At 70.1% G+C, this 111,419-nt stretch carries 112 protein-coding genes and 2 tRNA genes (2 of these 114 cut by a window edge); 54 read left to right on the forward strand and 60 right to left on the reverse strand.

Annotation, left to right across the window (positions count from 1 at the left end; translation table 11 throughout):
* Positions 1-634, forward strand: partial view of an MFS transporter gene (locus AUC44_RS05635; protein ID WP_062157764.1) — the 3' portion only. The gene continues 587 nt to the left of window position 1, outside the view; the window shows 634 of its 1,221 coding nt (coding positions 588-1,221); the start codon falls outside the window, past its left edge; it ends in the stop codon at positions 632-634.
* A 60-nt stretch (positions 635-694) separates the two neighbouring features.
* On the opposite strand, the gene clpB is transcribed toward AUC44_RS05635, so the two are convergent.
* Positions 695-3,253: an ATP-dependent chaperone ClpB gene (clpB, locus tag AUC44_RS05640; RefSeq protein ID WP_062157765.1), complete on the reverse strand. Its 2,559-nt coding sequence runs from the start codon at positions 3,251-3,253 to the stop codon at positions 695-697.
* A 187-nt stretch (positions 3,254-3,440) separates the two neighbouring features.
* Here clpB and AUC44_RS05645 point away from each other — a divergent pair, with 187 nt between their 5' ends.
* Positions 3,441-4,112 carry a hypothetical protein gene (locus AUC44_RS05645; RefSeq protein WP_062157766.1) on the forward strand — a complete coding sequence of 224 codons (672 nt, stop codon included), beginning with the start codon at positions 3,441-3,443 and terminating at the stop codon, positions 4,110-4,112.
* A 41-nt stretch (positions 4,113-4,153) separates the two neighbouring features.
* On the opposite strand, the gene AUC44_RS05650 is transcribed toward AUC44_RS05645, so the two are convergent.
* From AUC44_RS05650 to AUC44_RS05675, 6 genes are all read right to left on the reverse strand, one after another.
* On the reverse strand, positions 4,154-5,128 hold the full coding sequence (locus AUC44_RS05650; RefSeq protein WP_062157767.1) for a lipocalin family protein: 975 nt from the start codon (positions 5,126-5,128) through the stop codon (positions 4,154-4,156).
* A gap of 158 nt (positions 5,129-5,286) precedes the next feature.
* A complete protein-coding gene (locus AUC44_RS05655) occupies positions 5,287-6,009 on the reverse strand; it encodes an ABC transporter ATP-binding protein (protein WP_157445188.1) in 723 nt (240 codons plus the stop codon).
* The gene (locus AUC44_RS05660) at positions 6,002-6,811 is read right to left on the reverse strand and encodes an ABC transporter ATP-binding protein (RefSeq protein WP_110829228.1); all 810 of its coding nucleotides are present in this window, start codon (positions 6,809-6,811) and stop codon (positions 6,002-6,004) included. The genes AUC44_RS05655 and AUC44_RS05660 overlap by 8 nt, the downstream gene beginning before the upstream one ends.
* Positions 6,808-8,433: a branched-chain amino acid ABC transporter permease gene (locus AUC44_RS05665; protein ID WP_062157769.1), complete on the reverse strand. Its 1,626-nt coding sequence runs from the start codon at positions 8,431-8,433 to the stop codon at positions 6,808-6,810. Before AUC44_RS05665 ends, AUC44_RS05660 begins: the two co-directional genes overlap by 4 nt.
* Complete coding sequence (locus AUC44_RS05670; RefSeq protein ID WP_062157770.1) at positions 8,430-9,443, reverse strand: branched-chain amino acid ABC transporter permease; 1,014 nt, start codon at positions 9,441-9,443, stop codon at positions 8,430-8,432. The genes AUC44_RS05665 and AUC44_RS05670 overlap by 4 nt, the downstream gene beginning before the upstream one ends.
* A 327-nt stretch (positions 9,444-9,770) precedes the next feature.
* A complete protein-coding gene (locus AUC44_RS05675) occupies positions 9,771-10,928 on the reverse strand; it encodes a branched-chain amino acid ABC transporter substrate-binding protein (RefSeq protein ID WP_062157771.1) in 1,158 nt (385 codons plus the stop codon).
* A 923-nt stretch (positions 10,929-11,851) separates the two neighbouring features.
* Here AUC44_RS05675 and AUC44_RS05680 point away from each other — a divergent pair.
* Positions 11,852-12,622, forward strand: a complete 771-nt coding sequence (locus AUC44_RS05680; RefSeq protein ID WP_062157772.1) for a BON domain-containing protein — start codon at positions 11,852-11,854, stop codon at positions 12,620-12,622.
* Positions 12,623-12,684: 62 nt separating this feature from the next.
* Here the strand turns inward: AUC44_RS05680 and AUC44_RS05685 are convergent, their stop codons facing one another.
* The gene (locus AUC44_RS05685; protein ID WP_062157773.1) at positions 12,685-13,800 is read right to left on the reverse strand and encodes an FtsW/RodA/SpoVE family cell cycle protein; all 1,116 of its coding nucleotides are present in this window, start codon (positions 13,798-13,800) and stop codon (positions 12,685-12,687) included.
* Positions 13,797-15,095, reverse strand: coding sequence for a UDP-N-acetylmuramoyl-L-alanine--D-glutamate ligase (murD, locus tag AUC44_RS05690; protein ID WP_062157774.1), 1,299 nt, complete (start codon positions 15,093-15,095; stop codon positions 13,797-13,799). Before murD ends, AUC44_RS05685 begins: the two co-directional genes overlap by 4 nt.
* Positions 15,096-15,501: 406 nt before the next feature.
* Between murD and AUC44_RS05695 the strand changes: the two genes are divergently transcribed.
* Positions 15,502-16,422: a hypothetical protein gene (locus AUC44_RS05695; protein WP_062157775.1), complete on the forward strand. Its 921-nt coding sequence runs from the start codon at positions 15,502-15,504 to the stop codon at positions 16,420-16,422.
* A 49-nt stretch (positions 16,423-16,471) separates the two neighbouring features.
* On the opposite strand, the gene trmFO is transcribed toward AUC44_RS05695, so the two are convergent.
* Positions 16,472-17,842, reverse strand: coding sequence for a methylenetetrahydrofolate--tRNA-(uracil(54)-C(5))-methyltransferase (FADH(2)-oxidizing) TrmFO (gene trmFO / locus AUC44_RS05700; protein ID WP_062159706.1), 1,371 nt, complete (start codon positions 17,840-17,842; stop codon positions 16,472-16,474).
* 67 nt (positions 17,843-17,909) lie between these two features.
* Entirely contained in the window at positions 17,910-18,704 is a 795-nt protein-coding gene (locus AUC44_RS05705) for a YdcF family protein (RefSeq protein WP_197408584.1), read from the reverse strand.
* A gap of 67 nt (positions 18,705-18,771) precedes the next feature.
* Here AUC44_RS05705 and AUC44_RS05710 point away from each other — a divergent pair, with 67 nt between their 5' ends.
* The gene (locus AUC44_RS05710; RefSeq protein WP_229784696.1) at positions 18,772-19,386 is read left to right on the forward strand and encodes a DUF305 domain-containing protein; all 615 of its coding nucleotides are present in this window, start codon (positions 18,772-18,774) and stop codon (positions 19,384-19,386) included.
* Positions 19,387-19,443: 57 nt separating this feature from the next.
* On the opposite strand, the gene AUC44_RS05715 is transcribed toward AUC44_RS05710, so the two are convergent.
* Positions 19,444-20,958, reverse strand: coding sequence for a glycine--tRNA ligase (locus AUC44_RS05715; protein ID WP_062157777.1), 1,515 nt, complete (start codon positions 20,956-20,958; stop codon positions 19,444-19,446).
* A gap of 406 nt (positions 20,959-21,364) precedes the next feature.
* Between AUC44_RS05715 and AUC44_RS05720 the strand changes: the two genes are divergently transcribed.
* From AUC44_RS05720 to AUC44_RS05730, 3 genes are all read left to right on the forward strand, one after another.
* Entirely contained in the window at positions 21,365-21,979 is a 615-nt protein-coding gene (locus tag AUC44_RS05720; protein ID WP_062157778.1) for a hypothetical protein, read from the forward strand.
* Between the two features lie 67 nt (positions 21,980-22,046).
* Positions 22,047-24,209, forward strand: a complete 2,163-nt coding sequence (locus tag AUC44_RS05725) for a HelD family protein (RefSeq protein WP_062157779.1) — start codon at positions 22,047-22,049, stop codon at positions 24,207-24,209.
* Positions 24,210-24,413: 204 nt separating this feature from the next.
* Positions 24,414-24,641, forward strand: a complete 228-nt coding sequence (locus tag AUC44_RS05730) for a hypothetical protein (protein WP_062157780.1) — start codon at positions 24,414-24,416, stop codon at positions 24,639-24,641.
* 195 nt (positions 24,642-24,836) lie between these two features.
* On the opposite strand, the gene glnA is transcribed toward AUC44_RS05730, so the two are convergent.
* Positions 24,837-26,195, reverse strand: coding sequence for a type I glutamate--ammonia ligase (gene glnA, locus AUC44_RS05735; protein ID WP_062157781.1), 1,359 nt, complete (start codon positions 26,193-26,195; stop codon positions 24,837-24,839).
* A gap of 321 nt (positions 26,196-26,516) precedes the next feature.
* On the opposite strand from glnA, the gene AUC44_RS05740 reads away from it, so the two are divergent.
* On the forward strand, positions 26,517-28,673 hold the full coding sequence (locus AUC44_RS05740; RefSeq protein ID WP_062157782.1) for a glutamine synthetase III family protein: 2,157 nt from the start codon (positions 26,517-26,519) through the stop codon (positions 28,671-28,673).
* Between the two features lie 139 nt (positions 28,674-28,812).
* Complete coding sequence (locus AUC44_RS05745) at positions 28,813-29,625, forward strand: AAC(3) family N-acetyltransferase (RefSeq protein WP_062157783.1); 813 nt, start codon at positions 28,813-28,815, stop codon at positions 29,623-29,625.
* 54 nt (positions 29,626-29,679) lie between these two features.
* Here AUC44_RS05745 and AUC44_RS05750 read toward each other — a convergent pair whose 3' ends face one another.
* The 3 genes from AUC44_RS05750 to gyrA form a co-directional block, all read right to left on the reverse strand.
* A complete protein-coding gene (locus tag AUC44_RS05750; RefSeq protein ID WP_062157784.1) occupies positions 29,680-31,041 on the reverse strand; it encodes an FAD-dependent oxidoreductase in 1,362 nt (453 codons plus the stop codon).
* Positions 31,042-31,190: 149 nt separating this feature from the next.
* A complete protein-coding gene (locus tag AUC44_RS05755; protein ID WP_062157785.1) occupies positions 31,191-31,808 on the reverse strand; it encodes a helix-turn-helix domain-containing protein in 618 nt (205 codons plus the stop codon).
* Between the two features lie 301 nt (positions 31,809-32,109).
* Positions 32,110-34,545, reverse strand: a complete 2,436-nt coding sequence (gene gyrA, locus AUC44_RS05760; RefSeq protein WP_062157786.1) for a DNA gyrase subunit A — start codon at positions 34,543-34,545, stop codon at positions 32,110-32,112.
* A 226-nt stretch (positions 34,546-34,771) separates the two neighbouring features.
* On the opposite strand from gyrA, the gene AUC44_RS05765 reads away from it, so the two are divergent.
* From AUC44_RS05765 to AUC44_RS05805, 9 genes are all read left to right on the forward strand, one after another.
* Complete coding sequence (locus AUC44_RS05765) at positions 34,772-35,542, forward strand: tyrosine-protein phosphatase (RefSeq protein WP_082688963.1); 771 nt, start codon at positions 34,772-34,774, stop codon at positions 35,540-35,542.
* A 10-nt stretch (positions 35,543-35,552) separates the two neighbouring features.
* Positions 35,553-35,903 carry a roadblock/LC7 domain-containing protein gene (locus tag AUC44_RS05770; RefSeq protein WP_062157787.1) on the forward strand — a complete coding sequence of 117 codons (351 nt, stop codon included), beginning with the start codon at positions 35,553-35,555 and terminating at the stop codon, positions 35,901-35,903.
* Positions 35,900-36,235 (forward strand): roadblock/LC7 domain-containing protein, encoded by a 336-nt coding sequence (locus tag AUC44_RS05775; RefSeq protein WP_062157788.1) that lies wholly within the window; start codon positions 35,900-35,902, stop codon positions 36,233-36,235. The genes AUC44_RS05770 and AUC44_RS05775 overlap by 4 nt, the downstream gene beginning before the upstream one ends.
* Positions 36,232-36,552 carry a roadblock/LC7 domain-containing protein gene (locus tag AUC44_RS05780; RefSeq protein ID WP_062157789.1) on the forward strand — a complete coding sequence of 107 codons (321 nt, stop codon included), beginning with the start codon at positions 36,232-36,234 and terminating at the stop codon, positions 36,550-36,552. The genes AUC44_RS05775 and AUC44_RS05780 overlap by 4 nt, the downstream gene beginning before the upstream one ends.
* Before the next feature lie 96 nt (positions 36,553-36,648).
* On the forward strand, positions 36,649-37,650 hold the full coding sequence (hemB, locus tag AUC44_RS05785) for a porphobilinogen synthase (protein ID WP_062157790.1): 1,002 nt from the start codon (positions 36,649-36,651) through the stop codon (positions 37,648-37,650).
* Positions 37,651-37,708: 58 nt separating this feature from the next.
* Complete coding sequence (locus AUC44_RS05790; RefSeq protein ID WP_062157791.1) at positions 37,709-38,248, forward strand: cyclin-dependent kinase inhibitor 3 family protein; 540 nt, start codon at positions 37,709-37,711, stop codon at positions 38,246-38,248.
* Between the two features lie 27 nt (positions 38,249-38,275).
* Positions 38,276-38,578, forward strand: coding sequence for an antibiotic biosynthesis monooxygenase family protein (locus tag AUC44_RS05795; RefSeq protein WP_062157792.1), 303 nt, complete (start codon positions 38,276-38,278; stop codon positions 38,576-38,578).
* 28 nt (positions 38,579-38,606) lie between these two features.
* Complete coding sequence (locus AUC44_RS05800; protein WP_062157793.1) at positions 38,607-39,101, forward strand: hypothetical protein; 495 nt, start codon at positions 38,607-38,609, stop codon at positions 39,099-39,101.
* A gap of 2 nt (positions 39,102-39,103) precedes the next feature.
* Positions 39,104-39,448, forward strand: coding sequence for a hypothetical protein (locus AUC44_RS05805; RefSeq protein WP_197408585.1), 345 nt, complete (start codon positions 39,104-39,106; stop codon positions 39,446-39,448).
* A gap of 4 nt (positions 39,449-39,452) precedes the next feature.
* Here the strand turns inward: AUC44_RS05805 and AUC44_RS05810 are convergent, their stop codons facing one another.
* The 5 genes from AUC44_RS05810 to sdhC all read right to left on the reverse strand — a co-directional run bounded on the left by AUC44_RS05810 (position 39,453) and on the right by sdhC (position 44,244).
* The gene (locus AUC44_RS05810; protein WP_062157794.1) at positions 39,453-40,835 is read right to left on the reverse strand and encodes a cytochrome P450; all 1,383 of its coding nucleotides are present in this window, start codon (positions 40,833-40,835) and stop codon (positions 39,453-39,455) included.
* Between the two features lie 81 nt (positions 40,836-40,916).
* Complete coding sequence (locus tag AUC44_RS05815) at positions 40,917-41,681, reverse strand: succinate dehydrogenase iron-sulfur subunit (protein ID WP_046844580.1); 765 nt, start codon at positions 41,679-41,681, stop codon at positions 40,917-40,919.
* 19 nt (positions 41,682-41,700) lie between these two features.
* Positions 41,701-43,458 carry a succinate dehydrogenase flavoprotein subunit gene (gene sdhA, locus AUC44_RS05820; protein WP_062157795.1) on the reverse strand — a complete coding sequence of 586 codons (1,758 nt, stop codon included), beginning with the start codon at positions 43,456-43,458 and terminating at the stop codon, positions 41,701-41,703.
* Between the two features lie 52 nt (positions 43,459-43,510).
* Positions 43,511-43,888 carry a succinate dehydrogenase hydrophobic membrane anchor subunit gene (locus AUC44_RS05825; protein ID WP_062157796.1) on the reverse strand — a complete coding sequence of 126 codons (378 nt, stop codon included), beginning with the start codon at positions 43,886-43,888 and terminating at the stop codon, positions 43,511-43,513.
* Entirely contained in the window at positions 43,888-44,244 is a 357-nt protein-coding gene (sdhC, locus tag AUC44_RS05830) for a succinate dehydrogenase, cytochrome b556 subunit (protein ID WP_062157797.1), read from the reverse strand. Before sdhC ends, AUC44_RS05825 begins: the two co-directional genes overlap by 1 nt.
* Before the next feature lie 200 nt (positions 44,245-44,444).
* On the opposite strand from sdhC, the gene AUC44_RS05835 reads away from it, so the two are divergent.
* On the forward strand, positions 44,445-44,795 hold the full coding sequence (locus AUC44_RS05835; RefSeq protein WP_062157798.1) for a hypothetical protein: 351 nt from the start codon (positions 44,445-44,447) through the stop codon (positions 44,793-44,795).
* A 45-nt stretch (positions 44,796-44,840) separates the two neighbouring features.
* Here AUC44_RS05835 and AUC44_RS05840 read toward each other — a convergent pair whose 3' ends face one another.
* The 3 genes from AUC44_RS05840 to AUC44_RS05850 all read right to left on the reverse strand — a co-directional run bounded on the left by AUC44_RS05840 (position 44,841) and on the right by AUC44_RS05850 (position 48,250).
* Positions 44,841-45,395, reverse strand: a complete 555-nt coding sequence (locus tag AUC44_RS05840) for a YcjF family protein (RefSeq protein WP_062157799.1) — start codon at positions 45,393-45,395, stop codon at positions 44,841-44,843.
* A gap of 301 nt (positions 45,396-45,696) precedes the next feature.
* Entirely contained in the window at positions 45,697-47,175 is a 1,479-nt protein-coding gene (cysS, locus tag AUC44_RS05845) for a cysteine--tRNA ligase (RefSeq protein WP_062157800.1), read from the reverse strand.
* 118 nt (positions 47,176-47,293) lie between these two features.
* Positions 47,294-48,250 (reverse strand): LysR family transcriptional regulator, encoded by a 957-nt coding sequence (locus tag AUC44_RS05850; protein ID WP_062157801.1) that lies wholly within the window; start codon positions 48,248-48,250, stop codon positions 47,294-47,296.
* A gap of 156 nt (positions 48,251-48,406) precedes the next feature.
* On the opposite strand from AUC44_RS05850, the gene AUC44_RS05855 reads away from it, so the two are divergent.
* The gene (locus AUC44_RS05855) at positions 48,407-48,709 is read left to right on the forward strand and encodes a hypothetical protein (protein ID WP_062157802.1); all 303 of its coding nucleotides are present in this window, start codon (positions 48,407-48,409) and stop codon (positions 48,707-48,709) included.
* Positions 48,710-48,886: 177 nt separating this feature from the next.
* The gene (locus AUC44_RS05860) at positions 48,887-49,474 is read left to right on the forward strand and encodes a phosphate signaling complex PhoU family protein (protein WP_062159709.1); all 588 of its coding nucleotides are present in this window, start codon (positions 48,887-48,889) and stop codon (positions 49,472-49,474) included.
* A gap of 61 nt (positions 49,475-49,535) precedes the next feature.
* Here AUC44_RS05860 and AUC44_RS05865 read toward each other — a convergent pair whose 3' ends face one another.
* The 4 genes from AUC44_RS05865 to AUC44_RS05880 form a co-directional block, all read right to left on the reverse strand.
* A complete protein-coding gene (locus tag AUC44_RS05865) occupies positions 49,536-50,663 on the reverse strand; it encodes an LLM class flavin-dependent oxidoreductase (protein WP_062157803.1) in 1,128 nt (375 codons plus the stop codon).
* 59 nt (positions 50,664-50,722) lie between these two features.
* Positions 50,723-51,574, reverse strand: a complete 852-nt coding sequence (locus AUC44_RS05870; RefSeq protein ID WP_062157804.1) for a carbohydrate ABC transporter permease — start codon at positions 51,572-51,574, stop codon at positions 50,723-50,725.
* Positions 51,575-51,699: 125 nt separating this feature from the next.
* Positions 51,700-52,491 (reverse strand): carbohydrate ABC transporter permease, encoded by a 792-nt coding sequence (locus AUC44_RS05875; RefSeq protein ID WP_231724546.1) that lies wholly within the window; start codon positions 52,489-52,491, stop codon positions 51,700-51,702.
* Positions 52,488-53,723 (reverse strand): ABC transporter substrate-binding protein, encoded by a 1,236-nt coding sequence (locus AUC44_RS05880; protein ID WP_062157805.1) that lies wholly within the window; start codon positions 53,721-53,723, stop codon positions 52,488-52,490. Before AUC44_RS05880 ends, AUC44_RS05875 begins: the two co-directional genes overlap by 4 nt.
* Before the next feature lie 173 nt (positions 53,724-53,896).
* On the opposite strand from AUC44_RS05880, the gene AUC44_RS17270 reads away from it, so the two are divergent.
* Both AUC44_RS17270 and AUC44_RS05885 read left to right on the forward strand, forming a co-directional pair.
* Positions 53,897-54,475: a hypothetical protein gene (locus AUC44_RS17270; RefSeq protein WP_335338684.1), complete on the forward strand. Its 579-nt coding sequence runs from the start codon at positions 53,897-53,899 to the stop codon at positions 54,473-54,475.
* A complete protein-coding gene (locus AUC44_RS05885; protein WP_335338685.1) occupies positions 54,427-55,680 on the forward strand; it encodes a M3 family metallopeptidase in 1,254 nt (417 codons plus the stop codon). The genes AUC44_RS17270 and AUC44_RS05885 overlap by 49 nt, the downstream gene beginning before the upstream one ends.
* A gap of 66 nt (positions 55,681-55,746) precedes the next feature.
* Here the strand turns inward: AUC44_RS05885 and AUC44_RS05890 are convergent, their stop codons facing one another.
* A complete protein-coding gene (locus tag AUC44_RS05890) occupies positions 55,747-57,357 on the reverse strand; it encodes a S49 family peptidase (protein ID WP_062157806.1) in 1,611 nt (536 codons plus the stop codon).
* A 52-nt stretch (positions 57,358-57,409) separates the two neighbouring features.
* Positions 57,410-57,766, reverse strand: a complete 357-nt coding sequence (locus AUC44_RS05895) for a hypothetical protein (protein ID WP_062157807.1) — start codon at positions 57,764-57,766, stop codon at positions 57,410-57,412.
* A 187-nt stretch (positions 57,767-57,953) separates the two neighbouring features.
* Here AUC44_RS05895 and rbfA point away from each other — a divergent pair, with 187 nt between their 5' ends.
* The 3 genes from rbfA (at position 57,954) to AUC44_RS05910 (ending at position 59,151) form a co-directional block, all read left to right on the forward strand.
* Positions 57,954-58,244, forward strand: a complete 291-nt coding sequence (gene rbfA / locus AUC44_RS05900) for a 30S ribosome-binding factor RbfA (RefSeq protein ID WP_062157808.1) — start codon at positions 57,954-57,956, stop codon at positions 58,242-58,244.
* 65 nt (positions 58,245-58,309) lie between these two features.
* Complete coding sequence (locus AUC44_RS05905) at positions 58,310-58,678, forward strand: acyl-CoA thioesterase (RefSeq protein ID WP_231724574.1); 369 nt, start codon at positions 58,310-58,312, stop codon at positions 58,676-58,678.
* Complete coding sequence (locus tag AUC44_RS05910; protein ID WP_062157810.1) at positions 58,675-59,151, forward strand: NUDIX domain-containing protein; 477 nt, start codon at positions 58,675-58,677, stop codon at positions 59,149-59,151. The genes AUC44_RS05905 and AUC44_RS05910 overlap by 4 nt, the downstream gene beginning before the upstream one ends.
* 187 nt (positions 59,152-59,338) lie before the next feature.
* Here AUC44_RS05910 and AUC44_RS05915 read toward each other — a convergent pair whose 3' ends face one another.
* Positions 59,339-59,983 (reverse strand): c-type cytochrome, encoded by a 645-nt coding sequence (locus AUC44_RS05915; protein WP_062157811.1) that lies wholly within the window; start codon positions 59,981-59,983, stop codon positions 59,339-59,341.
* Positions 59,984-60,083: 100 nt separating this feature from the next.
* Here AUC44_RS05915 and AUC44_RS05920 point away from each other — a divergent pair, with 100 nt between their 5' ends.
* The gene (locus tag AUC44_RS05920; protein WP_062159710.1) at positions 60,084-60,818 is read left to right on the forward strand and encodes a helical backbone metal receptor; all 735 of its coding nucleotides are present in this window, start codon (positions 60,084-60,086) and stop codon (positions 60,816-60,818) included.
* 55 nt (positions 60,819-60,873) lie between these two features.
* On the opposite strand, the gene AUC44_RS05925 is transcribed toward AUC44_RS05920, so the two are convergent.
* On the reverse strand, positions 60,874-61,617 hold the full coding sequence (locus tag AUC44_RS05925) for a chlorite dismutase family protein (protein WP_058977057.1): 744 nt from the start codon (positions 61,615-61,617) through the stop codon (positions 60,874-60,876).
* Positions 61,618-61,876: 259 nt separating this feature from the next.
* Positions 61,877-62,452 carry a hypothetical protein gene (locus AUC44_RS05930; RefSeq protein WP_231724547.1) on the reverse strand — a complete coding sequence of 192 codons (576 nt, stop codon included), beginning with the start codon at positions 62,450-62,452 and terminating at the stop codon, positions 61,877-61,879.
* A gap of 25 nt (positions 62,453-62,477) precedes the next feature.
* Here AUC44_RS05930 and AUC44_RS05935 point away from each other — a divergent pair, with 25 nt between their 5' ends.
* Both AUC44_RS05935 and AUC44_RS05940 read left to right on the forward strand, forming a co-directional pair.
* Positions 62,478-62,834, forward strand: a complete 357-nt coding sequence (locus AUC44_RS05935) for a VOC family protein (RefSeq protein ID WP_062157812.1) — start codon at positions 62,478-62,480, stop codon at positions 62,832-62,834.
* Positions 62,835-62,894: 60 nt separating this feature from the next.
* On the forward strand, positions 62,895-63,461 hold the full coding sequence (locus AUC44_RS05940; RefSeq protein ID WP_062157813.1) for an RBBP9/YdeN family alpha/beta hydrolase: 567 nt from the start codon (positions 62,895-62,897) through the stop codon (positions 63,459-63,461).
* A gap of 170 nt (positions 63,462-63,631) precedes the next feature.
* Here the strand turns inward: AUC44_RS05940 and trxA are convergent, their stop codons facing one another.
* Positions 63,632-63,967 carry a thioredoxin gene (gene trxA, locus AUC44_RS05945; RefSeq protein ID WP_062157814.1) on the reverse strand — a complete coding sequence of 112 codons (336 nt, stop codon included), beginning with the start codon at positions 63,965-63,967 and terminating at the stop codon, positions 63,632-63,634.
* A gap of 132 nt (positions 63,968-64,099) precedes the next feature.
* Here trxA and AUC44_RS05950 point away from each other — a divergent pair, with 132 nt between their 5' ends.
* From AUC44_RS05950 to AUC44_RS05965, 4 genes are all read left to right on the forward strand, one after another.
* Entirely contained in the window at positions 64,100-64,462 is a 363-nt protein-coding gene (locus AUC44_RS05950) for a DUF309 domain-containing protein (RefSeq protein WP_062157815.1), read from the forward strand.
* A gap of 114 nt (positions 64,463-64,576) precedes the next feature.
* The gene (locus AUC44_RS05955; RefSeq protein ID WP_062157816.1) at positions 64,577-65,155 is read left to right on the forward strand and encodes a LabA-like NYN domain-containing protein; all 579 of its coding nucleotides are present in this window, start codon (positions 64,577-64,579) and stop codon (positions 65,153-65,155) included.
* Entirely contained in the window at positions 65,155-66,165 is a 1,011-nt protein-coding gene (plsX, locus tag AUC44_RS05960; protein WP_062157817.1) for a phosphate acyltransferase PlsX, read from the forward strand. Before AUC44_RS05955 ends, plsX begins: the two co-directional genes overlap by 1 nt.
* Before the next feature lie 109 nt (positions 66,166-66,274).
* Positions 66,275-67,459, forward strand: a complete 1,185-nt coding sequence (locus tag AUC44_RS05965; protein WP_062157818.1) for a mechanosensitive ion channel family protein — start codon at positions 66,275-66,277, stop codon at positions 67,457-67,459.
* A 91-nt stretch (positions 67,460-67,550) separates the two neighbouring features.
* On the opposite strand, the gene AUC44_RS05970 is transcribed toward AUC44_RS05965, so the two are convergent.
* The 6 genes from AUC44_RS05970 to AUC44_RS16795 form a co-directional block, all read right to left on the reverse strand.
* Positions 67,551-68,684, reverse strand: a complete 1,134-nt coding sequence (locus tag AUC44_RS05970; protein WP_062157819.1) for a cysteine desulfurase family protein — start codon at positions 68,682-68,684, stop codon at positions 67,551-67,553.
* Positions 68,685-68,691: 7 nt separating this feature from the next.
* Entirely contained in the window at positions 68,692-70,341 is a 1,650-nt protein-coding gene (locus AUC44_RS05975; protein WP_062157820.1) for a PASTA domain-containing protein, read from the reverse strand.
* A gap of 74 nt (positions 70,342-70,415) precedes the next feature.
* Positions 70,416-70,712: an AzlD domain-containing protein gene (locus AUC44_RS05980; protein ID WP_062157821.1), complete on the reverse strand. Its 297-nt coding sequence runs from the start codon at positions 70,710-70,712 to the stop codon at positions 70,416-70,418.
* On the reverse strand, positions 70,709-71,437 hold the full coding sequence (locus AUC44_RS05985) for an AzlC family ABC transporter permease (RefSeq protein ID WP_062157822.1): 729 nt from the start codon (positions 71,435-71,437) through the stop codon (positions 70,709-70,711). Before AUC44_RS05985 ends, AUC44_RS05980 begins: the two co-directional genes overlap by 4 nt.
* Before the next feature lie 70 nt (positions 71,438-71,507).
* On the reverse strand, positions 71,508-72,014 hold the full coding sequence (locus AUC44_RS16790; RefSeq protein ID WP_062157823.1) for a zinc-binding dehydrogenase: 507 nt from the start codon (positions 72,012-72,014) through the stop codon (positions 71,508-71,510).
* Positions 71,984-72,403, reverse strand: coding sequence for an MDR/zinc-dependent alcohol dehydrogenase-like family protein (locus AUC44_RS16795; RefSeq protein ID WP_062157824.1), 420 nt, complete (start codon positions 72,401-72,403; stop codon positions 71,984-71,986). Before AUC44_RS16795 ends, AUC44_RS16790 begins: the two co-directional genes overlap by 31 nt.
* Positions 72,404-72,424: 21 nt before the next feature.
* On the opposite strand from AUC44_RS16795, the gene AUC44_RS06000 reads away from it, so the two are divergent.
* Positions 72,425-73,255, forward strand: a complete 831-nt coding sequence (locus tag AUC44_RS06000; RefSeq protein ID WP_231724548.1) for a MerR family transcriptional regulator — start codon at positions 72,425-72,427, stop codon at positions 73,253-73,255.
* A gap of 32 nt (positions 73,256-73,287) precedes the next feature.
* Here AUC44_RS06000 and AUC44_RS06005 read toward each other — a convergent pair whose 3' ends face one another.
* From AUC44_RS06005 to AUC44_RS06015, 3 genes are all read right to left on the reverse strand, one after another.
* On the reverse strand, positions 73,288-74,289 hold the full coding sequence (locus AUC44_RS06005; protein ID WP_062157826.1) for a helix-turn-helix transcriptional regulator: 1,002 nt from the start codon (positions 74,287-74,289) through the stop codon (positions 73,288-73,290).
* A 68-nt stretch (positions 74,290-74,357) separates the two neighbouring features.
* Positions 74,358-75,953 (reverse strand): AfsR/SARP family transcriptional regulator, encoded by a 1,596-nt coding sequence (locus AUC44_RS06010; protein WP_062157827.1) that lies wholly within the window; start codon positions 75,951-75,953, stop codon positions 74,358-74,360.
* A gap of 555 nt (positions 75,954-76,508) precedes the next feature.
* A complete protein-coding gene (locus tag AUC44_RS06015) occupies positions 76,509-77,204 on the reverse strand; it encodes an amino acid ABC transporter permease (RefSeq protein ID WP_062157828.1) in 696 nt (231 codons plus the stop codon).
* 208 nt (positions 77,205-77,412) lie between these two features.
* On the opposite strand from AUC44_RS06015, the gene AUC44_RS06020 reads away from it, so the two are divergent.
* Together AUC44_RS06020 and AUC44_RS06025 are read left to right on the forward strand one after the other, a co-directional pair.
* Entirely contained in the window at positions 77,413-77,817 is a 405-nt protein-coding gene (locus tag AUC44_RS06020; RefSeq protein WP_062157829.1) for a DMT family transporter, read from the forward strand.
* On the forward strand, positions 77,814-78,137 hold the full coding sequence (locus tag AUC44_RS06025; protein WP_062157830.1) for a DMT family transporter: 324 nt from the start codon (positions 77,814-77,816) through the stop codon (positions 78,135-78,137). Before AUC44_RS06020 ends, AUC44_RS06025 begins: the two co-directional genes overlap by 4 nt.
* Before the next feature lie 65 nt (positions 78,138-78,202).
* On the opposite strand, the gene AUC44_RS06030 is transcribed toward AUC44_RS06025, so the two are convergent.
* Positions 78,203-78,970 carry an ABC transporter substrate-binding protein gene (locus tag AUC44_RS06030; protein WP_062157831.1) on the reverse strand — a complete coding sequence of 256 codons (768 nt, stop codon included), beginning with the start codon at positions 78,968-78,970 and terminating at the stop codon, positions 78,203-78,205.
* 44 nt (positions 78,971-79,014) lie between these two features.
* Between AUC44_RS06030 and AUC44_RS06035 the strand changes: the two genes are divergently transcribed.
* Positions 79,015-79,476, forward strand: a complete 462-nt coding sequence (locus tag AUC44_RS06035; RefSeq protein WP_062157832.1) for a TlpA family protein disulfide reductase — start codon at positions 79,015-79,017, stop codon at positions 79,474-79,476.
* Here the strand turns inward: AUC44_RS06035 and AUC44_RS06040 are convergent.
* From AUC44_RS06040 to AUC44_RS06060, 5 genes are all read right to left on the reverse strand, one after another.
* On the reverse strand, positions 79,473-80,585 hold the full coding sequence (locus tag AUC44_RS06040; protein ID WP_062157833.1) for a permease prefix domain 1-containing protein: 1,113 nt from the start codon (positions 80,583-80,585) through the stop codon (positions 79,473-79,475). The genes AUC44_RS06035 and AUC44_RS06040 overlap by 4 nt on opposite strands.
* Positions 80,582-80,911 carry a PadR family transcriptional regulator gene (locus AUC44_RS06045; RefSeq protein ID WP_062157834.1) on the reverse strand — a complete coding sequence of 110 codons (330 nt, stop codon included), beginning with the start codon at positions 80,909-80,911 and terminating at the stop codon, positions 80,582-80,584. Before AUC44_RS06045 ends, AUC44_RS06040 begins: the two co-directional genes overlap by 4 nt.
* A 405-nt stretch (positions 80,912-81,316) precedes the next feature.
* Positions 81,317-82,456, reverse strand: coding sequence for an NAD(P)/FAD-dependent oxidoreductase (locus AUC44_RS06050; RefSeq protein WP_062157835.1), 1,140 nt, complete (start codon positions 82,454-82,456; stop codon positions 81,317-81,319).
* A 184-nt stretch (positions 82,457-82,640) separates the two neighbouring features.
* Positions 82,641-83,873: an MFS transporter gene (locus AUC44_RS06055; protein ID WP_062157836.1), complete on the reverse strand. Its 1,233-nt coding sequence runs from the start codon at positions 83,871-83,873 to the stop codon at positions 82,641-82,643.
* Positions 83,874-83,925: 52 nt separating this feature from the next.
* On the reverse strand, positions 83,926-85,158 hold the full coding sequence (locus AUC44_RS06060; RefSeq protein ID WP_062157837.1) for a helix-turn-helix domain-containing protein: 1,233 nt from the start codon (positions 85,156-85,158) through the stop codon (positions 83,926-83,928).
* A gap of 310 nt (positions 85,159-85,468) precedes the next feature.
* Here AUC44_RS06060 and AUC44_RS06065 point away from each other — a divergent pair, with 310 nt between their 5' ends.
* The 3 genes from AUC44_RS06065 (at position 85,469) to AUC44_RS06075 (ending at position 89,351) form a co-directional block, all read left to right on the forward strand.
* The gene (locus AUC44_RS06065; protein ID WP_062157838.1) at positions 85,469-85,954 is read left to right on the forward strand and encodes a (2Fe-2S)-binding protein; all 486 of its coding nucleotides are present in this window, start codon (positions 85,469-85,471) and stop codon (positions 85,952-85,954) included.
* Positions 85,955-86,077: 123 nt separating this feature from the next.
* Positions 86,078-88,468 carry a xanthine dehydrogenase family protein molybdopterin-binding subunit gene (locus AUC44_RS06070; RefSeq protein WP_062157839.1) on the forward strand — a complete coding sequence of 797 codons (2,391 nt, stop codon included), beginning with the start codon at positions 86,078-86,080 and terminating at the stop codon, positions 88,466-88,468.
* Between the two features lie 88 nt (positions 88,469-88,556).
* Positions 88,557-89,351 carry an FAD binding domain-containing protein gene (locus tag AUC44_RS06075; protein WP_062157840.1) on the forward strand — a complete coding sequence of 265 codons (795 nt, stop codon included), beginning with the start codon at positions 88,557-88,559 and terminating at the stop codon, positions 89,349-89,351.
* Between the two features lie 55 nt (positions 89,352-89,406).
* Here AUC44_RS06075 and AUC44_RS06080 read toward each other — a convergent pair whose 3' ends face one another.
* Positions 89,407-90,063 (reverse strand): DUF1345 domain-containing protein, encoded by a 657-nt coding sequence (locus AUC44_RS06080; RefSeq protein WP_062157841.1) that lies wholly within the window; start codon positions 90,061-90,063, stop codon positions 89,407-89,409.
* A gap of 74 nt (positions 90,064-90,137) precedes the next feature.
* On the opposite strand from AUC44_RS06080, the gene AUC44_RS06085 reads away from it, so the two are divergent.
* Entirely contained in the window at positions 90,138-90,509 is a 372-nt protein-coding gene (locus tag AUC44_RS06085; protein WP_062157842.1) for an MliC family protein, read from the forward strand.
* A 53-nt stretch (positions 90,510-90,562) separates the two neighbouring features.
* Here the strand turns inward: AUC44_RS06085 and AUC44_RS06090 are convergent, their stop codons facing one another.
* Positions 90,563-91,456: a C39 family peptidase gene (locus AUC44_RS06090; protein ID WP_157445192.1), complete on the reverse strand. Its 894-nt coding sequence runs from the start codon at positions 91,454-91,456 to the stop codon at positions 90,563-90,565.
* 198 nt (positions 91,457-91,654) lie between these two features.
* Between AUC44_RS06090 and AUC44_RS06095 the strand changes: the two genes are divergently transcribed.
* Positions 91,655-94,783, forward strand: coding sequence for a DEAD/DEAH box helicase (locus AUC44_RS06095; RefSeq protein ID WP_062157843.1), 3,129 nt, complete (start codon positions 91,655-91,657; stop codon positions 94,781-94,783).
* Positions 94,784-95,444: 661 nt separating this feature from the next.
* Here AUC44_RS06095 and ftsH read toward each other — a convergent pair.
* A complete protein-coding gene (gene ftsH / locus AUC44_RS06100; RefSeq protein ID WP_062157844.1) occupies positions 95,445-97,280 on the reverse strand; it encodes an ATP-dependent zinc metalloprotease FtsH in 1,836 nt (611 codons plus the stop codon).
* A 158-nt stretch (positions 97,281-97,438) separates the two neighbouring features.
* On the opposite strand from ftsH, the gene AUC44_RS06105 reads away from it, so the two are divergent.
* Complete coding sequence (locus tag AUC44_RS06105; RefSeq protein WP_062157845.1) at positions 97,439-97,927, forward strand: DUF4384 domain-containing protein; 489 nt, start codon at positions 97,439-97,441, stop codon at positions 97,925-97,927.
* A 128-nt stretch (positions 97,928-98,055) separates the two neighbouring features.
* On the opposite strand, the gene AUC44_RS06110 is transcribed toward AUC44_RS06105, so the two are convergent.
* Positions 98,056-98,955 (reverse strand): hypothetical protein, encoded by a 900-nt coding sequence (locus AUC44_RS06110; RefSeq protein ID WP_197408586.1) that lies wholly within the window; start codon positions 98,953-98,955, stop codon positions 98,056-98,058.
* 80 nt (positions 98,956-99,035) lie between these two features.
* Here AUC44_RS06110 and AUC44_RS06115 point away from each other — a divergent pair, with 80 nt between their 5' ends.
* The 3 genes from AUC44_RS06115 to AUC44_RS06125 are packed head-to-tail and all read left to right on the forward strand — an operon-like array spanning position 99,036 to position 100,433.
* On the forward strand, positions 99,036-99,401 hold the full coding sequence (locus AUC44_RS06115; protein WP_062157847.1) for a nucleotide pyrophosphohydrolase: 366 nt from the start codon (positions 99,036-99,038) through the stop codon (positions 99,399-99,401).
* Between the two features lie 29 nt (positions 99,402-99,430).
* The gene (locus AUC44_RS06120; protein WP_062157848.1) at positions 99,431-99,934 is read left to right on the forward strand and encodes a YfiT family bacillithiol transferase; all 504 of its coding nucleotides are present in this window, start codon (positions 99,431-99,433) and stop codon (positions 99,932-99,934) included.
* Between the two features lie 13 nt (positions 99,935-99,947).
* On the forward strand, positions 99,948-100,433 hold the full coding sequence (locus AUC44_RS06125; RefSeq protein WP_062157849.1) for a Nudix hydrolase: 486 nt from the start codon (positions 99,948-99,950) through the stop codon (positions 100,431-100,433).
* Between the two features lie 4 nt (positions 100,434-100,437).
* Here the strand turns inward: AUC44_RS06125 and AUC44_RS06130 are convergent, their stop codons facing one another.
* Positions 100,438-102,150: a phosphodiester glycosidase family protein gene (locus tag AUC44_RS06130; protein ID WP_231724575.1), complete on the reverse strand. Its 1,713-nt coding sequence runs from the start codon at positions 102,148-102,150 to the stop codon at positions 100,438-100,440.
* A 284-nt stretch (positions 102,151-102,434) separates the two neighbouring features.
* On the opposite strand from AUC44_RS06130, the gene mglB reads away from it, so the two are divergent.
* The 7 genes from mglB to tmk all read left to right on the forward strand — a co-directional run bounded on the left by mglB (position 102,435) and on the right by tmk (position 106,229).
* On the forward strand, positions 102,435-102,920 hold the full coding sequence (gene mglB, locus AUC44_RS06135; protein ID WP_062157850.1) for a GTPase-activating protein MglB: 486 nt from the start codon (positions 102,435-102,437) through the stop codon (positions 102,918-102,920).
* Between the two features lie 75 nt (positions 102,921-102,995).
* The gene (gene mglA, locus AUC44_RS06140) at positions 102,996-103,586 is read left to right on the forward strand and encodes a GTPase MglA (protein WP_046844630.1); all 591 of its coding nucleotides are present in this window, start codon (positions 102,996-102,998) and stop codon (positions 103,584-103,586) included.
* Positions 103,587-103,760: 174 nt separating this feature from the next.
* On the forward strand, positions 103,761-104,432 hold the full coding sequence (locus tag AUC44_RS06145) for a TrmB family transcriptional regulator (protein ID WP_062157851.1): 672 nt from the start codon (positions 103,761-103,763) through the stop codon (positions 104,430-104,432).
* An 85-nt stretch (positions 104,433-104,517) separates the two neighbouring features.
* A tRNA-Ala gene (locus AUC44_RS06150) sits at positions 104,518-104,593 on the forward strand.
* 34 nt (positions 104,594-104,627) lie between these two features.
* Positions 104,628-104,704: transfer RNA gene (locus AUC44_RS06155), tRNA-Met, on the forward strand.
* 107 nt (positions 104,705-104,811) lie between these two features.
* Complete coding sequence (locus AUC44_RS06160) at positions 104,812-105,603, forward strand: Nif3-like dinuclear metal center hexameric protein (protein ID WP_062157852.1); 792 nt, start codon at positions 104,812-104,814, stop codon at positions 105,601-105,603.
* Between the two features lie 5 nt (positions 105,604-105,608).
* Positions 105,609-106,229, forward strand: a complete 621-nt coding sequence (gene tmk / locus AUC44_RS06165; protein WP_062159714.1) for a dTMP kinase — start codon at positions 105,609-105,611, stop codon at positions 106,227-106,229.
* Between the two features lie 58 nt (positions 106,230-106,287).
* Here the strand turns inward: tmk and AUC44_RS06170 are convergent, their stop codons facing one another.
* The 6 genes from AUC44_RS06170 to gnd all read right to left on the reverse strand — a co-directional run.
* Positions 106,288-106,932 carry a glutaminyl-peptide cyclotransferase gene (locus AUC44_RS06170; RefSeq protein ID WP_335338686.1) on the reverse strand — a complete coding sequence of 215 codons (645 nt, stop codon included), beginning with the start codon at positions 106,930-106,932 and terminating at the stop codon, positions 106,288-106,290.
* Positions 106,914-107,135, reverse strand: coding sequence for a glutaminyl-peptide cyclotransferase (locus tag AUC44_RS17275; RefSeq protein WP_335338687.1), 222 nt, complete (start codon positions 107,133-107,135; stop codon positions 106,914-106,916). The genes AUC44_RS06170 and AUC44_RS17275 overlap by 19 nt, the downstream gene beginning before the upstream one ends.
* A gap of 78 nt (positions 107,136-107,213) precedes the next feature.
* On the reverse strand, positions 107,214-108,335 hold the full coding sequence (gene queG / locus AUC44_RS06175) for a tRNA epoxyqueuosine(34) reductase QueG (protein WP_062157853.1): 1,122 nt from the start codon (positions 108,333-108,335) through the stop codon (positions 107,214-107,216).
* An 83-nt stretch (positions 108,336-108,418) separates the two neighbouring features.
* Positions 108,419-109,363 (reverse strand): glucose-6-phosphate dehydrogenase assembly protein OpcA, encoded by a 945-nt coding sequence (locus tag AUC44_RS06180; RefSeq protein WP_062157854.1) that lies wholly within the window; start codon positions 109,361-109,363, stop codon positions 108,419-108,421.
* Positions 109,364-109,379: 16 nt separating this feature from the next.
* The gene (gene zwf, locus AUC44_RS06185) at positions 109,380-111,155 is read right to left on the reverse strand and encodes a glucose-6-phosphate dehydrogenase (protein ID WP_082688967.1); all 1,776 of its coding nucleotides are present in this window, start codon (positions 111,153-111,155) and stop codon (positions 109,380-109,382) included.
* Positions 111,152-111,419, reverse strand: partial view of a phosphogluconate dehydrogenase (NAD(+)-dependent, decarboxylating) gene (gnd, locus tag AUC44_RS06190; protein WP_062157855.1) — the end only. 803 nt of this gene lie beyond the right edge of the window; only the last 268 of its 1,071 coding nucleotides appear in the window; its start codon lies beyond the right edge, outside the window — the gene reads right to left on this strand; the stop codon is at positions 111,152-111,154. The genes zwf and gnd overlap by 4 nt, the downstream gene beginning before the upstream one ends.

The raw sequence follows: 111,419 nt of genomic DNA on the forward strand, positions 1-111,419 counted from the left end.
CGGATTCGCCCTGCTGCTTCCCGCCTCGCGGGGCTTCCAGCCGCGCCCCGCCGCGCCCGCCCGCGAGCACCTGCGCCGCTGGGCCGCGCACCTGCGCACCCCGGGCCTGGGCGCGCTGTTCACGCTGGGATTCCTGAACCTGGGCGTCATGGTCGCCGCGTTCAACTACCTCGGCTTCCGCCTGCACGCCCCGCCCTACGCCCTGAGTGCCGCCGCGATCAGCCTGATCTTCCTGACGTACCTGCTCGGCTCCGCCGCGTCGAGCTGGGGTGGCCGCATGGCCGACCGTCAGGGCCGCCTCCCCCTGCTGCGGGCCGGCCTGCTGCTCAGCGGCGCGGGCCTCGCCCTGACCCTCCTGAGTCCCCTGCCCGTGATCATCCTGGGTGTCACGCTGATCACCGTGGGCTTCTTCGTCACGCACTCGGTCGCCAGCAGCAGCGTCGGTCACCTCGCCCGGCGCGACAAGGGCCACGCCAGCGCCCTGTACCTGCTCGCCTACTACGCCGGAAGCAGCGTCGTGGGTGTCCTCGGCGGACTCGCCTGGGCCGCCGGAGGCTGGCCGCTCCTCGTCGCCCTGTGCGCGGCCCTGCTCGGCCTGGGGCTGACCATCACCCGGCAGATCCCTCGGCGCTGACCGTCACGACAGGGAAGAGGGGCCGGGTCACGCAGACCCGGCCCCTCCAGAGTGGTGTGTTCAGTTCAGCGCGCCGGTCTGGAACGTGAAGTTCGTGCCGTCGTAATCCACGGTCAGGCTGCTGCTGTCGGGCACGTTCCCCTGGAGGATCTCGCGGGCCAGTGGCGTCTCGATCTCGCGGCTGATGGCGCGCTTGAGGGGGCGCGCCCCGAAGGCCGGGTCGTACCCGATCTGCGCCAGACGGTCCTTCGCGGCGCTGCTCAGATGCAGGCTCACGCGGCGCTCGGCGAGGCGGCGGATCAGGCCGCGCATCTGGATGTCCACGATGCGGTGCAGGTCGGCGGCGGTCAGCGCGTCGAACACGATGATGTCGTCCACGCGGTTCAGGAACTCGGGGCGGAAGTGGCCCTGCAACTCGCCCATCACGGCGTCGCGGATCTCTACAGCGTCCTCACCGCGGTGCTGCATCTCCAGGATCAGCGGGGAGCCGATGTTGCTCGTCAGGATGATCAGGGTGTTGCGGAAGTCCACGGTGCGGCCCTGCCCGTCGGTCAGGCGGCCGTCGTCGAGCACCTGCAGCAGCACGTTGAACACGTCCGGGTGGGCTTTCTCGATCTCGTCGAACAGCAGCACGGCGTAGGGACGGCGGCGCACGGCCTCGGTCAGCTGGCCGCCCTCCTCGAAGCCCACGTAGCCGGGAGGCGCGCCGATCAGGCGGGCGACGGTGTGCTTCTCCATGTACTCGCTCATGTCGATGCGGACCATGGCGTCCTGGCTGTCGAACAGGAATTCCGCCAGCGCCTTGGCCAGCTCGGTCTTCCCGACGCCGGTCGGCCCGAGGAACATGAAGCTGCCCAGCGGGCGGTTCGGGTCGCTCAGCCCGGCGCGGCTGCGGCGGATGGCGTCCGCGACGCTCACGATGGCGCGGTCCTGCCCGATCACGCGGCCGTGCAGCTGCTCTTCCAGCTTCAGGAGCTTCTCGCGTTCGCCCTCCATGAGCTTGTTCACGGGAATCCCGGTCCAGCGGCTCACGACGGACGCGATGTCCTCCTCGGTCACCTGGGTGTGCGCGAACTCGGCGCCCTTGAGTTTCTGCTCCAGCTCGGTGACTTCCTTTTCCAGCTGCGGCAGGCGGCCGTACTCCAGTTCGGCGGCGCGTTGCAGGTCGTAGTCGCGCTTGGCCTTCTCGATGTCGGTGCGCACCTGATCGAGCGACTCGCGCTTCTCGCGCAGCGCCGCGACCTCGTGCCGCTCACCCTCCCAGCGGGCGCGGACGTCGGCCAGCTCGTCGGTGATGCCCTTCAGGGCGCCCTCGATGTCCAGCAGGCGGTTCTGGCTGTCCTGATCCTTCTCGCGCTTCAGGGCTTCCCGCTCGATTTCCAGCTGGAGCTTGCGGCGTTCGAGCTGGTCGATGCGCTCGGGGCTCGACTCCAGCGCCATGCGCAGCCGGGCGGCGGACTCGTCGATCAGGTCGATGGCCTTGTCCGGCAGCTGCCGGTCCGTGATGTAGCGGTGAGAGAGCTGCGCGGCCGCCACGAGCGCCGGGTCGGTGATCTCCACGTTGTGGTGCACCTGATAGCGCTCCTTGATGCCGCGCAGGATCGAGATGGTGTCCTCCACGCTGGGTTCGTCCACGAACACCGGCTGGAAACGGCGTTCCAGGGCGGGGTCCTTCTCGATCTCGCGGTACTCGCTGAGGGTCGTGGCGCCGATCAGGTGCAGTTCGCCGCGTGCCAGGGCGGGCTTGAGCATGTTGCCCGCGTCGGGGCTGCCCTCGGTCTTACCCGCGCCGACGATGGTGTGGATCTCGTCCACGAACAGGATGACCTCGCCCGCAGAGCCGATCACCTCGTCGATGACGCCCTTGAGGCGTTCCTCGAACTCCCCGCGGAACTTCGCGCCGGCCAGCAGGCTGCCCATCTCCAGGCTGACGATGCGCTTGTTCTTCAGGCCGTCGGGCACGTCGCCCTTCACGATGCGGATGGCGAGCCCCTCGGCGATGGCGGTCTTGCCCACGCCGGGTTCGCCGATCAGCACGGGGTTGTTCTTCGTGCGGCGCAGGAGGATCTGCATGGCGCGGCGGATCTCCTCGTCGCGGCCGATGACGGGGTCGAACTTGCCGTCGCGGGCGCGCTGGGTGAGGTCGGTGCCGTACTTGGCGAGGGCGTCGAACTGCTGCTCACTGGTCTTGGTCGTCACAGTCTTTCCTTTGCGCTGCTCGGTCACGGCGCGGTTCAGGTCGGGTTCGGTGGGCAGGCCCCTGCCCCGGTACTCGCCGCGCAGGGCGAGCAGGAGGGCGTCGGCAGCCACGAACGAGTCGCCGAGCTGCCCGGCCAGGGTGTCGGCCTTCTGAAAGGCGCGGGCCAGCGCGGGGTCGAGGTACAGCTGCCCCTCGCCGCCCTGCACGCGCGGGAGCTTGGCGAGTTCGGCGTCCAGCGCGGCGCGAATCTGTGTCAGGTCGCCGCCGGCCAGGGTCAGGGCGCGCGCGGCGGTGTCGTTGTCGGTGAGCGCACGCAGCAGGTGCGCGGGGGTGAGGTTCTGGTGCCCGCTCTGCTGCGCGAGCCCCTGCGCGGCCTGGAGGGCCTGCAGGCTGGCCTCGGTGAAGCGTTCAGGGTTCAAGTGGGGCCTCCGTGGGGTGGGGGAATGGGGTGCTCAACGTTGCCCCCATTCTGAAACTTGAGTGCAGTCATGTCAAGTTTATTGCGGCTTAAGAATGGTGCCGCAATTCCCGTCCCGCACGCAACGCCCCTGCAACGCCCCCCGGCGCACACTCTCCCTACGACACCACCCCACAGGAGGCCCACCCATGACCCGCACCCTCAGCACGCTGCTCCTCGCCACCCTCAGCCTCACCGCGGCCAGCATGGCCGCCGCGCAGAAGACCACCCTCACCATCGGCGGACAGCCCACCACCCTCGACACCGTCAAGGTCGGCGGGCGCACCTACGTCGCCCTCAATCAGCTGCAGCAGGCCCTGACCGCTGCGGGCGGCAGCAACCAGCTCGGCGCGGCGGAAGGCTGCCTGAACGAATGGCTGTTCAACGGCACCTGGAGACTGCGCGTCACCAGCGTGAAGTACGTCCCGGACGCCGGAAACGGCAACTACTACGGCTGGGTCGTCACCACCGAGTTCCGCAACGGCGGCAAGCAACTCCTGAACCTGTCCAGTACCGGCATCGAAAAGGGCGTCAGCCTCGCCCTGAAGGACGGCAGCACCAAGGACCTCGGTCTCGGCGGCATCGCCTCCGCGTTCAGGACCGGCACGGACCTGCCGCCCGGCGCGGGTCTGGTCATGGACCTGCCGTTCTCCTGGCAGGGCGGCGCGCCCACCAACGCCCAGTTGCAGGCCAACCCACCGGTCAAGCTGATCGTCCCGGTGGACGTCAGCGCCCTGCGCCGGGGCGGCAGCACCCTGTACAAGACGGTCAACTACAGCAAGGACCCCAGCTTCCGCGTGAACCTCACCTGCCGGAAGTGAACCCGGCCCACCGGGTCGGAACCCGAACGCCCCGATGAGTCTCACGGCGCCCAGTACCCGCTGACGAGTTCCATCATCCCGGACCCCACGGCAGGGGCGGCGGCCCAGGTACCCGTCACCTCGATCGGTCCCTCCCGGTACGCGATGCGGGCGGCGCGGCTCAGGAGCTCCTGCTCGCGCCGCACCGCCCGCACGCCCAGGTCGAACTCGTCGGACACCAGCCGCCAGCCCAGCGTGTAGGGCCGCCCGGTGGGGCTGGTCCACCCCTCACCCGGCTCGGCCCGCAGGCCCGGCATGGCCCGCACCCGCCCGTCCGGTTCCACCACGCTGCCGATGAGCTGCGCCACGCTCCCGTCCGGGCGGCGTACCCGGTACACCATCAGGTCCCGCCCATCATCCAGCTGCACGCTGAACCAGTCCCGCAGCGCCGACCGGCCCGGAAGCTGGTTCCCCCACTGGTGATCCAGCCACGCCTGCCCCCGTACCGCGCGTCCGTTTACGGTCCCTGTCAGGTCCAGCCGCGTGATCCCCTGGTAGAACAGCACCCCGGTGTCCGCGTTGCCGCTGCACCCCGGCGGGTGCAGCACCGGCCCCTTCACCGGGGTCAGCGCCAGATCCAGCGGCCCGGCCTTCAGGCTCAGCGGCGCGGTCGGCGCCGGCCCCGCCTGCGTCAGCGTCCACGCGCCCTGCCGGAGCCGCAGCGGGGGAGAGGTCGCCTCGCCCGTGCCGGCCGGCTGTTCCAGGAAGGTCAGCTCGCCGGTCCGCAGGTCCGTGACAGCTACGTGCGAGATCATCAGCGGCAGCGGCACGCGGGGGTCCCGCACCCGGAACTGCGCCCAGTGCAGCGCCAGCCCATCTGCGGGCAGGTACGCGCTCACGTACGACCGCTCCATCGGGTTCGCGTGCTCCCCGAAATCGGTGGGGGAGGGCCGCTGCGTGGGGTTCACGACCGACTGCACCGGCGCGCACCCGCTCAGGAGGAGGGCCGCCAGCACCGGAATGAGTTTCAGCCGCATCGACTTCCAGCCTAACCGACCCGCTGTTCACCTGCTGCCGCAGATGGCAGATGGCGGATGGGCTCGAACACCACTGCCTCCTTCGCACTCCCCACTGCCTCTCGAACAACGAACCGACCCCCCAGTCTCCCGGAGGGTCGGCCCGGTGGGGCGCGGCTTTACTCGTCGCCGAGGTACGCCTTACGGACGCTCTCGTCCTGCGCGATATCGGCGGCGTTGCCGGAGAGTTTGATCTCGCCGGTCTGCAGCACGTACGCGCGGTGCGCGATCTGCAGGGCCATGTTCGCGTTCTGCTCCACGAGCAGCACGGTCGTGCCGCGCTCCTTGTTCAGCTTCACGATGATGTCGAAGATCGCCTCCACGAACAGCGGGGACAGGCCCATGCTGGGCTCGTCGAGCAGCAGGAGTCTCGGCGCGACCATCAGCGCGCGGGCGATGGCGAGCATCTGCTGCTCCCCGCCGGACATGGTGCCGCCCAGCTGGTGCTCGCGTTCCTTCAGGCGCGGGAAGAACCCGAAGCCCTCCTGGATGCGGTTCTCGATCAGCGCGCGGTCGGTGACGGTGTACGCCCCCACGTCGAGGTTTTCACGGACGGTCATGTCCTTGAAGATCCGCCGGCCCTCGGGCACGTGGCTGATGCCCTTCTGCATGATGTGGTGCGCGGGAATCCCAGCGATGGTCTGCCCCTCGAAGGTCATGCTGCCCGTGCGGGGTTTCATCATGCCGCTGATGGTGCGCAGCGTGGTGGTCTTGCCCGCGCCGTTGCCGCCGATCAGGGCGACGATCTCGCCCTCGTTCACGGTCAGGCTGACGCCCTTGAGGGCGTGAATGTGGTCGTAGTACGTGTGAATGTCACTCAGTTCGAGCATGGGCTTAGGCATGGGGGCGTTCTTCCTTCCCGTAGTCGCCGGCGGCGGCGCCGCGGCCCAGGTACGCTTCCATCACGCGCGGGTCGTTCCGCACCTGGTGCGGCTTGCCCTCGGCGATCAGGCTGCCGTAGTCCAGCACAGTGATGTGCTCGGACAGGGTCATGACGAGGCGCATGTCGTGCTCGATCAGGCAGACCGTCACGCCCAGCTCGTCGCGGATGCGGCGGATCAGGGCCTTCAGGTCTTCCGTTTCGCGGGGGTTCATCCCGGCGGCCGGCTCGTCAAGCAGGATCAGTTTCGGCGTGGTCGCCAGCGCGCGCGCGATCTCCAGCTTGCGCTGGTCCCCGTAGGGGAGGTTAGTCGCCAGTTCGTTACGCCACTTGCCCAGGCCCACGAAGTCCAGCATGATCCGCGCGGCGTCTCTCGCTTCCTGCTCGCCGTCATGGAACTTCTTCGTGCGCAGCACGGCGTCGAGGAACCCGCTCTTCAGGCGGCTGTGGCGGCCCACCATGATGTTCTCCTCGCTGGTCATGGTGGAGAACAGACGGATGTTCTGGAAGGTGCGCGCGATCCCGGCCTCCGTCACCTGATCGGGGCGCAGGCCCACGAGCTCCCGGCCGTCCAGGCGGATGGTGCCCCTGGTTGGCTCGTAGATGCCGGTGATCATGTTGAAGAAGGTGGTTTTCCCGGCACCGTTCGGCCCGATCACGCTGACGATGCTGCGGTCGGGGATGTTCATGGTCACGTCGTTCACGGCAGTCAGACCACCGAAGACCTTCGTGACGCCCGCCACTTCGAGGATGTTGCCGCTCACCTGCTGCCCCCTGCCTTATCGTCTTCCTTCACCGGGGCGAGCCCGGCGCTGTACACGTCGCCGCTGGCGTTCGTGAGGGCGCCGGCGTTGCCCTGCGCGCTCTCGTCTTCCTGGTTGTCCTCGTGGTGCAGTTCGAGCTGCCGCCTGCGGTTGGGGAGCAGCCCCTCGGGCCGCAGCAGCATCATGGTCACCAGGATCGCGCCGAAGATCAGGCGCTGCAGCTGCCCGGGGTTCACCTGCTGCGGGATCCCCAGGTTCGCGGTGGCCTCGCCCAGTCCGGGCAGGATGCGCAGGTTGAGCAGGGTCACGACGGTCGCGCCCAGGATCACGCCGGGGAACGACCCCATGCCGCCCAGGATGACCATGGACAGGATGGCGATGCTCTGGTTGAGCACGAAGCTCTCGGGGCTGATGAACTGCTGCTTGGCCGCGAAGATCATGCCCATGACCCCGGCGAAGCTGGCGCCGGTGGCGAAGGCGATCAGCTTGGTCTGCATCAGCGGCACGCCCATGGCCTGCGCGGCCACCTCGTCGTCGCGGATGGCGATCCACGCGCGCCCGATGCGGCTCTTGTCGAGCCGGATGTTCACGGTCAGGATCAGGCCGATCATGATGAGCACGAGCACGTACAGGAACAGCAGGTAGTACTGGTCCTCGCTGAAGCCCAGCGCGCCCGCCAGCGAATCGAACCACGGCACGGAGGCGCTCTTGATGGGCGTGATGCCCTGCGAGCCGCCGGAGTACAGGTCCAGGTTGTTCGCCAGCACGCGGATCACTTCGCCCAGGCCCAGCGTGATGATCGCTAGGTAGTCGCCCTTGAGTTTCAGCACCGGCAGGCCGATCAGCACGCCCACGGCGGCGGCCGCGAAGATGCTCAGCGCCAGGAACAGCCAGAAGAAACCGGCATTCAGGCCGCCCGCCACGCCGTCCGCCTGCGGCGCGAGCAGCACCAGCAGCGCGCGGACGGTCAGGATCACGCCCGCCACCAGGCCCACGCTGGCCAGCCGGAAGCTCCAGGCGGTCGTGGCCGTCGGCGCCGTGCGCGCGGTCAGGCGGTTGATGTATACCATGCTCGCGGCCGTCACGGCGGTGAGCACCAGGCCGATCGCCAGCGTGCCGGAGTTCGTGCCGCCCGGGTTCTCGCCGAAGTACTTCAGGATCTCCGCGAAGCGCGGGCTGCCCACGATGCCCCAGGTGTAGGCGCCCACGGCGAAGAAGGCCACGTAGCCCAGGTCGAGCAGGCCCGCGAGGCCCACCACGATGTTCAGGCCCAGGGCCAGCGCGGCGAAGATCATGATCTGGATGCTCAGGTCGAGGAGGCTGGTGTCCTCGCGCCCGGCCATGGGCAGCACGAACAGCAGGCTGCCGATGCCGACCAGGGCCTTGGCCCACGGCGCGGCGCGCCACAGGTACGCGAAGAGGATGTTCGCCAGGAAGAGGCTGACCATCAGCGCTTCCACGATGGGGTTACGCAGGGCGTTGCCGAGCGCGCCCAGCTGCTGGAGCATGTCGCCGTTGTGCGAGAGCAGCAGGAACGCGCTGGTCACGATGAAGAACAGCACCAGCAGGACGGTACGGTCGGGCCCGGTCGCCTTGGGCCGCTTGAGGGTCGCGGCGGTCATACTTTCTCCACGTTGCTCTTGCCGAGCAGACCGGTGGGTTTGAAGATCAGGATCAGCACGAGCACGATGAACGCGCCGATGCGCTGGTAGCTGGCGTCAATGGCTTCCAGGTTGGCGATGCCCAGGGCGCCGCCGAACACGTTCATCACGCCGATCAGGTTCTGGATGACGCCCAGGGTCAGGCCGCCCAGCACCGCGCCGGGAATCGAGCCGATCCCGCCGAGCACGGCCGCCGTGAAGGCGATGATGCCCGGGTCGAAGCCACTGTAAGCGTTTACAGTGCCGAACTTCATGCCGAACAGCACGCCGCTGATGCCGCCCAGCGCGCCGCCGATCAGGAAGGTGGCGCTGATCATGCGGTTGGCGTCGATGCCCATCAGGCCCGCCGTCACGCGGTCCTGCGCCACGGCGCGGATGGCCTTGCCCAGGCGGGTGCGGTTCACGAGGTAGTTCAGGACACCCAGGCTCACGAGTGCTACGACGACCAGGATGACGTCCTTGAGCTGCACGTCCACGCCGATCTGGCGCAGGAAGTTGCCCAGGGACTCGCAGCTGCTGCCCACAGCGCAGAATTTCGCGGCGAAGCCGGCGGGCAGCGTGTAGGTCAGGTCGAAGCGGCCCTGGAATCCCTCGATGACGCGCAGGACGTCCTGGAGGATCAGCGACACGCCGATCGCCGTGATCAGCGGAACCAGTTTGGGGGCGTTACGCAGGGGCCGGTAGGCCAGGCGCTCGATGACCACGTTCAGCAGGCCCGAGATGATCATGGCGGCCAGCAGCGCGATCAGCAGTTTGAGGTACCCGTTCATGTTGACGGGCGCGAGGACGCGGAACACTTCAAAGCCAACGACGGCGCCAGTGATGAAGACCTCACTGTGCGCGAAGTTGATGAGCTGAAGCACGCCGTACACCATGGTGTAACCCAGGGCGATGATGGCGTACACAAAGCCCAGCACGAGCCCCCCGACGATCACGTTCGCCAGGAAGGGCAGCAGAGTGGACAGTTCCAAAGCAGCTCAACTCCTTTCATGGGGTGGGGGCGCAGGCCGGAGACAACGGAAGGTGTAGGGACGGCGCCACAGGAAGCGGATGGGACGTGGGGCGGAGGTCACGAGTGCGCTCGTGAGGAGGTTAGCTATGCGCTCGGTCAGTTCTGTGTCAGCTGTCCGGAAGAGTAACGCTTTGCACAAACCCTGAGGTGCCGGTTGTCCAACCCCGCTGTCTGGGCCGGTGTCAGGTCAAGACAAGAGGCCGGGCACGCGGCCCGGCCCCAGGATGGTACGGGGGATGAGGACTGCCGGGCGGGACGCGCGGATGAACGCACGCCCCGCACCTCGTTACTGCTTGGCCGGCTTGACGGGAATGCTGGTGCTCAGCTTGAACTTCCCGGCCGTGACGTTCATCACGTACAGGGTCGCGGCCTTGCGGTCACCGGCGGAGTTGAAGCTCACGTTGCCCGAGAGCAGGCCCGTGAAGCTGCCCTTGCGGATGGCGCTCTCGACCTGGGCGCGGGTGGGCGCCTTGTTGCCGTTGGCGCGCACGGCGTTCAGCACGCCCTGCACGACGACCTTGGCGGCGTCGTAGCCGAAGGCGCCGAAGCCCTGGGCGTCGTCGTTGAAGGTCTTCTTGTAGTTGGTGGCGAACACCTTCGCGGCCGGCAGCGCGCTGATCGGCGCGGCGACCGTCGTGAAGTAGATGTTGTTCGCGTTCGCTTCGCCGACGATCACGGGCAGCTCGCCGCTGTCGAGGCCGTCACCGCCCACCACCGGGGTGTTGATGCCGGCTTCGCGCAGCTGCTTGATGAACACGCCGACCTGGTTGTAGATGCCGCCGAAGTAGATGGCGTCAGGGTTGGCGAGCTTGATCTTGGCGACGATGCTGGAGAAGTCGCTCTTCTCCTCGGTGCCTTCGTTGGCGGTGACGGTCACGCCCTTGGCCTTGAGGGCCTTCTCGACTTCCTTGGCCAGACCTTCGCCGTAGGCGGTCTTGTCGTTCAGGACGTAGGCTTTCTTGGCTTTCAGGGTGCCGCTGATGAAGTTGGCGCCGGCGGGGCCCTGCGCGTCGTCACGGGCGACGATGCGGTTCATGTTGCTCAGGCCGCGGTCGGTCACGCCGTTGGCGGTGTTGGCGGGGGAGACCATGGCGACCTTGCTGGAGACCAGCGCGGCGCTGGCGGGGATGGCCACGCCGCTGTTCAGGGTGCCGACGACCGCGAGGATCTGGCGGTCAGCGGCGATCTTGCGGGCGGCGGCGGTGCCGGTGGCGGGGTCGGCCTGGTCGTCGTAGGGCACGAGCACGAGGTCGAAGCCGAGCTTCTTGAACTGGGCCTTGTACTCGTTCACGGCCAGCTGCGCGCCGTTGCGGATCTGGGTGCCCAGGTCGCTCTGGCCGCCGGACAGCGGGCTGAGGCTGGCGATCTTGATGGTGGTCTGCGCGGAGGCGGTACCCAGAGCAAGGGCGGCAAGAACGGTCAGGCTGAGCGCGGATTTCTTCATGTGTCCTCCGAGTATGGGTCACCCGCGAGCCATGTCGTGCCCGGGGGTCAGGTGTAGAGATGCGGCAATTCTAGGTGCGCCTTGAGGGTCTGTCAATGCGTCACTCATGAATGAAGTTGAAATCTTTGCCATCATTCCATCGCGCCCTGTCTATATCATTGCTGCGCATTGACTCGTTTTAGCAATTGAATTGCGCCTTCTTGAACGGCGAACGCGAGAACGATCCTGGCTTCCCATATGCAGCGCAAGTCCCTCTGGATCAGGCTCGCCGCTGCGCATCCGGTCAGCAGGGCACCCGGGCGGGATCTGCGTCAATGGTCATCCGCCGGAGCTGTGGTCTACCAGCTGCCGTTGCTGTGAGGTTGACAAGTCGTGGAAGCGGTCCACCGGTTCCATGAGGCGGCCTGCTACACCCTTTCCCACAGATGGTCCTGTGCCGGTCTCCGGATGGATTGCCGAGCTGCTGCTGCCGGCAACTCAGTCTCAGAGGTGCCTGTCCGGCTGCTTCAGTCCCTCTCCCATGTGGTCAACCCGTGGGAGCCATGCGTATGAACGGCCAAGATCCTCAGTGCTGCCGCCTCAAGCCGGCCTGGGTCGCCTCGCTATTCAGCCGTCTCCCTGCCGGCTCCTGTCACCGATCATAGGTCCTCTGACGGGGCGGCCGCTTCAGGACTCCAGATCTGGTTATGGGTGCTCAGATCACCGGGCAGACACCTGTGGGGATTGGCGGACCCGGACGCGTTACTGAGCTCCGCCCCGGGGCTCCTCAAGAGGAGTGATCTATATAATGAACGCTGTGTCAGCGCCTCTGGGGCGACAGAACGCCGGCCGGGCTGAACCGGGAAGCCTCACGCTGGTCTGCGGCTGTTTATCAAATGTCAACGCAGCGCCACACCGGCTGGACGGCAGGGTACGCTCACGGCATGTGGCCATTTGGAAAGAGCACAGCGGAGCGTGTCAAAGACGCGCTGAACGAGCAGCCCCGCCTGAAGGACCTGGGCCTGAATGTGCAGGAGCGAGGTGGCACGGTGACCGTCACAGGCATGGTGCCCAATGACCGCTACCTGAACCTCATTCGCGTGGTGGCTGAGGGCATCAACGGCGTGAAGAGCGTGGACATGAGTGGCGTCACCTTCGAGCAGCCGGCTGCTGCGCCCGCTCAACCCGCACCTGCCGCGCCGACACCGAGTGTCGAGATGCCCCAGCTGACGCCAGAGCGCTCGGTCACCACGGGCAACCTGAACGGCAATGCTCAGAACATGGACAGCGAGATTCAAGAAGTCGAGACCCGCAGCAAAGTGGCGAAGGCCGTCCTGAGTGCCATCCGCAGCAACGGCGAACTGGCCGACGATCCCATCGACGTCCTCCAGAGTGGCAGCAGTGTCATCCTGCGTGGCGTCGTGGACAACGACCACGAGAAGCGCCTGCTCGAGCAGGTCGCCCGTGGCGTGAGCGGCGTGAGCGGCGTCGACCTGAGCGGCGTGCGTGTGGCTCAGGGTGCGAAAGCCATGGCGAAGGAGAAGGATCAGGACTCCGGCGACACCGTGTACGTCGTCAAGCCCGGCGACAGCCTCTCCGCCATTGCCGAGCGTTACTACGGCGATCCCATGCAGTACAAGAAGATCGCGCACTACAACAACATCAGCAACCCCGATCTGATTCACCCGGGCGACCGTCTGCGCATTCCCGGCTGACCCCGCCCAGTCAGACGAAGGGGGCCCCCTCCACATCGGGAGGGGGCCCTTGCTGACGCCGTTCAGTCCGTGGCGGCGGCCAGAGGCGCGGCGGGCACCTCATCCAGCCCGGACAGCTGGCGGCGCACCTCGCGCATGGCGGAATGAATGACGGCGAGCGCCACGCTCATGGTCAGCATGCTGGAAAATCCGTAGCTGACCAGGGGCAGCGGCACACCGGTCACCGGGAACAGGCCGGCCGCCACGCACAGGTTCACGAACGCCTGCCCCACGATCATGAACATCGCCCCGATCGCCAGGATGCTCGCGCCGTGAATTTCCGGGGTCATGGGCCGCACGCGGCTGGCAAGATGCGCCACGTCCAGCGCCGTGATGACGATCAGCCAGTAGGCGAACAGCAGCATCGCCACGCCCAGCAGTCCTGAGGTGAACCCCACGGACGCCACGATCAGGTCGGTGTGTTCCCCGAAGTACGTGTAGCGCAGGCCGTCCGGGCCCTGGCCTGGAATTCCGCCGAAGCTCAGGTCGCGGTGCGCCTTGCCGATCTGGTCGAGGCCCACCTCGCGGATCTGTTCGGCGTTCTGGTGGCTGGTCAGGCGTGACAGGATGTAGGGGTGGCGTTCCAGGTACGAGCCCACCAGCGGCAGGATCATCATGGTGATCGCCAGCACCAGCCCACTGATGTTGCTGATCCGTACGCCCGCCGCGTACATCAGGATGATGCCCAGCCCGAACATCAGCACGCTGGTGCCGAGGTCCGGCTCGACCAGGACCAGCACAGTGGTGAGGAGGATCATGCCGGTCGCGCTGATCAGCTTCTTGTGCACGCCCCGCCGCGCGAAGAACGACGCGAGCATCAGCACCAGCCCCAGCTTGGCCATCTCGGAGGGCTGGAAACGGATCGGGCCGAACTGCAGCCAGCGGCGTGTGGCCTCGCTCTCTGCCGTGCCCACCCCGATGAACGGCACCAGCAGCAGCAGAAAGAGCGTGAACCCCCACACGGCCGGGCCCAGCTTCAGGAAGGCGCGTGGGCGCAGGCGCGCGGCCAGCAGCGTCACCCCCAGCGCGATCAGCGCCTTGACGCCGTGATCCGCGATCTTGTCCGGTTCTGACGCCGCCACGCCCAGCATCCCCAGGCACAGCAGCATGACCTGCGCGATCACCAGTTGAATGCTCACGCCCGCACCTCCCCGCCCGTCAGGGCCTGCGCCGCGCGGCGGAACGCCTCACCGCGCGCCTTGTAGTCCCGGAACTGATCGAAGCTCGTGCCGATCGGGGCGAGCAGGACCGTGCCTTCGCCCGCCGCGCCGCCCAGCGCGTCCAGCCCGGCCTGGGCGGCGGCGCGCAGGGTCGCCTCGCCGTCCGCGCCCGACACGACGCGGTAGGGCAGCCCGAGCCCCCGGGCCAGCGCCGCGCCGTCCTCCCCGAACGCGATGACCTGCGCCACGCGGCCCGCCGCTGCCGCCCGCAGTGGGGCGAGGTCGGCGCCCTTGTCCCGGCCGCCCACCAGCCACGCGATCGGCGGCGCGGCGCGTTCCAGGGCGGCCTGCACGGCGATGGTGCGCGTGGCGATCGAGTCCTCCACGAACCGCACGTTCCCGAGGCGCGCGACCGTCTCAAAGCGCCCGGACACCGGCTGCGCCGCGCGCAGCGCCCCGGCCAGCGCGCCCGCGTCCACCGGGCGGCCCAGGTGACGCAGCAGGGCCTCGGCCGCCAGCACCGCCGCCGCCGCGTTCGCCGGATGCACGCCCTCGGGCAGGTCCGGGGCGTTCAGCACAGGTGTGCCGTCGGCCAGCGCGATCCGCCCCGGCGTGAAGGCCCGCACCTGCGCCCGGGTCGGCACACTCAGCCCCTCGGGCACCACCAGCACGTCCCCGGCCTCCTGACCCGCCGTGATGTTCCGCTTCGCCGCGTGGTACGCCTCCACCGTTCCGTGCCGGTCGAGGTGATCCACGCCCAGGTTCGTGACCACCGCCACCGGCAGGCGCAGCCCCGGCACGCGCTCGAGCTGGAAACTCGACAGTTCCACCACCGCCACCTCGGCGCTGTCCACCACGTCCAGCAGCGGCGGGTCGATGTTGCCGCCCTCGCGGGCATTCAGGCCCGCCGCGCGCAGGAGCTGCGCGACGAGCACGGTCGTGCTGCCCTTCCCGGCCGTTCCGGTGACGCCCACCATCGGCAACTGCGGGCGCAGGCGGGCGGCCAGCGCCACCTCCCCGATCACCTCCGCGCCGTGCGCCTGAAGGGCCAGCAGGTCCGGATGATCGATCGGCACGCCCGGCGCGGCCACCACCACGTCGTATGCGCCTCCCGCGTCCCCACGCGCCCAGCCCAGCTCCGCCATCAGCGCCTCGTCCTCCGGCGCGGGGCGCGCGTCGAGCCACTCACCCCGCACGCCCGCGCGCGCCAGGAAGCGCGCCGCGCCGCGCCCACTGCGCCCCAACCCGTACACCAGCACCCTGTCAAGCTTCACGCCCACACCATAGAACACGCCCCGCCCGATGTGGTGCGTGCAGCACGTGAGAAACCCCCAGCGCAGGCGTGCCGCTGGTTCCCGGGCCGTCCGATGCGGAACAATAGGGGCAGTCCCGCTCGCCTTCCCGTCCGATCCGGAGGTTTCCCATGGCCCGCCCCGCGCGTTTCCTGCCTGCCGCCCTGCTTCTCGCCTCCGCCCTGGCCGGGGGACACGAGGAGCCCGCCCAGACCCTCACCCCCCCGGGATCCGCGCCCCGGTCCGGGAACTCGCGGTCGCCGCCCGGCCGGACGGCACCCTGCTCCTGGCCGCGCTGATCGACAACGGCCGCTTCAACAGCGGGCGCGGCACGTCCACCGCGCGGGTCCTGCGCACGTGGACCGGCGGCCCCGGCGGCTGGACCCCCGTGGGGGACATCCTCAACTACCACCAGCCGCGCCCCGTCGCCGGCCTGAACCTCGTGGCCGACGCGCAGGGCGGCGCGCTGCTCGCCTGGAACGAGAACTACGGCGACAACGACGTCGTGGAATTCCGCGCCCTGGCCGGCGACACTTGGACGGACTGGGGGGACCGGTACCTGGGTGACGACCTGCCCTACGCCGCCCGCACCCGCGCCGTCGCCCTGTGGAAGGGCCAGCCGCTGCTCGCCTGGGGCGAGTGGCTGCGCGACCCGGGCGGCAGCCAGCTCACGGTGCGTACCTGGAACGACACTCAGGAGAGCTGGGTGCGCGGGCCGCGCTTCAACGACCGCGCGCAGTTCTCGCGCACGCCCGCCCTGGCCGTCACCCGCGCCGGGCGGCCCATCGTCGCGTGGCTCCAGGGCGAGGTGACCGCCAGCCGCGTCCTCGCCGCCCGCTGGACCGGGCAGGCGTGGCAGCCGCTCGGCGGGCCGCTGAACCGCCACGCGCCCGGGTACGTGGCCGCCACCCGCCTCGTCCTCGACGGGCAGGACCGCCCCATCGCCGCGTGGATCGAAGATCAGGGGGGGCAGGATACCCTCTACGCCGCCCGCTGGGACGGCCAGCGCTGGCAGCCTCTGGGCGCGCAGGTCAGTCAGGGCTTCGCCTCCGCGCCCAGCCTGAGCACCGACGCCGCCGGGCACGCCGCCCTCGCCTGGGTGGAGGAGGGGCAGGGCCGGGGGCAGGTGCACCTCGCGCGCTGGACCGGCCGGTCGTGGACGGTCACGGGTGTCCAGAACCGCGACCCACGCCGCGACGCCCGCAGCCCCAGCCTCACCACCGCGCCCGACGGGACCCTCACGCTCGCCTGGCGGGAGGACGTGGCAGGAACGTACCGGATCGAACTGAGGCAGTACCGGGGGATATAAGACGCGGAAGCCGGAGCAGTCTGCCCCGGCCTCCCTGACGGTCTGGTGATCAGCCCTCTGCGCCCACGGCCTCCGGTTCGCGCACCGGGGGCGGCGTGACCGTCAGGCCCGCCTCCGCCTGCGCCCACGTCATGAAGGCGTTCAGCCCCCGGCGAAACATCACCGGGCGCTTCTCGCGCTTGCCGAGCTTGCGGGGCTTGCCGGTCTTCTCGTTGATCTCGGCGGGGAGTTCGGGCACTAGCGCCCAGTTCACGTTCATGGGCTGGAAGCCCTTCGGGTTCGCGCTGGCGAGGTAGCGGGTCAGGCCGCCCAGCATGCTCTCGGCGGGCGGCGTCAGGGGCTGGAGGCCCAGCGCGAGGCGCGCCGCATTCGTTCCCGCCAGCCAGCCGGTCGCCGCCGATTCCAAGTACCCCTCGGTGCCCGCCAGGACGCCCGCGACGAGCTTCGTCGGGTCGGCCTTCAGTTGCAGCGTGGACTCCAGCACCAGCGGCGCGTTCAGGTACGTGTTGCGGTGCATCACGCCGTACCGGACGATCTCCGCGCTCTCCAGGCCCGGGATGAGGTTCACGACCGCTTTCTGATCCCCCCACTTCAGGCCCGTCTGGAAGCCCACCAGGGACCACATGCGGCCCTCGCGGTCCTCCTGACGCAGCTGCGCCACCGCGTACGGCCAGCGCCCGGTCTTCGGGTCGTCCAGGCCCTTGGGCGACATCGGCCCGAACCGCGGCGTGTCGATCCCGCGGCGGGCGATCTCCTCGATGGGCATGCAGCCCTCGAAGAACTCCAGTTTCTCCCAGTCGTGCGGCGTGTGACTCCGCGCCTGCTCCAGCGCCCCGAAGAACGCGAGGTACTCGTCCTTGGTGAACGGGCAGTTGATGTAATCCGCGCTCTGCTCGTACCGCCCCGCGCGCCACGCGACGTCCATGTTGATGCTGTCAAAGGCGATGACGGGCGCCGCCGCGTCGTAGAAGCTCAGGCGCTCACTGCCCGTCACCCGCGCCACGTCCGCCGCCAGCGCGTCCGACGTCAGCGGCCCCGACGCGATCACCACGATCCCGTCCGGCACGGCCTCCACCTCGCCCTCCACGACCTCGATCAGCGGATGCTCGCGCACCGCCGCCGTCACGCGGGCACTGAACTCGTCGCGTTCCACGGCCAGGGCGTTCCCGGCGGGCAGTTTGGAGGCGTCCGCCGCGCCGACGATCGCGCCGCCCACACTGCGCAACTCGGCCTGCAACAGGCCCTTGCTCTGCAACTCGCCCTCGCCGCCCAGCGAGTTGCTGCACACCAGCTCCGCAAAATTGCCACTGCGGTGCGCCGGGGTCATCTTCACGGGCCGCATCTCGTGCAGGCGCACCTGCACGCCCAGCCGCGCCGCTGCCAGCGCCGCCTCCGACCCCGCCAGACCCCCACCGATCACCGTCACACGCTCGTTCACAACCGCGCAGTGTACGGGAAGCCGGGGCGGGCAAGTGTGCGCTGGGGCCTCAGCGTTCCGGCGTGCCGCCCAGCGCCGCCTTCACGCGCGACAGGCCCTCGTACATGAGGACGCGCAGGGCCACGAGGCGGTCACTGGGCAGCGTGAGGGCCTGATCGAAACGCCATTCCTGGGTGGGCACACTGATCACGCTCACGCCCTGCGAGCGGAACAGCGCGGCGGCGCGGCGCGAGTGGCTGGGGGAGGTCACGAGCAGCACCCGTGTCCAGCCGCGCGCCCGGGCCAGGTCGCGCACGCGGGCCGCCTCGTCGCGGGTGGTCGTGACGTTCTTCAGCGTGACCAGGGTGGGTCCGCCCGCCCCGTAGAGGGCGCGGGTCAGTTCGGTCTCCAGCATGCTCATCTTCGGGCAGTCGCGCGGCCCGATCAGGCCCGACTGCTCCGAGACCGTCACGACCGGCGCGTACCCGGCCCGCCACAGGGCCAGCGCACCGGTCAGGCGGGCCACGGCGCTGGCCTCCAGTTCACGACTCCCGCAGTGGACGCCCGCTCCGAGGGCCACGATGGCGTCCGCCCTGACCGGGGACTCGCGCAGGGTCAGCGATCCGAGTGGGCCGCGCAGCACGGGCGTCACAAGGCAGGCGGCGATCAGGACCGCCAGCGCGCCTGCACCGACCCGCAGGACTGCCCAGCTGGGCCGGAACGCCCCCGCCACCCCGCCCGCCACGATCAGGCCCAGCAGCAGCCCCGGCGGGGCGCGCACCTCGCCCAGAAAGGCGGTCAGCACGGCCAGTCCTGCACCCACCGCCACGCCGCCCGCCACCTTCCGCCACCTCTCACCAGTCATCCGGGGCAGTGTACCGGGACTCATGAACGGTACAGGGCCTCATGAACGCGCCCCTATACTCGCGGGCGTGAACCTGCGCCGCGCCCTTCCGTTCATCGCTGTCCTGCTCGCCGCCCTGGCCGCCGCACTGCTGCTCGCGCCGCGCCTGACCCCGCCGGCCGAGGGCAGCCGCGAGGTGCGCTTCGTGCGCGAGATGATCCAGCACCACACGCAGGCCATCGACATGGCGACCCGCGTCCGCGACACCACCACAGACCCGGAACTACGCACCCTGGCGCTGGACATCATGCTGGGCCAGCAGGAGCAGATCGGGCAGATGCGCGGCTGGCTGACCCTCTGGGGCCGCCCCTGGGGCGGAGAGGGCATGAGCGCCGAGCACGCCCGCATGATGGGCATGGCCACCCAGGCCGAGGTGGCCAGGATCAGCGCCCAGCCGGAGAAGCAGGCCGAGGTGACCTTCCTGCAACTCATGACCCGCCACCATCAGGGCGCGCTGGCGATGGTGCCCCCCGCCCTGGAGAGCGGCGTGCGGCCCGAGGTGCAGGCCCTCGCCCGGCAGATCCAGGCCGCGCAGAGCGCCGAGATTACCCTGATGACCCGCCTCCTGAAGGACCGGGGGGCGCAGCCGCTGCCCGCACCCGGCGGGATGGGTGGCATGGACATGGGCGACCACCAGCACTGACCGACCGGCAGAGGCGGCCCCGCGCATCAGGGTGCGGGGCCGCCTCCTTGAACGGAGTTAGCGGAGTTTCGCCTGGAGGTACGCGCTGAGGTCGCTGATCTTGACGCGCTCCTGCGCCAGCGTGTCGCGGTCGCGGATGGTGACGGTGTCGGTCAGGCTGGCGTCCTCGCCCTTGCCGACGGTGTCGAAGTCCACGGTGACGCAGTAGGGCGTGCCGACCTCGTCGTGGCGGCGGTACGCCTTGCCGATGTTGCCGCTGTCCTCCAGCAGGATGCGGCCCAGGCCGAGCTTCTGGAGGTCGTTCTTGATGGAGCGGGCCAGGTCGACCAGTTCGGCCTTGTTGCGCGCCAGCGGAATCACGGCGACCTTGATGGGCGCGAGGTGCGGCCTGAGTTTGAGCACGATGCGCTCGTTGCCGTTCTCCAGCGTCTCCTTCGTGAACGCCTCGCTCAGGACGGCCAGCATGGCGCGGTCCACCCCGGCGGACGGCTCGATCACGAATGGCACGACCGGCTTGTTCGTCTCCGGGTGGGGGATGGTCAGCTTGGCAATCGAGTCGAGGTTCTCCTCCACGCGCGCCACGAGGCCCAGTTCCGACTGGTTCTTCGTGTGCGAGCCGAGGTCGTAGTCGCTGCGGTTCGCGATGCCCTCGATCTCCTCGTGCCCGAGGGTGGGGTAGTCGTACATCAGGTCGTACGTGCGCTTCGAGTAGTGCGCCAGGTCCTCTTTCGGCACGTCCAGGATCTCGATCTTGCTGCGCGGCACGCCCTGCGCCTCCCACCAGCTCAGGCGGGCTTCGAGCCACTTCTCGTGCCAGTCCTCGTCGGTGCCGGGCGCGCAGAAGAATTCGATCTCCATCTGCTCGAGTTCCCGCACGCGGAAGATGAAGTTGCGCGGCGTGATCTCGTTGCGGAACGCCTTCCCGATCTGCGCGATGCCGAACGGCAGGCGGCGGCTGGTGCTGTCCACGACGTTCTTGAAGTTCGTGAAGATCCCCTGGGCGGTCTCGGGGCGCAGGTAGCCGTAGCTCTCGTCGTCCGCGACCGGCCCGATGGTCGTCTTGAACATCATGTTGAACGGCTTGGGCTCGGTCCACTCGCCGACCTCGCCGCTGAACGGATCTCGCACGCCCGCCGCGCGCAGCGCCTCGCTGGCCTGCGCGGGGTTCGCGTTCAGCGCCGCCACGACCGCCGGGAAGTTCTCCGCACTCTGACCCATCGCCTCGGCCACTTTAGCGATCACGTCCGCCTTCTGGTCCTTCACGAGGTGATCGAGCCGGTAGCGTTTGTTGTTCTTCTTGTTGTCCACCATCGGGTCGCTGAAGGTCGCCTCGTGCCCGCTGTGGCGCAGCACCTGCCGGTGCATGATGATGCTGGCGTCCAGGCCCTCCATGTCGTCGCGCTCGTAGACATTCGTGCGCCACCACGCGGCCTTGATGTTGTTCTTGAGTTCCACGCCCAGCGGGCCGTAATCGTAGAAGCCCTGAAGGCCCCCGTAGATCTCCGAGCCCTGGAAAATAAAGCCGCGGCGTTTACACAGGCTGACGAGTTCTTCCATCGAGGTTGCAGGCATCACGTGCTCCTTTCGAGCAGGCCACGGAAAAAAGCCCCAGACGGCGGCCAGTTCCCGGCACTCGCTCGTCTGGGGACGCATGAGGACACGCGCGGTTCCACCCCAGTTCCGATCACCGCAGTCCGCGGCCCCGGCACTTTTGTCTGTGTTCAGCTCCCCGCTGCCCTTCCCGCGCCGCCTCACCGCCCGACTCTCACCGTCACGGGCTCGCTCCCTGGTGGCTGGTCACGCGGTACTCCTGCGGATCAACGCCTGTCAAGTCTGCGCCCACAGGCGTGGCAGGGTCAAGTCCGGGTGCGGACGGGGGCGCAGCCCAGGCCTGCCGACGGTGATGGGGGGGGAAGGCCCCCCAACATGACTCATCTGAGTCACATCGGAAACTCACCTGCTGCTATGGTCACCCGGTATGCGCCACATTGTTCTGACCGCTGCCCTCCTCTCGACCCTGACCGCCTGCACAACCATGCAACGCGGCGAGCAGGAGAACTATCCTGTCGAACTCGCCACTCCGTTTGCCGCCGCTCCCGTCCTTCCCGGCAAGACTCAGTTCGTACAGGTGACGTACCCCAGGTCCGTGTTCGAGGACGACAGTGAACTGGACCGTTACTACGACCAGCTGAATATCGATGTCAGCTCTGTCCGCGCCAGCGGTGACAAGATCCCCGATCCGTACCTGCCTGCCTCCTGGATCAAGCTGATGTCGGTGGACGCGCCGAAGGGTATCAGCGTGGTTCTGGCGAAATCGGAGATCGGCGCGGTGATCTCGAACAGCCGTCTGGCGGGCAGTCGCGTGCAGTGGCAGCAGCTGGACAAGGTGCGCCTGACCTACAAGGTCAGTGTCGCTGCCGACTTCGCTTCCACGAAGAAGATGGAAGAAAGCGCGGACCCGGAGTTCACCGAACTGCTCAACAGCCTGGACGGCTTCAACATAGAGTTCGCCCACCTGAAGTTCTCCGTGAACGGCAAGGACCAGACCTCATTCCTCCCGATCCGGACCTCGCCCGAGAAGAGCGGCAAGTAAGTCTCTGCGGACGTGGGGGCACCTGTTGCGGGTGCCCTCTTTCCTGTTTTCCCGTATCCTGTGCGTTATGCCTGTTGCGGAATTGCGTCCGGAAACCCACCCGGATTTTGAACTGGAGAAGGAACACCTGTCGGGGACGGTGGCGGCCATGATCCGCCAGATCGAGTTCTGGGAGGACCGCGACCGCCAGATGGGCGCGGACCTGGAGACGAGCATCATCCTGGGCGATCAGGCCGAGGAGTTCGCGGCGATGCTCTCGCCGCACGTGCACCAGCCGTACTTCGGGAGCCTGAAGGTGCGCGTGGCGGGGCGTGAGCAGACACTGTACGTCGGGAAGCACGGCTTCCGGGACGTGAAGGGCCCGCACACGGTGGTCAGCTGGGACAGCGAGGTGGGCAGCCTGTTCTACTCGCAGGCGCTCGGCTGGACGCCCCGGCGCGGCAGTGCGGGCGTGATCCGGCGGCGGCGGCAGCTGGACGTGAGCCAGAAGACGCTGCTGCGCGTGACCGACCTGTACGACGACGAGCAGGGCGGCGACACGGGGGGTCGCGAGGAGGTGCTGCTGCGCCGCCTGCAGGAGGGCAGCACGGCCGGCATGCGCGACGTGGTCGAGACGCTCCAGCCGGAGCAGAACGACGCGATGCGGCACCCGGCGGGCGTTCCGGTGATCATCCAGGGCGCGGCGGGATCCGGCAAGACGACCATCGGCTTCCACCGGCTGGCGTGGATGACGAACGCGGACCGGGGGGCGCACCGGGCGCGGCCTGAGGCGTGCATGGTCCTCATGCCGAACCGGGTGCTGGCGACGTACGCGGCGCGCATCCTGCCGGAACTGGGGATCGAGCGCGTGGTCGTCACGACGCCCGAGACCTGGGCGACCGGGCTGCTGGGCCTGGAGAAGCTGGAGGTCACGGACCGCACCCTCAGCCTGCTGCTGACCGACCGGGACAACACCCGCCGGGCGCTGGCGTGGCGCAAGGCGAAGCTGCTGGGCGACGCGCGGATGCTGGACGTGGTCCGCACGCACCTCTGGAACCGCTTTAACGCGGCGCTGGCCGGGCAGGCCCTGCGCGAGCCTGTCGCGCTGTGTGGGCGGGAAGATCAGGTGTTCACGCTGGACGAGGCGGCCCTGGCGGGCCTGCTGCGGGACGTGTTCGCCGCCGATCCCCTGGACGGGTACCGGGCCGGGATGCGCCGCGCCATCGAGTCGCTCGCGCTGTCCACGCTGCGCGTCCCGGAGGACGAGGAGGCCAGCGTGCGCCGCCAGCTGGCCACGCCGCTCACCACCCTGCTGGGCCGCATCTTCGCCACGACCACGCCCATCACCGAGGCGCGGCGCCTGCTGGGCAGCCCGGCGGAACTCGCCGCGAGCGGCCTGCTCACCGACCGCGAGATCGCGCTGCTGGGCACCGATCCCCTCAGCGGGATTCCCACGCCCCGGCGCGCGCACGCGGACGTCACCGAGATCCCCCTGATGCTGGCCGTGCAGGCCTTCACCGGCGGCATCGGGCGGCTGGACGGCCGCACGCTGGAACCCTTCGATCACGTCGTGCTGGACGAGGCGCAGGACTACTCACCGCTGCTGTACGCGCTGCTGGGCCGCGCCACCCGCCCCGGGCACATCACGGCGCTGGGCGACATGAACCAGGGCATGCACGGCTACAAGGGCCCCAGCTCCTGGGAGGCCGTTCAGGCGCAACTGCCCGGCGCGCAGGTCCTCACGCTGGGCCGCACGTACCGCTCCACGCGGCAGATCACGGAACTGGGCGCGCGGATCGCCGCGACGTACAACCGCGCCGCCGCCGTGCAGGGCGTCGACCGTGACGGCGCCGAGGTGCAGCGCTATGCGGCGCCCGCCGGGCCGGACGGGGAGCTCCCACTGATCGCGCGGGCCGTGAAGGACGCGCAGGCCGCCGGGCACACCAACATCGCCATCGTCACCCGCCGCGGCGTGGACGCCGAACGCATGGCCGAAGCCCTGCGCGAGTTCGACACGGACGCGCAGCCCATCACCACGCAGGAGCACCGCTTCCGGGGTGGCGTGGTGATCCTCCCCGTGAACCTCGCCAAGGGCCTGGAGTTCAGCGCCGCGATTGTGGCCAGCGCGAACGCCGACACGTACGACGAGAGCACCGAGTACGAACGCCGCCTGCTGTACGTGTCCGCCAGCCGCGCGCTGCACTGGCTGGCGCTGGTGAGCACGGGCGAGCTGCACCCGCTGATCGCCTGATGAGTCCTCCGCCTGAATGGTTTGTAACAACCATTTGATCCGAGCGGAGCGAGAAGGAGCAAAGCGGGTTCCGGGCGTGAAGTTGATAGATCGGTGATCTTCCGAGCTGTCAACGCAACAGACGGAACCCGTGTGAGCACTGGTCTCAAGGTTCCCGCACGCCCCGCTCATCCCCGCCCGGCCCGTGGTGGGGGAGAGTGGGGCATGAGCGACGACACCAAGCAGAACCGCGCGGACCAGGGCGGGCTGCCCGCCGACGCCGGGAACGGCATGAGCGACCGCAGCGGCTACATGGACAACTCCGGGAGTGGCATGACCGAAACGGACACCGCCACCGCGCACGTCACCGACGGGCAGGATCAGGCGGACACCCGGACGCCCGCCACTGGCACGACCTTCGGCACCACCGGCACCGACGACACCCGCCAGTAAGCAGTGAAAGAGCGGCAGAGGGGACTATCCACTCCCTCTGCCGCTCTCCTGTCGCAATTCATACGGATCCCGTCTGTTTCGTTGACAGCTCGGAAGGTCACTGATTTGCCAACTCCATGCCCGGAACCCGCTTTACCCTCACTCGCATCCGCTCGGGTTGAACAGTTTGCCAAAGCCGTTCAATCCCAGTTGGTATCAGATCAGGTCGAGGTACCGTTCCAGTTCCCAGGCATGCACGGTGGCGTTGTACTCGCGCCATTCGGCCCGTTTGGCTTCCACGAAGTGGTCGAGGACGTGTTCGCCCAGTGCGCGGCGCAGCACGTCGTCTTTTTCCAGTTCGTCCACGGCCTCGCGCAGGTCACTGGGCAGTTCCTTGACGCGGTGGTGGCGTTTCTCACGCACGGTCATCTTGAAGATGTTGCGCTGGATGGCGGGGGCGGGTTCCATGTCCTGTTCGATGCCGTCCAGTCCGGCGGCCAGCATGACGGCCAGCGCGAGGTACGGGTTGCAGCTCGGGTCGGGCATGCGGACTTCGGCGCGGGTGGAGTTGCCGCGCTTGGCGGGAATGCGGATCAGCGCCGAGCGGTTGCTGGTGCTCCAGGCGACGTTCACCGGGGCCTCGAAGCCCGGCACGAGCCGCTTGTAGCTGTTCACGAGGGGGTTCGTGATGGCGACCATCGCGCCCGCGTGGTCGAGCAGCCCCGCGATGAACTGCTGCGCGGTGCGCGACAGGCCGTGCTCGCCGCCGGGATCCGCGAAGGCGTTCGTGCCGCCCTTGAAGAGGCTGAGGTGGCAGTGCATGCCGCTGCCGTTCACGCCCGGGAGCGGCTTGGGCAGGAAGCTGGCGAGCAGGCCGTACTCCAGCGCGACGCGTTTGACGACGAATTTGAAGGTGGCGATGCGGTCGGCGGTTTCCAGCGCGGGGGCGTAGCGGAAGTCGATCTCGTGCTGACCGGGCGAGACCTCGTGATGCGCGGCCTCGATCTCGAAGCCCATCTCGACGAGTTTGTTCGTGATCTCCCGGCGGATACGTTCGCCCTTGTCGATCGGCGCGAGGTCGAAGTACCCGGCCTTGTCGTGCGTGACGGTGGTGCCGACTCCGCTGGGGGAGCGTTCGAACAGGAAGAATTCGGGTTCGGTGCCGACGAACATCTCGAAGCCCATCGCCTGCGCGCGCGCGATCTGCCGCTTGAGGACCTGCCGGGGGTCGCCGTCGAAGGGCGTGCCGTCGGGCAGGGCCACGTCGCAGATGAGGCGGGCGACCTTGCCGCGCTCGCCTTCCTCGCGGGAGAACTGCGGGTAGATCAGGAAGGTGCCCAGGTCCGGGCGCAGGAGCATGTCGCTCTCCTCGACGCGGGTGAAGCCCTCCACGGCGCTGCCGTCGAAGGTCACGTCGCCGTTCAGGGCTTTGGCGAACTGACTTTTGGGCACCTCGACGTTCTTGGTGGTGCCGAGGATGTCGGTGAACTGGAGGCGCAGGAACTTGACTTCCGCCTCCTGCAGCTGCTGCAGGATCTGGTCGCGGGTGGGGAGCGTGGTGGACTGGGGCGTCATGACTGGGAAACCTCCGGTGGCGCTGGGCGGCGCGTCCAGAAATGCTACGACCTCTGGCCCGTGCCGGGGTGGCGGTGCAGAGTGTTGCGCGTCGGATTCCAGTGTGGCAGATCCGCGGTGTACAAACTGCACGCCTTCGCTTGTCAAGCCCCGGACCGTCCCGGTATTCCGGCATGTTGTGCAGAAGTATTCGTTGACCGTCTTCAGGCCGGGCTCATATACTCCGGGCGTAGTGATGCCCGGTGGCGCTACGGGAGCGGCGTGAAATCAGGGATGCCAAGCGCGCCGCGCACCCCCCAGCCACCGCGCACAGGGAGCGACATGAACCATGACTTCGACGTGATCTCCGCCGCCCGCAACTGGCGCACGGACACCGTGGCGACCGCCACGCCCGATCAGATCATCAGCAGCGTGTACGCCAGCGACGTCCTGACCCTGGAACAGCTCAAGGCCCGCCTGAGCAAACCCACCTTCAAGAGCCTCCAGGCGACCCTGGAACGCGGCGCGACCCTCGATCCCAGCATCGCCGACACCGTGGCGCTCGCCATGAAGACCTGGGCCATGGAGAAGGGTGCCACGCACTACACCCACTGGTTCCACCCCCTGACCGGCTCGACCGCCGAGAAGCACGACTCCTTCGTGTCCCCCAACGGCGATGGCAGCGCCATCGCCACCTTCAGCGGCAAGGAACTCATCCAGGCCGAACCGGACGCCAGCTCCTTCCCGTCCGGCGGCCTGCGCGCCACCTTCGAGGCGCGCGGCTACACCGCCTGGGACGCCAGCAGCCCCGCGTTCATCATGCGCCACGCCAACGGCGCGACCCTGTGCATCCCCACCGCGTTCGCCAGCTGGACCGGCGAGGCGCTGGACACCAAGACGCCCCTGCTGCGCTCCGTCGAGGCGCTGAACAAGGCCGTCACGCCCGCCCTGAAGCTCTTCGGGGCCAGCGAGGGCACCCGCGTGAGCAGCACCCTGGGCGCCGAGCAGGAATACTTCCTGATCGCCGAGGAGTACTACTACCGCCGCCCCGACCTCGTCATGACCGGCCGCACCCTCTTCGGCGCGCAGCCCCCGCGCGGCCAGGAACTCGAGGACCACTACTTCGGCGCGATCCCCGACCGCGTCCTGAGCTACATGACCGACGCCGAGCAGCAGCTGTACGCGCTGGGCATCCCGGTCAAGACCCGCCACAACGAGGTCGCGCCCGGCCAGTTTGAGATCGCCCCGATCTTCGAGGACAGCAACATCGCCGCCGACCACCAGCAGCTCACCATGCAGGTGCTGCGCAACACCGCCCGCAAGTACGGCCTCGTGGCCCTGCTGCACGAGAAGCCCTTCGCCGGCGTGAACGGCTCGGGCAAGCACTGTAACTGGAGCATGAGCACCAACGCCGGGGAGAACCTCCTGGAGCCCGGCGACACCCCGCACGAGAACCTGCAGTTCCTGTTCTTCACTTCAGCCGTCATCAAGGCCGTGGATGAGCACCAGGACCTGCTGCGTATCAGCGTCGCCAGCGCCAGCAACGACCACCGCCTGGGCGCCAACGAGGCCCCGCCCGCGATCATCAGCATCTTCCTGGGCAGCGAACTGAGCGACATCTTCGACCGCCTGGAAAGCGGCCAGGGCGGGCGCGGCGCCGAGGCCGGCCTGCTGGGCCTGGGCACCAGCGTGCTGCCCCCGCTGCCCCGTCACGCCGGGGACCGCAACCGCACCAGCCCGTTTGCGTTCACCGGGAACAAGTTCGAATTCCGCGCGGCGGGCAGCAGCCAGAGCATCTCCTTCCCGATCACGGTCCTGAACACCATCGTCGCGGACGCCGTGAGCGCCCTGGCCGCCGAGCTGAAGGCCAAGCTGGACGGCGGCGCGGACCTGAACAGCGCCGTGGCGGACATCGTGAAGGCCACCTACAGCGCCCACAAGCGCATCGTCTTCAACGGCGACGGCTACAGCGACGAGTGGCACCAGGAAGCCGAGCATGGCCGCAAGCTCCTGAACCTGCGCACCACCCTGGACGCCGTGCACCACCTGACCGACGCGAAGAACGGCGCTCTGTTCGAGAAGTTCAAGGTGCTGTCTGACCGTGAACTGGCCGCCCGTCAGGAAATCATGTACGACATCTACTTCAAGACGGTGAACATCGAGGGCGAGACCACCGAGTACATGGCCCGCACCATGATCCTCCCCGCCGCCGTGAAGTACCTGTCCGAACTGCACGCCGCCGGGGGCAGCAAGGCCATCAAGGGCGTGGCTGCCGAGGTCGAGGCCGCCGCGGACGAACTGTTCGACGCCGTGCAGGCCCTCAGCGCCCAGAACGCCGCCACCGGCGGGGACGAGGTGCACGAGAAGGCCCACCACATGCGCGATCAGGTGCTGCCTGCCATGAGCGCCGTGCGCAAGGCCGCCGACAAGCTGGAGAAGGTTGTCGCCGAGCAGCACTGGCCGCTGCCGACCTACCGCCAGATGCTCTTCGTCAAGTAAACCCAGTTTTGAAGGGGGGCGGCGCGTAGGGAGACCTGCGCGCCGCTCCCTTCGACATGCCTGGCAGCACTGTGCCGGTGGGCCGTCACTGTGGCCGTTCCCCATGCCGGACGCGCGCCCTGCGGAGTAGACTGGGTGAGTGCTGAACCTGCTGCGTCGACCCGCCGTGACCCCCGCCGAACTGGACGAGGGGCTGCGCGCACTGGGACTGGACGGCACCGGGCACGTGATCGTGCACGCCAGCCTGAAATCCTTCGGGCAGCTCGAAGGCGGGGCGCGCACGGTCGTGGACGCCCTGGAGCGCGCGAGCGCCACGGTGGTCGCCCCGGCCTTCACGTACTCCACGCTGCTCTCGCGGCCCACCGCGACCGCCCACGCGCGCTTCCACCGGGACTCGCGGGTCAGCCGGGACATCGGGCGGGTGCCGCAGGAACTCGTGGAACGCGCCGACGCCCTGCGCTCCTTCCATCCCACGCTGAGTTTCATCGCGCTGGGCCAGGAGGCGCGCCGCATCACCGAGGCGCAGTCCCTGAGCAGCCCCTACCAGCCCATCGGGGCGCTTTACGACCTGGACGGATACGCGCTGCTGATGGGCGTGGATTTCGGCAGCAACACCAGCGTCCACTACGGCGAACACCTCGCGGGCCTGCCGCTCCTGACGCGGTACGTGCCGCTGGACGGGCAGGTCGTGCCGACCGCTTTCCCGAACTGCTCGGCCGACTTCGACAACCTCGCGCCCGAGGTGCATGCCCGCGCCCGCAGCGTGCAGGTGGGCCAGAGCACCCTGCGGCTGTACCGCGTGCGGGACCTCGTGGACAGCACCGTGCGCCTCCTGAACCGCGACCCGGAAGGGCTGCTGTGCACCTACCGCGGCTGCCGCTGCCAGGAAGTGCGGACGCTGGTGCGTCAGCAGGGCCTCAGGCCCCGCGTGCATACCGGCCTGATCAGCTGAAGCCACAGGGAAGGAGGCGGCCCGCCAGTCCCGGGGGCCGCCTCCCTGTGGTGGTCAGCCCTTGCGGTGGCCGAGCATCAGCTCGCGGCGCACGACCTTGGCGCGCGGGCGGCCCTGCGCCTGCCCCTCGGCCAGTTCGTGCGCGTCGAGGACCTGCCAGTCGTGGAAGGAGTAGACCTGCACGCCCTTCCCACGCAGCAGGGCGTCCACGGCCTCGCGGGTGGGGTGGGCGGCGCCGGGCAGCTTCCCGTCTTTGGCGTCGGCCAGCAGGTGGGCGACGGTGTCGGTGGCGTCCTTGCGGTTCGTACCGACCACGCCGCTGGGGCCGCGCTTGATCCACCCGGCGGTGTACTCGCCCACGCGGCCCACCACGCGGCCCTCGTCGTTGGCGATCACGCCGCGCTTCTCGTCGAAGGGCACGCCGGGCAGCGCCACGCCGCGGTACCCGACCGAGCGCAGCACCATCTGCACGGGCAGCACCTCGAACTCGCCGGTGCCGACCGCGTTGCCGTTCTCATCCAGGCGGTTGCGCTCGACCTTCAGGCCGCCCACGCGCCCCTGGCCGTCGTCGAGGATCTCGACGGGAGAGACCAGGAAGCGCAGATGCACGCGCCGCGCCTTGCCCTCGGCTTCGCGGGCGGCGAAGTCGCGCAGGACCTCCACGTTCTTCTTCTTGGTGTTGTCGGTGATCGCGGCTTCCTCGGCCTCGCTCAGCGCGATCTCCTCCGGTTTCACTACGGGTTCGGCGGCGTGCAGTTCACCGAACTCGCGCAGTTCCTTGGTGGTGAAGGCGGCCTGCGCGGGCCCGCGGCGGCCCAGTACCCACACGTCCTGCACGTGGCTGGCGTCCAGCGCGCTCAGGGCGTGCGCGGCAATATCGCTCTCGTGGAGTTCCTGCGCGGTCTTCACGAGGATGCGGCTCACGTCCAGCGCCACGTTGCCGACGCCGACCACGGCGACGCCGCTGGCACTGAGGACCATCTCGCGCGCGGCGGCGTCCGGGTGGCCGTTGTACCACGCGACGAACTCCGTGGCGCTCATGCTGCCCGCCAGGTCCTCGCCTGGAATGCCCAGGCGGCGGTCGCTGCTGGCCCCGACGGTGTACAGCACGGCGTCGTAGTGGGTCAGGGCGTCCTCGTGGGTGAGGTCGGTGCCGAATTCCACGTTGCCCAGGAAGCGCACGCGCGGGTCGCCGAGGGTCTTCTCGAAGCCGCGCGTGACGCTCTTGATCGTCAGGTGGTCGGGCGCCACGCCGTAGCGCACCAGGCCGTACGGGGTGGGGAGGCGGTCGTAGACGTCCACCTGGGCGGGCACGTCGGTCTGTTTCAGGAGGGCCTCGGTGGCGAAGATGCCGCTGGGGCCGCTGCCGATCACGGCGACGCGCAGGGGGCGGTCGGGGGTGTAGGTCTGGGTCATCGCCCGAGTCTATGCACACGCGGGGCGCGCTGGGAATGCCAACCGTCCAGGATTCGTGTCACATGTACAGAAACACCGCTGGACAGGGGAGGGGACATGAGGAGCCGCCGCCCCCGGGTGGGAGGCGGCGGCGCGGTGAGGTTCGGGGGTTACGCGGCGGCGATGTCGGCCAGGGCCGATTCGTTCTTCAGGGTGATCTTGCCGTACCCGGCGCTGATCACGCCCTCGCGGGAGAGTTCCCCGACGACCTTGGTGACGGTCTCGCGGACCGACCCGACGGCGGCGGCCAGTTCGTCGTGCGTGGCGTAGATCATGGTCTCGCCGCTGTCGAGCTGGGTGGCCAGGGCGGTGTCCTTGAGTTCCAGCAGTTCCCCGGCGATGCGGGCGCGCAGCCGCTTGCCGACGAGGCGGTAGATGCTCTCGTAGGCGCGTTCCAGGGTCCGCACGAGGTGGGTGGTGACGTGCAGGTTGTCCTCGGCGCTCATCAGGGCGGGGTTGATCACGTCGATGCTGGAGTCGGTGACGGCCTCGGCGAAGTAGGCGCGGTTCACGCCGGCCAGGGCTTCCTCGCCGAAGTACTCGCCGGGTTTGACGTAGCGCAGGGTCAGGCCGTTGCCGTCGTCGTCCATGGTGTGCACGCGCACCAGACCGTTGGCGACGCGGTAGAGCATGTCGCTCTTGCCGGGGTAGAGGATGACGGCGCCGGGGCGGTAGGTGACGGTGTCCACGAAGGTCCGGGTGCTGGGGGTGCGGGTGTTGCTGATCATTGGGTCGCCTCCTTGGGCGTGGGAGCGGAGGTTGAGGAGAGCCGGGGTGGCGGGCCGCTGGCCCATTTCCCGACGTGCTCACAGTGTAACCGAAAATCACTTTTTTGTAAACAGTTTTGTTTCTTTAATCTGGCTTTAGGTTACAGATCAGGCTCCTGAAGACTGCTCTGCCGAGGGCCACCAGCACGGCGCCGCCTCTGGCTGCCGGTCCGCGCCCGACTCACCGGAGCCTCACCCGGAGCGACAGCAAGAGGCCGGGGCGCGCGTCACCGCCCGCCCCGGCCTCACGCAGCGGCGCGCCTTAGAGTTCGTCCTCGCGGCGGATCGGGAAGGCGCTGATCACACTGTCCTTGTCGGCAATGTTGATCACCTTCACGCCCTGCGCGTTGCGGCCGGTCACGCGGACCTCCTCCACGCGGGTGCGGATCACGGTGCCCTTCTCGGTCAGCACCATCAGTTCCTCGTTGCCGCCCACGCGGGCCAGGGTCACGAGCTTGCCGGTCTTGTCGGTCACGTCCAGCGTGATCACGCCCATGCCGCCGCGCCCCTTGGCCGGGTAGTCGCCCACCGGGGTGCGCTTGCCCAGACCGCACTCGCTGACCGCGAGCAGTTCGCTGTCCACGTCACTGCCGGGCACCAGCGCCATGCTGACCACCGCGTCGTCCTCGCCGTCGCGCAGGCGGATACCGATCACGCCCTGCGTCGCGCGGCCCGTCTCGCGAACCTCGCCGCTCTCGAAGCGCATCGCCTTGCCGTTGCGGGTCGCCAGGACCACGTGGTCGCCGTCCTGCACGATGCCGACGCCGATCAGCTCGTCACCCGGCTGCAGGTTGATCGCGATCAGGCCCGCCGAGGTGATGTTGCCGTACTCGGTGATCAGCGTCTTCTTCACGATGCCGTTCTTCGTGGCGAAGATGAAGCACCCGGCCTCCTCGAAGCCCTTGACGCTCAGCACCGACGCGACGTTCTCCTCTTCACGCAGGCTGGGCAGCAGGTTGCGGATGTGCGTGCCCTTGGCGTCGCGGCCCGCTTCCGGCAGGTCGTAGATCTTCTCGTGGAACACGCGGCCCTGGTCGGTGAAGAACAGCAGGTAGTCGTGCGTGCTCCCCACGAACACGCGGGTGTTCACGTCCTCCTGGCGCAGCTTGCCGCCGCTCGCGCCGCGCCCGCCGCGACTCTGGGCGCGGTAGGCGTCCAGCTTCGTGCGCTTGAGGTACCCGGCCTTGGTCATGGTGATGACCATGTCCTCGACGGCGATCAGGTCCTCCTTGGTGATGTCCTCTTCCAGCAGGGTGATCGCGCTGCGGCGCTCGTCGCCGTAGCTGTCGCGCACCGCGCGGATCTCCTTCTTGATCTCGCGCCACAGCAGCTTCTGGTCACCCAGGATCGACTGCAGGAACGCGATGGTCTTCTGCAGCTCGTCGTACTCGCCCTGGAGCTTCTCGCGTTCCAGGCCCACCAGCCGCTGCAGGCGCATGTCCAGGATCGCCTGGGCCTGCACCTCGGTCAGGCCGAAGCGGGCCATCAGCGAGTCGCGCGCCTCGGCGCCGGTGTTGCTGGCGCGGATCAGCGTGATGACCTCGTCGATGTGATCGAGTGCCTTCAGGAGACCTTCGAGGATGTGGGCGCGTTCCTGCGCCTTGTCCAGGTCGTACTGCGTGCGGCGGGTCACGACGTCCTGGCGGTGCTCCAGGAAGTAGCGCATGGTGTCGATCAGCGGCAGCACGCGCGGCTCGCCGTGCACGATACTCAGGTTGATGATCGTGAAGGTGCTCTGGAGCTGCGTGTACTTGTACAGCTGGTTCAGGACCAGGGTGGGGATCGCGCCGCGCTTGAGGTCGATCACGATGCGCACCGGGTCCTTGCGGTCGGACTCGTCGCGCAGGGCGGCGATGTCCGGGATCTTCCCGGCCTTGTACATCGCGCTGATCGTCTGGATCAGGTTGGTCTTGTTCACCTGATACGGGATCTCGCTGATGATGATCTGGTTGCGGCCGTTCTTCTCGTCGATGCGGGCCTTGCCGCGCACCTTCAGGCCGCCGTGCCCGGTCGCGTACGCCTCACGGATGCCCGCGCGGCTGATGCGCCCGCCGGTGGGGAAGTCCGGGCCCTGCACGTGCGTCATCATCTCGTCCAGGCCGATGCCCGGGTCCTCGATCAGCGCGAGCAGACCGTTGCAGATCTCGGTGAGGTTGTGCGGCGGGATGTTCGTCGCCATGCCCACCGCGATCCCCGACGCCCCGTTGATGAGCAGGTTCGGCACGGCGCTGGGCAGGACCGTGGGTTCCTCGGTGGTCTCGTCGTAGTTGGGCTTGAGGTCCACCGTCTTCTTTTCCAGGTCGGCCAGGACTTCCTCGGCGACCTTGGTCATGCGGGCCTCGGTGTAGCGCATCGCGGCGGGCGGGTCGCCGTCGATGGACCCGAAGTTGCCCTGGGGGTGCACCATCGGGTAGCGCATGTTCCACCACTGGCCCAGGCGCACCATCGCGTCGTAGATCGACGAGTCGCCGTGCGGGTGGTACTTCTTCATGACCTCGCCCACGACGGACGCGGACTTGGCGTGCTTGACGTTCGAGTACAGGCCCTCGAGCATCATCGCGTACATGATGCGGCGCTGCACGGGTTTGAGACCGTCGCGCACGTCGGGCAGCGCGCGGTCCACGATCACGTTCATGGCGTAGTTGATGAAGTTGGTCTTGACTTCACTGGTGATGTCAACGGGGTGAATTCCAGTCATGTGGCTCCAGTCGTGAGGCTGCTGCGGCCCAGTGGGGGCGCCGCGTCAGCCTGGAATGTCGAGGCCCGGCCGCTCCGGGAATGGATTGATTCTACCACACAAATTATGCTCTTGGCGTAATAGAACCCGCTCCCTCAATGACCCCATTGTACCCCAGAATTCCCGCGCCACACCGTCACTCCCGCCACCCCGACCCCGGCAGCCGGCCCGTCAGACTGCACCCCCCATGACCACTTCCGAACAGCCCCCCGGCGGGCTCCTCAATTTCCGCCGCAGCCTCCCCGGCCTGTCCCGCAGCGACACCCTCAGCCGCCTCACGCCAGACGGTCGGCGCGACCTCCACGCCCTGAACTTCAGCCGCATCATCGACCTGCGCGGCCGCACCGAACGCGCGGCCGATCCACCCCCCTTCCTGGGCCACCCTGCCTACCTGAACCTGCCCCTGCTCCCGTGGCGCCACCGCGCCTTCAACGAGGCCAGCGCCGCCGCCCGCAGCAACGCCGATTACATGACCGCCATGCTCGACCACGCGCCCAACCAGATCGTGACGGTCCTGGGCGCGATCCTCGACGCCCCACCCGGCCCGGTCCTCATTCACTGCCACGCGGGCAAGGACCGCACCGGCCTGATCGCCGCCCTGTGCAGTGAACTCGCCGGGCAGACCCGCGACCAGACGGCCGCCGACTACGCCGCCAGTGGCCCCGCCCTGACCCGCTTCTACCGCGACCAGCAGGCCCGCCGCACGCCCGAACAGTGGGCCCGACTCGCCCCGTTCGTCCCGACCCGGGCCGACGACATCCGGCACACCCTGAACCGCCTCGACGACACCTGGGGTGGACTGAGGGTCTACCTGAGCGCGCACGGGCTGCTCCGGACCGAAACCGAGGCGCTGCGAAACCGGCTCCTCGACGTGAAAAATCCCGCATCAGGCGGGGGGGGCGGCGCCCCCACCGCTGGGGCAGATCAGCCCCCACATCCCGCCGCGCGCGACATATGATGCAAGACACATGCTCGATCACCTCACTCAACTGATCCGTGACGTCGACGGAGCCTGGGCCGCCGCCATCGCGGGTCTCGACGGGCTCCTGATCGAGGGGCACGCCACGCTGGACGCCGACCTGAGCCTGCTCGTCGCCGAGCACGCCGGTCTGTACCGCGCCGCGCACACCGTCTACACCGACACCCTGCAGGGCGGCGCGCCCCGCGAACTGTACCTGCGCGGCGAGCGCCTGAGCGTCTACCTGCACCCCATCAAGACCGAGTACTTCCTGCTGCTCGCCGTGGACGCCCGCAGCAACCTCGGGCAGGCGCGCCTGTACGGCCGCGACGCCGCCCGCAAACTGGAGGCCACGCTGTGATCCTCGACCCCCTGCGCACCCTGCCCGGCGTGATCGCCGCCGCCCTGGTCGGCGCCGACGGCCTCGCCGTGGAATCCTACGGCGACGGCGGCGACGGCCTGGCCGCTGAACTCGCGTCGCTGCGCCAGGGCATGGACCGCACCGGTCGCCGCCTCGGCACCGGGGACGTGACCCGACTGGCCTTCACCAGCGAGCGGGTGGAGGTCGTGGCCGTCACCACCGGCCCCTACACCCTGGGCGCCGCCATGACGCGCGGCAGTGACACCCGCACCGCCCAGCAGAGCCTCGCGCGACTCGCCGTGGATCTGGTCATGCCCCGGGAAACGCCATGATCGACGGCCTGCTCGACGTGCGCGGCGTGCGGCACAGCGCCCTGGTCGGCCTGGACGGCAAGGTGGTCGCCCGGGCCGGACTGAGGGAGGCGGACCTGCCGGCCGAACTGACCCTGGTGGCCGCCGGCCGCGCCGTGATCGGCAGCCTGCAGAGCAACCTGAACGCGGACGGCTGGCAGGAACTCCTGCTTGACGTGGACGGCGGCCCGGTGCTCCTGACCCCGCACGGCAATCAGGTGCTGCTGACGGCTTTCGACGACGTGTCCAGCCTGGGCCGCGTGCGCTTCGCCGTGCGCCGCCTGCTCGGCACCGTCTGACCGCGCCCTGACGACCGCTCCCCACTCCGGGGAGTTTTTTTCATGCCCCGGAGGTCCGTTGCATTCGTCCCGCCGCGCGCGCGCTAGCGTAGACGCATGGATCGTCCCCGCCGCCTGCGCCGCACACCCGCCCTGCGCGCCCTGACCCGCGAGGTGCACCTGCACCCCAGCCAGTTCATCCATCCGATCTTCGTGCACGAGCGCGACAGCGTGACGGACATCGCCACCATGCCCGGCGTGCAGCGCCACTCCATCGAGAGCGCCGTGAATCAGGCGCGTGAAGCCCTGAGCCTCGGCGTTCCCAGCGTGATCCTCTTCGGCATTCCCGACCACAAGGACGCGACCGGCACCCAGGCGTACGCCGAGGAGGGCATCATCCAGCGGGCCACGCGCGCCATCAAGGCCGCCGTGCCCGGCATCAACGTCATCGCGGACACCTGCCTGTGCGAGTACACCGACCACGGCCACTGCGGCCCGCTGTGCGAGGTGCCCGGCCTGAGCGGCGCGGACGCCTGGACGGTGGACAACGACGCCAGCCTGACCCTGCTGGCCCAGACCGCCGTGTCGCAGGCCCGCGCTGGCGCCGACGTGATCGCCCCCAGCGCCATGATGGACGGGCAGGTCGCCGCGATCCGCGCCGCACTGGACGACGCGGGCTTCACGCACGTGCCGGTCATGAGCTACGCCGTGAAGTACGCCAGCGCCTACTACGGCCCCTTCCGCGACGCGGCCGGCAGCACCCCCAGCGTCGGCAACCGCGCCACCTACCAGATGGACCCCGCCGGCGGCTACCGTGAGGCGCTGCGCGAGGCCCGCCTGGACGCCGAACAGGGCGCCGACACCCTGATGGTCAAACCCGCCCTGGCGTACCTGGACGTCCTGAACCTCCTCAAGCGCGAGTTCGACCTGCCGGTCGTGGCCTACAACGTCAGCGGCGAGTACTCGCTGATCAAGGCCGCCGCCGCCGCCGGCTTCATGGACGAGCGCCGCACCGTCCTGGAAACCCTGACCGGGATGCGCCGCGCCGGGGCCGACGCCATCATCACCTACCACGCGCTGGACGCCGCCCGCTGGCTCTCCGAGCAGGTCATCCTGTGAGAGCGAATCGAGAAGGGCGAGGGGCCGCCCCTGAAACGGTGGCCCACAGAGGCCGCGCGTGACCAGCGCCGCCAACCCCATCCGCGTGGACTGGATTCCCACGGGGTTGTGGCCGGGCCGCCTGGGCCTGACCTTCGCGCCTGGCAAGAAGGGCGGCAGCGTGTACCAGCCGGGCGTCACCCACGACCGCAGCGTCACGGGGGACATGCGGACCCTCGCGCAGCAGGGCACGACCGTCCTCGCGCCGCTCATCGAGGACTTCGAGTTCGACCTGCTCGGCATGGACGGTTACCACGACGCCGCCTCCGAGTACAGCATCGAGGTCGCCCCGTACCCCATCCCGGACGGGCACGCGCCGCACGACCCACGTGATTTCGCCGCGTACGTGGACGAACTCATGACCCACCTGCTTGACGGGCGCAGCGTCGTCGTGCACTGCCGCGGCGGGCTGGGCCGCGCGGGCCTGACCGCCGCGTGCCTGCTCGTGCAGGGCGGCCTGAACGCCGACGACGCCATCGCCCTGGTCCGCGAGACCCGCAGCCCGCACGCCATCGAGACGGAGGCGCAGGAACGCTTCATTCACGACTTCGCCCGCTGACCCGACCCGTCCCAGGGAGGCCCCACCATGATCACCGTCGCCAACCGCATCTACGTGAACCCCGAGTACCATGACGCCTTCGAGGCACGCTTTCGCGAGCGGGCCGGACTGGTGGACGGCATGCCCGGCTTCATCGCCAACCACGTCCTGCGCCCCACCCGGGACGGCGATCCGTTCGTGGTCCTGACCTTCTGGGAGTCCCGCGAGGCTTTCGAGGCCTGGACGACCAGCGACGCCTTCCGGCAGGGGCACGCCCGCAGCGGCACCCTCCCGAAGGACGCCTTCAGCGGCCCGAACGTGCTGGAACTCCACGAGGTCGTCGCCCGCTGACCGGCACCGGCAGGACTAGACTGGGCGCATGAAGCCTCTTGCCCTGCTCGGCGCGGCCCTGCTCGCCTCCGTCCTCGGCGCGTGCGCGCCGGCCGTGACCGCCCCGCAGACCGGACGGATCGTGAACGCCCGCACGGGCGAGGAGGGCGCCGTGACCTTCACGCGCGGCACCCTCACGCCGCGCCTGGGTGACCCGTTCGCGCCGGACAACGCAACCATCCGCATCGGCGGGCGCACCTACACGGGCCGCACGTACCTGATCGGGGGCGGCGCGCTGCCCGGCGGACTGGGCTTCAGCGTGGCCGTCGGCGCGGGCAGTGGCAGCGACGGCAGCGCCTTCACAGGTGGCAGCACCCGCGTCGAGGGCGGCCGCCCCGTTCCCGCCTTCACCGGGAACCTGATCGCCCGCGCGGAGGGTGCCCCGCCCGCCCTGCTGACCTGCACCCTGACGGTGGACGCGCAGGAACGGGGCATCGGCGAGTGCTTCGACGGGGCGGGCACCCGCTACGCCCTGCAGTTCTGAACGTGCCGGTGGGGGAGAGGCCGCGCGTGGTGTGCCTGTGCGGCAGCGTGCGTTTCCTGGCCGAGTTCGACGCGGCGTCCCTGTCGGAGACGCTGGCGGGGCGGATCGTCCTGGGTGTCGGCAGTCACCGGCAGCGGGACGAGGACGCCCTGGCGCACCTGAGCAGCGCCGAACGCGAGGCTGCCCTGGAGCGTCTGGGCGAGCTGCACCTGCGCAAGATCGACCTCGCGGACGAGGTGCTGGTCATCAACCCCGGCGGGTACGTGGGGGAGTCCACCCGCCGGGAGATCGCGTACGCCCGGCAGACCGGGAAAGCGGTGCGGAGTCTCGAACCTCTGATGGTGTAGGCGGTCAGGCGAGCAGGCTGACCGCCGGATGCCGCACGCCCGCCACGCGCAGGGTCAGGCGGTCGTCGGGCGTGGCAGTGGGGCGGGCGACCTCGCGCAGCACGTATGCCGGGTCGCCGCGCAGGTCCAGGGTGCGCAGGATGGCCGCGAGGTTCAGCAGGATCAGGCCCTCCGCCATGCCACTGCCCGCGCAGATGTGGGTACCCAGCCCGAACGGCGCGAAGGCCCCGGGGCGGCGGTGCTCCATCCGGCCCGGCGCGAAGCGCCCTGGGTCGAAGGTGCCTGCGTCCGGGAAGCACTCGTCCAGCCCGTGCGGGACGGTCGTGCCGACGATCACCTGCCGACCCTGCGGCACGCGGTACCCCGCGAACTCGAAGTCCTGCGTGACGGTGCGGGTCAGGGCGGGCGCGATGGGATGCAGGCGCAGGCACTCCAGCACGAAGCGGTGCAGGTGCGGCAGGCGGCCCAGGGCCTCCATGCTGGGCGGGCCGTCCCGGAACGCCTCGTCGGCCTCGGCGATCAGGGCGGGCACCAGTTCCGGGTGCCGCCCCACTCGGTACAGCACGAACGCCAGGGTGTTCGCGGCGGTGTCCATGCCCGCGATGAACGCCCCGATGGCCGCCATGCGCAGGTCCAGGTCCGACCAGAAGGCCGGGTCGGCCGCCTGCGCGGTCAGCAGGTCGTCGATCAGGTCCGGTTCGCGCCCTGCCTGTTCCGGGGTGGCGCGGCGGTGCTCGTCGATCAGCGTCTCCACCATCGCCAGCGAGCGGGCCCGCGCCCGGCGGAACCCGGGCAGCGTCTCGGTCAGGCGGGGCCGCTGCCCGGTCACGCGCACCATCAGGGTGGTCTGCACGAACGTCAGCAGGTCGTTCAGGTAGGGTCGGGCCGCGCCGTTCACCACCACGCGTGCCAGCTGCTCGGTGATCACCGCCTTGCAGAACGCCGCGACCGGCAGGTCATCCCCCGCCCGCAGCGGCGCCAGATCCTCCGCCACGACCGAGAGTGCCCGGCGCAGGTTCGCGCCCAGGTACGAGCGGGTGTACGTGCGGCCCTCCACCCGCCGGAACGCGCGGTGCTCCGGGCCGTCCACGCTGATCAGCGAGCGCTGCACGCCGAACGCCTGATCGTTCGGTCGCCACGCCTCCAGCGAGCGCAGCACCCGGCTGGATTCCTTCATGGCCCACACGTTCGCCTCGGGCCCGGCCAGCACGGTGAAGGTGCGGCCCAGGCCGGTCACGTTGAACACCGGGCCGTGCTCGCGGTACGCGCCGGTCAGGAAGGCGCGCAGCCGGTGCGGGAACAGCTGCGTGACGCTCCCGATCACGGGCGGGCCGGGCACGGTGGGAATGACGCGCGGGGAGGACGGCAGGGGCAGGGCGTCGGTCATGATTCACGGTACACTCCCGCACCGCCCACGAAAAAGCCCCGCCGGCCGTCGGGCGGGGCGGGGCTTTCAGGGGCTTGGGGGTTACGCCTGGCCGTACATCACGGCGCGTTTGACTTCCTCGATCAGCTGCGTGATCGGGATGTCGCGCGGGCAGGCTTCCGTGCAGTTGTAGGCGGTGCGGCAGCGCCACACGCCGGTGTTCTGGTTCATGATGCCCAGGCGCTGCTGCGTGGCCTCGTCGCGGGTGTCGAAGATGAAGCGGTGCGCCTGCACGATCGCGGCGGGGCCCAGGTACGAGCCGTTCACCCAGAAGATCGGGCAGGAGGTGGTGCAGCAGGCGCACAGGATGCAGTTGCTGGAGTGCGCCATGCGTTCGGCCTCTTCCTCGGACTGGATGCGCTCGGCGGCGGGGGCCGGGGACTCGTTGATGAAGTACGGCATGATCGCCTTGTACGAGTCGAAGAACGGCTCCATGTCGACGAGCAGGTCCTTCTCGACCTTCAGGCCGCGGATGGGTTCCACGGTGATGGTCCCGCCGCTCTTGGCGACGTCGCGGACCAGGGTCTTGCAGGCGAGGCGGTTGCGGCCGTTGATGAGCATGGCGTCGCTGCCGCAGATGCCGTGCATGCAGGAGCGGCGGAACGTCAGGCTGGGCTCGAGGTACCACTTGATGTGGTTGATGACGTCCAGCACGCGGTCCCCGGCCTGGGCTTCCACGTCGTACGTCGTCCAGTACGCCTTCTTGTCCTTTTCGGGGTCGAAGCGCAGGACTTTGACTTTCAGTTGCAGCATGGGCACGCTCGCGCTGACGGGCGCGCTGCTGGCTTGTGCATGGGTCTGGGTCATGGAGATTCCTTCCGCCGCGTCAGTACACGCGGGGTTTGGGTTCGAAGGCGCGCGTGAAGCCTTTCAGCGCCACGGGCTTGTACCCGATGATGACGTCGTCGGCCTTGTTCAGGTTCTTGTACGCCATGGTGTGCTTCAGCCACTCCGCGTCGTTGCGCTCGGTGAAGTCCTCGCGGTCGTGCGCGCCGCGCGACTCGGTGCGGTTCAGCGCACTGGCGGTCATGGCCTCGGCGCAGTCGAGCATGAAGCCCAGTTCCATCGCCTCGATCAGCTCGCTGTTGTAGCGGCGGCTCGGGTCGGAGACCGTCACGCCCTGGTAGCGGGCCTTGAGTTCCTTGATGATGTCGACCTGCGCGGCCATGTCCTTCCCGTTACGGAAGATGCCCACGTTGTTCATCATGGATTCCTGGAGTTCCTTGCGGATCGCGGCGGCGTTTTCCTTGCCGCTGCCGTTGCGCAGGCGCTCGAACAGGTCCACGCTCTCGCGCTGGGCGTCCTCGGTTTCGGGTATGTCGGGGTACTCGACCTGACGGGCGTACTTCGCGGCGGCGATCCCGGCGCGGCGGCCGAACACCACGAGGTCCCCGAGGCTGTTCGTGCCCAGGCGGTTGGCGCCGTGCAGCGACACGCAGGCCTGCTCGCCGGCCGCGTACAGCCCTTCCACGGTGCCGCCGGACCCGTCACTGAGGCACAGGCCGTCGAGGTTCGTGGGAATGCCGCCCATCGCGTAGTGCGCGGTCGGCTGGATCGGTACGAGGTCCTTGACGGGGTCCATGCCCAGGTACGTGCGGGCCAGGTCGGTGATCTCGGCCAGTTTGCCCTCGATCACTTCACGCGGCAGGTGCGTCAGGTCGATGTTGACGGCGTCCTTGTCGCGGCCCACGCCGCGGCCCTCGCGGATCTCGGTGATGATGCTGCGCGACACGATGTCACGCGGCGCGAGGTCCTTGATGGTCGGCGCGTAGCGTTCCATGAAGCGTTCGCCGCTGTCGTTGCGCAGGATGCCGCCCTCGCCGCGGATGCCTTCCGTGACCAGGATGCCCAGCTTCGCCAGACCGGTCGGGTGGAACTGGTAGAACTCCATGTCCTCCAGCGGCAGGCCCTTGCGGTAGTAGATGCTCATCAGGTCGCCCGTCAGGGTCAGGGCGTTCGAGGTGATCTTGAACACGCGCCCGTAGCCGCCCGCCGCGAGAATCACGGCCTTCGCGTGGAAGGTGTGCAGCTCGCCGGTCGAGAGCTCGTACGCCACGAGGCCCTGGCAGCGGCCGTCCTCGATCAGCAGGTCCGTGACGTGGAACTCGTTGAAGAACGTCGTCCCCGCCTTCACGTTCTGTTGGTAGAGGGTCTGCAGGATCATGTGACCCGTGCGGTCCTTGGCGTAGCAGGAGCGCTCGACGGCGGCCTTGCCGAAGTCACGGGTGTGCCCGCCGAATTTGCGCTGCGCGATCTTGCCTTCGGGCGTGCGCGAGAACGGCAGGCCCATGTGCTCGAGCTCGTACACGGCGTCGATGATGTCCTTGGCGAACACCTCGGCGGCGTCCTGGTCGGTCAGGTAGTCGCCGCCCTTGACGGTGTCGAACATGTGCCATTCCCAGTGGTCTTCCTGCACGTTCCCGAGCGCCGCGCCGATCCCGCCCTGCGCCGCGCCGGTGTGCGACCGCGTGGGGTACAGCTTGCTGATGCAGGCCACGCTCACGTTGCCTTTCGCGGCGTACAGCGCCGCCATCAGGCCCGCGCCGCCCGCACCCACCACCAGAACGTCATAACGATGATGCATAGTCAACTTCCTTTACCGGCTGCGCCGAATGGCGGTAGCCCAGAACAAGAACTCAGATGGAGAACAGGCCCACCGTGCCGAACGCGAACAGCAGCGCGATGACGGTGTAGAACACGCCTTTCACCCACGCGCGGTTCGGGCGGCTGCGCACGTAGTCCTCGATGGAGTACCGCGCGCCGTTCGCGCCGTGCAGCAGCGACAGGGCCAGGATCAGCCAGTCGTAGAACTTCCACGCGGGGTTCGCGAGCTTGTTCACGACCGCGTCGAAGGTCGCGTCGGACTCACTGACCTGGATGAACGTCATGTAGATGTGTCCCAGGATCAGGAACACCAGGATCAGGCCGCTGATCCGCATGAAGATCCACCAGTTCAGTTCGGCGTTGCTGTGCGCCTGCTGACGCGCGTCCGTGAAGGTCCGGGCACGGATCATCAGTACCCCCCCACCAGACGCGGGTACAGCGTCCACGCCGCGCCGATGAAGGACAGCACGCTGATGGCCAGCACGCCGTACCACATCTGCCGCTGGTACGCCACGCCGAAGCCCGTGAAGTCCATCACGATGATGCGCAGCCCGTTGAACGCGTGGTACACCACGCCCGCCGTCACGAACAGCAGCCCGATCCGGAACGGCCACAGGTCATAGGTCTCGTGAATCGCCATGTAGAAGCGCTCACCGAATATGAACGACCCGATGCTGAACACGTGCAGCATCAGGTAAGCCAGAATTGCCAGCCCCGACAGGCGGTGAAGCAGGAAGGCCCACTGCCCCTCTCTTCCTCGGTACATCCAAACCTCCTCGACGTCTCAGCCCCGTCTCGCCAACACACTAGGGCGAACGTTATGCCGTGTGGGTGACCATTCACACCACGCTTTCAGACAGCAGACAGGATACCACCCGAGCGGTAAGCCGCGCCCCCACCCGGCCCGACCGCCGGAACGCCCCGATGTCACCGCGTGGGGGGCACGCAGGCGCTACCCTGGGCCGCATGACCGGCCCGAAGAAAGAAACGTCCAAAGACCTCACCGTAGAGGCCGAGTTCCTCCGCAAGATGGTGCTGGGCATCCTCAGCACCCTGGAAGGCAAGGGCCTGCTGAGTTCCCAGGAGGTCGACGGCATCATCCGCGCCGCCCGTCAGGCCGCCACGCCCCCCGCCCCGAAACGCCTGGGCGGGCCCGCCGCGACGACCCAGTGGGTGCGGCCCGGGCAGGCGCACCAGCCGCTGGACCGCACGACGCCGGTGGCTATCCCCAACGTGCAGCGCAGCGCCCCGGCCGCCCCGGCGCCTGCAACCGAGCCGGATCAGAAACCCCCCGTGATCGACTTCGATCTGCAGTGAGGCCGGCGCCGGGACAGAGGGTCATCCCTGTCCCGGCCCTGACGGCTACTTCTTCTGTTCGGCCCGCCGGCGCAGTTCGCTGGCCAGGTCGCTGAAGTCCTGCGCGGTGGGCAGCACCTTCTTGGCGTCCCGCTTGGCTTCCTGAATGACCTGCACCTGGCCCTGACGGCTGTCGGGCAGGCCGTGGGTGCGGCGCTCGAAATAGTTCTGCGCGAGCCGGCCCAGCGCGAAGGTCCAGCCGTACACGGCGGGCGCGATGATCAGGCCGCCGATGACCGGCAGGGCCAGCTTGGCGAGCCCGCGCATGACCTGCCGCGCGGCGATGCCGTACGCGACGGTCACGCCGAGTTCCCGCGCGATCTCCATGGCCCGTTCGGGGCTGAGGTCGTAGCCGTAGATCTTGCCGATGTGCAGCACCATCTTGGCCTGCACCGGCGTGATGAGCAGGATGTCGGCGAAGGGAATGGGTTCGACACTGATCGCGCCGGCGAGCAGCGCCGCACTCTTGATCACGTCCTCGGTGTTCTCTTCACGGCTCAGGTGGGGGTCGACGTCGAAATTGAAGTTGTCGAGCACCTGTTTCACGAGCGGGGGCAGCATGATCCGGAGTGTACTGCGCCGCCTGCGCGCCGGGTGAGGCGGACGCTGGGTCCGGGTTTACCTTCTGCGCCGCACGGGGGCCGGCGGGCCGCCATAGAAAAAGAGCGCGCCCAGGGGGGGAGGTGGCGCGCCCGTTCGGAGGGAAGGATGAGGGTGTGTTGGTCACCACTCGCCTTTCATGGTAGGAGGTGAAACTTGCAGAATCCTGACATTCAGGTCAGCCCGGTCGGGGGCCTTCTGTCACGGCCGCCTCATCTGGCCCGGTGTTCCTTCAGGTTGCCGGAGCCTGACCTCTGGCCGCTCAGCGTTTCCAGCGCACGCCCTCCTTGGTGTCCTCAACGGTGACCCCCACCTTCGTGAGGGTGTCACGCAGTTCGTCGGCCTCGGCGTACTGCTTGTTCAGGCGGTAGTTCTGCCGGGCCTTCAGAACCAGGTCCATCAGGGCGCTGACGACCTGCGAGTCGTCGCTCTGCGCGGGGCCGCTGCCGCCCGCGAAGAGCCCCAGCACCTCGCCGCCCAGGTCACGGTAGGCGCGCTGGGCGGCCTCCAGCGTGCCGCGCGGCACCTCGCCGGTGTTCATCGCGGCGTTCAGGTCGGTGGTCAGCCCGAACAGCGCCGCGACGGCCTTGGGCGTGTTGAAGTCGTCGCGCAGGGCGTCCTCGAACGCCTGGACGTGCGCGGCGATCTTCGCGTCCAGTGCGGCGTTCTGCCCGGCGGGTGCTCCCTGGAGGCGGCGCTCGACCTCGTGCAGCGCCTCGGTCAGGCGGCGGTAGCCGCTGCGGGCGGCCTCGAAGGCCGCGTCGCTGAACTCGGTGATGGAGCGGTAGTGGCTGCCCACCAGCAGGAAGCGCACCACCATCGCGTCGTGCTGCGCCAGGACGTCCTGGATGGTCAGGAAGTTGCCCTTGCTCTTGCTCATCTTCTCGCCGCCGATGGTCAGCATGTTGTTGTGCATCCAGTAGCGCGCGAAGGCGTGCCCGGCGGCCTCGGCCTGCGCGATCTCGGCCTCGTGGTGCGGGAACTGCAGGTCCAGGCCGCCGCCGTGGATGTCGAAGCCCTCCCCGAGGTACTTCAGGCTCATCGCCGAGCACTCGATGTGCCAGCCGGGAAAGCCCACGCCCCAGGGCGACTCCCAGCGCATGATGTGGCCGGGCTCGGCGTTCTTCCACAGCGCGAAGTCACGCGGGTCACGTTTCTCCTCGCGCACCGCCTCGCGCACGCCTTCCTCCTGATCGTCCAGCTTGCGGCCCGACAGCTTGCCGTACTGCGGCCAGGAGCGCACGTCGAAGTACACGCTGCCCGCCGACTCGTAGGCGTGCCCGCGCGCGATGAGTTCCTCGATCAGCGCGATCTGCTCGCCGATGTGCCCGGTCGCGCGGGGGTTGATGCTGGGCTTGAGGACGTTCAGGGCCTCCATGTCCTTCACGAACGACCACATGTACTTGTCCGCGACCTCCATGGGTTCGAGCTGTTCCAGGCGGGCGCGGGCGAGCATCTTGTCCTCACCGTCGTCGGAGTCGTTCTGGAGGTGGCCCACGTCGGTGATGTTCGCCACGTACCGCACCTTGTACCCGAAGTGCGTGAACGCCCGGCGGATCACGTCGAACGCCACCTCCTTCTTCGCGTGACCCAGGTGCGCGTCGCTGTACACGGTCGGGCCGCACAGGTACATGCCCACCCGGCCCGGCGTGGTCGGCGTAAACGTCACCTTCTGGCGGGTCAGGGTGTCGTACAGGACAATGTTCGGATCGGGCAGGCGGGGTTCGGGACGCTGGGTCATGGGGTCTCCTCGTTCAGTTGGCAATAAAAAGACCGCGCCACATAGATCAGGGGCGCGGTCACGGACGCTGGGCTGCGCGTGGGCCGCTAGCGGAGGCAACACAGGGTCGTCATGCGCATCAATGTAGCAGAGAAGCCCCGCCCGGCAACGCGGCCGCCGGTTCCGGCGCCGGCACGTGGGGCCGGTGCAGCGCCGCGAGCAGCGCGTCCGTGAACGCCCGGATCACCGGCAGGTTCGCGCGGTGCGGCAGGGTCGCCAGCGCCAGCGGCCGCATCAGCCGCTCGGGCAGGGGCAGGGCCACCAGCCCCTCGGGCAGCGGTTCCAGCGCCAGGCGGGGCATCACGCTGACGCCCAGCCCGTGCGCGACCATGCCCAGGATCACGCTGTCCTCGCCGATCTCGGTCACGCGCCCCGGCTGCACGCCGCAGCGGCGCAGGTACCCCATCACCCGCAGGTTGCACGAATTCGGTCCCGGGGCCAGCAGCAGCGGCCCCTGGAGGTCCTCTGGCGTGACCGGGTGCGAGCCGCGCCGGGCGGGGGCTACGAAGAGGTACTCGTCCATGACGAGCGGGGTCAGGCGCAGGTCGGTCCAGTTCTCCTCGATCACGATGGCGGCGTCCGCCTGCCCGCGCCGCACGAGTTCCTGACCGCCGCCCTCCGTCTCGCCGTCCATCAGGCGGACAGTCACGCCCGGATGCTGCGCCCGGAACGCCGCCAGCGCGGGCGGCAGCAGGTGCGTGGCGGTCGAGCGGAAAGACGCCACCCGCAGTACGCCGCGCAGCTGCGTGTCCTCCTGCGCGGCCAGCAGCGCGTCGCCTGCCGCCTGCACCGCCGTGCGGGCGTGCGTCAGCATCCGCTCGCCCGCCGGAGTCGGGACCGTCCCGGTGCGCCCCCGGCGCAGCAGAGGCCGCCCCGCCAGCGCCTCCAGTTTGCTGATCGCCTCGCTGAGGGTCGACTGCGACACGCCCAGCTCCGCCGCCGCCTCGCTGAAGCCCCCGGCGTCCGCCACCGCCAGCAGGGCGCGCAGCTGCGCCAGCGACGGCAGGCCGACTGAGGTGGGGCGCACGGAGGTCATACCCCAGTGTAGGCCCCACCCATCCCACCAGGCATCGGGAAAACCGATGCAAGGGCGCAGCGGCAGCGTCCCCCCCGATGGTCAGGCCGCCCTGCACAGGCGCACGCTGGAGACATCACCGGCCACCCCCGGCCGCGCCCCCCACGAGGTCCCCCCATGACTGCCACCCTGCGCCCCACGGCCCGCTTCCCCCTCGCCCCCGACCTCCAGCCTGTCACCCGGCAGCCCGCTCCCGCCGCCCCCCAGCCCGACCTGCCCCTGTACAGCCTGGAAGTCATCGCCCCCAGCGGACAGGCCCCGCAGCTCGACGGCTGGACGGTGCAGAGCTGGCCCGTCGCCAGTCTCGGTGACCTCACCCTCCAGGCCCGCCCCCAGCACGCCGCCACCCCGGACGACCTGCGCGCCGCGCTGCGCGCCGCCGGCTACACCCCCCTGGGTCCCGTCCGCACCCACCGCTGACCCCCACCATCAGGGGAGGTCCGCATCGGTGAACGTCACGTCACGCCCGCCTTGACCACCTCATCACAACGCGGCAGGATACTGGGCGGCATGGACGGCGGCGCACTCCCCACCCCCCACCCGACCGGCGCACCCGCGACCGGCCCGGTGGCCACCATCACCGCGCGCTTCCTGCGGATGCTCAGCATCACCTTAGAGCAGCTCGACGCTGTCCGGGACGCGAACGAACGCGCCGAATTCGCCGGGCTCACCGCCCGCGCCGAACGCCTCGAAGCCGAGACCGACGCCCTGGAACGCGAACTGGAGGACCTGTGCCTCCAGGCCTTCGCCACCCCCCTGACCGAGGCCGACCTCGCGTTCCACCTGATGGTCTTCCGCAGCCTGACGAACCTCGAGCGTGTGGGCGACTACGCCTTCAACGTCGCCCGCGACCTGGAGACCTTCGCGCCCCGCACCCGCAGCGCCACCCTCCAGGACGCCCTGCCCCTCGTGCGACTCCTGACGCAGATGCTCGAACGGCTCTCGTACGCCTTCGCGGAACGCGACCTGCATGCTGCCCGCGAGGTCATGCGCCTGGACTTCGAACAGGTGGACGCCCTGTACGAACAGATGCAGCGCGCCAGCCTCACCCGCCTGCTCGAACGGCCCGAGGACACCGACGTCGCCCTGACCGCCGGCCGCATGGCCCGCAACCTCGAACGGCTCGGCGACCACCTCGTGAACGTCGCCGAACGCCTCGAACACATCATCCTGCGCGCCAGCTGACGCCATAGATAAGGGGAGCCCCGGTCATATGCGGCCGGGGCTCCTGCTGAACTGACCTGGGTCAGGCGACCGGCGCGACCCTGTCCGTGTGAATCGCGCGTTCCTCGCGCGTGCCGCCCTTCAGGAGCGGCATGACCAGTTCCCCGAAGCGGCGCGCTTCCTCCAGGTGCGGGTAGCCGCTGAAGATGAACGAGCTGAAGCCCATGTCCTCGTAGCGGCGGATCTTCGCGGCCACCTGCTGCGGATCGCCGACGATGGCGACGCCCACGCCGCTGCGGGCCATGCCGACGCCCGCCCACAGGCCGGGTTCGACCATCAGGTCCGCGTCCAGGCCCTTCATCATGTCGATCTGGCGTTTCTGGCCCACGCCGTCCACGTGCGCGTGACTCGCCACGAACGCCGCCCGCACGTCCGGGTCCACGCGGCTGATCAGCCGCTCGGCCGCCTCGCGGGCCTCGGCTTCCGTTTCGCGGACGATCACGTGCGTGCGCAGCCCGTAGCGCAGCGGGCGGCCCGTCTGCGCCTCCAACGCCCGCATCTGCGCCAGCCGCTCGGCAAGCATGTCCTCCCGCTCGCCCCACATCAGGTACACGTCCGCCAGATCCGCCGCGATTCCCTGCGCCACCGGGGACGCCCCGCCGAAGTACAGCGGAATCGGCTGCACGGGCGCCGGGTCCAGCACCGCGTTCTCGAAGGCGTACAGGTCGCTGCTGAACGACTGCGGCGGCGGCGCCGTCCACAGCTGCCGCAGGATCTGCATGAACTCCCGCGTGCGCTCGTACCGCTTGCCGTGATCCTCACGGTCGCCGTACATGGCGTTCTCGGCGGGGCTGCTGCCGGTCACGATGTTCACCCGCACCCGCCCCGGGAACAGGTTCTGCAGCGTCGCGAGCATCTTCGCGTACATCGCCGGGTGGAACATCCCGGGCCGCACCGCGATCAGCAGCGCCGGATCGGTCGGCGCGCTGCGCGCCAGGGCCGCCACCGCCGCCGTGTAGTTCTCGTGCTCACTGTGGTAGTTCGTGGCGGTCAGCAGCGCCTCGAAGCCCGCCTCGCCCGCCGTGCTGATCAGCGACTGCAGGTACGCCAGGGTCGGCTTACGCGGCGGTTTCTCCTTCGTGCCGATGAACTCGCCGTCACGCGACAGATGAAGAAACCACAGAAATTCGGACTGGGAAGGATTGGTCATAGGTCACCTGAAGGGGAGGGCAGTGGGGAAGGTTCCATCAACCATGAACCATCAACCGTCTACGCCTTGACGCCGCCTGCGGTGAGGCCCGCGACGAAGCGGCGCTGGAAGATGGCGATCAAGAGCACGAGGGGCACGGTGGCGACGACGACGGCGGCGGCGATCAGCGGCCAGGGGAACGCGAATTCGCCCTGGTAGAGGGTCACGCCGACGGATACGGTGCGCATGGAGAGTTTGGTGTTGAAGCTCAGGGCGAGCAGGAATTCATTCCAGGAGTTCACGAACACCAGCAGCGCGGCCGTGACGACGCCGGGCGTCGAGAGCGGCAGGACGACGCGGGTGAGCGCGCCGACGCGGGTGGTGCCGTCCACCATGGCGGCTGCCTCGAGGTCGCGGGGGATGGCGCTGAAGAACGCCACGAGCGTCAGGATGCCGATGGGGAGGCTCAGGGCGGCGTAGGGGAGGATTAGCGCGGGGTAGGTGTTCAGCAGGTTCGCGCCGCGCATCAGGCGGAACATGGGCACGAGCAGGCTGACGACCGGGAGCATGCTGAACGTGACCACGGCGGTCATGAGCAGCCCGCGTCCGCGCAGGTTCAATCGGGCCAGGGCGTATGCGGCGGGCACGGCGGCGGCGATGCACAGCACGGTGCTCAGGAGGCTGACGGTCAGGGAGTTCAGGAAGAACTGCGCGAACGGCTGCTCGCTGAACACCCGGGCGTAGTTGCTGAAGTCCAGCTTCGACGGGAGGTACTGCACCGGGAACTTCTGGAGTTCCCCCTCGGATTTCAGGCTGGTGAGCACCATCCAGATGAACGGGAAGAACCCGCCGACGATCAGCGCGGCCAGCGCGGCGTACCGCCCGGCGCGTTGCGCGGGCGTAAGGCGCTGGGGGCTGGTGTCGCCGCTCACGAGTTGCCTCCGTCCCGCACGAAGCGGACGTACACGGCGGTCACGGCCAGACTCAGGGCGAACAGCGCCACGCTGAGCGCGGCGGCGTACCCGAAGTCCAGGAACTCGATGCCCGTGCGGTAGATCTACACGCCGAGCGTCTCCAGCAGCCCCTGCGCGGGTGCCTGCTGGATGAACGTGTAGGGAATGTCGAAGACCTGCACGGCGCTGATGGTGCGGAAGATGAACGCCACGGCGAGGCTGGGGGCCAGCAGCGGCAGGATCACCCGGAAGAACGTCTGGGTGGGGGTCGCGCCGTCCACCTGCGCCGCCTCGATCATCTCCTTCGGGATGCCCTGCAGGCCGCCCAGGACGATCAGCGCGACGAAGGAACTCGTCTTCCAGACGATGGTGAGGACCATCGCCAGGACGCTCAGGCCGGGCGTGCTGAGCCAGCGCAGCGGCTCCTGAATGAAGCCCGCGCGCACCAGCAGGTCGTTGAACACGCCGTACTGCGCGTTGAACAGCCACGCGAAGATCAGGCCCGTGATGACCGGCGGCATCGCCCACGGCAGCAGCAGGGCCACGCGGGCCACGTCCCGCGCGCGGCTGGGCAGATGCGCGGCCAGCGCCATGGGCACGCCCACCAGGAACGACCCGCCGACCGTCAGCACGCCGAAGAACAGCGTGTTGCGCAGCGCCGCGCCGAAGCGGGCGTCGCCGAGCATCTGCGCGTACTGCTTGAGGCCCACGAAGCCCTGAAGCCACGGTTCGGTCAGCTTGTTCAGGTACAGGCTGTCGCGGAAGGTGGTCAGCATCGGGAACAGCAGCACGCCCAGCAGCAGCGCCGCCGCCGGGAGCAGCAGGAAGAAGGCCAGCAGGCCCTCGCCGGGTTCACGGCGAACCCGGCGGGAAGGGGAATTCAGGGGTGGGGTCACTTCAGCAGGGGTTCCAGGTCACGCTTCATGTCGTTCAGGGCGGCGTCCACGCTCTTGCTGCCCGCGACGGCGGCCGAGACGTTGTTGCGGATGATCTCGCTGACGCGCGGGTAGGCGGACGTGACGGGACGCGGGCGGGCCTTGGTGACGATGGGGTACAGCGCCTTGAAGTGCGGGTTGGCGGTCAGCACGGCCTTGTCGTTGTAGAGGCTCTTGCGCACGGGCAGGTAGGCGCCCTTGACGGCCATTTCCTTCTGCACGTCACTGCTGGCCATGAACTGCAGGAGTTTCACGGCCGTGGCCTTGTTGCGGCTGTAGGCGTTCAGGCCCCATTCCCAGCCGCCGGTGCAGGTGGCGGTGGCGTTCTTCCCGAAGGCCGGGAGCGCGGCGACGCCCACGTCGCCCTTGACCCTGGTGGGCTGGGGGCTGTTGCCCTGGAAGTGCGCCCAGGCGTAACTCCAGTTCAGGCCGAACAGGACGTTCCCGGCCTGGAACTGCTGGCGGGAGTCGTCGGTCTTCATCTCGGCGCTGGCGGCGGGGGCCAGCTTGGTCTTCACGGCGTTCACGAGGAAGCCCAGGCCCTGCTTGGCGGCGGGGCCCGTGACGTCGCCCACGCTGCCGCCGCCGGTCCAGGTCATCTCCAGGAAGTTGCACACGGTGCCCTCGATGGGCGCGCCCTGGAAGTTGAAGCCCTGGAGGGTGCCGCCCTCGGCTTTCTGGATGCGCGCGGCGGTCGCGGCGAGTTCATCCCAGGTCTTGGGGACCTTGGCCTTGTACTTCTCGAGCAGGTCCTTGCGGTAGTACAGGAACTGCGCGTCGGTGAAGGCGGGCATGGCGTACAGCTTGCCGCCCACGCTGGCGGCGGCGACCGGGCCGGGCAGGAAGGCTTTCAGGTACGTGTCCTTGCTGGGCAGGTACGCGTCGAGCGGTTCGGCCCAGCCGGCGGCGGCGAAGGTGGCGGTGCGGACCACGTCGATCAGGAAGAGGTCGAGGGTGTTGTCCTTGGCGGCCAGCACGGTGGTGAGGTACTGGTTCTGCGCTTCGCTGGTGGCGCCGCCGGTCTCGATCTTGATCCTGACGTTGGGGTTCTGTTTCTCGAAGCGGTCGAAGATGGGCTGGAAGATCTCGGGGCGCTGCTGGCTGCCCATGAAGACGGTCAGGGTGGTGGCGGCGTGGGCGCTGCCGAGCGCGGCGAGGGCCAGGGTGGCGGTCAGGGTGAGTCGGGTACGCATGGGAACCTCCGGAAAAAGTGGACTTGTTTTATCAACTAATGCACCGCTGTTCCAGTCGCCACCGGCGACGCTGTACAGACCACGGACTGAAGACCCCACCAGCATGGCACGCCCGCTCCCGGTGCGCCAATTGGCTTACCGCTGCGCCAGAGGGGCGCCGTACACTCCGGAACGTGACCACAACCGAGATGCCCCGCTGGCGCACCGACGACCTGTACGCCAGCCTGAACGACCCGCAGCTGGAGCGCGACCTGAGCACCCTGGGCCAGGACGTGCAGGCCCTGGAGGCCCTGTTCGACGCCCACGCCGTGCGCGTCGGATCGCCCGTCACCCCAGGCGCGGTGGACGCGGTGATGGGCGACCTGAACGCCGTCCTGACACGCCTGGGCCGCCTGCGCGCCTACGTGTACGCCTTCGTGACCACCGACAGCCGCGACGAGGCGGCGCAGGCCCGCATGGCCGCCCTGACCACCCTGAGCCTCCCGCTGGGGCCGCTGGGTTCGCGCCTGACCGCTTGGCTGGGCGGCCTGGACGACGCGGCCCTGACCGACCTGCTGGACCAGAGTGCCGCCGCCCGCGCGCACGAACATCGCCTGCGCCGCGCAGCGCAGCTCGCCCGCTACCAGATGACCCCCCCGAGGAGGATCTCGCCGCCCGGCTGCACCCCGCCAGCGGCGGCGGCTGGAGCAAGCTGCACGGCAACGTGTCCAGCACCCTGTCGGGCGAGTACCGCGGCCAGTCCCTGCCCGTGACCGCCCTGCGCGCCCTGGCCAGTGACCCCGACGCAGGCGTGCGCGAGGACGCCTTCCACGCCGAGATCGCCGCCTGGAAGACCCAGGAGACCGTGTTCGCCGCCTGCATGAACGGCGTGAAAGGGGAGGAGGGCACGCTGGCTGCCCGGCGCGGCTTCACGGACGTCGTCGCGCCCAGCCTCCTGAGCAACGGCATCGACCGCGAGACGCTGGACGCCATGCAGGCCGCCGTGATCCGCGCCCTGCCCGACTTCCGCCGCTACTTCCGCGCCAAGGCCCACCACCTCGGCAAGGCTCAGCTGGACTGGTGGGACCTGTTCGCCCCGGTGGGAAGAAGCGACACCCACTGGGACTACGCCGCTGGCGAGGCGTTCGTGGAACGCCAGTTCCGCGCGTACAGCCTCGCGCTGGGGGACTTCGCCGCCCGCGCCTTCGGTGAGCGCTGGATCGACGCGGGCCCCCGCGACGGCAAACGCAGCGGCGCGTTCTGCATGAAGTGGCAGGGCGCCGACAGCCGCATCCTGATGAACCACGACCCCAGCCTCGACTCGGTCAGCACCCTGGCGCACGAACTGGGGCACGCGTACCACAACGTGCAGCTCGGCGGCCTGGACCCCCTCCAGCAGGAGACGCCCATGACCCTCGCCGAGACCGCCAGCATCTTCTGCGAGACGATCATCCAGAACGCCGCGCTGGCCACCGCGCAGGGCGCCGAGCGCCTGTACGTCCTGGAAACGCAGCTCATGGGTCACGCGCAGGTCGTCGTGGACATCCACAGCCGCTTCCTGTTCGAGAAGGCCGTGTTCGAACGCCGCGCCGCCGGCGACCTGAACCCCAGTGACTTCAACGCTCTGATGGTGCAGGCGCAGCGCGACACGTACGGCGACGCCCTGAACACCCCCCACCCCTACATGTGGGCGGTCAAGCCGCACTACTACGGCCGCTCCTTCTACAACTACCCGTACACCTTCGGGCTGCTGTTCGGCCTGGGCCTCTACGCGCAGTACGAGCAGGCGCGCGCCCAGGGGCAGGAGGCGGACTTCCAGGCCCGCTACGACGCCCTGCTGGCCGCCACCGGGCAGGCCACGCCGCTGGCCCTCGCCGCGCGCTTCGGCATCGACCTGCACGCCCCGGACTTCTGGGAGGGCAGCCTGAACGTCATCCGCCGCCAGATCGACGCCTACGAGGCCACCACGCAGGCGTAAGGAGGGCAGAAGTGGGGCGTGGAGGGGAGACGATCCCGAGCTGCGCCCCACTGCCTATGCCCCGCGTCAGCGCACCCTGACGTCCTGATCGAACCACGTCAGCACGCGCTCGCCCCCGAACGGCCACACCGTCACGCGGGCGGCCTGCGCGGCCTCCTGCGCGAACTCCGGGAGGGGACCGTGGGTCTTCGGCGTGACGTTCCACGCGGGCGCCTCTGCGTGTAGGCCCGCCAGTTCCCGCGCGCGCGCGAGGCCGGTGCGGAGGTCGCCCAGTTCGTCCACCAGCCCGTGGTCCAGCGCGTCGGCGGCACTCCAGATGCGGCCGCGGCCCAGCTCGTTCACGCGCTCCTTGGTCAGCCCGCGGCCCTCGGCGACGCGGGTGGTGAAGCGGTCGTACACCTCCAGGATGCCCTTCTCGACGTGCTCGCGCTCGTCGTCGCTGTACGGGCGGGCGGCCGAGTACATCAGCGCGCGGTCGCGGCCCACCCGTTCGGGGTTCAGGCCGTGCCGGCGGTTGAATTCCGTCAGGACGGGCTTGCCGCTGACCACGCCGATGCTGCCGGTCAGGGTGTACGGCGACGCGACGATCGCCTTGGCGTGCGTGGCGACGTAGTACCCGCCGGACGCGGCGTACTCGCCCATGACGACCACGACCGGTTTCTCGCTGGTCGCCACCTCGCGCCAGATCAGGTCGCTGGCCAGGGCGCTGCCGCCCCCGCTGTTCACGTACAGGACGATCGCCTTCGTGGTCTTGTCCCCCTTGGCACGGCGCAGCGCGGCCACGACCGTGTCCGACCCGGCCATCGGGCCGCCCAGCAGCGGCAGCGGGATGGGGTTGTTCCGGCTCTTCCCGGTGATGATCGTCCCGACGAGCGGCACCACTGCCACCCGCCCCTCCTTCGCGGCCTTCCCGGGCAGGCTGGGCATCAGTAGATCCGCCACGGCCGCGAACGGACGGCTGGCCGGGCCGATCAGTTCGTCCTCGTACGCGACCTTCGTGATCAGCCCCGCCTTCAGCGCCGCCTGCGCGCTCGTCAGGTCCGCCGCGAGCCACCCGGCCGCCACGTCCTCGGACACGCCCCGCGCCGCCGCGAGGTCCCGCACCCACGCGCCCTCCAGGCCCGACAGGTACGCCTGGAGCTGCTCGCGGTTGTGGTCGTCCATCCGCTCCTCGGAAAAGCGCGTCAGGGCCGCCTTGTACTCGCGGACGCGCAGGTTCTCGAACTCGATCCCGCGTTTCTTGAGGAACTCGCCCAGGAACGTGCTCTCCAGCCCGAAGCCGCTGACGTTCACCTCGGCGGACTCCGGCGACACGAGTTCGCCCGCGCCGCTCGCCGCGATCAGGGACAGCATGTTCAGCTGCGGCAGGTACGCCACCACCCGCTTCTCCCGTTGCAGGTCGGCCAGCAGCCCCCGGATCGCGTGCGCCGTGGCGGGAGAGGCCGTGAACTCCCCGAAGCGCACCAGCACCCCGTGCAGCCACGGGGCGCCGCGCAGCTTCTCGACGCGCGCCGCCAGGGCCTCCAGCGACTCGGTGCGGCTGAGCAGCCCCGCCACCGGATTGGTCGGCTGACGCTCCGGGTAGGGGCCACTCAGGTCCAGCACCACCCAGGTCGGGCGGGTCACGCCGCCGGGCAGCGCGTCGTCACTCTTCAGGAACGGGAGTTTCAGGTTCATGCCCCACCCTACGCGCGCCCCGGCTGAGAAGTTCCGGGGCACCGACGGTTACCTACTCGGTCAGCAGCCACCCGCCCGGCAGGGCCAGCGTGCCGTCCGTGACCCTCACCTGCACCGGATTCAGGTCCCACACGAGCGCCGAGTGGCGGCCGTCCACCTCGCGGTACACGCGCACCGCCCGGCCCCGCTTGTCCTCCCCGGCGAGGCTCAGGATCCACCCGGCCCGCTCCAGGACGGCGCAGGCGTCGGCGTGGCTGCCCGGCACGGACAGGCGCCCCTCGCCGCTCATCAGCGCCGCCATGATCTGCCCCCCGGGTTCGCTGATGCTCTGGGCCCCTCCTGCCGGCGTGCCCAGCAGGGCAGTGAAGAGCAGCGCGGCCTGACAGGCGGCACGGTTCAGGATGTTCATGTCTTCCCTCCGGTCACCGCGCCTGAAATGTGGTGCGGGCGGTGACTGCGCCCAGGGTGCGCGCCGGGGCGTGACCGGCCCGTGCCCGGACCGTGACCGCGAGGCGCGCATGACGGTCCGGGTGGACCCGGATGCCGTAGCATGCCGGGATGCCAGTCCCCACCCCCCCTGCCCCCCGGAGCGGCGCGTGAAACCCGAACAGATCCAGTCGCAGCTGACCCGCGTGATCAGCGACGCGATCGGCGGCCTGCGCGACCCGCGCGTGCCCATGATCGTGACCGTCGAGCGCGTGACCGTCACCGCCGACTACTCCCTGGCCCGCGTGTACGTGAGCGCCATGACCGGCGACATGGAGGACCTGCTCGACGCCCTGCGCGGCGCGCGCGGGTACCTGCAGCGGCAGGTGGCCGACCACGTGAAGCTGCGCCGCACGCCCGTGCTGGAATTCCACGACGCCAGCGACCGCCCACCCCTGTGACCGTTCCTGAGTCGGCACCCTGGCCGCCCACCGTCATCCGCGTGCGCTACGCCGAGACGGACGCGATGGGCGTCGTGCACCACGCCACGTACCCCGTGTGGTTCGAGGTGGCCCGCACGGACCTGATGCACCACCTGGGCCTGCCGTACCGGGAAGTGGAGGCGCGCGGGTACTACCTGATGCTCTCGGGCCTGAACGTCGAGTACCGCCGCGCCGCCCGCTACGACGACGAACTGCGGATCGTGGCGCGGCTCAGCAGCGTCCGCTCGCGCACCATGACCTTCACCTACGAGGTGCTGCGCGGTGAGGAACTGCTCGCCACCGGTGAGACCCGTCACATCGCCACGGACCAGTCCTACCGCCCCGCCCGCCTCCCGGACGACGTCCTGAGCCTGCTGCAGGCGCCGGGCCGCGCTAGACTGCCGGGCACATGAGCCACCTGTCGCGCACCCTGCCGCTCAAACGTGCCGCGCACGTGTACCTCGTCCGGGACGGGCACCTGCTGCTCGTCGAGGAACGCATGGACGACGGCAGCATCTTCTACGGCCTGCCCGGCGGTAAGGCCCTCCCCGGCGAGACCCTCGGGGACGCCGCCGTCCGTCAGGTGCTCGTCGAGACCGGCCTGACGGTCACCGACCTGATGTTCGTCAGCCTGCTGGAGGGCGAACTGCTGACCGGCACCCGCAACGAGTGCTACGCCATCTTCGGCCGCTTCACCGCCACCTTCCACGGCGAGATCGACCCCACCGACCCCGAGGTCGTGGGCGTCAAGTGGGTGCCGTTCGCGCAGGTCGAGTCCCTGGTCCGCTACGGCCCACCCCCGGAAGTGGAGGAGCGCAACCCGCTGATCTGGGTGCCCACCCGCGACTTCGTGCAGGGCCAGCCCCGCGCGTACTACCCCATCTGATACGGGATTACATCGCCTTGCTTCCGACTTGAACACGTTCCGTTGTTCCCTCTCCCCCTGTGGGAGAGGGAAGGGTGAGGGGGACACCGGGCGACTCCTGATGTCTTGGAATCACTTGAATCCCATCTGACCTCACCGCGCAGGAGGCGGCCCTCGGATGTCCGGGGCCGCCTCCTGCGCAACCGGCTCAGTTCAGCGTCTTGATGTACGCCTGCAGGTTCGCGATGTCGCTGTCGGTCAGCTGCGCGTCCGAGAAGCGGGGCATGGTGGCCGACAGTTCCCGCTCGGGGGTCTTGCCTTCGCGCAGGGTGGTGGTGAACTGCGCCAGCGTCCAGCTCTTGGGGCCGTCGGCGGTCACGAGGCTGGGCCCGATCTGGCCCTGGCCGTTCGCGCCGTGGCAGCCGGCGCAGTTGGCCGCGAAGGTCTTCCCGCCGGCCGAGGCGTCCCCCTGCGTTTCGGCGGCGGCGGCCGTCTCGGCCGGCTGCTCACCGGTCGAACCGGCGGTGTCGGTATCGGTGGCGCTGCCCTCGGTGGTGCTCGTCGCCTGATCGCCCGTGCTGTTGCCGCTGGCTTCCACCGTCGCGCCGTTCTCGCCGGCCTGCTCGCCGCCGTCGTTGGCCCCCCGCGTGTTGGCCTGGGTGCCGCCCGCCGGGCCGGACGACGCGCCGTTCGCGCTGGGGGACGACTCGCTGTTGTTCTGGGGGGCCTGGGTCTCCTCGCCACCCTTCTCCTCCGTGTGGTGCTCCGTGGTGGCAATGTTGTACCCGATGACGGATCCGCCGACGGTCAGGGCCAGCAGCAGCGTCATGGTGACGGCGAAGGTGTTCTTCATATGGCCCCGAGCCTACCATACGGTCAGGGGGCGTTTGCCCGTTCCAGCGCGCACTTCCGTCCTGCGCGCCCCGCGCCCTAGACTGCCGGGCATGCCCTCCATGCGCCTTGCCAGCCTGACGTGCAGCAACACCGACATCCTGCACGCCCTGCACGCCACGGACCGGCTGGTGGCGGTGGACAGCCACAGCGACGCCCCCGGCATCGAGCACGCCGTCCGGCTCGGCCCGGACCTCAACATCGACGTGGACGCCCTGACCCGCGCCCGCCCTGATCTGGTGCTCGCCAGCCTGAGCGTGCCCGGCATGGAGCGCGTCGTGCAGGCGGTGCAGGCCGCCGGGCTGAACACCGTGATCCTCGACCCGACCAGCGTGCCGGGCACCGCCGCCACCATCCGGCAGGTGGGTGCGCTCCTGGGCCTGCCGGAACGCGGAGAGGAGGTCGCCGCCGCGCTGGAGGCCGAACTGGCCGCCCTGCACCGCCCCAGCCCAGCCCCGGCGCGCGTGCTGGTCGAGTGGTGGCCGAAACCCATCATCGCCGCCACCCGCGACTCCTGGGTCACCGACCTGCTGAGCAGCCTGGGCGCCGTGAATGCCCTGGCCGGGCGGGCCGGGCGCAGCAGCCCCCTGACGCTGGACGAGGTCCGCGCCGCCCGCCCGGACCTGATCGTCTGCTCGTGGTGCGGCGCGAAGAAACTGCGCCCCGAGGTCATCGAGGCGCGCGGCCTGGGCGTGCCTGTCGTCGCTGTGCCCGAGAGTGGACTGGGCCGCCCCGGCCCCCGCCTGATCGAGGGCGCCCGGCAGATCCGCGCCGCCCTCGACGCCCTGGGCCGCTGACGGCAGCAGAAGGGGAGAGGCCATGCGACCTCCCCCCCCAGACCAGACTCCCGGTTTACGCGAGGTCGTCCAGTGTCTCCCGCAGGTCCTTCTTCACGCAGGTGAACATCGGGGTGTCCTGCAGCGTGTAGTTGCTGGCCTCGGTGTAGCGCAGGCGGTGCACCAGATCCACGAATTCCTGCGGGTGGTCGCTGTCGAAGCTCACCACGAACTCCTGGTCGTCAATGCCGTAGGAGTAGCTGGTGTTGATCCGCACGCCCTTGAACGGCTCGGAGGCGTAGATGTGCTCGTCCATCATGCCCTGGCGGGCGTGGGGCGTCAGGTCGTACCACGCGCGGGTCTTGATGAACGGGTAGATGAACAGGTAGCGGCCCTGGCCGGGCAGGATCTCCAGGCCGTGCCCGCTGCCCTCGACGCGGTTCACGTACTGGCTGCGCTTGTTCATGCTGGTGTACGTGTACGGCTGGGTCAGGTAGCCCATCAGGCGGGTGCGGTTCAGGCGGGCCTGGGCGTCCTGAAAGTCGCGGACGTCGAAGGCCATGCGCCAGATCATGAAGTCCACGTCGCCGCGCACGCCGACCAGCGAGTAGCTGCGCTGGATGAGGCCCTTCGCGGCGGGCGCGTCGGCCTGCCAGGCGTCGGCGGCGGCCATGAACTCGGCCTTGATCTCCTCGCGCTCGGCGTGCGGCAGGCGGCGGAAGGCGGGGTCGAGCTTGAAGAACGAGTAGTTCATGAACTGCCGGCCCGACCGGTCGGGTTCACGCTGCGTGACCTGCCCGCTGGGGTCGAGGTCCACCATGCGCTTGCGGGCGGGGCGACCGGCAGGCGCACCCTGGCCCGGCGCACTCTGGGCGGGGGTTCCGTGGGTGGGGGCGGCGGGCGGGGTGTTCGTGTCTGGCTGTTCGCTCATGGGATCACCGGGGCGCGCGGGGCGCCGAAGTCAGAGAGGAGTGGGGGAGAGGGTGCCCGCGTACCCCCTGCGGGTGGGAGGTGGGGTGGGGGCGTACGCGCTGAACTATCTCACCCGCCGCGCGGGGCGCATGACCCCGAACGACCGGTCAGGCAGGCCGCACGCGCGCAGCGGGGAACACCATCCGGAAGCCGGGCACACCTGCGGTCAGCAGTGGTCGCCGCTCCAGCAGGGCCGGGTGGAAGTCCCCGCCGATCACGCTCAGCCGCGCGGGCCGCACCCGTCCGGACGCCGACACGGTCGTCAGGAGGGACGTCCGATCCTCGGCTTCCGGCAGGGGCGGCTGCGTCAATGTCCGCCACGCGGCGGGCACGACCGCCGTCGTCACGGGCACCGGGGGCCCCCAGGCCCGCACGCTCAGGTGGGCGAGCAGCCGCCCGTCCTGCGTGACCCGCACCTGCTCGCGTCCCGGCACGCCCTCCCACGCGAAATCCGCCCGTGACTTGGGAATCGCCCAGTTCCGGCGGCCCCACACCACACTCTGCTGCGTGCTCACCACGATCCGCGTCACCTGCGGCTCGCCGCCCAGCGACGCCCACAGCAGCTCGTCATAGGGGCCCACGCCGGACTGCGCGTAGCGCACGAGCATCAGCGCCCCCGCCTCGCGGCCCCCGTACACGGCGACCACTCCCCGACCCGTCAAGTTCCACGGCGCATCCGACACGCCCGGCAGCGTATACCCTGCACGCATGCTCAAGCACGTCTCCTTCCTCACGCGCGACATCGGCGTGACCGTCGCCTTCTACGAACGCCTCGGGGCCACCACCGAGAAGCACCTCACCACGGGCGAGGGCCACCGCCGCGCCGTCCTGCGCCTCGGGGACGGCCTCCTCCAGTTCTTCCAGGTGACCGGCGAGACCCCCGCCCCGCACCTCCACTGGGCCGAACACATCGCCCTGCACGTCACCGGCCTGCGCGACCTCCTCCCCAAACTGAAAGAGGACGGCGTGACCGTCACCCGCGACCTGCAACCCAGCCCCAGCGGCCGCGACATGGCCTTCGTGCAGGACCCCGACGGGCGGCAGGTGGAACTCCTCGAAGCCTGACCCCTCCCCAGGCCCGCACACCCGCCGCACCGGCAGCCGCCTGCGCGCTAGCCTGAACGCATGACGCCGACCATCGTGATCGTGCCGGGCCTGGGGGACAGCGGCCCGGAGCACTGGCAGAGCCTCTGGACCGGGAAGTTCGGCGCGGCGCGCGTGCGGCAGGACGAACCGGACCGGCCCACCCCCGAGACGTGGTCGGCCCGCCTTCAGGAGGTCATCGACGCGACGCCCGGCGACCTGGTCCTGATCGGGCACTCGTGCGGCGTGCTGAACATCGTGCACTGGGCGCGCCTGACCGGCGGGCACCCGCGCGTGAAGGGCGCCATGCTGGTCGGACCCACCGACGCCGACCGCGCGTTCGAGGCGTACCCCACCGTGGCGGATATGGCCCCCGTCCCCATGCAGCCCCTGCCGTTCCCGGCCCTGGTGGTCGCCAGCGAGAACGACCCCTTCGCCAGCTTCGAGCGGGCGCAGGCCTTCGCCGAAGCCTGGGACGCCGAATTCATCTCGGCGGGCGAGGCCGGGCACATCAACGTCGCCAGTGGACACGGCGACTGGCCCGACGGCGAGGTGCTCCTGAGCGAGGCCCTGCACTCCTGGACGCCACCGGACATCGTGCGGATGTGAAGGGGGGGAGTGGGTTGTGGGCAGTGGGTCGGTCGCTTTAGGCGAGCACGCGGTGGAGCTGCCGTGAAGCGTCCACGCGGGCCGGTGCGCTGATGCACTTCAGCCCACGCCCCACTTCCCCCAAAGCAACGCGCCCCAGGTCATTGACCGGGGCGCGTCACCTTTGGTGTTCAGGCGCTGGCGGTTTCGGCATTGCTGTACTTGTCCAGCAGCGCTTCGAAGGCGCGCTTGGGCTGGGCGCCGACGACGCCCTCGACCGGCTGGCCGTCCTTGAAGAGGATCAGCGTGGGGATGCTCATGACGCGGTACTGGCCCTGCGTGACGGGGTTCTCGTCGACGTTCAGTTTCGCGATCTTGACCTTGCCCTCGTACTGCCCGGCGAGTTCCTCGATGACGGGGGCGATGATGCGGCAGGGGCCGCACCAGGGGGCCCAGAAGTCCACCAGGGTCAGGCCCTCGCCGATCTCGTTGTTAAAGTTGCTGTCCGTGAGTTCCACAGGCTTCATGCCATCGACTATACCCCTGGGGGGCAGGGTGGGGATATGCCGCAGGTGGGTGTTCCCTCACGGGTTGTTTAACCGTGGTGAGGTGGGTCGCAGTTGGCGTTTCCGTGGTGGGGACGCGCTAGCCTGCCGGGCATGACGGTCACGGAATCCGGGGATTTCCGGCGCGGCGCCGAGCTGTTCGCGCGCGGCGAGTGGTGGGAGGCGCACGAGGCCTGGGAGCGTCCGTGGCTGACCGCGCGCGGGGACGACCGGGCGTTCCTGCAGGCCCTGATCCTGCTCGCGGCCGCGCTGCATAAACGCTGGGCGCACGGCAGCCTGACCCACCGCAACTACGATAAGGCCCTGCGGTACCTGGACGCGCTGCCCGCCGAGTACGCGGGCGTAGATCTCGCGCGGCTGCGCGCCGACGTCTGGGACGCGCTCCGGGCCACCGCGCGGCCGGAAGCGGGGCACCCCGCGCTGCGTGTGATGGGGGGTGGGCCGTTCCCCGCGTGACGCTCCGTCAGGTATCCTGACCCGCGAACGCTCAGGTCAGGCCCCACAGGGGGCCGCGCCGGGCGTCCGCCGCCGCCCCCCCCATGGCCGGCGCGGCCCCAGGAGACAGGACAGATGGAACGCATTGCACTCTTTATTGACGGCGCGAACGTGTACGCGGCAGCCAAACGACTCGGGTGGAACTTCGACCACCGCAAGATCCTGGAGCACTTCGCCGCTCCGGGCCGCCTGTACAACGCCTTCTACTACACGGCCGTCCCCACCCCCATTGACGACAAGCAGAAGCGCTTCACGGACGCCCTGACGTACATGGGTTACACCGTGCGAACCCGCCCGCTGCGCGAGGCGACCGACGACAGCGGCGACACCTACCGCCGCGCCAGCCTGGACATCGAGATCGTCACGGACCTGCTGACCACCAGTGACCAGTACGACACCGCGGTGCTGCTGACCGGCGACGGGGACTTCGAGCGTCCGGTCGAGGTGCTGCGCGCGCGCGGCAAGCGCGTCGTGGTGGCCAGCATCGCCGAGATGACGAGCTACGAGCTGCGTAACGCCGCCGACCTGTACGTGGACTTCAAGGACATCCGCGAGCACGTCGAGCGTCCCGGCTACCGCCTGCCCAGCGAGCAGCGCGGGCAGGAGAACCGGCCCTTCTACACGTCCGCCGCGCTCGACGGCGACGACCGCTGATGAGCCTGCCGGTCGCGCTGGACGCCATGGGCGGCGATCACGGCGCCCCGCCCAACGTCGAGGGGGCGGTGCAGGCCGCCCGCGCGGGCGTGCCCGTGATCCTCGTGGGGGACCGCGTGAAACTCCACGCGGAACTCGGGCGGCACGCGGGCAGCGCGAGTCTGCCCATCGAGGTCGTCGAGGCGACCGACGTGATCGGCATGGACGAGCACGCCAGCGACGTGCGCAGCCGCACCCAGGCGAGCATCAACGTCGCCTCGCGGCTCGTGAAGGAAGGCCGCGCCTCGGCCGTGGTCAGCATGGGTCACAGCGGCGCCACCATGGCGTCGGCGCTGCTCACGCTGGGCCGCATCAAGGGCGTCGAGCGGCCCGCGATCCTCACGCACCTGCCCGCGAAGGGAGGCTTCACCACCCTGCTCGACGCCGGGGCGAACGCGGACGTGAAGGCCAGCTACTACGCGCAGTGGGCGCGGCTGGCCAGCGTGTACCTGAAGGTCGTCGAGGACCGCGAGAACCCCACCGTGGGGCTGCTCTCCATCGGCGAGGAGGACCACAAGGGCAGCGCGCTGGTTCTGGAGGCACACGGGCTGCTGCGCGCCCTGCACGGCCGGGGCGTGAACTTCCACGGGAACGTGGAGGGCCGCGACATCTTCCGCAACACCACCGACATCGTCGTGACCGACGGGTTCACCGGGAACGTCGTGCTGAAGCTCGCCGAGGGTGAGGCAAAGGTGCTGTTCGGCTGGGTCAAGGAAGCCCTACAGAGCAGTCTCAAGAGCAAGCTGGGCGGCCTGCTCGTGCGCGGCGCGCTGCGCGGCCTGGCCGAGCGGATGGACCCCAGCACGTACGGCGCGAGCCTCTTGATCGGCGTGCGCGGCCTGGCGTTCATCGGGCACGGCAGCGCCGACGCCCGCGCCGTCAAGAACGCCCTGCTGCGCGCCGCGCGCGCGCACGAGGCGAACCTGATTCCCCGCCTGGAGGCGGCCTTCACCGAACAGACCTCCGGCTGACCCGCGCTCCCTCCACACCCGCCCGGGAGACCACCTGGGCGGGTGTCGGCGGTTCAGGGCCGCGCCGCACCTCTTGGCACACTCACCACCTCATGAGAAGGTGTGGGTCATGTTGCAGGAACTCAGTGTCCAGATCGTCAAACCACAGGTGTGGGTGGGCCTCGCGCTGACCGCAGTGGCCGCGTACGCCATCTACCGCTTCGGACGTGTGCTGATCGGCGCGCTGGAACCCCACGTGCCCGCCCGCCTGCGCCCCGCCCTGAAGTGGCTGTGGTGGCTGGTCGTGATCGTTGGCTGGCTGGCGGTCGCCACCGCCGTGGCTTACCTGCCCAGCGTGCCGGTGCTGTTCAGCCTGGGCCGCGACATCATGGACGGCTTCCGTCACAGCGCCGGGCAGCTCGTTGTGGTGATCGCCATGGCCCTGATCGCCTGGAACCTGATCGGCACGCTCGCGCAGCGCATCGTGGCCGAACAGGAATTCAACCGCCGCAGCGTCCGCGTGCAGACCCTCAAGGGCGTGGTGGAGAGCACCCTGCGGGTCGTGGTCGTCATCCTGAGCGTCATCGCGGGTCTCCAGGCGCTCGGCGTGAACGCCACCAGCCTCCTGGCCGGGGTGTCCGTGCTGGGCCTCGCCGTGGGCTTCGGCGCGCAGAGCCTCATCAAGGACGTCTTCAACGGCTTTTTCATCCTGCTCGAGGACCAGTACGGCGTGGGCGACGTGATCACCGTGAACACCGGGCAGCTCTCCGGCGGCGTGGAGCGCCTGAACCTGCGCGTCACCGCCCTGCGCGCACTGGACGGCACCGTGCACATCATCCCCAACGGGCAGATCGCCACCGTCAGCGTCAGCAGCAAGGACTGGTCGAGGGTGGTCGCGCAGGTGGACGTCACGTACGCCGCGAACATCGACGACGCCCTGCGCGTGCTCGAACAGGTCAGCAGCGAGATCTACGAGGCCGACGAGTGGAAGCACTTCTTCCTGGAGGCGCCCGAGCAGCAGGGCGTCACGCAGCTCGCCCCGGACGGCGTGACCCTGCGCGCCCTGTTCAAGGTGCAGCCCAAGAGCCAGTACGCCATCGGGCGGGAATTCAACCGCCGCATCAAGATCGCCATGGACGAGGCCGGGATCGAGATTCCCTTCCCGCAGCGCAGCCTGAACTTCGGCGGCTCACCCATCGAGATCAAGCTCACCCGCGAGGATCTGGGCCGCGACCCGCGCGGCGGCCAGGACCGCGGTCACGCCCCGGTGAAACCCACCCTGACCCGCGACCCCGAGGAGAACGAGAACACCTGACGAGGGGAGACGGGTGAACCGGAACAGCCACACCATCAATGCAGAGAGGCCGCTGGACTGTCCCCACGGCCTCTCTGCGCGTTTTGATCGTCTAGGCGCGGCTCCAGGCGGCGGCCTGCGTGAGGGCCTGCGCCGCCGCGCTGACCTCGGCAGGCGTGGTGGCCGCGCCGAAACTGAAGCGCAGCGAGGCGCGCGCCTGCGCCTCATCCAGCCCCAGGGTGGTCAGGACGTGGCTGGGCTGCATGGTGCCCGCGCTGCACGCACTCCCGGCGCTGGCCGCGACGCCCAGCATGTCGAGGTTCATCAGCAGCGCCTCGCCGTCCGCGCCGCCCACGGTGACGTTCACGACCTTCGGGCTGCTGTCCGGCGCGTGATTCACGCCCAGGTCCGGGATGCCCGCGACCTCCCGCATGAACTGCTCGCGCAGCGCCCCCAGGTGCGCCAGGGTCGCGGGCTGCGCCGCTGAGGCGTGGCTGAGGGCCACGCCGGCCGCATATACCCCGGCGGTGTCCTGCGTGCCGGGGCGCACGCCGCCTTCCTGACCGCCGCCGAGCGTCACGGGCGGCAGCTCGGTTCCCCGGCGCACGTACAGGAAGCCCACGCCGCGCGGGCCGCCCCACTTGTGCGCGCTGAAGGTCGCGAAGGTCACGCCCCAGCCCGTCAGGTCCACCGGCAGCACGCCCGGCGCCTGCACGGCGTCCGTGTGGTACGGCACGCCCCGCGCCGCCGCCAGGGCTGCCAGCGCCGGGGTGTCCTGCACCGCGCCGACCTCGTTGTTCGCGTGGTGGATGGACACCAGCGCCGTATCACTGCGCAGCGCGCCCGCCAGCTGCGCCGGCTCATAGCGTCCGAAGCGGTCCGGGGTCAGGAACGTGACCGCCCAGCCCTGCGCCGCCAGCGCCCGCGCGGGGGCCAGCACCGCCGAGTGCTCGGTGGGCGTGGTGATCAGGTGCCCGGGCCGCCCATGCCGGTCCTGCCACGCGCGCGTGACCCCCAGCAGCACGTGATTGTCGCCCTCGGTGCCGCCGCCGTTGGCGATCAGGGTGCGCGGGTCCACCCCGAACGCCGCCGCCACGCGCGCGCGGCCCTCTTCCAGCCGCTCGCGGGCCGCCTGCCCCGCCGCGTGCACGCTGGCCGGATTGCCGGGCAGCGCCGCCGCCTGCGCGTACGCCGCCAGGGCCTCCGGGGTCATGGGATGCGTCGCCGCGTAATCCAGGTAGATCACGCGCGCCTCAGGGGGTCACCTGCGCGAAGTCCTGCCCGTCGCGCCGGATGACGAACACCGCGTCGCCCGTCACGGTCGCCGTGGTGCTGATCTGCTTCCCGGCCAGCGCGGCGGCCTCGGTGTTCAGGTTCAGGGGCCGCTCGCCACTGGCGTCCCGCACGACCAGGGTGTACGTGCCCCCGGGCAGGTCGGTGGGGAAGGTGTAACTCAGGCTGACGCTGCGCGGCGCCGGTCCCGCCACCTGCGGCGTGGCGTCGGTCACCGGGACCGCCGGGATCTCCTCGCTGCCGCCCGCTGCCGAGTCCACACCGCTCGGTTCAGGTGTCACGGGTTCAGCTGTGGACGGCTCGGTCTGGGGCGCCGGTTCGGGGTCCTGCACGGGTGGCGGCAGCGGCAGACTGCCCGCCGGGCGGCTGGGCGCGCTGTAGCGCGGCGCGGCCACCGTCAGCGTCACGGGACTGCCGGTCGTGACGTTCTCGAACGCGGCCGGCGTCTGCGAGAGCACCGTGCCTTCCTTGCGGTCACTGGGCTGCGGGGTGACCTTCGTCACGACCAGTCCGGCCGTGCGCACGACCTTCAGGGCGTCCTCGTAGGCAAAGCCCGCCAGGATCGGCAGCCAGGTCTTCTTGCCCGTGATGCCGGTGCTGACCATCAGCTGCACGGCCTGTCCCTGCTGCGCCGTGGACCCCGCCTCGGGCAGCTGCGCCACGATGCGGCCCTCCGGCGTGCCGGTCAGGGTGCCGTCGACCTTCACGATCTTCCCGACCGTCATGGCATTGCCCTTCAGGGCGTCCCGCGCCTGATCGGGCGTCATCTCCTCCAGGCGCGGCACCTCGATCGCCGGGGGATTGTTCACGGTCAGGGTCACCAGTCGGCCGACCGGGAGGTTAGAATTCGCGGCGGGATCCTGCCGGATGATCGACCCGACCGCGCGGCCAGCGGCCTGCCCCTTGACGTACTCGACGCGGAAGCCCGCGCTGGTCAGTTCCTGCGCGGCCTGCTTCGCGGCCTGCCCCACCACGTTCGAAACGGGTTTCACGGGTGGATTCAGGTAGATCTGCACGGCCTGCGCGCCCACATATGTCGCGCCGCCCAGCAGCAGCAGGCCGGGAATGAACGTCAGCCACGCGCCCGGCTCGCGGCGGCGTTTCACGCGGGCCTTCTTCAGCGGGGCGAGGGTCGCCGCGTTGCGCGCCGCGATGTCCTCGGGGGTGCGGGGCGTGAGTTGCGGTGTCAGGTAGGCGACGCGCAGCTCATGGCCCTCCACGAGGACCTGCGCGTCCTCCAGCGCGTACCCGTGCTCGGCCAGCGCACCGGCGAGCGCCTGCACGTTTTCCACGAGGTCCTGTGGGACGCCCTTGTGCGCCAGTGCCGCTTCCAGCGGCTGACCCGTCACGGGCTGCCACACCGCGTAGAACGCGCCGGGCCGCGCGACGACGTCCGTCAGGCCCGCCGGGCTCAGGGCGCGCAGCGCGGTGCGGTACGCGTGGAAGGCCTGCCGGTCGGCGGGCGTCGCCACGTTGAACCACGCCACCTGCCGCGTGACGCCCTCCGCCGCGCGGACCTCGGACAGCGTGACCGGGCCCTGCACGGACACCTCCCGCAGCACCTCGTACTTGCCGTCAATGACTTTCACCCTGCCCACCTGACCCGTCATGCGCCGCTCAGCATAGCGCGCGCCCCGCCCCGCACGCCGCGGCCCGCCTCACACGCTCCCCTCACGGCTGCCCGTCACAGGCCCAGCAGCCGCGCCGCCCAGTACGCCGCGAAGCCCCCCAGGATGCCCAGCGCGAGGTTCCGGGTGCGCCACAGCAGCGCCCCGCCCACCACGGCCCCGATCAGCCGCCGCGCCCACTCGGGGCTGCCCAGCACGTCCGGGACGATCAGCGCCGCGAACACGCTGACCGGCACGAAGCGCAGGAACGCCAGCCAGAACGGCGGCAACTCCAGGCGGCCCAGGCTGAGCCCCAGCAGCCGCGCCGGGTACGTCACCGCCCACATCAGCAGGATCACCAGCCAGCCGCTCACGCCCGCCCCCCCGCCCGCGTGCTGATCAACGCGCCCAGCAGCGCCCCGCCCACCCCGACCAGCAGCACGACCAGCCCGCCCGGCAGCAGTTGCCCCAGCCCCCACGCGCCCAGGCCCGACGCGAGCGCCACCAGCACCGCCACCCGCCCGAGGAGCAGCGGCACCAGCAGCCCCAGGAACGCCAGCGGGAAGATCACGCCCACCCCCAGCGCGTCCGGGTCGGGCAGCGCGGCGCCCGCCAGCGCGCCCAGCAGCGTCGCCGCGTTCCACGCCGCGAACAGACTCAGTTCCGCGCCCAGCAGGAACCCCAGGCTCAGACCCCCCGGGTCACGCGGGCCCGCCACCAGCACCATGCCGTACGCCTCGTCGGTCAGGAACTGCGCCGCCACGGCGCGCTGAAGGCGGCTCAGGGGCAGCTGGCGCGACAGGCTCAGGCCGTACAGCACGTGCCGCGCGTTCAGCACGAACGTCGTCCCCACCAGTGCCAGCGCCGACGCCACCCCAGCTACGCCCCCAGCCACAAACTGCCCCGCCGCCGCGAACTGACTCGCCCCGGCGAACACCGTGACGCTCATCAGGCACGTCTCCCAGACACTCAGTCCGTTCGTGCGGGCCGTGACCGCGTACGCCACCGCGAACGGCACTACGCCCGCCCACAGCGGCACCATCACCCGGAAGCCGCGCCCGAACGCCGCCCAGTCGAACCCCCGCCCCTGACCTGTCATGCCGCGCAGGCTATCGGGTCGGCGCGGGCAGATGTGAACCCGCCCTGCACAGCGCGGCGACCACGGAGCCCTACGGAGGTGCGCCCGTCTCCCAGTCCACCAGGACGCTCACGGGCCGGTCCGGCCTGCCCAGGCGGGCGTACAGGCCCGGCAGACCGGCGGCCGGGACGGTCAGCGGGTACAGGGCGGCCAGCACCGGGCTGACGTGCGGCCACCACCAGCGGGCGTGGGCGGCGTAGTCCTCGCCGTCGCTGGAGCCCACGACGCTCAGCTCCTTGCGGTGAAAGTCCGGCGTGAGCGTCAGGGCGCCCCAGTTGCCGTCCGAGAGCACCACGCAGCGCCCACGGGGGCGCAGGGCGCCCAGCAGCGCCGCGAAGCCGGCGGGGGCGGCGCTGCACTCCACGCCCACGTCGAAGGCGTCACGCGGCGCCGCTGCCGGCGCGTACACCTCGCGCGCCCCGAACTGCCGGGCGAGGGCCTGCCGGTCGGCGCGCGGCTCGATCACGCTCACGTCGTGAACGCCCGCGCGGGTCAGGTTGACCACGCTCAGCAGTCCCAGCAGGCCCGCTCCGGCCACCAGGACCCGCTCGTGGGGGCAGGGTGGACGCGGCGCAGGCCCTTGGCGGTCTCCTCGGCCAGGATCACGCTCAGCGCCGCCCGGTCCGGCACGTTGTCCGGGACGGGAATCACCCGCGACGCGCCGTGCACGCCCCACGCCGCGTGCCCCAGCGTCGTCACGACCCGCGCGCCCACCGGCAGCGTCACGCCCGGCCCGGCTTCCATGACCGTCCCCAGCGTCTGATACCCCAGCGGGGACGGAAACGGCCCGCCCCGCAGCACACTCAGTTCCGAGGCGACACTCAGGGCGCTCAGGCGCGTCTGGACCCGCACCTCGCCCGGCCCGACCCCGCGCGGCGCAAGCGGCTCCCAGCGCGGCGTGCAGGGCGACGCGGCAATCAGGCGCATGTTCCCAGTCTGCCATCCCACTTGACCCTCACGCGGCGGGAGGGCCTACGCTGCCCCTCAGGAGGTACCACCCTGGAGGCGAAGCGCTGGACGGTGGGGGAGGTCGCGGCCCTGACGGGCGTGAGCGTGCGCACCCTGCACCATTACGACGAGATCGGGCTGCTGCGCCCCGCCGAGCGCAGCGACGGGAATTACCGCCTGTACGCGCCGGGTGATCTGGCGCGGCTGCGGCGGGTGCTGACGTGGCGGGCGCTGGGCGTGCCGCTCGCGGAGGTGGCGGGCGTGCTGGACGCCCCGCCGGAGCTGGAACGCGAGGCGCTGCGGGCCCACGCCGCGCGGCTGCGGGACGACCTGCGCCGCGCCGAGCACACGCTGCGCGAGGTGCAGGCCCGCCTGGACGCCCTGGACGGCAGGGCAGAGGAGACGATCATGAACAACGAGGACGTGAAGGCCGCCTTTGACGGGTTCGATCCCGCGCCCTACGAGGCTGAGGCCCGTGAACGCTGGGGCGACACGGACGCCTACCGCCAGAGTGCCGCGCGCACCGCCCGGTACACCCCCGAGGACTGGGCGCGCGTGCGCGCGGAGATGGACAGCATTACCGCCGAATACGTTGCCCTGATGGAGGCGGGCGTCCCGGCCACCGACGGGCGGGCGCTGGCGGTCGCGGCGCGGCACCGCGCGCACATCAGCGGGGCGTACTACGACGCCTCGGCGCAGATGATGCGCGGGCTGGCGCAGATGTGGGTGGCCGATGAGCGCTTCACGCGGACCATCGACCGGGCGAGACCCGGGCTGGCCGCGTACCAGAGCGCGGCGGTGACCGCCTGGGCCGACGCGCAGGGCGGGTAAGGGACGGGGGAGAGGGGGCCCCCGCCCGACTGTCAGGCCGCGCCGTGCTGCACGAAACGGGTGGGGGTCTGCGCGGCGACCTCGGCGGCCTCGCGCGTCAGACGCTGCCACTCGGCGCGCACCCCGTCCGGGCCGAGCACCTGCACCTGCGGCCCCCAGGACAGCAGCCACGGGAGAACACTGCGCGCCGCGCCCCTGGCGTCGTGCGGGACCAGCAGGGGCGCGTCCACGCTGCCGTCCGGGTTGATGCTCGGCTCGCCCAGACAGGCGTGCCCGCCTTCCAGCACGCGGAATTTCGCCTCACCCGTGAAGCGCAGGGTGACCGACACACTATCCGCTTCCTGGGTGGGCGGCGGCGTGACGGGCAGCGCGGGCGTCTGTCCCGGGTCGAGGGGGTCGGGCGTGAAGGTCTGCGGGTCCAGCGTGACGTGCAGCATCCGGCCCAGGCGGTACGTGCGCACCTCGCCGGCGTGGTCGGGGTCACGGCCCACGACGAGCAGGTCGCCGCTGACCGGGTGCGCCTCGATCCGCAGCGGGTGCAGCCGCGCGGCGCGCCGCGTGCCGGGCTGCCACTCCTGAAAGCGGATGGGGTGGCAGCCCAGCCACGCCTGCGTCACGGCGCGCAGCGCGAGGTCGGCCGAGGCGGGGCGCGCCGTGCCGGGCGTGCGGGGCAGGGCCGCGCGGACGTGCTCGGGCAGCGCGGCGGCCAGCGTGGCGCGCAGCGGGGCGAGGGTGGCCGCCGGTTCGCTTCCGCGCGCCGCGAGGGCGTCCAGGCCGCGCAGCAGGGTCAGGCGCGCCGCGCCGTCCAGTTCCGGCGTGCCGATCACGTACGCCTGTGGCGGGCCGGGCAGGACGCGCAGACCGGGTTCCAGGGCCTCCAGGTCGCGCAGGTCGCGCGCCGTGACGGCCAGGGACTGCCCGGTGGCCGCCGCGAGTTCGGCGGCGGTGTGCGGCCGCTCGCGCAGCAGGCGGGCCAGGAGGAACAGGCGCTGGACGGGGCTCTGGGCACGCTCGGTGGGCTCGTCGGAGGTCATGCCTCCAGTGTGCGGAGGGGGTGTCCGCCAAACGTCCATATTTTTGAGAAGACTGGATCAATAAGAATTCAATCCGGAACTCCGCCCAGCGACCGCTCCTCCCGCCACTCCAGCACCCACGGATCGAAGCGGCCCTCGCAGAAGAAATCCTCCCGCCCCGGCCCCGGCAGCGTCGGTTCCTCCCAGCGCGGCGCGTCCGACAGTCGCAGCACCCCACCGTCCACCGTCAGCGCCCCCGGCCAGCCCAGCAACTCGCGCAGCGCCGCCACCGCCGCACTCAGCGCCTTGCGCCGCGCGGTCGGCGTCTTCCCCGGTAGGTCCAGCGCGTCCAGCGCCCGCTCGCGCGACACCTGCCCCCCCGCCGTCACCAGCAGCGCCAGCAGGCCTGCCTCGGGCCGCGTGGAGCGCAGCGGCAACTCGTCGCCGGACATCCACACCCGCACCGGCCCGGCCAGACTGACCCGCACCGTCCACTCCGGCGGCGCGAACGTCACCACCCCGTACTGCTCCAGCAGCGCGGGCAGGTACGCGCGCACCCACGACCACCGCAGCGTCGCCAGCTGCGCGCGGATGCCGTCACTGGGCGGCAGGGGCTCGCCGCCCGCCTGCCGGGCGCACTCCGCGCGGGCCAGCCAGGAGAGGGTCCCCGCATGCTGCGAGTAACTGTCCGCGCGGCTCAGGGCTTCCTGGGCGCGCGGCAGATCCCCCGCGTGCAGGTACGCCAGCGTCAGGTGGTTGAGGACCGCGTGCCGACCCGAGTCCAGCACCCGGTGCAGCGCAGCCGCTTCCTGAGCCATCAGGACGGCCTCGAACGTCTGTCCCGAGAGGGCCAGCGCCTGCGCTCCTATGACCAGCGTTGCGGCCAGCCGATCCGGAGCGGAAACGCACTCGCGGGCGGAGATGGCCGTTCTGAGCGTGATGGGATACTGAGCCAGACTTATGGTGAGCATTGCCCGCGGCAGGAACAGTTCTGAGGCGAGCAGGCCGTCCTGGGCTATCGATTCTGCCTTTCGCAGGGCATTCAGCGCTGCGCCTGGTTGGTTGGTGTCGAGGGCGATGGACACGAGCGTCCGGTAGACGTAGGTGGAGGTCGTCGGATCGTGCCGCAGGTCACCCAGCGCCCGCGTGAGTTCGGTGGTCGCCTCGCCCACTTCCTGATGGTGTTGCAGGTCGAAGGCGAACTGAACGCGGGCCAGCCCCCTGTAGATGGGTGGTGCCTGAGCGATCTGGAACCGGTACAGCTCCTTCCACGTTGGGAGGTTCAGCAGGGCCGCCGCCCCCGCCAGTTGCGTAAGGGTGACCGAACGGGTGGGGCCGTCGGGCGCCTGCAGGACGCTGAGGCGCGCGAGATTCAGGGCCAGGTCGCTGCGCCGGTGAATCAGGTGCAGGTGGGCGCGGAACGGCAGAAGTTGCCCGGGGGGCCGGGCGTCCAGCAGATCGTCGAGCTGGCGGTGCTGCATCCCCCGAAAGAACAGCCAGGCCAGAGCGAGGCCGCCCAGTTCGCTGCCGATCCAGTCCTGCGGAACCTCCGGCAGGGCCGCGATGACCGGCAGGACGTCCGCCGCCCTGCTCGAATGTTGGGCTGTCCGGATCAGGTGATTCAGCGTTCCCTCGGCGTCGTCACGGAGTAGCAGTTGCCGGAGCGTGATGAGGGGATCGGCCACAGCGAGAGCTTAACGAATCTCTTTCATCCGCGGGGCCGCTCATCGTCATTTGCCAGGAGAGGCGCGTTGAACGGGAAACCCAGGTCGGCGAACAGGCGGAAGATCCAGATCAAAAAATACGCCGAAAACATAATACAGCTCCAGTCGCGGCCTGTCCGGGGTGCATGGAATACCGGATGGTCTGGGCCGACTGCGGGTGGGGGAGGTGGCGCGGCCACCAGAGCGGGATGTCACCCGCTTCGGGCCGCCAGTAGGTGTGAAACGCCGTTCACCTCAGGCATCGCTGGGGTGAAGGGTTCCGGTGCAACGTGGATTGAATCGGAGAATTCAGGGTCGGTCGGGGGCACCCCAATGACTATGTAAATTATAGAACAATGTCATGCATTTCGCAAATAGCAGAATGAGCGTACGGGGGCATGCGCCACCTCACCCAGAGCGCACACGCCAGATCACCGACCTCACCCTGGCCCCGCAGCAGGCCACAATCCCTACCGCCCCATGAAAAACGGCAGGAAAAAAGGCGGCCCACGCCGCCTCGATTCCCCACCCCCGCGTTCAGATCACGCGCCGTTCCGGCAGTGTCACGCCCCGGCTCAGACGCGCCTCCAGCGCGCGCACCAGCCGCGACAGCACGAACGTCAGCAGGAAGTACACCAGCGCCAGCACGGCGTAGACCTCGAACTGCCGGTACGTGGCGTTCGTGATGTACCGCCCCTGACTGAACAGTTCCTGCAAGGTCACCGCGCTCGCCAGACTGCTGCCCAGGATCAGGCTGATGAACTCATTGCCCAGCGCGGGCAGCGCCACCCGCCACGCCTGCGGCAGCACCACGAACCGCAGCGCCTGCCCCCGGCTGAGCCCCAGGCTGCGCGCCGCCTCCGCCTGCCCCGCCGGAACACTGCTGATCCCGCCGCGCACGATCTCACTCGTGTAGGCCGCCGAGTACAGCCCCAGCGCCAGCACCGCCGCCGGAAAATCCGGCAGGGTCACGCCCAGCGTCGGCAGGCCGTAGTACACCACCGACAGCAGCACGATCAGCGGAATGCCCCGCACCACCGTCACGTACGCGTCGCCCAGCCGCCCCAGCACCGGCACGCGCAGTACCCGCGCCGCCCCCAGCGCTGTGCCCACGAGCACCGATACCGCCAGGGCGCAGATGCTCACCGCGAGCGTCAGGCCCAGGCCCGAGAGCAGCAGGCGCGGGTACTCCCCGGACAGCACCGTCCGGAATCCCTCCAGCACCGCCGTCACGGGCGCACCCCGGCGGACACACGACCGTTCGATTCCTTCACGCGGACACCTTCACGGCCCCACCATAGGGCAGAGCTGACCCCTCAGGCATCCCCTCTTCACGAAACGTGCACCCCCACCCCATGCGTTTCACATGGTCCTGTACGCTGGACAGCAGACCGGGGCGGCCCCCCATACCCACGCCCGCCCCACGGAAGGTGATTCCCCCATGCGCGCCTGGCTGTACCTCCTGACGGCCATTGCCCTGGAGGTCAGCGGCACCCTCAGCCTGAAACACCTGCACGACCAGCCGCTGACGCGCGCGCTGCTCACGTACGCCCAGCTGACCGGCGCGTTCTACCTGCTCTCCCGCGCGTTCCGGCAGATCCCGGTCGCCGTGGCCTTCGCCACCTGGGAAGCGCTGGGCCTCCTGAGCCTCACCGTCCTGGGCGCCACCCTGCTGGGCGAGCACCTGCCCCGCACGCACCTGCTCGCGCTGGGCGGCCTGCTGCTCTGCAGCGCCCTCCTCGGCCACGGCACCCACCACCCTGCCACCCGGCAGCCCGCCACGGACACGCCGCCTCCGGCAGACGACCCGGCCCGCCCCGCACCCACCGGGGGGCAACCCGCATGACCCTCCCCACCGCCCTCCTGATCCTGGGGGCCGCCCTGCTGGACGTCCTGGCGAACCTCCTCCTGAAACGCAGCGACGGCCTCGCCCGCCCCGCGTACTTCGTGGGCGCCGTCCTGACCGTCCTGCTGGCCTTCAGCCTGATCGGCCTCGCCGCGCGTGACCTGCCGGTCGCCGTCGCCTACGCCCTCTGGGGCGGCCTGGGCATCGTCACCACCGCCCTGCTCAGCAGGCGCATCGACGGCGCCCGCCTGACCCCCACCGGCTGGGCGGGCCTCGCCCTGATCCTCGGCAGCCTCGCCGTCCTCAGCCTCACCCCGTAACACAAAGGGAAAGGGGCCGGCGGTCGGATGGATCCCCCACCCCCCTCCGGCCTCCTCTAAAGCGGTTACTTCTGCACGATCCACTTGTTGAGCAGTTGCTGGTACTCCCCGCTGGCCTTCAGGCGCGCCAGGGTCCTGTTCGCAGCGGCCGCCAGATCACTGCCCTTCCTGAACACCATGCCGTAATCCTCGGCCGCCAGATCCGCGCCGGCCTTGTCGAACTGCCCTGGCAGACGCTTCTTCAGGTCATCCACCGTCGGCGCGTCCCCGATCAGCGCCGCAATCCGCCCGGCGCGGACGTCCGCCAGTCCCGCCGCGAAATCGTCATACACCTTGATGGTCGCGCCCTTCGGTTTCAGCGTGTCGTTCGCCACGAACTGCCCCGTCGTGTTCCCCTGCACGCCAACCACCTTGCCCTTCACGCTCGCGGGCCACGCGAACTTCCCGGGATTCCCGGCCCGCACAATGAACACCTGCGCCGACCGGAAGTACGGCTGGCTGAACGACACCACCTTCGCCCGCTCCGGCGTGATCGTGATCGCACTGATCGCCATGTCCACCCGGCCCGACGTGACCGCCTGCGGCATCAGCGCCCCGAAGCCCACCGCGCGGATCTCCAGACGCACCCCCAGATCCCTCGCCACCGCCCGCGCGATATCGATCTCGAAGCCCTGAATCGTCCCGTCCGGCCCCTTGAACTCGAACGGCGCGAACGTCGGGTCCGTGCCCAGCACCAGCACACCCTTCTTCTTCACCTCGGCCACCGTCGCCGCCCGGGACACGCCCGCCACCGCCACGCCCAGCACCGCCGCAATCATCACGAAACGCTTCATGCGCCCAGCATAGAACCCTGCGCGCCGCGCCTTACCCTGCCTGCATGGATTGGCCCGCCCCCACCGACTTCGTCCACGGCGACCCCCTCCCCCCACCGCAGGACTGGACGCGGCCCGGCCTCGTCATGACCTTCAACCTCGAATGCCCCGGCTGCGTCTCGCGCGGCGTCCCCTTCCTCAAGCGCCTGCACGCCGAATTCGGCGACGCCGTCCACCTCCTCGCCGTGCACACCAGCCACGGCCACCGCCAGCTGCCCCGGGAGGACGTCGAACCCACCTTGAAAAAGTTCGCGCAGACCTACGCGAAACTCCCGTTCCCCGTCGCCCTCGACCTCAGCGGCACCCTCGCCCGACACTGGCACACCGAGGGCACCCCCCACTGGCTGGCCTTCGCGCCCGGCGGCGACCTCATCCGCAGCGTGTACGGCAGCCAGGACAACGCCCAGACCAGACTCCAGTACCTCCTAGAAGAATGGACCGGGCACACCGGGGACGATCAGGCTTAACGGGCGTCGGACGTCGCCTGAGCGGGCACGAAGACGCCGGACTTCAGGTTCTTCAGCGGCAGGTTCGTGATCCGCACGAGCAGGGCGCTGCGGCGGCCCCCGGACAGGTACGGCCCGAGCTGATCGAGGCTGGAGACGAACCGGAGCTGCCGGTCCTGACTGTGGACGCTCAGCCGACCCTGGGCGTCCACCTTGCCGGTATCCACCATGAAGTTCGTGCCGCCGCCACTGGTGACGAGCATGACAGCCTCGCCCGCCTTGAGTCCTGTCGAGATCAGGTGCTCAGGGCCGGTCTTCGTCCCGACAGAGTAGCTGCCCCAGACGGGCTGGCCGACCAGCGCGGACAGGAACACGCTGTTGCTGGAGTTGTAGAACGCCGCGCCGATGTCCTCCGGTCCCGCGTTCAGCAGGAGGGTGGCGTCGCCCACCTGCACGCGGGGAGAGGTGTACCCGCTGAACCGTACGGAACGGGTCTGAGCCAGCAGGTCGACGACACTGCTGGCGTCGAAGAATGCCGCGCCGTCACGGGTAAACCGCGCGTTGACTGACGTGCCCCCCAGGGCCAGCGACCGGCCGTCCCGGCTGAGCGTGACCCCCTGGGCGTCCAGGGCTCGGGTGACGTCGGTGCCTCTCAGGAAGACGCCCTTGTTCACCTCGCTGTCATTGAAGGTGTAACAGGTGATGCCGGCCTTCTCGCTGACGATGGTGACGTTGTCTCCGGAGGGCTTGGTGCCGCGCACGCAGCTCGGTTTGACGGGCGCCTGCCGGACGACGGTGAGGGTCGTGTCGGTCCCGCTCCCACCCGCGAGGGCGTAGAGTCCGGCGCTGATGCCGAGAGCGAGGGTTGCGGCGGCGAGGATGAGTTTTGGCATGGTGTACACCTTTGCCATGCCCAGGGTCACGCGGGCGGGTGGCCCGAGTTCGCGGATGGCCTGGGCGGTGGCCTGAGTGGGGGTGAGGCCGGTCAGCATCAGGTGGTCGGCGCGCGTCAGGACGTGCTCTTCGAGTTCATCCCAGAGTTCCTGGCGGCGCGCCTCCGGCAGGCCCCAGGTGGCGCGGCGCAGGTACGCGGTCAGGGCGCGGGGGATGGGGTGGGCGGCGGTGGTCACGCGCCGGTCCCGCCGAGCCGGTGGACGGCGCCGGTGAAGGCGGCGAATTCCTGCCGTTTGGCGTTCAGGGTTTCGCGGCCCCGGTCGGTGATGGCGTAGTACTTGCGGGGTTTGCCGTTGCGGCCGCTCTCGCCGTGCTGCGCGGCGAGCAGCCCTTCGGCTTCCAGGCGGTGCAGGGCGGGGTAGAGGCTGCCTTCCTTGAAGTCGAAGTACCCGCCGGTGCGGTCGCGGGCGGCCTGGATGATCGCGAAGCCGTAGAGGGGCTGCTGTTCGAGGAGGGTCAGGAGAATGAGGTCGAGGTTGCCGCGCAGCAGGTCTGGGTTCATGGGTGCTCCGGGGTGGGGCGTCGGCCGCGCAGCGTCCTGCGTGGTTGCGGCCCCTGCATAGCTATGTCTGCCTACATAGTCTGTCTTGGTTTGGTGCCTGTCAAGCCCAGTCTGCCTATGTATGGGGTGGCCTATGTGCTGCGGTGACTGAGGTGCCACGCTGGGTCATGCGCTCCTGGATGCTGACCGCCCCGCAGCCAAGCCTCACCGTATCTGACATCACGGCGTTCCAGGCTGTGTGGGACGCACGCAATCCGGCCTAGCCGCCACTCGAAGTACCTCGCTGGCAGTTCCTGAGCTGGCTTGAGGGGAGGCGCTGCCGATCCCTGGGGGTTTCCCTGGCTGGATCCACTATGAAAAGCCCCCGGAGCCTGTGTGGCGTCCGGGGGATGAGTGGGGTGGGGCTCAGTCGATGCTGATGCGCCAGCGCCATTCGCTCGCGCGTTTCATGACGTGCGCGATGCCGCCGGTGATGGCGAGCTTCTGGTTCCAGGGGAGTTTCATCCAGCCGACGGCCATCAGGCCGCCCAGGCTCACGAACTCGCCCAGGGTGGTGGGCTCGTAGGATTCGGGTTCCTCGCCGCGCACGAGGCGCATGATGTTCTTCCCGGTCAGGCGGCCCTGCTGTCCGGCGTGCTGCGCGGTGGTGGGCACGGGTTTGCCTTCCTGGTTCAGCGCGAGGCCCATATCGCCGATCACGAACACCTCGGGGTAGCCCTTGGCGCGCAGCTTGTCGTCCACGGCGATGCGGCCGCCGGGGCCTTTCTCCAGTTTGCTGCCGCTGACGATGTCGCGGGCCTGGATGCCGCCGGTCCAGATGATCTTGCCGGCGCCGATGGTCTTCTGCTGGCCGTCGGCGGTCTGCACGGTGACGGTGTCGGCGGTGGCCTGCGTGATGCGGTGCCCGACGAGGATGTGGATGCCGTATTCCTCGAGGGTCTTCTGGGCCTTGGCGCGCAGGGCGTCGTCGAGGATCGGGAGGATCTTGGGGCCGGCTTCCACGAGGTAGATGTTGAAGGGGGGCAGGCCGCGTTCCTTGGTCAGGAGCTGGGCGCGCTGGGCGAGCTCGGTGACGAGTTCCACGCCGGTGAGGCCGGCGCCGCCCACGACGATGTCGCGGTTGCCCTGGTACTCGGTGGTGTAGGCGCGGTTGACGAAGTTGAAGATCTCGTCGGCGTCGCTGAGCTGCTTGAGTTCGGAGGCGTTCTCGGCCAAGCCGGGGATGCGGTAGAAGTTGGTGACGCTGCCCAGGCCCACGACGAGGGTGTCGTAGGTGAGGACGCGGCCATCCTTGAGCTTGACTTCACGCTCGTCGAGGTTGACGGCTTCGACCTGCGCCTTTTCGAGGTTCACGCCGGTGCCGCGCAGCAGGGGCGCCAGCGGCAGCGTGACGGGGGTGTTGTGCGCCGCCGCTTCGTGCAGGCGGGTCTCAAAGGTGTGGTACGCGTTCTGCTCCACCATCAGGGCTTCGAGGCCGGGGGCGGGCTTCATTTTGGTGGCGACGGCAAGGCCGGAGTAACCAGCACCGAGGATGAGGGTCTTCATGTCTCTTTCTCCTGTGAACGAATTCACGAGTCGAATGGGAGTGCTCCCACCGGCTCATAAACACCGCTGGAAGCCTCCGGCCTCCACACGGCAACAGTGTACATCTTACACCAAATACACCTGAAGGCGCTCACACAGTGTTGTCTGACCTACCGAGACCGTTCATCCAGACTCACCCCGGCCCCTACCCCCGCCCGCCGGCAATCCGCGCGGCGTCCGGCGTGCCCCGCAGCGCCCGCATCGCCAGCGCCCCCAGCAGCGGCCCCAGCGCCCACAGCGCGAACAGCCCCCCCCAGCCCAGGCGCGGCAGCAGCGGCGGCACCACCGCGATCGTCACGGCGGTCAGCGTGAACCCCAGGGCCAGCTGCGCCGTCATCGCCGTCCCCACGTACGGTCCCGGCGCGATCTCACTGATGACCGTGCTGAACTGCGCGCTGTCCGCGATGATCCAGAATCCCCAGAACAGACTCAGCGCCAGCACCACGCCCGGAGCCGGATTGCCCCACAGCAGCAGCCCGGCCAGGAGCAGCGCCGCGCCGCCCGACAGCCACATGGATAGCTCCGTCAGGCGCGTGCGGCCCCAGCGGTCCCCCAGCACGCCGCCCACCCCGCAGCCCAGCGCGCCCACCCCCACCACGCCGAAGGTCGCCAGCGCCGCGCCCCGCAGCGCGTCCGGCTGACCCGCCCCGCTCAGCACCCCGCCGAAGAACAGCGCGAACCACGTCCACATGGCGTACAGCTCCCACATGTGCCCCAGGTACCCCAGGGTCGCCAGCGCCGGGCCGCGCGCCGTCAGGACCCGCCACGCCTGCGCCGGACGGAACGGCGGGGCCTTCGTCGCCAGTGGCCCCGGCGGGACCGGTAGCGCCAGCAGCCCACCCAGCGCCGCCAGCGCACTCGTCACGCCCACCACCACCCGCCAGTCCGCCCCGCCCAGCCCGTTCACCAGGTGCGGGCTGGCCGACCCCAGCGTCAGCGCGCCCACCATCACCCCCAGCGCCATTCCCCGCCCCCGCACGAAGTAGGTGCTCATGGCCCGCAGCGCCGGAGGGTACACGAGCGCCAGCGCCGCCCCCACGCCCGCCCGGGCCAGCAGCGCCCCCCACAGGCCGGGGTGCAGCAGCAGGGCCGCGTTCGCGCCCGCCGCCAGCAGCGCGCCCGCCGCGATCAACGCGCGCGGCTGCGCCCGGTCGGCGAGGTTCAGCGCGGCACTCAGGACCGCCCCCAGCACGAAGCCCAGCTGCACCGCCAGCGTCAGCCACGACCCCTGGAAGGCGTTCAGGCCCCAGCCTTCACGCAGCTGCGGCAGCGCGGCGGCCGCACTGAACCACGGGCTCATGCCGAGCACCACGCTCAGGGCCAGCAGGATCAGCGCGGCGGTCGGGGACAGGCGGGCGGCAGGGGCAGGTGAGGTCATCGGGCGCCCCCCACCCTACGCGACCCGGACGCCGACGTCCGGTCCCCGGCGGTCAGGGGGCCGCGTCCAGCGCCGCGCGCCGCGCCCGCGCAATCGGGCGGCGGTGGTCGCCCTCGGGCAGCAGGGCCTCCAGGGTGTCCAGGCACTCCGGGTCGTCGAAGCGCGACGCGTAGCGCCACAGCAGGTCCGGGTCGCCGCTGCGGCACACCGCCTCCCGCAGCGCCGCGTCCAGGTACTCGCGCCAGTACGTCAGCAGCGGCGACGCCGAGTGCGGCAGCAGCGGCCCGTCGTACAGGTCGGCCGCCTCGCCCACCCGCCCGGCCAGCAGCAGCTCCTCGACGCGCTGCACGTCCAGCGTCAGCGGCACGCCCAGGCGGTACGGCCGCGACGCGATCTGCCCGCCCAGCAGCGCGCGCAGCGTGCTCACCTCGGATTTCAGGGTGCTCAGGCTGATCGGCTGGTCCCCGTACACGTGCGCGTGCAGGGCGTCCAGGCTCAGCCCGCCCGGGTTCAGGGCCAGCACGCACAGCAGTTCATGCTGCCGGGGCGTGAGGTGCAGGTGCTGCCCGCCGAAGGTCACGCGCGCCGGACCGCAGAACGCGAGGTTCAGGGCCGCCGCCGGGCTGCGCGGGCGCCCCCCGATGGCCTGCTCAATCTGCGCGGCGTAGTGCCGCGCGCTCGCCAGGCCCAGCGGCGTGCTGTGCTCCCAGGTGCTGCTGATGTCCAGCACGCCCAGCAGCGCGCCCGTACCGGTGTCGCGGATCGGACTGGAGTAACACACCCAGTCGTGCACGGTCTGCACGTAGTGCTCGGCGCTGAACACCCGCACCGGCTGGCGCGTGCGCAGCGACAGCGCCAGCGCGTTCGTGCCCACGCTGCCCTCGCCCCACTGGCCGCCCGGCACGAAATTCACGCTGCGGGCCAGCCCGGTCATGCGTTCGCTCCCCTGCGTCCACAGCAGCGTGCCGTCCACGTCCCCCACCGCCACGATCAGGTCGGCCTCCTCGGCCAGGCGGCGCAGCTCCGGGATCAGGCCGCGCACGCCGTACTTCAGCGGGCTCTCCTGCCAGGCGTGCTGCACGTCCGCCTCGGCCTTCACGGGCGCGCTGACCCGTTCGGGCGGCACGGTCAGCGACGAGCGTGCCCACGACGCCGCGACCTCCTGCGTGACGGGCGTGTCGGCGGGCGCCGGTGGGTCCGCCGGGGCGGGCGCCGGGTGCCGGGACACGAAACGGTGCCAGGCGCGGATCAGGTGCTGCCGTTCCAGCGTCAATCTGTCGTTCATGGCGCGTCCTCGTGAGGCGGCCAGCGCCGCGCGGAGTCGGGGCGGCCCACGGCGGGGCGCAGTGGGGCGGCGAACAGCGGATGATGCCCCACGCTAGCACTTCCGCTGCGCCGGGGGGAGGCGCGGCTCGGGACGCGTCTGCACACCCCGGCGGGGGAGGGGGGCGCCTGGGCGCGGGCGGGGTGGAGGGCGAGTGTGCCCCGCCACGCACCCTTTTCCAACCTTGGTGTGTTTAGATGGAGTCGGTCAGACAACTCAGCTTCCAGCCCTCTGGAACCCCTTCATTCCACCCCACCCGTGGGAGGCCCGCATGAACGTCACCCTGACAGTGAACGGCAAGACCTACACCCGTGACGTGGAGCCCAGGACGCTCCTCGTCCACTTCGTCCGCGAGGACCTCGGCCTGACCGGCACGCACGTCGGCTGCGACACCAGCCAGTGCGGCGCGTGCACCGTGCACGTGAACGGCGACGCCGTCAAGAGCTGCACCCTCCTGGCCGTCCAGGCGCAGGGCGCCGACGTCACGACCATCGAGGGCCTCGGCACGCCCGGCGACCTGCACCCCCTCCAGACCGGCTTCTGGGAGGAACACGGCCTCCAGTGCGGGTTCTGCACGCCCGGCATGATCATGGCCTCCGCCGAACTCCTCAAGCACAACCCCAACCCCAGCGAGGACCAGATCCGCCACCACCTGGAAGGGAACTACTGCCGCTGCACCGGGTACCACAACATCGTCAAGGCCGTGCAGCACGCCGCCGGTGCCATGCAGGGCGCCTCGCAGGCCGCCGACGACTGACCTGGGCCGAGGGTCGAACGGTCACAGTGTCCAGAACCGGACTCCGCTGATCCTTTTTGACCTTCAGACGCCTGGCCCCTCAGATTCACTGCTCTTCTCCACAGCCCAGGGAGGCATCACCCCATGAGCGAGACCCGGACGGACAAGTATTTCGGTCAGGCCCTCAAGCGCAAGGAGGACCCGCGCTTCATCACCGGCACCGGCAACTACACCGACGACATGGTGCTGCACGGCATGGTGCACGCCGCGATGGTGCGCAGCCCCTACGCACACGCGAAGATCACGGGCATCAACACCGACTCGGTGAAGGACATGCCGGGCGTCCTGCGCGTGCTGACCGGGCAGGACGTGCAGGAGGCCGGGCTGGGCAGCATCCCGGTCGGCTGGCTGCTCCCGGACCTGAAGACGCCCGCGCATCCCGCCATCGCCCTGAACGAAGCGAACCATGTCGGCGACATCGTGGCGGTCGTGATCGCCGAGACGCGCGCGCAGGCCGAGGACGCCGCCGCCGCGCTGGAAGTCGATTACGACGCCCTGCCCGCCGTGGCGACCACCCACGCCGCGCTGGCCGACGGCGCGCCCCTGGTGCACGACGACGTGCCCGGGAACGTCGCCTTCCACTGGGAGATCGGCGACGAGGCCGCCACCACCGAGGCCTTCAAGGGCGCGGCCCGCACCGTCCGCGTGAAACTGCGTAACCACCGGCTGGTCGCCAACCCCATCGAGCCGCGCAGCAGCCTCGCGCAGTTCACCCCGGCGGGCGGCGACTACCTGCTGTACACCACCAGCCAGAACCCCCACATTCACCGCCTGATCCTCGCGGCGTTCGTGATGAGCATCCCCGAACACAAGCTGCGCGTGATCAGCCCCGACGTGGGCGGCGGCTTCGGCACGAAGATCTTCCAGTACCAGGAAGAGGTCATCGTGCTGCTCGCCTCACGCCTGATCGGCCGCCCCGTCAAGTGGACCGCGCGGCGCAGCGAGGCCTTCGTCAGCGACGCGCAGGGCCGCGACCACGACACCGAGGCCGAACTGGCCGTCAGCGAGGACGGCAAGATCCTGGGCTTCCGCGTAAATACCCACGCGAACCTCGGCGCGTACCAGACGCTCTTCGCGCCCGCCGTGCCCACGTACCTGTACGGCACGCTGCTGAACGGCGTGTACAAGATGCCCGCCATTCACGCCAAGGTCACGGGCGTCATGACGAACACCGTGCCCGTGGACGCCTACCGCGGCGCGGGCCGCCCCGAGGCCACGTACCTCATCGAACGGATCGTGGACATGGCCGCGCACGAACTGAACCTCGACCCGGCCGAATTCCGCCGCCAGAACTTCATCCAGCCCGACGAGTTCCCCTACCAGACCCCGGTGGCGCTCGTGTATGACAGCGGCGACTACGAACCCGCGCTGGATCAGGCCATGCAGATGATGAACTACGCCGCGCTGCGCGAGGAACAGGCCCGCATGAAAGGCGGAAAGAAGATTCTGGGCGTGGGCCTGATCTCCTTCCTGGAAGCCTGCGGCTTGGCGCCCAGCGCCCTGGTCGGGCAGCTCGGCGCGCAGGCCGGACAGTGGGAATCGAGCCTCGTGCGCGTGCACCCCACCGGGAAGGTCGAACTGTACACCGGCAGCCACAGCCACGGGCAGGGCCACGAGACGGCCTTCCCGCAGATCGCCGCCGACGAACTCCAGATTCCCATTGAGGACATCGAACTCATCCACGGGGATACCGGCCGCATGCCCTACGGCTGGGGCACCTACGGCAGCCGCTCGGCGGCCGTGGGCGGCAGCGCCCTGAAACTCGCGCTGCAGAAGATCACCGCCAAGATGAAGAAGATCGCCGCGCACCTCCTGGAAGCCAGCGAGGACGACATTGAGCACGAGGGCGGCGTGTTCCGCATCAAGGGCGCGCCGGACAAGAGCAAGACCTTCTTCGACATCGCGCTGATGGCCCACCTCGCGCACAACTACCCCGCTGACCTCGAACCCGGCCTGGAAGCCACCGCCTTCTACGACCCGAAGAACTTCGTGTACCCCTTCGGGACGCACATCGCTGTCGTGGAGATCGACACCGACACCGGCCACGTGAAACTGCGCGGCTACGGCAGCGTGGACGACTGCGGCCCCCTCATCAACCCCCTGATCGCCGAGGGACAGGTGCACGGCGGCGTCGCGCAGGGCATGGGCCAGGCGCTGCTGGAAGAAGCCGCGTACGACGAGGACGGCAACCTGCTGGCCGGGACGTACATGGAGTACGCCATGCCCCGCGCGGACGACGTGCCGTTCATCCAGCACGGCCACACCGTCACCCCCAGCCCCCACAACCCCCTGGGCGTCAAGGGCATCGGCGAGGCCGGCACGATCGCCAGCACCGCCGCCGTCGCCAACGCCGTCATGGACGCCCTGTGGCACGAGGCGGGCATCGCGCACCTCGATATGCCCTACACCGCCGAGAAGGTCTGGCGCGCCCTGAAAGACGCGCGGGCCAGCCAGCTGCAGGCCGCCGACGACTGAAACGTCGATGGGAGAAGGCTGATGAAAACCGCCAACCTTCTCCATCAACGGTCACCTTTCACCCATCACCCCCATCCCGGAGGGATATATGTATCCAGCCAGTTTCGAGTACCACAAGGCCGAGAGTGTCGATCAGGCCCTGGCCGCGCTTGCCGAGAATCCTGACCTGAAGGTCATCGCGGGGGGGCACAGCCTGCTGCCCGCCATGAAGCTCCGGCTGGCGCAGCCGCCCGCGCTGCTGGACATCTGGGGCATCCAGGAGATGAAGGGCATCCGGCGGGACGGGGACCACTGGGTGGTCGGCGCCATGACCACCCACGCGGACGTGCTGCGCAGCGACCTGCCGCTGTTTCCCGAGGTGGCCGGCTGGGTGGGCGACCCGATGGTGCGCAACCGCGGCACCATCGGCGGCAGCCTGGCGCACGCCGACCCCAGCGCCGACTACCCCGCCGCCGCCCTGGCCCTGGGTGTGGAATTCGTCATCCGCGGCCTCGGTGGGGAGCGCACCGTGCACGCCGACGACATGTTCCAGGGCATGTTCGAGAGTGCCGTGCAGCCCGGCGAGCTCCTGACCCACATCCGCATTCCCGCCACCACCCAGGCGAGCGCGTACGAGAAGTTCCGTCACCCCGCCAGCCACTACGCCGTCGTGGGCGTGGCCGTGGTGCGGCACGCGGACGGCAGCGTGCGCGCCGCGTACACCGGCGCGGCCGAGAAGGCGCACCGCCTGACGAAACTGGAGGACGCCGTGAACGGCTCGCAGGCGGTCCCCACCGGACTGGTGGACGCGGGCGACCTTCTCGGGGACCGCTTCGCCAGCGCCGAGTACCGCGCGCACCTCGTGGACGTCCTCTCGGCGCGCGCGGTCGAACGCCTCGGCTGAGCTCCACAGTGGCGCCCACTCCCGCTCGTGGAGTGGGCGCCCAGCGTTCCAGCCGCTACTGGATCAGGCCTGCCACGCCGTTGATCGTCACCGCGATGATCACCGTCCCGAACACGAACGACAGCAGCGCGTGCCCCAGCAGCAGGCGGCGCATGGCGCGGGTATTCAGGTTCGTGTCGCTCACCTGATACGTCATGCCGATGGTGACGCTCAGGTACGCGAAATCCCAGTAGGTGGGCTCCTCCAGGTTGCCCTCCCCGTGAGGGAACAGCACGCCGCGTCCATCCCGGTAGTAGCGCCGGGCGTAGTGCAGGGTGTACTCGGTCTGCACGAGCAGCCAGCTCGTGGCGACCGTCCCCACCGCCAGGGCCGTGAGCAGCAGCTCCCGGGTGCCCCTGGCGTCGTGCGCGTCGGACAGCAGGAACACCACCCCGATCAGGCTCACCAGGGCGGCCGTCATGGTGATCGTCCCGGCCAGCGCCCGGCTGTCATCCTCGCGCGTGGCGAGTTCGCGCGTGCGGGCCGGCCCCGCTCGCATCATGAGCGGCCACAGCTGCGCCATGACCGACAGCGTGAAGACGTTCCAGCCCAGCAGGATCCGCGCCTCCGGCGGCCAGCCGCGGGGTGTGGCGAGACCGACCAGCAGGCCCGCCACGAGACCGATGAGCAGGCGGCGGGCAGCGTGGCGGGGACGCCGGGCGGTGGGGGTCATGCGCGGAGCCTACACCGCAGGATTGTCATCCGGCGCTCGTGAAGCGTTCATGGGCGCTGGCTACCGTGGGAAGGATGAAACGAGTGATCTTGGCCGCCGCTGGACTGATGCTGGGCGTGGCGAGCGCCGCGACGCCACCCGTGCAGGTGAACTACCGCGTCTACCAGTACGCCTGCACGGGCGGGCAGAACGTCAGCGTGTACTACGTGCAGTTCGGGGATCAGCCCATGTTCGCCGTACTGGACTGGAAGGGCCAGAAGTACGGGCTGGCGCAGGCCATCAGCGCCAGCGGCGCCCGCTACGCCAGCCTGAACGGCCCCGCCGGCGCGCGCGGCGGCCTGCAGTGGTGGGAGCACCAAGGTACGGCGGAACTCAGCACCTTCACCGGGAACAGCACCACCACCACGAAAACCCTGCTGACCGGTTGCAAGACCCCGACCCGCTGAACGGCATCACCACGGCCAGAGGTGCGGAGGGCGATTCGCACCTCTGAAGACCCTTAGTCCGCGTTGGCCTGGGCCAGCAGCGCCTCGATCTCCTTGATGCCGGGCTGCTGCGCCAAGATGCGCTGCGCGATCTCCCGGGTGCGCTCGGCCTGCCCGGTGCGGTTCCAGGCCAGCAGCGCCCCCTGACGGTACCAGTGGTACTGGAGGGGCACGCCGATCTGCACGGCCCGGTCGAAAGCCTGCGCGGCGTCCTGCGGCTGCCCGAGGGCCAGTCGCGCCTGCCCCAGGCCCCACCAGTCGAACGCGGTCGCGCCGCCCTTCCGGGTGCGGGCCTGCATCTCGTCACGCAGGCGCGTCCAGTTCGCGGCCTCGTCCCAGTCTCTGCCCAGCAGGCGCCTGACGTCCGCCTCGCGGCTGGCAGGGTAGGCGAGTAGGTACTCACCGTTGTAGTAGTTCCAGAGCGCCTCGAACTGCGCCTCGCTGTGGGTGAGTTTCGCGCCCAGCAGGGAGTCGCTGCTCGTCAGGCCCTGCGCGCTGTACCCGTACACCGTGCGGAAGTGGGCGGTGTTGTCCCCGTCCTTCAGGCGCTGCTGCACCACGACCGGGAGTTTCGCGGCGATCAGGACGCGCAGCAGCTCCGGCGTGCCCCCGTATCGGATGACGGTGCGCAGGCCCTGGCGCTCGAGGTACGCGGCGACCTCCTGCGTGCTGACCTCCACGTCGTTCGGGCCGTCCTTGAGCGCGGCGGCCGCCTGCGCCTGCGTGACCTTCCTGCCGTGGTAGCCCAGCACCACGGACGCCGTGACCGGCCCGCAGTTGTTCAGCGCCTGATTGTCGTGCCCCACGCCGCTCAGGGTGAGGCTGGCGGGGCGCGCGGTCTGCGCCTCGGACATGCATGCCCCCAGGGCCGGGGCGAGCAGCAGGGAAACCAGGGCAATCCGTTTCATGTCAAGCAGTCTGACGGCCGGGTGCCCGGCCTGCCTTCAGCGCCATTGAAGCGTCCCTGACGCGATCCTTCACCGCCTTCCAACAATGCGGCCCGGCATGCAGACACGGCCCGGCCGCGCGCGGCCGGCGCCCCCCGGCCCCTTCGGTAAGTCTTTTCGCTCTCGGTCTTTTCTGGCGGGTGCGCGTACACTCTTCCGGTGACTGTTGCTGCGCCGAACCTGTCGAAACTGCTGCCCGCCGCCCCGCCCGGAAACCTGCTGCTGCTGCCGCAGGTGGCGCGGGCGGCGCTGTTCGCGGCGTTCCCGGGCCCGGCGGTGCTGCTGACCACCCCGGACCGCCTGGGCAGTTACGCCACGGCGGGCGTGCTGGGCGCGCCGGTCAGCGTGAACCCGGGCCTGCGCGACTGGGACACCCGCCACGAGCACGTGGTGCTCGACGTGAACACCGCCCTGGACCTGTTCCCGTCGCGGCCGGAGGATCACGCCCTGACCCTGAAGGTGGGGGCCAGCTACCCGCGTGAGGTCCTGCTCTCCCGCCTGGAACGCCTGGGCTACGAGCGTGGCGAGGAACCCGGCTTCGAGATTCAGGGCGACACGCTGGAACTGCGACTCTCGGCCGGGTCGGGCCTGCCCGCAGAGGCGGAGGAGGGCCTGTGGGTGCGCGCGGAGTTCTTCGGGGACGAACTGGACACCCTGCGCTTCCTGAAGCCCGGCGCGCTGACGGGCGAGAAGGCGCAGAGCTTCACGCTGGAACCCACCGCCGACTACCTGACGGAGGTGAAGTGGGACGCCACCCGCCTGGAGCTGCTGCCGGGGCGGGTGTTCCTGGACTCCCCGGAGTTCTACGCGTCCGCGCTGGGCGTCCTGATCGATACCTTCTGGCCGAAACTGGCCGGGCGTGAGGTCACGAGCTTCGGCCGCTCGCCGCTGGACCTGCCGGATCTGGACACCGGCCTGACCACCCTCCCGTTCTACCGGGCGCGCCTGAGCGACCTGGAACGCGACGTGAACGAGTGGCGCGAGGCGGACTACCGCATGATGATCCTCGTGCGGCACGACCGCACCGCCGCGTACCTCGCGGACAAGCTGCTGAACACCCACGAGATCCCCTGGCTGAAGATCCCCCGCGTGCCCGAGGGGGGCCTGGGCTTCCTGCGCGCGGCGGGCGAGGGCGGCTTCGTCATCCCCGAGCACAAGACGGTCGTCCTGACCGAGGACCTCATCTACGGCTTCCAGGGCGGCAGCGCCCTGCGCGGCAAGCGCCTGAACGGCAAACCCGTCACGGACGCGCTGGGCCTGCACGTCGGGGACTACCTGATCCACCCCGAGCACGGCATCGGGCAGTTCGAGGGCCTCGAAACCCGCAAGGTGCTGGGTGTCACCCGCGACTACCTGAACCTCACGTACCGGGGCGGCGCGCGCCTGAGCGTCCCCATCGAGCAGCTGCCCGTCCTGCGCCGCCACCCGGGCACCACCGACGACCCACCCAGCTTGAGTTCCTTCGACAAGAAGGACTGGGCGAAAGCCAAGGAGAAGGCCCGCAAGAACGCCGAGGCCGTCGCCGCGAAGCTGCTCGTGCAGTACGCCGCGCGGCAGGTCACGCCCGGCAACGCATTCCCCGCGCAACCCGAATGGGACGAGCAGGTCGAGGCGAACTTCAAGTTCGAGCTCACCGCCGACCAGAAAACCGCGCTGAAAGAAACCATGCGCGACCTGGAGAAGGCCAATCCCGCCGACCGCCTGATCTCCGGCGACGTGGGCTTCGGCAAGACCGAGGTGGCCCTGCGCGCCGCGCACCGCGTCGTCGGGCACGGCAAACAGGTCGCCGTGCTCGTCCCCACCACCCTGCTGGCCGAACAGCACACCAGCACCTTCGTCGAGCGCTTCAAGGGCCTCCCCGTGCGCGTCGAGGGTCTGTCGCGCTTCACCACGCCGCAGCAGGCCCGGAGCATCCTCGCCGACGCCGCCCAGGGCAAGGTGGACATCCTGATCGGCACGCACCGCCTCCTCAGCGGCGACGTGCAGTTCCGCGACCTGGGCCTGATCATCGTCGACGAGGAACACCGCTTCGGCGTCGGCCAGAAGGAAAAACTCCGCGCCCTGCGCGGCCTGCCCGAAGCGCCCAGGGACGGCAAGATCGACATCCCCGACGACGCCCGCGCCGTGGATACCCTCGCGCTGTCCGCCACGCCCATCCCCCGCACCCTCTACATGAGCATGGTCGGCCTGCGCGACATGAGCTCCATCCAGACGCCCCCCAAGGGCCGCAAACCCATCCAGACGGTCCTCGCGCCCTTCGACCCCATCACCGTCCGCGACGCCATCCTCAGCGAGATCGAACGCGGCGGCAAGGTCTTCTACATCCACGACCGCATCGCCAGCATCGGCGCCCGCAGCCTCTACCTGCGCAACCTCGTCCCCGAAGCCCGCATCGGCGTCGCCCACGGCCGCATGAACGAAGAAGAACTCGAGGAGATCATGCTCGGCTTCGAACAGGGCGCCTTCGACGTGCTCCTCGCCACCACCATCGTCGAAACCGGCCTGGACATCCCCGAGGCGAACACCATCCTGATTGAACGCAGCGACCGCCTCGGCCTCGCCCAGCTCTACCAGCTGCGCGGCCGCGTGGGCCGCCGCGCCCAGACCGCCTACGCCTACCTGTTCTACCCGCCGCGCATGACCGAAAACGCCCAGCGCCGCCTGTGGGCCATCGCCGACCTCCAGGACCTCGGCTCGGGCCACCTGCTGGCCGAGAAGGACATGGAAATTCGCGGCGTGGGCAACATCCTAGGCGAGGAACAGCACGGGCACGTGCAGGCCGTCAGCATCGACGTGTACACCGAACTGCTCGCCGAAGCCGTCGCCAAACTCAAGGGCGAGAAGATCGAGGCGCCCGCCACCATCAGCATCGACCTGCCCATCGACGCGCGCCTCTCGCCCGAATACTTCGAGAACGACGAGGAAGCCCGCATCGCCACCTACGGCCGACTATCAGACAGCCGTACCCTCCAGGCCATCAGCCGCGTCGAACGCGACCTGCGCAAAAAATACGGCCCCCCCACCCCCGAAGTGCAGAACTTCATCGACCTCGCCAAACTCCGCCTCACCGCCGCCGCCAAACGCGTCCTGAGCATCGGTGAAACCATGACCCAGATCCAGATCACCTTCGCCTACAAGACCCTCGACTACGACGCCCCCGGCCTGCGCGCCTTCCCCTACAAGACCGAAGTCGTCACGTTCCCACCGAGCGTCAAACTCGACAAACGCGGGCTGAAACCCAACGACTACGCGCGCACGCTGATCGACCTGCTCGGGTACTTCGGATAAGTCGGAATGGGTGCGCCTGGCGGCGGGCTGCCCCACACCCCCCAGCCCCCTCCGCAAGCGGCTCATACGAGTCCCCCAGGGGGGCAGGGGGGGCTTACGTTGCACTGGGCAAGAGTTGTTCCTGATGCGGCGGTCTTGTACTGGGCGGTGACGTTTCCGGTCTCGACACCATCCCCTGCTGCGCAGCTCTGCGAGTCCCGCCCCCTCGTAGGCCCGCGCGCTTCGCGCACGACGGCCGGTGGTGGCCTGCGGTCAGGTGATCGGCGGGACGCTTCGCGCCACTGATCGACTTTCAAAACCGCAGCTTCTGCAAAAGCGAGAAAAGTAGAACCTTCCGGCACGCGCCAAGTTGGCTGGCCCCATTGGCGTCGTGGCAAACGAGCCCGTCGTGCGCGCAGCGCGCGGGGCGCCCGCAGCGACACCGGAGGTCTGCAACCCCATCAGGGGCCGAACCCGCCCCATGCCTGCCGACCAGCTCAGAGAAATACCTGCCGAGCGCAGCGAACGCTCCCCCTGCCCCCCTGGGGGACTCGTATGAGCCGCTTGCGGAGGGGGCTGGGGGGTGGGGCAGCCCGCCGCCAGGCGCACCCATTTCACCTCAATTCCGGTAGACACGGCAGCCCGCCGCAGGCGCAGCCCCAAGACGTCACTGCCGAACAACTCACCCCGCGAGGCTGGGCGGCGTGCTGGGCGTAGCGGGTGGCAGCGGGTCGAGCGTTTCGCCTTTGAGAAGCGCGGCGAATTCTTCGCCGGACAGGGTTTCGCGGCTGAGGAGGACGCTGACGATCTCGTGGACGCGGCTCAGGTGCTCGCCGATCAGGGTGACGGCGCGGGCGTAGGCGGCGTCGATGAGGGTTTTGATCTCGTCGTCGATCTGCGCGGCGGTGCCTTCGCTCATGGGGAGCATCTGGGGGCCGCCGCCGAGGTAGGTGCCCTGGTCGGTGGCGTGGGCGACTTTGCCGATGCGGTCGCTCATGCCCCATTCGGTGACCATGCGGCGGGCGATGCCGGTGGCCTGCTGGAAGTCGTTCTGGGCGCCGGTGGTGATCTCGCCGAACACGACGTCCTCGGCGGCGCGGCCGGCGAGGGCGACGGCGATCATGTCTTCGAGGGCGGGGCGGGTGACGTGAAGGCGGTCGTCGGCGTCGGGCATCATGTACCCGGCGGCGCGGCCGCGCGGGACGACGGTGAGTTTCGCGACGCGGTTGGCGTGCGGGAGGAGCTGGGCGGCGAGGGCGTGGCCGACCTCGTGGTAGGCGGTGACCTTGCGGTCGGCCTCACGCACGACCATGCTGCGCCGCTCCGGGCCCATCAGCACTCGGTCCCGCGCCTCGTCCACGTCCCGCCCCGTGATCCGCGTCCGCCCGGAGCGCGCGGCGAGCAGCGCCGCCTCGTTCAGCAGGTTCTCCAGGTCCGCCCCGACCATCCCCGCCGTACGCCGTGCGATCACGCCCAGGTCCACACTGGGGTCCAGCGGTTTCTTGCGCGCGTGGATGCGCAGGATCATCTCGCGGCCCCGCACGTCCGGGGCGTCCACCACGACCTGCCGGTCGAAGCGGCCCGGGCGCAGCAGGGCGGCGTCGAGGACGTCGGGGCGGTTGGTGGCGGCCAGGATGATGACCTCCTGGCCGGAAGAGAAGCCGTCCATCTCGACGAGGAGCTGGTTGAGGGTCTGTTCGCGTTCGTCGTTGCCGCCCTGCATGTTGACGCCGCGTTTGCGGCCGACGGCGTCGATCTCGTCGATGAAGACGATGCAGGGAGCGTTCTTGCGGGCCTGCTCGAAGAGGTCGCGGACCCTCGCGGCACCGACGCCGACGAACATCTCGACGAAGTCGCTGCCGGAGATGCTGAAGTAGGGGACGCGGGCTTCACCGGCGACGGCCTTGGCGAGGAGGGTCTTGCCGGAGCCGGGGGGGCCGACGAGGAGGACACCGTGGGGGATGCGGGCGCCGAGCTGGTGGTAGCGGTCGGGGTGGCGGAGGAAGTCGACGACTTCCTGGAGGTCGGCTTTGGCCTCGTCGCAGCCGGCGACGTCGCCGAAGGTGAGTTTGATCTGGCCTTCGCTGATCACTGCCGCCCGCGACCGCCCGAAGTTCGTGGGGTTCGCGCCGCCCTGCGCGCCACGCATGGAGCGCCACAGCACCACCAGGATCAGCCCGGTCAGCACGAGGGGCAGCAGCTGCCCCAGCCAGCCCAGGGTGCTGCCGCTGCCCGTGACGCTCAGGGGCACCCCGGCGTCGCGGATGCGTTTCAGGGTGGCGCCGTCCGGTGGGACGACCAGCGAGCGGACGCGCGTGCCGCCCGCGTCGGTCAGGGTGACGTTCGCCAGGCCGGCACTGTTCAGCGTGACGCGCGTGACCCCGCCGCCGCTCAGATCGGCGAAGAAGCGGTTGGTGGTGTACGGCCCGTCCGGCGTGGCGGGGCGGGCGGGCAGCGCGGCCGAGATGCCGAGCAGGGCCAGCAGGAGCAGGGGCAGCAGCCGTCGGGCGGGACTCATGCTGCATCCTACGCCCGCAGGGGCCCGGCATTTGGTGGAAAGAGGCACTGAAACCCGTGGGGCGCTGCCCGCACCGGCCCGGCCATGGGGGTCTGAACCCCACGCCGGGTGAACGGCGCACTCAGCTTCCGGTCAGTTTCGCGTCATAGGGTGATCACATGCGCACCGCACTTCTGCTCGGCACCCTGGCCCTGGGCCTCAGCGCCTGCTCCGTCACCGTCCGTCCCAACCTGGGTCTTCAGGGATCGGGCAGCAACCTGATCACGTCCCTGCGCCCGGACCGGGGCGAGGGCAGCACCTACGCCGTGGGCGAATCGGTGCGCTTCGTGGTGAGCACCCGCGCGGCCGGGTACGTCACCCTGATCGCCCTGCAGGGCAGCGAGGCCAGCACCATCGCGCGCAACGTGTACGTGCCCGCCGGGACGACCGTGTTCCCCCGCGCGCAGGACAACCAGGTGTATACCGTGGGGACGCCGCGCGGCCTCCAGCGCGTGCGCGCGATCTTCACCCGCGTGCGCCCCACCAGCGACCTCGTGCTGCGCGGCACGTACGACGAGGGCCGCTGGAACGCCACGAGCACCGCCTACCTCCAGCCGTACGCCGTGGAGGACCGCGACGTGCAGGAAACCTACCTGTACATCCGCTGACCGCCGCCCCCGGGGTCGGTGGGAATTTCCCGCACTTTCCCTCCAAAATTCCACCGACAAACGCTCCGAGTTCCCGCCTGAACGCTGGAGGCCGCCTGAACCGCAGGGGGCCTCCGGCGCGGTCTGGGTCAGCGGGACCGTGGCAACCGCGCGCGGCGTGGCGCACGCGTGGCGGCTGGGTTCTGCTGACCCTTCCATGCCCGTATCAGGGGGCGCAGGCTGGCGTCCGCCAGCCCGCCGGCGCGGATCAGGGCCGCCGCCATCCGCTGCCGTTCGGCGGGGTCCTGGCCCAGCAGGACGAGGGCGCGGGCCTGCGCCAGCGCGCCCAGGGTCTCGTCCGTCCGCCCGGGCAGCGTCAGCGGCGGGCTGGGCCAGGCGGGCACCGGGAAGCGCGGCGCCAGTTTCGGGCCATCCTCGGCCAGCCAGTGCCACAGGGCCGGGTCGGTCAGGACGCTGCGGGTCTGCACCCCCCGCAGTTCCGGCTGGGCGGACCAGCGCCACGCGCCGGGGCGGGCGCACCCGGCGCGCAGCAGCCCCACGGCGCTGACCCGGCGGGCCACGCAGGTCGTGCCCAGGCCCTCTCCGGCCGCCCAGCCCCGCAGGACGCGGTGCAGCTGCGCGAACGTGCCGCCGGACGCGACCACGTCCACCAGCGCCGCGCGGCGGTCCTCGCGGGTCAGCTCAGCGGGGCGCAGGCCCACACCGGCCAGCAGGGGCCGCAGGGCGAGCGCCTGCGCCGGGGTCAGTGTCGCGTTCAGCAGCGACACGTTCAGCGCCGAGACCCGCTGCGGCGCGTCCACGCCGCCCAGCAGGCCACTCAGGTACGTCCGCAGCGGGTCGGGCGAGCGGCCCACGAACACCAGATCCCGCCCGGCGGCAGCCACCAGCACGCCAGCCAGCGCGGCCCGCAGGGCCGGCAGGTACGCGCCTGCCTCGCCCAGGTCGGGGGTCACGCCCAGCCCGTCGGGGCGGGTCACGTCCCACACCCGGGGCCCGCTCGAGCGGTGGCGGCAGACAGGACTCGTCACGCCGCCATGCTGCGCCGCGCCGGGCGCGGGCCGCATCCGCCACCCGGCGCACCCGGGGCTAGGCCGGTTATCCTGCCCGCATGAGCCTCACCTTTCAGGACGCGAGCGCGCGCGTGGACGCCTTCATCTCCCAGTTCAAGGAGGGGTATTTCCCGCCGCTGCTGATGCTGGCCCGCCTGACCGAGGAGACCGGGGAGATCGCCCGCGTCATCGCGCATCAGAACGGCAAAACGCCCAAGGCGGGCGAGGACGCCGGGGATCTGGAGATGGAACTCGCGGACCTGCTGTTCGTGACGATCTGCATGGCGAACGAGCGCGGGCTGGATCTGGAGCGCGGCTTCGAGCGGATGATGGCGAAGATCGAGCGGCGCGACGCGACCCGCTGGACGAAGAAGGACCAGCCGCAGGAAGTGGCGGACCGCGCGGCCGGGGAGGGCGCGCGGTGACGGCCGACCCGCGCTACCCGATCGGACCGATGCCCACGCCCCTGACCCTCACGCCTCCCGAGCGGGTCGAGGCGCTGGGGCAGGTGTTCGCGCTGCCCGCGGACCTGTTCGAGGCGGTGCAGGGCCTCTCGGAGGCACAGCTGGCCACCCCGTACCGCGAGGGGGGCTGGACGGTGCGGCAGGTCGTGCACCATGTCGCGGAGAGCCACATGAACGCCTTCATCCGCCTGAAGCTCGCGCTGACCGAGGACAACCCGGTGGTCAAGCCGTACGAGGAGGACCGCTGGGCGACCCTGCCCGACCACGAGCTGGTGCCGGAGGTGAGCCTGAACCTCATCGACGCGCTGCACTCGCGGCTGGGCATGCTGTTCGCGGCGCTGGACCCGCAGGGGGACGACTGGGCACGCCCCTGGACGCATCCGGCGCAGGGCCGTACGTACAGCGTGGATACGCTGCTGGCGATGTACGCGTGGCACGGTCGGCATCACGTGGCGCAGATCACGGCCCTGCGTGAGCGGATGGGCTGGTCGTGAAGGGGGAACGCTGATGCAGTTCGGCCCCGAGCTGCATACCCCTATAGAGCACCGCGCGGCGGGTGTGGTCGTCCTGAACGAGGCGGGTGACATCCTGCTCGTGCGGGAGCGGGGCGTGCCGGGGCAGCGGGGGAAGGCCGGGCTGTGGCACATTCCCAGCGGCACGGTCGAACCCGGCGAGAACCCGCAGGACACGGCGGTGCGCGAGGCCTGGGAGGAGGCGGGCGTCCGCGCGGGCCTGCTGACGTTCCTTGCGGCGTACCTGGGGCACTTCCCGGACGGCGAGCCGGTGCTGCGGCACGCGTGGCTGGCCGAGGCGCGGCCCGGCTCGACCTTCACGCCGACCGTGCCCGACGAGGTGCGGGAGGTGCGCTTCGTCCCGAAGCCCGAATTCGACGCGCTGTATGGCGCCGGGCTGATCCGCATGCACCACACGAAACTGTTCTACGAGGACGCCCTGCGCGAACGCGGGCGACGGGGCGCCACGCCGACCGGCTGACGGGTCAGCGGCGCGCGGCGGGCGAGGCGTCGGCGCGCGGCACGAGCACGATGGCGTTCGGGACCGGGCGGCTCCAGACGGTGTTCAGGTACCCGCCCAGGTTCGCGTACCCGCCGGTGACGAACGCGGTGGCGCTGCTGCCGCTGTCCAGCCGCACGGCGTCCCGCACGCCCGCCTTCGCCAGCGCGGCGGCGAACGCCTCGGGGCTGCCGTGTTCCAGGAACGCGATGGTGGGCTGCCCCGCCAGCGTCCCGAAGGCCACCTGACGGGTGGGCCGCCAGATGCTCGCGGCGGTGTTGAACCCCTCGCGCGCCGGGTCAAGGGCCACGCGGCCCCCCTGCACGAGCAGCGGTCCGGCGCTCAGGGCGTCCGTGGCGGCGTCCCAGCCGCCGTCCGCGCGCCAGTTCAGCGTGGCGCTCAGGGGCGCGCCCGCCGTGCGCGGCAGCTGCGGGAACCGCGCCGGGTCGAAGGTGAAGGCCAGCGTGCCCGCCGGGGGGGTGACCACGCCGCTCAGCGCCGAGCCCACCGCCGCCGCGCCGGGCGCCACGAGCAGGGTGGTCAGGCGGTCGGCGCCGACGCGCGTGCGGCCGTCGCCCACGAACGCGGTGAGCAGGGTCGGGTCGGCCTTGGCCCGCACGCTGTTCACGGTCACGCTGAAGCCCGCGCCGCTCAGGACGTAGCGGGGCCGGGGGTAGCCGAAGAGGGTATCGCCCTGCGCGGTGAAGCCCAGCGTGGCGCGTTTTTCCAGGCTGGGCGCGGTCATCAGGCCGCCCGTGGCGACCAGGTCCACCGGGAGGTGCGTGCCCGGATCGAAGTACCCGCCGTTCACGCCCGCCACGCCGCCCACCCGCTTGACCAGATCGGCCACGCCGCTGGCCTGCCCGGTCGGGGCACTCACCACGCGCGGCTGGTAGCGGGCCGGGTCGAAACTCAGGAGGTGCAGGCCGCCCAGCTGCCGGTAGGTCACGCCGTCCGGCAGGGCGTCCGGATCGACGGGGGGCGGCACGGCGCCGTCGAGGTAGGTGGTCGTGTCGATCACGACCCGCTCCGGATTGTTCAGCGTGAAGATCTCACTGCGCCCACCCCCGGTCGTGAGGCCCACCACGGCGCCCTGCGGCGACTGCGTGAGGCTCAGGGTGTCGCCGGATTCGAGGGTCTGCGTGCCCGGCGTGACGGATACCCCACTCAGGGTCACGGTCAGCCCGTTCTGGCGCCGTGCGACGCTGGCCGCCGCCGCGCCGCTGAGTTCCAGCACGACCCGCTGCACCTCCACCGTGCGGTGCAGGGTGCGGCTCACGCGCACGGTGTCCAGGTTCACCGTGAAGGTCGGCTGGGGCTGGGGTTGGGGCAGGGGAGAGGGTGCGGGCACCGGCGCCGGGGTCATGCCGGGGGCTCCGCCCGGCGCCGGCGTCTGCGCCAGATCCGGCGAGGGCGGCAGGGTCACGGCGGGCACACTGGCGGGCGCGGCGAAGTCCAGCAGGGCGGGTGTGTCGGCGAGCAGCTGAAGGCCCAGCGCATTCAGGGCGGCCAGTGGCACGAACAGACTGCCGCCGGTCAACTGAGGCGCGGGCAGTTTCGCGCTCAAGGTGAAGCCGACGGCGCGCCACCCGGTCGCCGGGGCGTAGCGCAGCTCCCGCGTGCCCAACAGCAGGCGCACGTCCACCGGGTCGTTGCGGACGGTCACGCCCAGGCGCGGCAGCGTCCACACGGGCAGCATCTCCCCGCCGGGCAGCGCCTGCGTCCCCACCGCCGCCGACTGCACCACCCCTCCGATCGCCACGGGCCGCGCGCCCGCCAGACCCAGCAGCGACGAGCCCAGCAGGGCGGCGCTCAGCGTGAGGACGGGAGCGGGGCGGCGGGAGCGGACGGGTCGGGGCGCGGTCACGCCGGGGAGTGTAGCGCCCGCCTGCGCGCGGGCTGGTGAGCGTCCCGTCAGCTTCATGATCGGCGGTCAGCCGAAGTGACGAGCTTGTATGAAATGTGTTTTTATACTTGAATCATATGATCGAACCTTCACTGGCGCTGTATGGGGACGCCTTCGAACGCGTCGACGACCTCATTCAGGAACTCCTGGACACCACCGGCGTCCGCTACGGCCTGCTGGTCGACCGCAAGGGCTTCGTGCTGTCGCACAAGGAGGCCCTGTGGGCGCCGCGCCCCCCCGCACTCGACAGTGTCGCCACGCTGGTCGCCAGCAACGCCGCCGCGACCGCCGCGCTGGCGAACATGCTGGGCGAGCGCACCTTCAGCGAGCAGATCCACCAGGGGGAAAACGGCACCCTGTACGTGGAATCGGTCGGGACCGACTCGCTCCTCACCCTCATCTTCGATGCCAGCGTGCCGCTGGGCAAGGTGAAGGTGTACGCCAAGAAGAGCATCTCGCAGATCGCCGCGATCCTCGACGAACTCAAGGACATCCCCCCCGTGCAGCTGGGCGAGGACTTCAGCGCGGGCGCGACCTCGCTGCTCGACGACCTGCTGGGCTGAGCCGCCCCGCCCGGTCCCGGCTGAATCCGCGTTGGCCCTCACCGTCCGCCTGCATTCCACCATCACAGGAGTCCCATGAGCACCATCAACTTCGCGGCGCGCGAAATCAACTGCAAGATCGTCTACTACGGCCCCGGCATGAGCGGCAAGACCACCAACCTCAAGCACGTCTTTTCCAAGGTGCCCGGCCACCTGCGCGGCGAGATGGTCTCCCTGGCCACCGAGGACGAGCGCACGCTGTTCTTCGACTTCCTGCCCCTGGACCTGGGCACCGTGCAGGGCTTCAAGACCCGCTTCCACCTGTACACCGTGCCCGGACAGGTGTTCTACAACGCCAGCCGCAAGCTGATCCTGCGCGGCGTGGACGGCATCGTGTTCGTCGCCGACAGCGCCCCCAACCGCCTGCGCGCCAACGCCGAGAGCATGCGCAACCTGCGCGAGAACCTCCAGGAGCACGGCATCGACGTCCGCGACGTGCCGATCGTGCTGCAGGTCAACAAGCGCGACCTGCCCGACGCGCTGCCGCTGTCCATGATCCGCGCGGTGGTCGATCCCAAGCAGGAACTCATGATCTTCGAGGCCGTGTCCGACAAGGGCGTGGGCGTGTTCGAGACCCTCAAGACCGTCAGCCGCCTCGTGCTCGAACGCCTGTCCCAGAACAAGTAAACGTCGACGCTGCCCTGCGCCCCGCCCGGATTCAGATCCGGGCGGGGAATTGCTGCGTGGGGCCGGCACGAGCCGCAGGTACGTGCGCTGGAGCTTCCCCCTGGTTCCCAGTCCGCCTCTGTGGCCCACGCGGTCCGGGCAGCAGGCGCGGCGCATCCCGTATGCTGGGGCGTAATGAGCGCCGTGATCCACCTGCAAGCGCTCGGGCTGACCGAGTACGAGGCCCGTGCCTACACCGCCCTGCTGGCCCTGGGCCGCGCCGTCCCGGCCCGCGTGGCCCGGCAGGCCGGCATTCCCCGGCCCAAGATCTACGAGACGCTCGAACGGCTTGAGGGCCGCGGACTGGCCGCCAAGGTCGGGCAGAACCCGCTGGAGTACGCGCCGCTCAGCGCCCGCGAGTACCTGGCCCGCGCCCGCCGGGCCTTCGACGACCGCCTCGGCGCTCTCGACCGCGACCTGTCGCGCCTGGCCCCGGACCCCGCGCCGGAAGCGGTGTACCACCTGTACGGCGAGGCTGCCATCCGCAGCCTGTGCGAGGACCTGACCCTGAACGCCCGCCGCAGCCTGTACATGGCCGGGGACGCCAGCTTCGCCGACCGGCTGGAGCGCCTCAGCCCGCGCGGCGTGGACCTGTACCGCACGCCCCTGGCGAACCTGCCCGCCATCGCCGCGCCTGGGCAGCGCGCGTTCCTGCTCGCCCGCGACGGCGAGGCCGCGCTGGTCGCCCACTTCATCGACGAGGGCGGCGTGGGCGAGGCGCACGGCGTCCATACCCACAATCCCGTAATCATCCACCTGATCGAGGGCTACGTGCAGCTGGCCGCGCAGCAGCTCCAGCCGCGCTGACAGCCGCCCGATTGCCACGTTGTTGACAGTCCGGGGGGTCGCTGCTAGCATAGCTGAGCCTCAAACGAGGCGGCAAGGCAAGCGAGGGGCTGTGGCGCAGTTGGGAGCGCGTCTGAATGGCATTCAGAAGGTCAGGGGTTCGAATCCCCTCAGCTCCACCAGAAGGTGCCCCGCACGCACGCGGGGCTTTTTCAAGGCGATGTAGCTCAGCTGGTTAGAGCGAACGACTCATAATCGTTAGGTCCCCGGTTCAAGTCCGGGCATCGCCACCACCAGAACTCCGACCCCCACCGGGTCGGGGTTTTTGCTTGTCCTGGGGCGTCCCTGCGTGTGTGACCGCACCCTGCGCGGGTCGGGGCGCGGGCCTAGAATACCTGCCATGTCGTATGTCTCCCTGACTCCCACGCGCGGCGAGGTGCCGCGTGACACCCTGGTCCGCTGGCTGAACGAGTACCTGAACGTGGGGGCCTTCAAGGACCCCAGCCTGAACGGCCTACAGATCGAGGGCACCGGCACGGTGCGGCGCGTGGCGGTCGCGGTGGACAGCAGCCTGAAGACCATCCAGCACGCGGCGGACAGCGGCGCGGACCTGCTCATCACGCACCACGGGCTGTTCTGGGGTGACCCGCTGGCCCTGAGCGGCCCGCACCGCGAGCGGGTCCGCACGGCGCTCATGGCGGACCTGAACCTGTACGTGTCGCACATCCCGCTGGACGCGCACCCGGTGGTGGGGAACAACGCGATGATCGCGCAGGCGCTGACGCTGCAGCACACCGAGCCGTTCGGCGAGTGGGCGGGCGGGAAGATCGGCATTGCCGGCGAGCTGCCCTTCGAGCAGTCCCTGCAGGACTTCGCGGACCGCGTGCAGAAACTGACCGGGGAGATCTGCCTCGTGCACGGCGGCGGGCGCTCCCCGACCGTGCGGCGCCTGGGCGTCCTGAGCGGCAGCGGCGCGGGCAGCATCGCTGAAGCGGCCGCGATGGGCCTGGACACCCTGCTGACCGGCGAGCCCGAGCACAAGCACTTCCATGACGCCTTCGAGTACGGCGTGAACGTGATCTACGCCGGGCACTACGAGACCGAGGTGTTCGGCGTGCGCGCCCTGGCCGCCCGCCTGGAGGACGAGTTCGGGCTGGCGTGGCAGTTCCTGCACCACCCCACCGGCCTGTGACGCCGCTGCACCCGGGCCTGTTCGTCAGCTTCGAGGGGCCCGAGGGGGCCGGGAAGAGCACGCAGCTCGCCCGGCTGGCCGCGCACCTGGACACCCGCGGCACGCCGCACCGCCTGACCCGCGAGCCCGGCGGGACGCCCCTGGGCACGCGGGTGCGCGAGGTGCTGCTCGACCCCGCGCTGACCATCGACCCGCTGCCGGAATTCCTGCTGTACTCCGCGAGCCGCGCGCAGCTCGTGGCGAACGAGATCCGACCGGCGCTGAACCGGGGCGAGGTCGTCGTGTGCGACCGTTACGCCGATTCCAGCCTCGCGTACCAGGGGGCGGGTCGCGGCCTGCCCGTGAACCTCCTGCGGGAGATCACACTGGCCGCCACGGACGGCCTCACGCCGGACCTGACGGTGCTGCTCGACCTCGACCCGGTGCTCGGCCTGGAACGCGCCGCGCGGCGCGGGCAGCCCGACCGGCTGGAACAGGCGGATCTGGACTTCCACCGCCGGGTGCGCGCCGGGTTCCTGCACCTCGCGGAGCAGACGCCCGCGCGCTTCCTGGTGCTGGACGCCACCCGCCCGGCCGACGACCTGTCGGACGCGATCTGGCAGGCGGTGCAGGCGCGCCTGCCCTGACGACGGGGCAGGGCAAGGGGGGCGGCCACGCGGCTCGCCCCCCTTTACATGCTGTAGTTCAGCGGCCTGTGCGGGCGCGGCCGGTCGTGCCGGGCTCCTCGGGTTTCACGCCGGGCAGCTTCACCTCGAACAGGGTGGGCCAGCGCTTGCCGGTCAGCAGCAGCGTGCCGCGCTCGGGCACGAACGCGATACCGTTGGGCACGTCGTCGAAGGTCAGGGTGTGCCCGGCCTTCGCGGCGGCCGCGCTGACCTCGCGGGTCAGGGCCGACACGTCGATCCAGGCGGTGACCTTCCCGGTCTGCGGGTCGATCCGCGCGACGCGGTCGGTCAGCCACACGTTCGCGTACACGCTGCCCTGCACGTACTCCAGTTCGTTCAGGTTCTTCACGGGCTGCCCGGCGTCCGTGACCTGCACGCTCCGCTTGATCCGGAAGGTCTTCGGGTCGCGCCACACCAGCGTCGGCGAGCCGTTACTCATGATCAGGGCCTTGCCGTCGGTGGTCAGCCCCCAGCCCTCGCCGCTGTAGCGGTAGCGGCCGGTCTCCTTGAGGGTCGCGGCGTCGAAGGTGACGGCCACGCCGTCCTCCCAGGTGAGGTGGTAGACCACGGCGTTCAGCGCCGTGACCCCCTCGCCGAACGCCGTGGCGATGGGCGTGGCGACCCGGGCGAGCACCTTCCCGGTCTTCAGGTCCACGCGGCGCACGCCGGACTGCCCCTCGATGCCGGTGCTTTCCAGCAGCGTGCCGCCCCCAGGTACTGCAACCCTTCCGTGAAGGCCGCGCGGTCATGGGGGTAACGGGCGGTCACGGTGGGCGTCAGGACAGGCGTGCCGACCGACTGGGCGGCAGAGGGGGACGCCGACAGGGTCAGCAGCAGGTAGGGAAGCAGGAGGGCACCGGAACGCACGCCCCCATGGTAGCGGCCTGCGCCCGGGCCGCGTGGGGGCGTCTGCCCGGGCGCGGGTTGATGAAGGTCGCCCGAAGGTCACGGGCCTGCGGAAGCGGTCACGCCCAGACCCCATCCGGCCGTCGTCCGCACGGCCTCGTGGGGGTCGTCCAGCAGCGGCGCCAGATGCCCGGTCTCGCCCCACTGCGCCAGTGCCCAGGCGGCCGCCTCCCGCACCTCCCAGGCGGGGTCCTGCGCGCCCATGAGGAGCAGCGGCCAGCCCTGCGGCGCGCGGGTGTTCCCCAGGACCGTCAGCGCGTTGCGGGCCATGCCCTTGCGCCGGGGGCGCAGGAACGCCGTGCCCGCCCACTGCCGCTCGAACTCCCGCTCACTGACGCCGAAAAAGCGGGTCAGGTCCGGGTGGGCCAGCTCCGGATCGGGCCGCAGGAACCGCGCCAGCGGGCCCGCCTTCAGGGTCCACGGGCAGACCTCGCTGCACACGTCACAGCCGAACAGCCACTCACCCATCCCAGGCCGCAGCTCGGGCGGGATCGGCCCGCGGTGCTCGATGGTCAGGTACGACACGCAGCGCCGCGCATCGATCGCGCGGTCCGGGCCGATCGCGGCGGTGGGGCACGCGGCCACGCAGCGCGTGCAGCGCCCACAGCGGTCCGGGTGGGCCTGCGCCGCGCCGGGGTGCGGCAGGTCGGTCAGCAGGACCGCCAGCGTCACGAACGCGCCCAGAGACGTGCTGACCAGCATCCCGGACTTCCCGCGCCAGCCCAGGAACGCGCCCGACGCGAACAGCCGCTCCATGACCGGCCCGTGATCCACGTACCCGCGCGCCCGCACACCCAGCCGCGCGGCCTCCGCCTCCAGTTGCGACAGGACCGGCTGGAGCTGGTCGTGGTAGTCCGGCGTCCACGCGTAGCGCGCCACGCGGCCCACCCGCACGCCCCCCTCCGGCACGGGCGGCGGCGCGAACGCGTGCGACACGCCGAGCACGAGCACGCTCTGCACGCCCGAGAGGCGCTGGGAAGGATCGGCCCGCACCGGCAGCTGCCGCTCCAGGTAGCTCATGCCCGCGTGCCGCCCCGCCGCCAGCCACCCCGCGTACTCGTCCACCGCCGCGCGCGGCACCTGCGCCGGAGCCCACCCGACCGCGTCCGCCCCCAGGCTCAGGGCGAGGTCGTGCAGCCGGTCATGGGGCGAGGCGCTCATCGCCGCGCAGTATGCCGCGCCGCCCGCACCGGAAAGGGGAGAGGCCGCACCCTGACAGCGGCGCGGCCCCCTGCTGCTGTCCCTTACAGCGTCTCTTTCGCCAGCGCCCAGGCGCGCTCGAAGACCTCGCCGCGTTCGGGGCGGGCCATCACGCGCGCCAGCCCCTGCGCGAGGGTCATGCTGGGCACCGTGACCTCCGTGACGCGCTGCACGTCGTCCCAGTGGCAGGCGGCCAGGGCGATGTCGCCCTGCTCGGCCTTCAGGCTGAAGTGCACGCCGTCGCCGCGCAGCTCCACGCCGCACAGGTCGCCGTTCTCACGGCCGCAGCGGCCCAGCCGGAAGTCCACGGTGCTCAGGTCCGTCCAGCCCAGCGTGCTCGCGATGAACCCCGCGAACAGCCGCGCCGGCAGGTCCTTCTTCCCGGCGTGCCGGACGGTCAGGTGCGTCACGCGTCCCAGCTGCCGCGCCGCGTCCGGCGAGTCGAACAGCTGCGCCAGCGCCTCGCGCCACCCGGCCGAGCGGCTCCAGCCCAGGTCCGCCAGCGCGTAGTGCCGGGACGGCGGGACGTCCAGCGTCAGGCTGTCCACGATCACCTGATCGGCGATCTCGGTCAGTTCGGCCAGCAGCGTGCCCTCGGGCCGGCTGTCCGCGCCCCACCACACGTGGTTTACGGTCGCCGGGCGGATCAGTGGCAGGATCGCGCCCTGCAACTGCTCGGGACTGGCCTCCAGCGTCAGGCGTTCCACGTACAGCCCGCCCGACTGCGGCACGAGCGCGGCGTGCACGGTCAGGTCGTCGGTGCCGTCCATCACGCCGATGATCTGCCGCCCCGCGTACCGGCCCTCCAGGCCCGCTAGGGCCTCCTGCACGCGGCCCAGGTGCCGCTTCACGGTCAGGGCGATCATGTTGCCGGTGTAGGCGCGCGTCTCGACGTCCGTCTGCGCCCACAGTTCGTCCAGGGTCGCCTGGGCCTTGCGGACGGTGGTGTCCACCGGCCCCAGCGGTTTCAGGTCGGTCGCGTAGGTCACGCCCTCACCTCCCGGGTCACAGGCGCCGCCAGCGGCGGTCGTCGCCCATCAGGTCGTCGGCCGCGTCGGGGCCCCAGGTGCCGGACGTGTAGTTCGGGAAGTCCGGGCCCTCGCCCTTCTTCGGCTTGCGGGCGGGGTCGGTGTCCCACACGCTCAGGATGCCGCTGACGATCTGCCACGCCAGGTCCACCTCGTCCTCGCGCGGGAAGAGGGTCGCGTCGCCCACCATCGCGTCGAGCAGCAGGCGGGAGTACGGGCTTTCGAGCTGCGCGCCGAACGCGTCGTAGCGGAAGTCCATGACGACCTCGCGCAGCACCATCTCCTGCCCCGGCGTTTTACTGCTGAATTTCAGGCTGACGCCCTCGTCCGGCTGGATGCGGAAGGCCAGCACGTTGCGCTCCAGGCCGCCCGGGAAGATACCCAGCGGGGGCCGCTTGAACACCACGGCGATCTCCGTGACCTTCTTCGGCAATCTCTTGCCGGTGCGCAGGAAGAACGGCACGCCCTGCCAGCGCCAGTTGTCCACTTCCAGCTTCAGCGCCACGTACGTGGGCGTCACGCTGCCCTCACGCACGCCGGGCTCGTCGCGGTAGCCGGGGACCTTCTCGCCGTACAGGGTGCCCGCGCCGTACTGACCGCGCACGGCGACCTCCGGCACGCGCCCGGCCGGGATCTCCTTCACGGCGCGCAGCACCTTCACTTTCTCGTCGCGGATGGCGTCCGCGTCGAAGGCCGCCGGGGGCTCCATGGCGGTCAGCGCGAACAGCTGCATCAGGTGGTTCTGCAGCATGTCGCGCACCACGCCCGCCTCCTCGTAGTACCCGGCGCGGCCCTCCAGACCCAGGTCCTCGGAGGCGGTGATCTGCACGTGATCCACGTACCCGCGATTCCACAGCGGCTCGAAGATGGCGTTCCCGAAGCGGATCGCCATGAGGTTCTGCACCGTCTCCTTGCCCAGGTAGTGGTCGATGCGGTACACCTGCGACTCGTTCCACACATGATGGATCGCGTCGTTCAGGGCGCGCGCCGAGGCGAGGTCACGCCCGAAGGGCTTCTCGATCACCAGCCGGCGCCAGCCCTCGGACTCGTCCGCGAGGCCCAGGCGGCCCAGGCCGTTGCTGATCGGTTCGAACAGGCTCGGCGGCGTCGAGAGGTAGAACAGGGCGTTCTTGCGGCCCCCATGCGCCTCCTCGGCGCGGTCGAGTTCGCGCCCCACCTTCTCGTACACCTCGTCCCCGGCGAAATCCCCGAACTCGTAGTACAGCAGTTCGCGGAACTTCTCCAGGCTGCCCGGCTGGATGGCGTCCGTCTCCTTGCTGTCCTTCAGGGCCTGGATGGCGTAGTCCTTGAACTGCTCGTCCGTCATCTCCTGCCGGCCCACCCCGACGATGTTGAACGCGCTGCCCAGCAGGCCGTCCTGCCACAGGCCGAACACGGCGGGCAGCAGCTTGCGGCGCGAGAGGTCGCCGGTGGCGCCGAAGATCACCAGCGTGGCGGGTTCTGGCGCGCGGTTGCGGCGCATCAGGGCGCGGAAGGGGTTCGTGCCGTCCTCGCCGGGGGCGCCCGCCGCGCGTTTCGGACTGGCCTTTTTCGGGGCCACCTGCTTCTTCTTCGGGGCGGGTTCAGCCACGCCCACCTTCTGCGCGGCGGCCTTGCGGGTCACGTTCTCCTGCACCTCGCTGGCCTTCACACCCCTGGCGCGGGTGGGCTTCGCGGTGGGCTTGCTGCCTGCCTTTTTCGCCGCGGGCTTCTTAGCTGCGGAGTCCGTTGCCTTGGCACTCTTGCGGGTCATGCGTCACCCTTCACGCGCTGCTGGCCGGTCTCACCCAGCTGTTCGGCGGCGCTGCCCTCGCCCGCGCTGGCGGTCTGGCCGATGTTCTCGGGTGCGGCCACCTTGGGGTGATCGCCGGGCGCCACCTCGGGCACCAGGCCCTCCTGGCGTGGGGACTCGATGGTCTTCACGGCGTGCCCGCCGAACGCGCGGCGCATCGCGGAGAGCATCTGACCGGCGTAGCTGACCTCCTGCTGGCTGCGGAAGCGCATCTGCGTCGCCAGG

Source organism: Deinococcus actinosclerus (genome assembly GCF_001507665.1).
In the GTDB taxonomy this organism is placed as follows: Bacteria; Deinococcota; Deinococci; order Deinococcales; family Deinococcaceae; genus Deinococcus; species Deinococcus actinosclerus.

Coding starts and splice junctions, on each gene's coding strand:
- sdhA (WP_062157795.1), bottom strand. CDS start 43,458: ATGCATCATCGTTATGACGTTCTGGTGGTGGGTGCGGGCGGCGCGGGC.
- AUC44_RS05765 (WP_082688963.1), top strand. CDS start 34,772: ATGACCACTTCCGAACAGCCCCCCGGCGGGCTCCTCAATTTCCGCCGC.
- AUC44_RS06125 (WP_062157849.1), top strand. CDS start 99,948: ATGCAGTTCGGCCCCGAGCTGCATACCCCTATAGAGCACCGCGCGGCG.
- AUC44_RS05865 (WP_062157803.1), bottom strand. CDS start 50,663: ATGACCAATCCTTCCCAGTCCGAATTTCTGTGGTTTCTTCATCTGTCG.
- AUC44_RS06050 (WP_062157835.1), bottom strand. CDS start 82,456: ATGAAGACCCTCATCCTCGGTGCTGGTTACTCCGGCCTTGCCGTCGCC.
- AUC44_RS05780 (WP_062157789.1), top strand. CDS start 36,232: ATGATCGACGGCCTGCTCGACGTGCGCGGCGTGCGGCACAGCGCCCTG.
- AUC44_RS05850 (WP_062157801.1), bottom strand. CDS start 48,250: ATGACCTCCGTGCGCCCCACCTCAGTCGGCCTGCCGTCGCTGGCGCAG.
- AUC44_RS05925 (WP_058977057.1), bottom strand. CDS start 61,617: ATGGTGGACCTCGACCCCAGCGGGCAGGTCACGCAGCGTGAACCCGAC.
- AUC44_RS05895 (WP_062157807.1), bottom strand. CDS start 57,766: ATGAACATCCTGAACCGTGCCGCCTGTCAGGCCGCGCTGCTCTTCACT.
- AUC44_RS05655 (WP_157445188.1), bottom strand. CDS start 6,009: ATGCCTAAGCCCATGCTCGAACTGAGTGACATTCACACGTACTACGAC.
- ftsH (WP_062157844.1), bottom strand. CDS start 97,280: ATGAGTCCCGCCCGACGGCTGCTGCCCCTGCTCCTGCTGGCCCTGCTC.
- AUC44_RS06115 (WP_062157847.1), top strand. CDS start 99,036: ATGAGCCTCACCTTTCAGGACGCGAGCGCGCGCGTGGACGCCTTCATC.
- AUC44_RS06105 (WP_062157845.1), top strand. CDS start 97,439: ATGCGCACCGCACTTCTGCTCGGCACCCTGGCCCTGGGCCTCAGCGCC.
- AUC44_RS05725 (WP_062157779.1), top strand. CDS start 22,047: ATGCCTGTTGCGGAATTGCGTCCGGAAACCCACCCGGATTTTGAACTG.
- queG (WP_062157853.1), bottom strand. CDS start 108,335: ATGAGCGCCTCGCCCCATGACCGGCTGCACGACCTCGCCCTGAGCCTG.
- AUC44_RS05935 (WP_062157812.1), top strand. CDS start 62,478: ATGCTCAAGCACGTCTCCTTCCTCACGCGCGACATCGGCGTGACCGTC.
- AUC44_RS05715 (WP_062157777.1), bottom strand. CDS start 20,958: ATGCCTGCAACCTCGATGGAAGAACTCGTCAGCCTGTGTAAACGCCGC.
- AUC44_RS05680 (WP_062157772.1), top strand. CDS start 11,852: ATGTGGCCATTTGGAAAGAGCACAGCGGAGCGTGTCAAAGACGCGCTG.
- sdhC (WP_062157797.1), bottom strand. CDS start 44,244: ATGTACCGAGGAAGAGAGGGGCAGTGGGCCTTCCTGCTTCACCGCCTG.
- AUC44_RS06120 (WP_062157848.1), top strand. CDS start 99,431: ATGCCCACGCCCCTGACCCTCACGCCTCCCGAGCGGGTCGAGGCGCTG.
- AUC44_RS05810 (WP_062157794.1), bottom strand. CDS start 40,835: ATGACCGACGCCCTGCCCCTGCCGTCCTCCCCGCGCGTCATTCCCACC.
- AUC44_RS05915 (WP_062157811.1), bottom strand. CDS start 59,983: ATGAAGAACACCTTCGCCGTCACCATGACGCTGCTGCTGGCCCTGACC.
- AUC44_RS06085 (WP_062157842.1), top strand. CDS start 90,138: ATGAAACGAGTGATCTTGGCCGCCGCTGGACTGATGCTGGGCGTGGCG.
- AUC44_RS05645 (WP_062157766.1), top strand. CDS start 3,441: ATGACCCGCACCCTCAGCACGCTGCTCCTCGCCACCCTCAGCCTCACC.
- AUC44_RS05880 (WP_062157805.1), bottom strand. CDS start 53,723: ATGCGTACCCGACTCACCCTGACCGCCACCCTGGCCCTCGCCGCGCTC.
- AUC44_RS05840 (WP_062157799.1), bottom strand. CDS start 45,395: ATGCTGCCCCCGCTCGTGAAACAGGTGCTCGACAACTTCAATTTCGAC.
- AUC44_RS06025 (WP_062157830.1), top strand. CDS start 77,814: ATGACCCTCCCCACCGCCCTCCTGATCCTGGGGGCCGCCCTGCTGGAC.
- AUC44_RS06145 (WP_062157851.1), top strand. CDS start 103,761: ATGAGCGCCGTGATCCACCTGCAAGCGCTCGGGCTGACCGAGTACGAG.
- AUC44_RS05825 (WP_062157796.1), bottom strand. CDS start 43,888: ATGATCCGTGCCCGGACCTTCACGGACGCGCGTCAGCAGGCGCACAGC.
- AUC44_RS05740 (WP_062157782.1), top strand. CDS start 26,517: ATGAACCATGACTTCGACGTGATCTCCGCCGCCCGCAACTGGCGCACG.
- cysS (WP_062157800.1), bottom strand. CDS start 47,175: ATGACCCAGCGTCCCGAACCCCGCCTGCCCGATCCGAACATTGTCCTG.
- AUC44_RS05650 (WP_062157767.1), bottom strand. CDS start 5,128: ATGCGGCTGAAACTCATTCCGGTGCTGGCGGCCCTCCTCCTGAGCGGG.
- AUC44_RS05835 (WP_062157798.1), top strand. CDS start 44,445: ATGACCGGCCCGAAGAAAGAAACGTCCAAAGACCTCACCGTAGAGGCC.
- AUC44_RS05965 (WP_062157818.1), top strand. CDS start 66,275: ATGTTGCAGGAACTCAGTGTCCAGATCGTCAAACCACAGGTGTGGGTG.
- AUC44_RS06160 (WP_062157852.1), top strand. CDS start 104,812: ATGTCGTATGTCTCCCTGACTCCCACGCGCGGCGAGGTGCCGCGTGAC.
- AUC44_RS05795 (WP_062157792.1), top strand. CDS start 38,276: ATGATCACCGTCGCCAACCGCATCTACGTGAACCCCGAGTACCATGAC.
- AUC44_RS05800 (WP_062157793.1), top strand. CDS start 38,607: ATGAAGCCTCTTGCCCTGCTCGGCGCGGCCCTGCTCGCCTCCGTCCTC.
- AUC44_RS06065 (WP_062157838.1), top strand. CDS start 85,469: ATGAACGTCACCCTGACAGTGAACGGCAAGACCTACACCCGTGACGTG.
- AUC44_RS16795 (WP_062157824.1), bottom strand. CDS start 72,403: ATGCGCCTGATTGCCGCGTCGCCCTGCACGCCGCGCTGGGAGCCGCTT.
- hemB (WP_062157790.1), top strand. CDS start 36,649: ATGGATCGTCCCCGCCGCCTGCGCCGCACACCCGCCCTGCGCGCCCTG.
- AUC44_RS05755 (WP_062157785.1), bottom strand. CDS start 31,808: ATGATCAGCAACACCCGCACCCCCAGCACCCGGACCTTCGTGGACACC.
- AUC44_RS05860 (WP_062159709.1), top strand. CDS start 48,887: ATGCTCAGCATCACCTTAGAGCAGCTCGACGCTGTCCGGGACGCGAAC.
- mglA (WP_046844630.1), top strand. CDS start 102,996: ATGAGCACCATCAACTTCGCGGCGCGCGAAATCAACTGCAAGATCGTC.
- AUC44_RS06080 (WP_062157841.1), bottom strand. CDS start 90,063: ATGACCCCCACCGCCCGGCGTCCCCGCCACGCTGCCCGCCGCCTGCTC.
- AUC44_RS06130 (WP_231724575.1), bottom strand. CDS start 102,150: ATGCTGCCCGTGTGGACGCTGCCGCGCCTGGGCGTGACCGTCCGCAAC.
- AUC44_RS05940 (WP_062157813.1), top strand. CDS start 62,895: ATGACGCCGACCATCGTGATCGTGCCGGGCCTGGGGGACAGCGGCCCG.
- plsX (WP_062157817.1), top strand. CDS start 65,155: ATGAGCCTGCCGGTCGCGCTGGACGCCATGGGCGGCGATCACGGCGCC.
- AUC44_RS05955 (WP_062157816.1), top strand. CDS start 64,577: ATGGAACGCATTGCACTCTTTATTGACGGCGCGAACGTGTACGCGGCA.
- AUC44_RS05855 (WP_062157802.1), top strand. CDS start 48,407: ATGACTGCCACCCTGCGCCCCACGGCCCGCTTCCCCCTCGCCCCCGAC.
- AUC44_RS05910 (WP_062157810.1), top strand. CDS start 58,675: ATGAGCCACCTGTCGCGCACCCTGCCGCTCAAACGTGCCGCGCACGTG.
- AUC44_RS05920 (WP_062159710.1), top strand. CDS start 60,084: ATGCGCCTTGCCAGCCTGACGTGCAGCAACACCGACATCCTGCACGCC.
- AUC44_RS05985 (WP_062157822.1), bottom strand. CDS start 71,437: ATGACAGGTCAGGGGCGGGGGTTCGACTGGGCGGCGTTCGGGCGCGGC.
- AUC44_RS06045 (WP_062157834.1), bottom strand. CDS start 80,911: ATGAACCCAGACCTGCTGCGCGGCAACCTCGACCTCATTCTCCTGACC.
- AUC44_RS05950 (WP_062157815.1), top strand. CDS start 64,100: ATGACGGTCACGGAATCCGGGGATTTCCGGCGCGGCGCCGAGCTGTTC.
- AUC44_RS05705 (WP_197408584.1), bottom strand. CDS start 18,704: ATGACTGGTGAGAGGTGGCGGAAGGTGGCGGGCGGCGTGGCGGTGGGT.
- glnA (WP_062157781.1), bottom strand. CDS start 26,195: ATGACGCCCCAGTCCACCACGCTCCCCACCCGCGACCAGATCCTGCAG.
- AUC44_RS05730 (WP_062157780.1), top strand. CDS start 24,414: ATGAGCGACGACACCAAGCAGAACCGCGCGGACCAGGGCGGGCTGCCC.
- AUC44_RS06060 (WP_062157837.1), bottom strand. CDS start 85,158: ATGAACGACAGATTGACGCTGGAACGGCAGCACCTGATCCGCGCCTGG.
- AUC44_RS05720 (WP_062157778.1), top strand. CDS start 21,365: ATGCGCCACATTGTTCTGACCGCTGCCCTCCTCTCGACCCTGACCGCC.
- trxA (WP_062157814.1), bottom strand. CDS start 63,967: ATGAAGCCTGTGGAACTCACGGACAGCAACTTTAACAACGAGATCGGC.
- AUC44_RS05815 (WP_046844580.1), bottom strand. CDS start 41,681: ATGACCCAGACCCATGCACAAGCCAGCAGCGCGCCCGTCAGCGCGAGC.
- zwf (WP_082688967.1), bottom strand. CDS start 111,155: ATGACCCGCAAGAGTGCCAAGGCAACGGACTCCGCAGCTAAGAAGCCC.
- AUC44_RS05975 (WP_062157820.1), bottom strand. CDS start 70,341: ATGACGGGTCAGGTGGGCAGGGTGAAAGTCATTGACGGCAAGTACGAG.
- AUC44_RS05665 (WP_062157769.1), bottom strand. CDS start 8,433: ATGACCGCCGCGACCCTCAAGCGGCCCAAGGCGACCGGGCCCGACCGT.
- AUC44_RS05675 (WP_062157771.1), bottom strand. CDS start 10,928: ATGAAGAAATCCGCGCTCAGCCTGACCGTTCTTGCCGCCCTTGCTCTG.
- AUC44_RS06005 (WP_062157826.1), bottom strand. CDS start 74,289: ATGACCTCCGACGAGCCCACCGAGCGTGCCCAGAGCCCCGTCCAGCGC.
- AUC44_RS06075 (WP_062157840.1), top strand. CDS start 88,557: ATGTATCCAGCCAGTTTCGAGTACCACAAGGCCGAGAGTGTCGATCAG.
- AUC44_RS06055 (WP_062157836.1), bottom strand. CDS start 83,873: ATGACCTCACCTGCCCCTGCCGCCCGCCTGTCCCCGACCGCCGCGCTG.
- mglB (WP_062157850.1), top strand. CDS start 102,435: ATGATCGAACCTTCACTGGCGCTGTATGGGGACGCCTTCGAACGCGTC.
- AUC44_RS06070 (WP_062157839.1), top strand. CDS start 86,078: ATGAGCGAGACCCGGACGGACAAGTATTTCGGTCAGGCCCTCAAGCGC.
- AUC44_RS06090 (WP_157445192.1), bottom strand. CDS start 91,456: ATGAAACGGATTGCCCTGGTTTCCCTGCTGCTCGCCCCGGCCCTGGGG.
- AUC44_RS05750 (WP_062157784.1), bottom strand. CDS start 31,041: ATGACCCAGACCTACACCCCCGACCGCCCCCTGCGCGTCGCCGTGATC.
- AUC44_RS06035 (WP_062157832.1), top strand. CDS start 79,015: ATGGATTGGCCCGCCCCCACCGACTTCGTCCACGGCGACCCCCTCCCC.
- gyrA (WP_062157786.1), bottom strand. CDS start 34,545: ATGACTGGAATTCACCCCGTTGACATCACCAGTGAAGTCAAGACCAAC.
- AUC44_RS05905 (WP_231724574.1), top strand. CDS start 58,310: ATGGGCGTCGTGCACCACGCCACGTACCCCGTGTGGTTCGAGGTGGCC.
- AUC44_RS06030 (WP_062157831.1), bottom strand. CDS start 78,970: ATGAAGCGTTTCGTGATGATTGCGGCGGTGCTGGGCGTGGCGGTGGCG.
- AUC44_RS05890 (WP_062157806.1), bottom strand. CDS start 57,357: ATGAACCTGAAACTCCCGTTCCTGAAGAGTGACGACGCGCTGCCCGGC.
- AUC44_RS06020 (WP_062157829.1), top strand. CDS start 77,413: ATGCGCGCCTGGCTGTACCTCCTGACGGCCATTGCCCTGGAGGTCAGC.
- AUC44_RS05770 (WP_062157787.1), top strand. CDS start 35,553: ATGCTCGATCACCTCACTCAACTGATCCGTGACGTCGACGGAGCCTGG.